Annotated in this window: 97 protein-coding genes and 1 pseudogene (2 of these 98 only partly in view); 41 read left to right on the top strand and 57 right to left on the bottom strand. The window is 60.4% G+C overall.

What is annotated here, in order from left to right:
* The 19 genes and pseudogenes from tagF to tssA form a co-directional block, all read right to left on the bottom strand.
* Window positions 1–662, bottom strand: the 5' portion of a protein-coding gene (gene tagF, locus ACU0FH_RS04620) for a type VI secretion system-associated protein TagF (RefSeq protein WP_446193562.1). 16 nt of this gene lie to the left of the window's left edge; 662 of the gene's 678 nt are visible here — the first part of the coding sequence; its start codon is at window positions 660–662; its stop codon lies off the left edge, out of view.
* A gap of 2 nt (window positions 663–664) precedes the next feature.
* Window positions 665–4,231 (bottom strand): type VI secretion system membrane subunit TssM, encoded by a 3,567-nt coding sequence (gene tssM / locus ACU0FH_RS04615; RefSeq protein ID WP_446193561.1) that lies wholly within the window; start codon window positions 4,229–4,231, stop codon window positions 665–667.
* A complete protein-coding gene (icmH, locus tag ACU0FH_RS04610; protein WP_446193560.1) occupies window positions 4,228–5,646 on the bottom strand; it encodes a type IVB secretion system protein IcmH/DotU in 1,419 nt (472 codons plus the stop codon). Before icmH ends, tssM begins: the two co-directional genes overlap by 4 nt.
* Before the next feature lie 16 nt (window positions 5,647–5,662).
* Window positions 5,663–7,003: a type VI secretion system baseplate subunit TssK gene (tssK, locus tag ACU0FH_RS04605; protein WP_238371687.1), complete on the bottom strand. Its 1,341-nt coding sequence runs from the start codon at window positions 7,001–7,003 to the stop codon at window positions 5,663–5,665.
* A 22-nt stretch (window positions 7,004–7,025) separates the two neighbouring features.
* Window positions 7,026–8,492 (bottom strand): type VI secretion system-associated FHA domain protein TagH, encoded by a 1,467-nt coding sequence (gene tagH / locus ACU0FH_RS04600; RefSeq protein WP_446193559.1) that lies wholly within the window; start codon window positions 8,490–8,492, stop codon window positions 7,026–7,028.
* Between the two features lie 165 nt (window positions 8,493–8,657).
* Window positions 8,658–9,269 (bottom strand): DUF6931 family protein, encoded by a 612-nt coding sequence (locus tag ACU0FH_RS04595; RefSeq protein ID WP_446193558.1) that lies wholly within the window; start codon window positions 9,267–9,269, stop codon window positions 8,658–8,660.
* 10 nt (window positions 9,270–9,279) lie between these two features.
* Window positions 9,280–11,466 carry a type VI secretion system Vgr family protein gene (locus ACU0FH_RS04590; protein WP_446193557.1) on the bottom strand — a complete coding sequence of 729 codons (2,187 nt, stop codon included), beginning with the start codon at window positions 11,464–11,466 and terminating at the stop codon, window positions 9,280–9,282.
* 64 nt (window positions 11,467–11,530) lie between these two features.
* Complete coding sequence (locus ACU0FH_RS04585; protein ID WP_446193681.1) at window positions 11,531–15,256, bottom strand: type VI secretion system contractile sheath domain-containing protein; 3,726 nt, start codon at window positions 15,254–15,256, stop codon at window positions 11,531–11,533.
* A gap of 354 nt (window positions 15,257–15,610) precedes the next feature.
* A pseudogene (gene tssB / locus ACU0FH_RS04580) lies at window positions 15,611–16,084 on the bottom strand (type VI secretion system contractile sheath small subunit); the annotation flags it as partial.
* Window positions 16,074–16,907, bottom strand: a complete 834-nt coding sequence (locus tag ACU0FH_RS04575; protein WP_446193680.1) for an ion transporter — start codon at window positions 16,905–16,907, stop codon at window positions 16,074–16,076. The gene ACU0FH_RS04575 and the pseudogene tssB (ACU0FH_RS04580), both read right to left, overlap by 11 nt.
* Window positions 16,908–17,041: 134 nt before the next feature.
* Entirely contained in the window at window positions 17,042–19,774 is a 2,733-nt protein-coding gene (tssH, locus tag ACU0FH_RS04570) for a type VI secretion system ATPase TssH (protein ID WP_446193556.1), read from the bottom strand.
* Between the two features lie 4 nt (window positions 19,775–19,778).
* A complete protein-coding gene (tssG, locus tag ACU0FH_RS04565) occupies window positions 19,779–20,849 on the bottom strand; it encodes a type VI secretion system baseplate subunit TssG (RefSeq protein ID WP_446193555.1) in 1,071 nt (356 codons plus the stop codon).
* A complete protein-coding gene (gene tssF, locus ACU0FH_RS04560; RefSeq protein ID WP_446193554.1) occupies window positions 20,813–22,687 on the bottom strand; it encodes a type VI secretion system baseplate subunit TssF in 1,875 nt (624 codons plus the stop codon). The genes tssG and tssF overlap by 37 nt, the downstream gene beginning before the upstream one ends.
* A 4-nt stretch (window positions 22,688–22,691) precedes the next feature.
* The gene (gene tssE, locus ACU0FH_RS04555) at window positions 22,692–23,189 is read right to left on the bottom strand and encodes a type VI secretion system baseplate subunit TssE (RefSeq protein ID WP_446193553.1); all 498 of its coding nucleotides are present in this window, start codon (window positions 23,187–23,189) and stop codon (window positions 22,692–22,694) included.
* Window positions 23,182–24,024, bottom strand: a complete 843-nt coding sequence (locus ACU0FH_RS04550; RefSeq protein ID WP_238371695.1) for a type VI secretion system accessory protein TagJ — start codon at window positions 24,022–24,024, stop codon at window positions 23,182–23,184. The genes tssE and ACU0FH_RS04550 overlap by 8 nt, the downstream gene beginning before the upstream one ends.
* An 84-nt stretch (window positions 24,025–24,108) precedes the next feature.
* On the bottom strand, window positions 24,109–24,606 hold the full coding sequence (locus ACU0FH_RS04545) for an Hcp family type VI secretion system effector (protein WP_238371696.1): 498 nt from the start codon (window positions 24,604–24,606) through the stop codon (window positions 24,109–24,111).
* Between the two features lie 70 nt (window positions 24,607–24,676).
* A complete protein-coding gene (gene tssC, locus ACU0FH_RS04540; protein WP_238371697.1) occupies window positions 24,677–26,173 on the bottom strand; it encodes a type VI secretion system contractile sheath large subunit in 1,497 nt (498 codons plus the stop codon).
* A gap of 11 nt (window positions 26,174–26,184) precedes the next feature.
* Window positions 26,185–26,694 (bottom strand): type VI secretion system contractile sheath small subunit, encoded by a 510-nt coding sequence (gene tssB, locus ACU0FH_RS04535; protein WP_238371698.1) that lies wholly within the window; start codon window positions 26,692–26,694, stop codon window positions 26,185–26,187.
* Window positions 26,695–26,768: 74 nt separating this feature from the next.
* On the bottom strand, window positions 26,769–27,824 hold the full coding sequence (gene tssA / locus ACU0FH_RS04530) for a type VI secretion system protein TssA (protein WP_446193552.1): 1,056 nt from the start codon (window positions 27,822–27,824) through the stop codon (window positions 26,769–26,771).
* 244 nt (window positions 27,825–28,068) lie between these two features.
* Here tssA and ACU0FH_RS04525 point away from each other — a divergent pair, with 244 nt between their 5' ends.
* The 6 genes from ACU0FH_RS04525 to ACU0FH_RS04500 are packed head-to-tail and all read left to right on the top strand — an operon-like array spanning window position 28,069 to window position 33,091.
* Entirely contained in the window at window positions 28,069–29,547 is a 1,479-nt protein-coding gene (locus ACU0FH_RS04525; protein ID WP_446193551.1) for a hypothetical protein, read from the top strand.
* A 23-nt stretch (window positions 29,548–29,570) separates the two neighbouring features.
* Window positions 29,571–30,008 carry a hypothetical protein gene (locus ACU0FH_RS04520; RefSeq protein WP_446193550.1) on the top strand — a complete coding sequence of 146 codons (438 nt, stop codon included), beginning with the start codon at window positions 29,571–29,573 and terminating at the stop codon, window positions 30,006–30,008.
* A gap of 3 nt (window positions 30,009–30,011) precedes the next feature.
* Entirely contained in the window at window positions 30,012–30,635 is a 624-nt protein-coding gene (locus tag ACU0FH_RS04515; protein ID WP_446193549.1) for a MotA/TolQ/ExbB proton channel family protein, read from the top strand.
* A 16-nt stretch (window positions 30,636–30,651) separates the two neighbouring features.
* Window positions 30,652–31,074 (top strand): ExbD/TolR family protein, encoded by a 423-nt coding sequence (locus ACU0FH_RS04510; RefSeq protein WP_446193548.1) that lies wholly within the window; start codon window positions 30,652–30,654, stop codon window positions 31,072–31,074.
* Window positions 31,071–31,478, top strand: a complete 408-nt coding sequence (locus tag ACU0FH_RS04505) for an ExbD/TolR family protein (protein ID WP_446193547.1) — start codon at window positions 31,071–31,073, stop codon at window positions 31,476–31,478. The genes ACU0FH_RS04510 and ACU0FH_RS04505 overlap by 4 nt, the downstream gene beginning before the upstream one ends.
* Window positions 31,475–33,091: a DUF4384 domain-containing protein gene (locus ACU0FH_RS04500; protein WP_446193546.1), complete on the top strand. Its 1,617-nt coding sequence runs from the start codon at window positions 31,475–31,477 to the stop codon at window positions 33,089–33,091. The genes ACU0FH_RS04505 and ACU0FH_RS04500 overlap by 4 nt, the downstream gene beginning before the upstream one ends.
* Before the next feature lie 109 nt (window positions 33,092–33,200).
* Here the strand turns inward: ACU0FH_RS04500 and ACU0FH_RS04495 are convergent, their stop codons facing one another.
* Window positions 33,201–34,646 carry a caspase family protein gene (locus ACU0FH_RS04495; RefSeq protein ID WP_446193545.1) on the bottom strand — a complete coding sequence of 482 codons (1,446 nt, stop codon included), beginning with the start codon at window positions 34,644–34,646 and terminating at the stop codon, window positions 33,201–33,203.
* Between the two features lie 247 nt (window positions 34,647–34,893).
* Between ACU0FH_RS04495 and ACU0FH_RS04490 the strand changes: the two genes are divergently transcribed.
* Window positions 34,894–35,970 (top strand): OmpA family protein, encoded by a 1,077-nt coding sequence (locus tag ACU0FH_RS04490; protein WP_446193544.1) that lies wholly within the window; start codon window positions 34,894–34,896, stop codon window positions 35,968–35,970.
* Window positions 35,971–36,151: 181 nt separating this feature from the next.
* Here the strand turns inward: ACU0FH_RS04490 and ACU0FH_RS04485 are convergent, their stop codons facing one another.
* The 4 genes from ACU0FH_RS04485 to ACU0FH_RS04470 form a co-directional block, all read right to left on the bottom strand.
* Window positions 36,152–36,628 (bottom strand): (R)-mandelonitrile lyase, encoded by a 477-nt coding sequence (locus ACU0FH_RS04485; RefSeq protein ID WP_446193543.1) that lies wholly within the window; start codon window positions 36,626–36,628, stop codon window positions 36,152–36,154.
* Window positions 36,629–36,736: 108 nt separating this feature from the next.
* Window positions 36,737–39,661, bottom strand: a complete 2,925-nt coding sequence (locus ACU0FH_RS04480) for a M10 family metallopeptidase C-terminal domain-containing protein (protein ID WP_446193542.1) — start codon at window positions 39,659–39,661, stop codon at window positions 36,737–36,739.
* Window positions 39,662–39,700: 39 nt separating this feature from the next.
* On the bottom strand, window positions 39,701–40,132 hold the full coding sequence (locus ACU0FH_RS04475) for a hypothetical protein (protein WP_446193541.1): 432 nt from the start codon (window positions 40,130–40,132) through the stop codon (window positions 39,701–39,703).
* A gap of 149 nt (window positions 40,133–40,281) precedes the next feature.
* Complete coding sequence (locus ACU0FH_RS04470) at window positions 40,282–40,716, bottom strand: hypothetical protein (protein WP_446193540.1); 435 nt, start codon at window positions 40,714–40,716, stop codon at window positions 40,282–40,284.
* 135 nt (window positions 40,717–40,851) lie between these two features.
* On the opposite strand from ACU0FH_RS04470, the gene ACU0FH_RS04465 reads away from it, so the two are divergent.
* From ACU0FH_RS04465 to ACU0FH_RS04450, 4 genes are all read left to right on the top strand, one after another.
* A complete protein-coding gene (locus tag ACU0FH_RS04465; RefSeq protein ID WP_446193539.1) occupies window positions 40,852–41,994 on the top strand; it encodes an AI-2E family transporter in 1,143 nt (380 codons plus the stop codon).
* A 9-nt stretch (window positions 41,995–42,003) separates the two neighbouring features.
* Entirely contained in the window at window positions 42,004–43,149 is a 1,146-nt protein-coding gene (locus ACU0FH_RS04460; protein WP_446193538.1) for a M20 aminoacylase family protein, read from the top strand.
* Between the two features lie 95 nt (window positions 43,150–43,244).
* Window positions 43,245–43,505: a hypothetical protein gene (locus ACU0FH_RS04455; protein WP_446193537.1), complete on the top strand. Its 261-nt coding sequence runs from the start codon at window positions 43,245–43,247 to the stop codon at window positions 43,503–43,505.
* 81 nt (window positions 43,506–43,586) lie between these two features.
* Window positions 43,587–44,807, top strand: a complete 1,221-nt coding sequence (locus ACU0FH_RS04450; protein ID WP_446193536.1) for an MFS transporter — start codon at window positions 43,587–43,589, stop codon at window positions 44,805–44,807.
* Here ACU0FH_RS04450 and trhO read toward each other — a convergent pair whose 3' ends face one another.
* Window positions 44,808–45,716 (bottom strand): oxygen-dependent tRNA uridine(34) hydroxylase TrhO, encoded by a 909-nt coding sequence (gene trhO / locus ACU0FH_RS04445; RefSeq protein WP_446193535.1) that lies wholly within the window; start codon window positions 45,714–45,716, stop codon window positions 44,808–44,810.
* Window positions 45,717–45,816: 100 nt separating this feature from the next.
* Here trhO and pncA point away from each other — a divergent pair, with 100 nt between their 5' ends.
* The 3 genes from pncA (at window position 45,817) to pncB (ending at window position 50,075) form a co-directional block, all read left to right on the top strand.
* Window positions 45,817–46,416 (top strand): bifunctional nicotinamidase/pyrazinamidase, encoded by a 600-nt coding sequence (pncA, locus tag ACU0FH_RS04440; RefSeq protein ID WP_446193534.1) that lies wholly within the window; start codon window positions 45,817–45,819, stop codon window positions 46,414–46,416.
* 67 nt (window positions 46,417–46,483) lie between these two features.
* On the top strand, window positions 46,484–48,727 hold the full coding sequence (locus tag ACU0FH_RS04435) for an ATP-binding protein (RefSeq protein ID WP_446193533.1): 2,244 nt from the start codon (window positions 46,484–46,486) through the stop codon (window positions 48,725–48,727).
* A gap of 55 nt (window positions 48,728–48,782) precedes the next feature.
* Window positions 48,783–50,075 carry a nicotinate phosphoribosyltransferase gene (pncB, locus tag ACU0FH_RS04430; RefSeq protein ID WP_446193532.1) on the top strand — a complete coding sequence of 431 codons (1,293 nt, stop codon included), beginning with the start codon at window positions 48,783–48,785 and terminating at the stop codon, window positions 50,073–50,075.
* A 28-nt stretch (window positions 50,076–50,103) separates the two neighbouring features.
* Here the strand turns inward: pncB and ACU0FH_RS04425 are convergent, their stop codons facing one another.
* The 8 genes from ACU0FH_RS04425 to ACU0FH_RS04390 all read right to left on the bottom strand — a co-directional run bounded on the left by ACU0FH_RS04425 (window position 50,104) and on the right by ACU0FH_RS04390 (window position 60,467).
* The gene (locus tag ACU0FH_RS04425) at window positions 50,104–51,423 is read right to left on the bottom strand and encodes a sensor histidine kinase (protein ID WP_446193531.1); all 1,320 of its coding nucleotides are present in this window, start codon (window positions 51,421–51,423) and stop codon (window positions 50,104–50,106) included.
* A gap of 88 nt (window positions 51,424–51,511) precedes the next feature.
* A complete protein-coding gene (locus tag ACU0FH_RS04420; RefSeq protein ID WP_446193530.1) occupies window positions 51,512–52,411 on the bottom strand; it encodes a DMT family transporter in 900 nt (299 codons plus the stop codon).
* 6 nt (window positions 52,412–52,417) lie between these two features.
* Window positions 52,418–53,881 carry an aldehyde dehydrogenase family protein gene (locus tag ACU0FH_RS04415; protein ID WP_446193529.1) on the bottom strand — a complete coding sequence of 488 codons (1,464 nt, stop codon included), beginning with the start codon at window positions 53,879–53,881 and terminating at the stop codon, window positions 52,418–52,420.
* A complete protein-coding gene (locus tag ACU0FH_RS04410) occupies window positions 53,874–55,487 on the bottom strand; it encodes an ABC transporter ATP-binding protein (RefSeq protein WP_446193528.1) in 1,614 nt (537 codons plus the stop codon). Before ACU0FH_RS04410 ends, ACU0FH_RS04415 begins: the two co-directional genes overlap by 8 nt.
* Entirely contained in the window at window positions 55,484–56,299 is an 816-nt protein-coding gene (locus ACU0FH_RS04405; protein WP_446193527.1) for an ABC transporter permease, read from the bottom strand. The genes ACU0FH_RS04410 and ACU0FH_RS04405 overlap by 4 nt, the downstream gene beginning before the upstream one ends.
* Window positions 56,296–57,243: an ABC transporter permease gene (locus tag ACU0FH_RS04400; protein ID WP_446193526.1), complete on the bottom strand. Its 948-nt coding sequence runs from the start codon at window positions 57,241–57,243 to the stop codon at window positions 56,296–56,298. Before ACU0FH_RS04400 ends, ACU0FH_RS04405 begins: the two co-directional genes overlap by 4 nt.
* A 105-nt stretch (window positions 57,244–57,348) precedes the next feature.
* Window positions 57,349–58,677: a sensor histidine kinase gene (locus tag ACU0FH_RS04395; RefSeq protein ID WP_446193525.1), complete on the bottom strand. Its 1,329-nt coding sequence runs from the start codon at window positions 58,675–58,677 to the stop codon at window positions 57,349–57,351.
* 308 nt (window positions 58,678–58,985) lie between these two features.
* The gene (locus ACU0FH_RS04390; protein WP_446193524.1) at window positions 58,986–60,467 is read right to left on the bottom strand and encodes an ABC transporter substrate-binding protein; all 1,482 of its coding nucleotides are present in this window, start codon (window positions 60,465–60,467) and stop codon (window positions 58,986–58,988) included.
* Between the two features lie 359 nt (window positions 60,468–60,826).
* Between ACU0FH_RS04390 and pnp the strand changes: the two genes are divergently transcribed.
* From pnp to ACU0FH_RS04370, 4 genes are all read left to right on the top strand, one after another.
* Window positions 60,827–62,959 carry a polyribonucleotide nucleotidyltransferase gene (gene pnp, locus ACU0FH_RS04385; protein ID WP_238371728.1) on the top strand — a complete coding sequence of 711 codons (2,133 nt, stop codon included), beginning with the start codon at window positions 60,827–60,829 and terminating at the stop codon, window positions 62,957–62,959.
* A 258-nt stretch (window positions 62,960–63,217) separates the two neighbouring features.
* Window positions 63,218–63,772 carry a manganese efflux pump MntP gene (locus ACU0FH_RS04380; protein ID WP_446193523.1) on the top strand — a complete coding sequence of 185 codons (555 nt, stop codon included), beginning with the start codon at window positions 63,218–63,220 and terminating at the stop codon, window positions 63,770–63,772.
* Window positions 63,773–63,897: 125 nt separating this feature from the next.
* Window positions 63,898–64,899, top strand: coding sequence for an SGNH/GDSL hydrolase family protein (locus ACU0FH_RS04375; protein ID WP_446193522.1), 1,002 nt, complete (start codon window positions 63,898–63,900; stop codon window positions 64,897–64,899).
* Between the two features lie 82 nt (window positions 64,900–64,981).
* A complete protein-coding gene (locus tag ACU0FH_RS04370; RefSeq protein WP_446193521.1) occupies window positions 64,982–65,704 on the top strand; it encodes a glycosyltransferase family 25 protein in 723 nt (240 codons plus the stop codon).
* Between the two features lie 137 nt (window positions 65,705–65,841).
* Here the strand turns inward: ACU0FH_RS04370 and ACU0FH_RS04365 are convergent, their stop codons facing one another.
* Window positions 65,842–66,492: a peroxiredoxin gene (locus tag ACU0FH_RS04365; protein ID WP_238371732.1), complete on the bottom strand. Its 651-nt coding sequence runs from the start codon at window positions 66,490–66,492 to the stop codon at window positions 65,842–65,844.
* A 162-nt stretch (window positions 66,493–66,654) separates the two neighbouring features.
* Between ACU0FH_RS04365 and ACU0FH_RS04360 the strand changes: the two genes are divergently transcribed.
* On the top strand, window positions 66,655–68,094 hold the full coding sequence (locus tag ACU0FH_RS04360; RefSeq protein ID WP_088633010.1) for an aldehyde dehydrogenase family protein: 1,440 nt from the start codon (window positions 66,655–66,657) through the stop codon (window positions 68,092–68,094).
* A gap of 84 nt (window positions 68,095–68,178) precedes the next feature.
* Here ACU0FH_RS04360 and ACU0FH_RS04355 read toward each other — a convergent pair whose 3' ends face one another.
* Window positions 68,179–68,628, bottom strand: coding sequence for a glyoxalase superfamily protein (locus tag ACU0FH_RS04355; RefSeq protein ID WP_446193520.1), 450 nt, complete (start codon window positions 68,626–68,628; stop codon window positions 68,179–68,181).
* 323 nt (window positions 68,629–68,951) lie between these two features.
* On the opposite strand from ACU0FH_RS04355, the gene ACU0FH_RS04350 reads away from it, so the two are divergent.
* Complete coding sequence (locus ACU0FH_RS04350; RefSeq protein ID WP_446193519.1) at window positions 68,952–69,797, top strand: alpha-1,2-fucosyltransferase; 846 nt, start codon at window positions 68,952–68,954, stop codon at window positions 69,795–69,797.
* Between the two features lie 3 nt (window positions 69,798–69,800).
* On the opposite strand, the gene ACU0FH_RS04345 is transcribed toward ACU0FH_RS04350, so the two are convergent.
* Window positions 69,801–70,454 (bottom strand): RluA family pseudouridine synthase, encoded by a 654-nt coding sequence (locus tag ACU0FH_RS04345; RefSeq protein ID WP_446193518.1) that lies wholly within the window; start codon window positions 70,452–70,454, stop codon window positions 69,801–69,803.
* 96 nt (window positions 70,455–70,550) lie between these two features.
* On the opposite strand from ACU0FH_RS04345, the gene ACU0FH_RS04340 reads away from it, so the two are divergent.
* The 3 genes from ACU0FH_RS04340 to ACU0FH_RS04330 all read left to right on the top strand — a co-directional run bounded on the left by ACU0FH_RS04340 (window position 70,551) and on the right by ACU0FH_RS04330 (window position 73,939).
* On the top strand, window positions 70,551–70,961 hold the full coding sequence (locus ACU0FH_RS04340) for a nuclear transport factor 2 family protein (RefSeq protein ID WP_446193517.1): 411 nt from the start codon (window positions 70,551–70,553) through the stop codon (window positions 70,959–70,961).
* 98 nt (window positions 70,962–71,059) lie between these two features.
* Window positions 71,060–72,265, top strand: a complete 1,206-nt coding sequence (locus tag ACU0FH_RS04335) for an aminotransferase-like domain-containing protein (RefSeq protein ID WP_446193516.1) — start codon at window positions 71,060–71,062, stop codon at window positions 72,263–72,265.
* Between the two features lie 141 nt (window positions 72,266–72,406).
* On the top strand, window positions 72,407–73,939 hold the full coding sequence (locus ACU0FH_RS04330) for a DUF2125 domain-containing protein (RefSeq protein ID WP_446193515.1): 1,533 nt from the start codon (window positions 72,407–72,409) through the stop codon (window positions 73,937–73,939).
* A 38-nt stretch (window positions 73,940–73,977) separates the two neighbouring features.
* Here ACU0FH_RS04330 and ACU0FH_RS04325 read toward each other — a convergent pair whose 3' ends face one another.
* From ACU0FH_RS04325 to ACU0FH_RS04300, 6 genes are all read right to left on the bottom strand, one after another.
* On the bottom strand, window positions 73,978–76,419 hold the full coding sequence (locus ACU0FH_RS04325) for a GcvT family protein (protein ID WP_446193514.1): 2,442 nt from the start codon (window positions 76,417–76,419) through the stop codon (window positions 73,978–73,980).
* 36 nt (window positions 76,420–76,455) lie between these two features.
* Complete coding sequence (locus tag ACU0FH_RS04320) at window positions 76,456–78,897, bottom strand: GcvT family protein (RefSeq protein ID WP_446193513.1); 2,442 nt, start codon at window positions 78,895–78,897, stop codon at window positions 76,456–76,458.
* A gap of 8 nt (window positions 78,898–78,905) precedes the next feature.
* Window positions 78,906–79,295, bottom strand: a complete 390-nt coding sequence (locus ACU0FH_RS04315) for a GFA family protein (protein WP_446193512.1) — start codon at window positions 79,293–79,295, stop codon at window positions 78,906–78,908.
* Window positions 79,296–79,312: 17 nt separating this feature from the next.
* Window positions 79,313–79,882 (bottom strand): helix-turn-helix domain-containing protein, encoded by a 570-nt coding sequence (locus ACU0FH_RS04310; protein ID WP_446193511.1) that lies wholly within the window; start codon window positions 79,880–79,882, stop codon window positions 79,313–79,315.
* Window positions 79,883–80,262: 380 nt separating this feature from the next.
* A complete protein-coding gene (locus tag ACU0FH_RS04305; protein ID WP_446193510.1) occupies window positions 80,263–80,739 on the bottom strand; it encodes a GAF domain-containing protein in 477 nt (158 codons plus the stop codon).
* A 1-nt stretch (window position 80,740) separates the two neighbouring features.
* Window positions 80,741–81,913 (bottom strand): thiolase family protein, encoded by a 1,173-nt coding sequence (locus ACU0FH_RS04300; RefSeq protein ID WP_446193509.1) that lies wholly within the window; start codon window positions 81,911–81,913, stop codon window positions 80,741–80,743.
* A gap of 92 nt (window positions 81,914–82,005) precedes the next feature.
* Between ACU0FH_RS04300 and ACU0FH_RS04295 the strand changes: the two genes are divergently transcribed.
* From ACU0FH_RS04295 to ACU0FH_RS04285, 3 genes are all read left to right on the top strand, one after another.
* Complete coding sequence (locus tag ACU0FH_RS04295) at window positions 82,006–82,344, top strand: STAS domain-containing protein (RefSeq protein WP_088632999.1); 339 nt, start codon at window positions 82,006–82,008, stop codon at window positions 82,342–82,344.
* A gap of 46 nt (window positions 82,345–82,390) precedes the next feature.
* Window positions 82,391–82,831: an ATP-binding protein gene (locus ACU0FH_RS04290; RefSeq protein WP_446193508.1), complete on the top strand. Its 441-nt coding sequence runs from the start codon at window positions 82,391–82,393 to the stop codon at window positions 82,829–82,831.
* Window positions 82,832–83,102: 271 nt separating this feature from the next.
* Complete coding sequence (locus ACU0FH_RS04285) at window positions 83,103–84,680, top strand: gamma-glutamyltransferase family protein (protein ID WP_446193507.1); 1,578 nt, start codon at window positions 83,103–83,105, stop codon at window positions 84,678–84,680.
* A 3-nt stretch (window positions 84,681–84,683) separates the two neighbouring features.
* On the opposite strand, the gene hspQ is transcribed toward ACU0FH_RS04285, so the two are convergent.
* On the bottom strand, window positions 84,684–85,010 hold the full coding sequence (hspQ, locus tag ACU0FH_RS04280) for a heat shock protein HspQ (protein ID WP_088633195.1): 327 nt from the start codon (window positions 85,008–85,010) through the stop codon (window positions 84,684–84,686).
* Window positions 85,011–85,242: 232 nt separating this feature from the next.
* Here hspQ and ACU0FH_RS04275 point away from each other — a divergent pair, with 232 nt between their 5' ends.
* Window positions 85,243–85,827 carry a transglycosylase SLT domain-containing protein gene (locus ACU0FH_RS04275; RefSeq protein ID WP_238371748.1) on the top strand — a complete coding sequence of 195 codons (585 nt, stop codon included), beginning with the start codon at window positions 85,243–85,245 and terminating at the stop codon, window positions 85,825–85,827.
* On the opposite strand, the gene ACU0FH_RS04270 is transcribed toward ACU0FH_RS04275, so the two are convergent.
* The 4 genes from ACU0FH_RS04270 to ACU0FH_RS04255 all read right to left on the bottom strand — a co-directional run bounded on the left by ACU0FH_RS04270 (window position 85,828) and on the right by ACU0FH_RS04255 (window position 92,052).
* Complete coding sequence (locus tag ACU0FH_RS04270) at window positions 85,828–86,436, bottom strand: LolA family protein (protein WP_446193506.1); 609 nt, start codon at window positions 86,434–86,436, stop codon at window positions 85,828–85,830.
* A 99-nt stretch (window positions 86,437–86,535) separates the two neighbouring features.
* Window positions 86,536–89,412 (bottom strand): DNA translocase FtsK, encoded by a 2,877-nt coding sequence (locus ACU0FH_RS04265; protein ID WP_446193505.1) that lies wholly within the window; start codon window positions 89,410–89,412, stop codon window positions 86,536–86,538.
* A 20-nt stretch (window positions 89,413–89,432) separates the two neighbouring features.
* Window positions 89,433–90,611, bottom strand: coding sequence for an aminotransferase class I/II-fold pyridoxal phosphate-dependent enzyme (locus ACU0FH_RS04260; protein ID WP_446193504.1), 1,179 nt, complete (start codon window positions 90,609–90,611; stop codon window positions 89,433–89,435).
* Window positions 90,612–90,717: 106 nt separating this feature from the next.
* Window positions 90,718–92,052: an amidase gene (locus ACU0FH_RS04255; RefSeq protein WP_446193503.1), complete on the bottom strand. Its 1,335-nt coding sequence runs from the start codon at window positions 92,050–92,052 to the stop codon at window positions 90,718–90,720.
* A 49-nt stretch (window positions 92,053–92,101) separates the two neighbouring features.
* On the opposite strand from ACU0FH_RS04255, the gene ACU0FH_RS04250 reads away from it, so the two are divergent.
* The gene (locus ACU0FH_RS04250; protein WP_446193502.1) at window positions 92,102–93,364 is read left to right on the top strand and encodes an FAD-dependent monooxygenase; all 1,263 of its coding nucleotides are present in this window, start codon (window positions 92,102–92,104) and stop codon (window positions 93,362–93,364) included.
* 103 nt (window positions 93,365–93,467) lie between these two features.
* Here the strand turns inward: ACU0FH_RS04250 and ACU0FH_RS04245 are convergent, their stop codons facing one another.
* From ACU0FH_RS04245 to ACU0FH_RS04225, 5 genes are all read right to left on the bottom strand, one after another.
* Entirely contained in the window at window positions 93,468–93,656 is a 189-nt protein-coding gene (locus ACU0FH_RS04245) for a Trm112 family protein (RefSeq protein ID WP_238371754.1), read from the bottom strand.
* A complete protein-coding gene (locus ACU0FH_RS04240; RefSeq protein ID WP_446193501.1) occupies window positions 93,647–94,288 on the bottom strand; it encodes an LON peptidase substrate-binding domain-containing protein in 642 nt (213 codons plus the stop codon). The genes ACU0FH_RS04245 and ACU0FH_RS04240 overlap by 10 nt, the downstream gene beginning before the upstream one ends.
* 27 nt (window positions 94,289–94,315) lie before the next feature.
* Entirely contained in the window at window positions 94,316–95,230 is a 915-nt protein-coding gene (gene trxA, locus ACU0FH_RS04235; protein ID WP_238371756.1) for a thioredoxin, read from the bottom strand.
* Between the two features lie 99 nt (window positions 95,231–95,329).
* On the bottom strand, window positions 95,330–96,118 hold the full coding sequence (locus ACU0FH_RS04230; RefSeq protein WP_446193500.1) for an exodeoxyribonuclease III: 789 nt from the start codon (window positions 96,116–96,118) through the stop codon (window positions 95,330–95,332).
* A 247-nt stretch (window positions 96,119–96,365) separates the two neighbouring features.
* Entirely contained in the window at window positions 96,366–97,052 is a 687-nt protein-coding gene (locus ACU0FH_RS04225; RefSeq protein ID WP_088632989.1) for a response regulator transcription factor, read from the bottom strand.
* Between the two features lie 161 nt (window positions 97,053–97,213).
* Here ACU0FH_RS04225 and ribA point away from each other — a divergent pair, with 161 nt between their 5' ends.
* Together ribA and ACU0FH_RS04215 are read left to right on the top strand one after the other, a co-directional pair.
* The gene (gene ribA, locus ACU0FH_RS04220; protein WP_446193499.1) at window positions 97,214–98,305 is read left to right on the top strand and encodes a GTP cyclohydrolase II; all 1,092 of its coding nucleotides are present in this window, start codon (window positions 97,214–97,216) and stop codon (window positions 98,303–98,305) included.
* Complete coding sequence (locus ACU0FH_RS04215) at window positions 98,302–98,796, top strand: L,D-transpeptidase family protein (RefSeq protein WP_446193498.1); 495 nt, start codon at window positions 98,302–98,304, stop codon at window positions 98,794–98,796. The genes ribA and ACU0FH_RS04215 overlap by 4 nt, the downstream gene beginning before the upstream one ends.
* Here ACU0FH_RS04215 and ACU0FH_RS04210 read toward each other — a convergent pair.
* Together ACU0FH_RS04210 and ACU0FH_RS04205 are read right to left on the bottom strand one after the other, a co-directional pair.
* A complete protein-coding gene (locus tag ACU0FH_RS04210) occupies window positions 98,793–99,446 on the bottom strand; it encodes a YggS family pyridoxal phosphate-dependent enzyme (protein ID WP_446193497.1) in 654 nt (217 codons plus the stop codon). The genes ACU0FH_RS04215 and ACU0FH_RS04210 overlap by 4 nt on opposite strands.
* Before the next feature lie 110 nt (window positions 99,447–99,556).
* Window positions 99,557–100,579: a porin gene (locus ACU0FH_RS04205; RefSeq protein ID WP_446193496.1), complete on the bottom strand. Its 1,023-nt coding sequence runs from the start codon at window positions 100,577–100,579 to the stop codon at window positions 99,557–99,559.
* A 321-nt stretch (window positions 100,580–100,900) separates the two neighbouring features.
* Between ACU0FH_RS04205 and ACU0FH_RS04200 the strand changes: the two genes are divergently transcribed.
* The 4 genes from ACU0FH_RS04200 to holA all read left to right on the top strand — a co-directional run bounded on the left by ACU0FH_RS04200 (window position 100,901) and on the right by holA (window position 105,684).
* The gene (locus ACU0FH_RS04200) at window positions 100,901–101,407 is read left to right on the top strand and encodes a DUF3576 domain-containing protein (protein ID WP_446193495.1); all 507 of its coding nucleotides are present in this window, start codon (window positions 100,901–100,903) and stop codon (window positions 101,405–101,407) included.
* Between the two features lie 104 nt (window positions 101,408–101,511).
* Entirely contained in the window at window positions 101,512–104,190 is a 2,679-nt protein-coding gene (leuS, locus tag ACU0FH_RS04195; protein WP_446193494.1) for a leucine--tRNA ligase, read from the top strand.
* Window positions 104,177–104,662, top strand: coding sequence for an LPS assembly lipoprotein LptE (lptE, locus tag ACU0FH_RS04190; protein ID WP_446193493.1), 486 nt, complete (start codon window positions 104,177–104,179; stop codon window positions 104,660–104,662). The genes leuS and lptE overlap by 14 nt, the downstream gene beginning before the upstream one ends.
* Window positions 104,659–105,684, top strand: a complete 1,026-nt coding sequence (holA, locus tag ACU0FH_RS04185; RefSeq protein ID WP_446193492.1) for a DNA polymerase III subunit delta — start codon at window positions 104,659–104,661, stop codon at window positions 105,682–105,684. The genes lptE and holA overlap by 4 nt, the downstream gene beginning before the upstream one ends.
* Here the strand turns inward: holA and ACU0FH_RS04180 are convergent.
* Entirely contained in the window at window positions 105,681–106,886 is a 1,206-nt protein-coding gene (locus ACU0FH_RS04180) for a TIGR03862 family flavoprotein (RefSeq protein WP_446193491.1), read from the bottom strand. The two genes, holA and ACU0FH_RS04180, sit on opposite strands and share 4 nt — an antisense overlap.
* A gap of 71 nt (window positions 106,887–106,957) precedes the next feature.
* Between ACU0FH_RS04180 and ACU0FH_RS04175 the strand changes: the two genes are divergently transcribed.
* On the top strand, window positions 106,958–107,254 hold the full coding sequence (locus ACU0FH_RS04175) for an HNH endonuclease (protein WP_446193490.1): 297 nt from the start codon (window positions 106,958–106,960) through the stop codon (window positions 107,252–107,254).
* Here the strand turns inward: ACU0FH_RS04175 and ACU0FH_RS04170 are convergent.
* Window positions 107,251–107,868, bottom strand: coding sequence for an enoyl-CoA hydratase/isomerase family protein (locus ACU0FH_RS04170; RefSeq protein WP_446193489.1), 618 nt, complete (start codon window positions 107,866–107,868; stop codon window positions 107,251–107,253). The genes ACU0FH_RS04175 and ACU0FH_RS04170 overlap by 4 nt on opposite strands.
* Window positions 107,869–108,005: 137 nt before the next feature.
* Here ACU0FH_RS04170 and ACU0FH_RS04165 point away from each other — a divergent pair, with 137 nt between their 5' ends.
* The 6 genes from ACU0FH_RS04165 (at window position 108,006) to lpxK (ending at window position 114,342) form a co-directional block, all read left to right on the top strand.
* The gene (locus ACU0FH_RS04165; RefSeq protein WP_446193488.1) at window positions 108,006–109,532 is read left to right on the top strand and encodes a DUF2125 domain-containing protein; all 1,527 of its coding nucleotides are present in this window, start codon (window positions 108,006–108,008) and stop codon (window positions 109,530–109,532) included.
* Window positions 109,533–109,670: 138 nt separating this feature from the next.
* Entirely contained in the window at window positions 109,671–111,017 is a 1,347-nt protein-coding gene (locus ACU0FH_RS04160) for a TldD/PmbA family protein (protein ID WP_446193487.1), read from the top strand.
* Complete coding sequence (locus ACU0FH_RS04155; RefSeq protein ID WP_446193486.1) at window positions 111,004–111,807, top strand: inositol monophosphatase family protein; 804 nt, start codon at window positions 111,004–111,006, stop codon at window positions 111,805–111,807. The genes ACU0FH_RS04160 and ACU0FH_RS04155 overlap by 14 nt, the downstream gene beginning before the upstream one ends.
* A gap of 62 nt (window positions 111,808–111,869) precedes the next feature.
* Window positions 111,870–112,112, top strand: a complete 243-nt coding sequence (locus ACU0FH_RS04150; RefSeq protein ID WP_088632974.1) for a DUF4170 domain-containing protein — start codon at window positions 111,870–111,872, stop codon at window positions 112,110–112,112.
* Between the two features lie 3 nt (window positions 112,113–112,115).
* Entirely contained in the window at window positions 112,116–113,360 is a 1,245-nt protein-coding gene (locus ACU0FH_RS04145; protein WP_446193485.1) for a 3-deoxy-D-manno-octulosonic acid transferase, read from the top strand.
* Window positions 113,347–114,342 (top strand): tetraacyldisaccharide 4'-kinase, encoded by a 996-nt coding sequence (lpxK, locus tag ACU0FH_RS04140; RefSeq protein ID WP_446193484.1) that lies wholly within the window; start codon window positions 113,347–113,349, stop codon window positions 114,340–114,342. The genes ACU0FH_RS04145 and lpxK overlap by 14 nt, the downstream gene beginning before the upstream one ends.
* Before the next feature lie 40 nt (window positions 114,343–114,382).
* Here lpxK and ACU0FH_RS04135 read toward each other — a convergent pair whose 3' ends face one another.
* On the bottom strand, window positions 114,383–115,343 hold the 3' portion of the coding sequence (locus ACU0FH_RS04135; RefSeq protein ID WP_446193483.1) for a CaiB/BaiF CoA transferase family protein. The gene runs 152 nt beyond the window's last position; only the last 961 of its 1,113 coding nucleotides appear in the window; its start codon lies off the right edge, out of view; the stop codon is at window positions 114,383–114,385.

The raw sequence follows: 115,343 nt of genomic DNA, 5'->3' as shown, positions 1-115,343 counted from the left end.
TCATTCCAGACCGGGGCGTTGAGGTGAAAGAGACCTTGAATTTCGGGACCATCGGGCAAACCATCGCAAATCATTAATCTGGGCACTTCGTTAACAACCGTACTCCACACACTGGGCGCGGGATAGGCACGGGCCAGCAGACCCGATGCGAGTTCGGGCAGGATGCCGCCCGGCGCGGCCTGCGTCAGAACAAGGCTGCGTCCGGCCCGCCGCAAGGGCGCGGCACTGCGAAACTCCGGGGTTGGGATATCGGCAAGGCGCTGTTCGAGCATCTCACGTGTCATCCCGTCTTCGAGCGCGTCGAGCGCCAGATCTTCCAGCGTCACAAACAGCGGCTCTTCGTTGAAATGATCAAGCGAGGCGGGACCCGGCGTCGTCACCGCCGCCGCCAAAGTCAGCGGAAAGCGCCGCCCGACCCGGTCGACCGAAGGCATCATCACGCCCAGCATCTTTTGCTGCCCGGCCAGCCCCGCCGACAGGGAAAACCGCCAGATCGGGGCCGACATGTAATGCGCATCCCAGACCTCGCCCAGCATCTCCTGCCCGCTCAGCAGGGCATTCTGCACCCATGTGTCCCAAGCGCTGACAAAGCCCGGGGGCATGGCGATCCGAAAGAAATCACCCACCGACGGCATTTTACCAAAGGCCCCGAACCCGGCCATCGTCACATCGATTTCGGGCAGCTGAACTCGGCCAGCGCAGGAAGGGCAAAGGGGTTCAGAACCGATCCCGATTGCAGTTGAAAGATCGCGATACGCCCGCCTACGTTGAAAATGACACGCTTGCGGTCCGATACATTGGTCCGGCGCACTTCGGCCGCATCCAGCAGCCGGAACCAGCCCCATGGCCCGTCACGCTTCAGCGAGCTTTCGATGTTCTTGCGATCAGGTTGGAACAGGATCTGCGCAAAGCCGACGCTGCCCGGCCATGTGACGGCAACCGGATTGGGCTGACCGCCGCGATGGGCAAAACCCACGTCCTGCCCATCGATCTGAAGCACGACTGACTTCGCCTTGGGATCCAGCGCCTCGGGCGTCATCTGGAACTGCACCGCCGGATTGGGACCACCCGCAAAGAAGGCATCGCGAATTTCGGCCGCGTTCTGCATCTGCTGCAACACGCCCTGGCTGATGCCCAGATCGACATTGTTCACCGACTTAAAGGTCCACGGGCGCGTCCGCGTATCTACGTGTCTCAACAGGTTCTCGTTAAAGAAGCTGTCGATCAGCCCGTTCGGCGCAAACAACTTGGCAAAATCGGCAAGTGCCACATCGGCCCCCGCCCGCCGATTAAACGGATAGCGGTTGGACAGCGCCTGTTCGCAGAACGGCAGTACATTCGCCTGCCAGCGCGCATTGATAGAGGCGCGGGTGCTGTCCGAAGTGATCCCCGAGGACCCGGTCGAAATCTGCGAGGCCCAGCGTTCCAAAGGACCGTCGATCCGGCCCGCCGCTTGCTGAAAATGCAGCAGTGCCTGCCCGGTTTCACCACCGGTGGTCACGCCGCTAAAGGACAGTTTTTGCAGTTCCTGATAGACCTGCGTCAGCACACCCATAAGCTCGTCAAGCTGCGAGGGCTGGCCCTCGGGACGCTCGACGAGTTGTTGCAGCCACGCAAAACGGTCCTCGACATATTGGCCGGGTTCCTCCGGTTCGCCGCCGGGCGTGGCCGAGGCGGACTTTCGCAGTGCCTCCAGCAGGATCTGCGCCTGAATGCCAAGGTTCTGCCGCGACTCGAGCCCGACAATCGCCTCACCGGCATTCGTCAATTCTGATGTATCCACCAGATCGCGGCTTTCTGTCAGCCGGGTTTCCTTGGCGACCTCGGTCAGGATGTTCACGATGGGCGAGGTCGGTCCTGACAGCACGTTCGTCACCTCGACCGCATGGCTCAGCGATTCCAGTGGCACGATGTCGATATCCGCCAGAATGCCGTCATAACGCGAGATGTAATCGTTGTAGTAAAGGTCGAGCACATCGCGGCTAAGGGCGAGCAGGGCGCCTTCGGTCTGGATGGATTCTCCGCGTTCACCCAGTACCCATGCCTCGCTGCGCACCCGCTCGGCGACGCTGACCGCTTCGGGCAGGAAAACGTTGTTGAATCCGTCATAGGTGAAAATCCCCTCGATCCCGTCGTTCAACGCCTTACCCGAAGACCGCACCAGCACCCGGCTCACCGCAGGCCCGCCCTTTTCGGTGATCCGCCATTTCGGCAGCGCTGTGGCTTCGGCACTGTTGATAATGCCGTTATAGACCCGTTGCGCCAGCGGCAGTTCGGTTAGAATGCCCTGCACCTGTTCGACCAGCGGCCCGTTCAGTGCGATTTCCTGCATCGGCTGGGAAAGCAGCGCATCAAGGTGATCGCGCAGATCGTCGCGAAGCTCCTGTCGCACCACGCCGGGATAGGACACCTCCCAGTCGACCTGCATCCACTCCTTGACCAGATCCGGGTTCATCGGCCCCTGAAGTCCCAGCATCAGGTAGATCTTGAGCGCCTCGTAAAGCAGTTCGGGGTTGTTCATATTCGCCATCATTTGCTCTTCGAGCCGCAGCAGAAGACGGGGCAGATAGCGTTTGTTCAGCGCCGCGCGATAGGTCTGGGCCGCCTGAGTGCCGATGACCTCACCCTGATACAGCCCATAGCGTACGCGGCTTTCCGGGTCGGGATCGGACAGCACCGGATTGGTCGGCATGTCGCGCAGGTTGTTCAGCGCCGCCACCACGGGCGGAAGGTCGGTGTCGCCCACCGGGCTTGGTGGCAGGGTATCGGCGGCCTCCTGATAGGCAAGCACCTTGTCGGCCGCCTCGTCGATCAATGCCACGTTGCCCATGTAGCTGCGCACCCAAAGCGCGCCCATGCCCAGCGCGATCAGAACAGTCGCGGCGATCATCGCGCGCTGGGTCCAGCGATAGCGCCGCTCGACCTTGTCATCGGCCGAGACCAGACCGGCCTCGTTGAACATGACGGTCTCGAACAGCCGCGTCAGGAAATAGGACCGCCCGGTCCCCTGCCCGGTGCCGATGGCCTGACGGCCAATGCCAAAGGTCTGCGCCATGCCCAGCATCAGCCGGTCGATGGGCGTACCTTCCTGCGTACCCGAGGTGAGGTAGACGCCGCGCAGCATCTGGCGGCTTTCGTACCGGTTGTCCTGAAACACCTCGGTCAGGAATTCCCGCGCGACATTACGCATAGAGGCCACCTGCGCCGGGAACCCGGCAATCAGCGAACGTTTCTGCTGATCGGTCTCTCGCTGCATCTTTTCCAGAAGCTGCGCGTTCAGCTGGCCCAGCAGCTTGGCATATTCCTCGTCGAAAGCCGAAACCGGCGAGGCCTCTCCACGGGTTTTCTCCAGTGGCAGGGTAAAGCCCCAGACCTGTTCGCGCTCTTCCTTGCCAAGATCGTCATAGAACTCGTTGAACCCGGCGATCAGGTCGGCCTTGGTGAACAGCACGTAAACCGGAAAGCGCACGCCCAGCTTTTCGCGCAATTCGTTCAGACGCCGCCGCACCGCCTGCGCATGGGCCTTTTGCGTGACCTCATCCTGAAGCGACAGGTCCGAGAGTGAAATCGCGATCATCGCACCGTTGATCGGCTGGCGCTTGCGGTATTTCTTGAGCAGCCCGAGAAAGCCCAGCCACGAGGCGTTATCGACCTCGGCATCGCTTTCCTGCGTGGTGTAACGCCCCGCCGTATCGATCAGCACGGCTTCGTTCGTGAACCACCAGTCGCAGTTGCGAGTCCCGCCGACACCACCCACGGCGGCCTTGCCCATTTTGTCGGCAAGCGGGAATTGCAGGCCGGAATTGACAATCGCCGTGGTCTTGCCCGCACCGGGCGGACCGATCATCACGTACCACGGCAACTCGTTCAGGTGCTTCTTGCCGTTCTTCGACTTGCGCAACTCGGCCATCGCCGCCTTGAACTTGCCGCGTAACTCGCCGATTTCCTCGCCGACCACGTCATCCTCGACTGGGTCAGAGGCCTCGGCCATTTCCTCGGTCATCTTCTTGGCCCGGCGCCGCCGCACAAGAAATACGGTCAGCATGATCGCAAGGAATAACACCGATATGCTGGCAATCGTGACGATGCGCGCGGTCAAGCTCGCAAAGGGATGCCAGTCGTCGCTGCCGATATAGGGCGCGAAATACCATGCCGCGACCGACAGGATGACCGCAAGCGCCAAAAGCACGAAGTAAATCGACCGGAACATCCGCAGGAACAATCTGATCATTGGTCACTCTCCCGGACGAGCACAACTTCGATACGCCGGTTCTTGGCCCGCCCTTCGCGTGTGCCGTTTTCGGCGATGGGTTCTTTATCGGCCCGGCCTTCGGCGGTCAGCCGGGACGGGTCGTCGAATGTCTTGGCGATGCCCGACATCACTGATTTCGCGCGCGCCAGCGACAGGTGCATGTTCGACGGGAACCGCGACGACCGGATCGGCACGTTATCGGAGTGGCCGACGATGATCACCGGGCCGGGTTCCTCGTTCAGCGAGCGCGCGACCCTGTTGATCGGCTCTTCGAACTGCGGTTGCAGATCATCCGAGCCCGAGCCGAACATGTTCGACCCAGCGATACGGATCACCAGCGTATTGCCCTTTTGGAACACCTCGATGATGCCGTCATCAATCTCTTCCTGAAGAAAGCCTTCGACCTTTTGCAACTGCTCTTCGGCGGTCGGTGCAGGAGGCGGCGGTGGCGGTGGCGGCGCCCGGCGCAAAAGCTGCGCAACCGGACCGCTATCGATGATCGACAATTGTCCGATCACCCGCTCGGTCTGGTTCGAAAGCGCATAGGACAGGCCAAGGAACTGGGCGGTCAGCAGGGTCACCGTAACCGCCAGCGCGATCCAGACCAGTTTCCACGCCGAGAGTTTCTTGAACGGTTTCTTGATACCTTCCCAGTTTGGCGACAGATCGTGCTCCAGCGCCCCGCGCTGGCCGCGGATGATCCGGGCGAGCGAGGCGCGGATCTGGGTGTGCTTCTCCATCCCGCCCTGTTCGACGCGCAAGCGGCCTTCGAACCCAAGCGACATGCACATGTACAGAAATTCGAGCATATCGATATTCGCGCCCGGATCCTTTTCCAGCCGCACCAGCAGGTCATAGAAACGATCCCCGCCCACGGTCTCGCGATGGAACGTGCCCACCATCGACTGCATCCCCCAGGATGACTGCCCGCCCCATGGCGTGTTCAGCACGACGTCATCCAGCGTCGCGCACAGCGCATACCGCGCGACCTTGACGGTCTGCGCCGGGATACCGGCCTGAAGCGCGCGGTTCTCGAATTCGCGCACCTCGCTCACGACGCTCTGGCGCAGCTTGTCCGGGTCCATGTGCTGCGCCCGGTTACGGATGCGCGAGATCAGGGAAAACAGCGTGCTGGCACAGGCGGTCAGCTGGTTCATGCCGGTCATCGACACCGAGGCATCCGCCGATTTCGCCGTAGGTCGGGGCGTTGCGCCCTGCGGCACACCATAAGCGCCGGCGGAACCGGCCCCCGGCTCGGGGAAACCGCCGGGATCGGGAACGGCTGCGGGCGCCGGCGTGGCCATGCCGCCGCCGGAACGCCGCCCGCCAGGATTGGGGCGGATCACCGTCTTGTCGGTATCGTCCGGCTCTGCAAAGGGATCGTTGTCAGACATGCCGCTTCCCCTTTCCTCAGTTATTGCGGATCGCCCACAGTTCCATCTTCAGCCCCGGATATTGCCCCGACACATGCACCGCGATCCCGCCCGAGGTGGTCATCTTGGCCCAGTACGGGCTTTCCGGTTCCAGCTCGAAATAAACGACGCCCGCGTGATACGGGATCTGGCGCGGCGCCACCGGCAGCGGGCGAAGCGTGATCCCCGGCAGGGCCGAGTTCACCAGCTGGCGGATCTCCTCGACGGGGCCGATCTTAGCCTGCCCCGCGAAATGCCGCCGCACGTCCTCGGCCGGGATATCCGCATCCACCGCCAGCACGAACCCGGCATTGCCAAGCAGCTTGCGGTCGGCGATGACACCGACGCTGATGCCGTATTTGCGCTCTTCCAGCTTGATCGCGATGGCAGTCTGTTCCAGCACCGAGCTTAGATATTGCCGCAGGGTGCGGATCACCGGGCTGAAACTGCCGCTCAGGTTATCATGCTCGTAAGGAGGAAAATTCGGCGGTTCCTTGTCGGCGGACATGAACACCGAAAGCTCGCCCGCCAGCGACACGCAGGTGCGGTAGAAATCCTCGGGATGCAGGTTCTCGATACGGCTCAGGTGGCGGATCAGCGGCAGTGACCGGTTCACCACCGACAGCAGCATGAAATCCTGCACCTCGGCCGCACCCCGCGCGGAACCGGATTCCGCCAGACGGCCCGAAAGCGCCTGCATCCGGTGCGACAGCAACCCTTCGAGTTCGCGCACGAAAGCGTCCAGCGGATGCGCCGCGCGGATATCAAGGCAGGACGGAATGAAGGCCTGATCAAGGATGATCTCCTTGTCGGGTCGTACTTCTATGATACGGGCCACCGGGATCGCCAGCTTGTCGGCAAGATCGTCCACCGCCAGTGCGAATTGCAGGCGCATCTTGCCCACGCCCAGCACCACCGGTTTCTTTTCCTGACCCATCGTGTCGGTGACTTCGATCTCGGTCGGGCGCAAACGGCTGGCCGACATCTCGGCGCCGGACATGTCCACCTCGGTCGCGCCCTGACGGCGCTGCGGCACGGTCAGGTAAACGACGCAATCCTTCACCGTCGTCGGCACCTCGAGCGCGGGCGGATGATCATCCGTCATCGGCACGCGGAACACGGTACCGTCATGGGTGAGCCCCGACACGCTCTTGAGCGCGAACTGCCCGACCTTGAGCACCTCGTCATCGATCTCAAGCGCACTCACACCCCAGCCATAGGGGCGGATGCGGCGCGCAAGCCCGCTGACAAGCGCCTCGGTGTACCGGTCCGCCTGCTGAAAATGATGAGGTTGCAGAAACAACCCCTCGGTCCAAAGCACCTTGCTGTCCCAGGACACGTAATTCTCCCTTCCTGCGGGCCTATTGCTTCAGCTTTTCAAGCTGTTCCTTGTAGGCCCGCGCAAATTCCCTGCTGAACAGGTCGTGAAAATCATTCTCGGCCTGGTCGGATATTTCCGCGTAGATCTTTTCGTAAACTTCCCAATAGCGCGCCTTCTTGCCGCGCAGCAGGCTGCCGAAGGCACCCGACACCTCGATCTGCCCGGCCAGTTGCTCGGGGTCGAGCTTTTTCAGCACGCCTTTCAGCGCGGCCTCCATGCCGGTCACCATCGCGACCTCATGGGCCTTGATGTCCTGCAAGGCCTGCTCGGCGGCGGTTTCCGGACTGAGATAGCCCTTGGTCGCGGGCTTGATCATCGTCTCGACCGCCTGTTCCGGGCTGATCGAGAATTTCAGGGGGTTGTTGCCCCCGGCGCTGATCATCGTCTGTTCGATGCGGAATTCGCTCTTGATCGAGGTCCGCGTCATCAGGATTTCGCGCAGGCCGGTGATCAGGGTTTTCATCACCCGCCCCATACGCGCCATGGTCTGCGGCAGATCGGCGTCGTCGATCCGCACATCTTCGGCTCCGGCGCCTTCAAGAAAAGCGCGCGCCATGTCGACTTGCCCGGCGGCAACCGGCTGCGCAGGTGCGGGTTCCACAGGCGCGGCAGGCGCAACAGGAGTTACTGGTTCGGACGCAAACGCGTCGGCTTCAGAGACATCCTCGGGCGGCAGAACCGGCGGCGTGCGACGTGGCGCTTCTGGCTCAGGCGGCGTGGCAAAGGGATCATCCGCCGGACCGCCATTATCATTGCCAATGCCTTCCAGCAGATCGTCCCAGTCGTCCGGAATGACGTTGTTGGATGAGCTTTGCTGCGGGCGGAAACTGTCACTTGCCGAAGGGTTATGCGACGAGAAACTCGCCCCCGTGCCCTCACGCCCATCGCTGGGCTTTTGAAAGAAGGGATCTTCCTCTTCGCCCATCGGCGGCAGCAGGTCATCGATCGGATCGACAGGGTTGATCTGCGACGGGCCGGTCGGCTTTTCTGGCCCCAGCAGATCATCGAGGAAATCGCCCGAGCCGGCATCGTCCAGCAGATCGAAAGGATCAGGTGCGCGGTTTGCATCGCCATGCGACGCGGCCCCCTGCGCCGACGGAGGTGGGATGAAATCGCCCATGTCGGGCGTGTCAGAGGTGATCTCGACCACCAGTTCGTAATTGCCAAGGGCCAGCACATCGCCGTTGTTCAGCGGCGTCGGAGTATTGCCCAGTGGGATCTTGGAATAGTTCAGGAATGTCCCGTTTGTCGACAGATCGACGATCACCACGTTGCCATTGTGGTCCTCGATCACGAAATGGCTTTTCGACAGCAACCGGTCCGGATCGGGCAGGACAAGATCGTTCGCAGGGCCACGCCCCACGGTCAGGCTACCGCCCTGCATCGGAACAGGACGGGCATTTCCCGGGACGGTCCCGGAAGACTGGAATTTCAGCATCACGGCCATTTTGTCGGGCTTATCCTCCTGTCCGCGCCAAAAGATGGCATTCGAATGGCCTTGGGGTCAGAATTGGCATGGAAACGGTAAACGCGACCTGAACCGCCACACGGCGCGGGTTTCCCTGCGGGACAGGCCGGCGCATCGCGCCCTGTGCGTTCCGGGGCATTCCCATCAGGCCTCTCCCTTTTCCAACGTGTCGTTGTTTTTCATCTGGCCATTGCCACCACGGGCAATATCGACGGCACGGTCGATCAATACCTGCGTATGTGCTTCAAACTTATCAGAAAGCTCTCCCAGCGCTACCATATTCATGGCAAAGGCCGAGGTCTCCGAGGCGCCCGCCGGGGCCGGGAACTTGGCCAGATCGCCGGGGCCAAGCGTACCATCGGAATAGAGCACGCACATAGCGCAATGCACGGTTTCATCGTCGATATAGGCGTGGTCCAGCGACTGCCGCGCCGCCTCTCGGTTTTCATCCGTCGGCTTGAAAACCCAGGCTTCGGCCGCCTTGAGCGCCGCCGGATCGCGGTCCGATTTCTGTCCGATGTAATCGCGCGCCGCAAGACAGGCCCACCACACCCTTTCTCGCGGCGGCAGGATCACTCCCAGCAGCATCAGGATGTCGATCCACGCATTCTTTTCCGCCAGTTCAGCCAGCACGGCGTCGGCAGGCGCACTGGCAGGCGCATCGAGCGGCGTTTTCAACAGGACATTCGCATCCGCCAGCAGCCGCGCCGCCGGATCCTTGGGGACTTTGACCATGCCACTAAATCTGTCACTCATCTCATCCACCTCAGTTGATCATCGTGATGCCGCCCTTGAGCGTCAGCATCGCGTCTGCCTTGACCGTGGTAAGAGGCGCCTTGACCTCGGCCATGGCCGTCCCCTGCACCTTGATCATCGGGCCCTTGATCGTGACCCCTGACGGATCGATCTTGATCGACGACCCGCCGACCTTAAGCTCGATGCTCTGCGCGGCGGTCATGGTGATCTTGCCCGCGCTGGCCTTGGTCGTGATATTGCCAAGCTTCACCGTCGTCGTCTGATCTCCGGATTTGACCGTCGTCGTCTGATCGCCTGAATCGATCGAGGTCACCTGATCACCGGACTTGACCGTGGTGTCGTAATTGCCGGTGATCGTCTGTTCGTGCTTGCCCTCGACCTTCTGGATCTTGTCGGTCTTGATCTCGATCAGCTGGCTTCCGGACTCGATCTTGAACTCCTCGTCGCCCTTGGTGATCGTATGATAGTGGTTGCCTTCCTGAATGGTCCGAGTGACGTGGTTGCGGATCACTTCTGAAAGACTGCCTTCGTCATCGTGGGCGCCGGCATCAATCGCGTCCTGACCGATGGTCACCACCGACTTGTTCTTGATCAGGAACTGGTGATCCTTCTGGGCCTGAACGCGCATGAACTCGGCGTCCTTCTTGTCTTCGAACATCAGCTCGTTATAGCCGCCGCCCCCTTTTGAGGAGTTCGTGCGGATGCCAAGCTGGGTCGCATCGTCAGGGTATTTGAACGCGGGCTTGGTTTCCTGATTGAACATGCATCCGGTACAGATCGGCCGGTCGGGATCGCCCTCCTCGAACTGGATCACGACCTCCTGACCGATGCGCGGGATGGCGACCATGCCCCAGCCCTTGCCCGACCACGGGGTCGCGACACGCACCCAGCAGGATGAGTTTTCATCCGACTTGCCAACCCGGTCCCAGTGAAACTGCACCTTGATACGGCCGTGCTCGTCGGTCCAGATTTCCTCGCCCTTCTTACCCACGACCATCGCGGTGTGCAGGCCGGAAATCTCGGGCCAGTCGGTTTCCAGCGGCGCACGAAACTGCGTCGCATTCGGGATCGCGCCAAAGGTCACGACGTAATCGGTGTCTTCCATTTCCTTCGGGTATTGCAGCTCGGCCCGGTCCCGGTCCAGACGGCCCGGCGCCACGCGGATCGAATCCGTCGGCCGGATGTAGTGAACCGCGTCGGTCACAAGGTATTCGCCGTTCTCCCCATCAAGATCGGTCAGTTTGAATCGATAGCCAACCGAGATCGCCCGCGAATTGGAGGCACCGCGTTTCGTCTGATAGGAAACCTCGTTGGCCTGCATCATCACGCGGGCCAGCTTTTCCCCGCGTGCCTTGTCTTTACGAAACTTGCCCGGGTAGTGATATTTCTCGTACGAGCTGTGCGAATGCGACGTCTTCGCCGTGCCCTTCTGGATCAGTTTCAGATCCTGCTTGGGTGTCAGCATGTCGAAATCGTTCAGGGTAACCTTGCCGGTGACGACGTTTTCGCCGCGTGTCCAGTCCGTCACCGTATTGCCCGCGTCCGTCGGCTTTCCGCCGGAACCCGTAAACTTCAGCTCTTTCAGAACCGGGTTCGTCGAATGCGACCCCGCCTTGTCATCGCAGAGGATCAGCTGGTTCGTGACCCCGGTGCCCGGCGCGTTGTCGAAATAGAAATATATGCCTTCCTCTTCCATGAGGCGGCAGATGAAGTCGTAGTTCGTCTCGCGATACTGCACGCAGTACTGGCGTGTCTCGTAGGTTTCGCGAAGTTTTTTCTTAAAGTCCGAGAAACCCAGATCGCCGAAAACCTCCTCAATGATCTGAACACTCGTTTTTTCCTGGAAAATGCGATTGTCCGTTCCACGCGTCAGCATCCAGAGCCAGTGCCGCACCTGCGCCACGTAGTGATAGGCCGTGCCGTCCGGATGTTCGAGCTGGCCGATACACTCTACCGATACGCAGATGCCCGAGAAATTGCGTTTCTTGTCCGACAGGTGATCCTCGACCTCGACGCCCATCAACTGACCGACGAGATCCTGAAGTTTCAGCGATTTAAGGGCAACGAATTCGACCGTCATGTCGGTCAGGCGGCTCAGCCCCTCGCGCACGATCGCACCTGTCACAAAGCACTTGTCATCCGTCTTCGGGATCAGGTCGGTGATCTTGCCCGTTAGTCTAACATGTCTTTCAGCCATAGGGCTTCCCTCTCAATACGCTGACCACCAGATACGCAGTGGCGCGTTCGTTCAATGAACTGGATCACAGATCGTCCAGCAATGCGGCCAGGTCCGCGTCCACGTCTCCAGTATCGTCTCCGCCAAGGTCCTCGAACCCGGCAAGCAGCGAATCTAGATCGTCATCCCCTGCCTCTCCCGCCGGTTCCTCTGTCGCGGCGGGTGCCGGGCGTTCGGCCCGCACCACCTTGGGCGGCGACGGTTCGGGCGGCACTTCGCCCGACCACGGCCCAAGGATCTCTCCGCCCCCGACCGACTGGAACGAGGCAAGCCGGATTTCATCCCGCCCCTTGATCGACACAATCGGCATGAAGCCCCGCGCCATGACCTTTTCCACCTTGTCCTGCGTCAGGTTGCGCTCGGTGCAGGGCAGCTGGACCTGATCGCCATAGCGGTCGTTCACGAAATGATAGGGGATGTCACCAAGCGACATGATCGACCCCAGCCCCATGGATTTACCATTCTCCTTGAACGACTTGGCCATCAGGATCGCGACCAGCACGACCGGGTTCGCCCAGAGCATGCCGCCAAGGCCCGATTTCATGGTGAATTCCTCGAACTCGAATTCGTAGATCGGTTCGGATTTCGCGCCATAGGGCCGACGCAGCATGAAACGCGGAGAAACAAGGCCAAGGTATTTCGCCTCGCTCATCCCGCGCAGCGTATCCCACGCCTCGGTCACCAGCGGATGACGCTCTTTCTTGTCCACCTCCATGAACCCGGGCGTCATCGCGGCAAAGAAAGGCGCATCCACATGGGCCGCGACCCGCGCGATCCGGCCCAGCAATTCCGCATGCGGCGGGGTTTCCTCAAAGCTGTACAGCCCGAACATCGCCGAATACCCACCGCGCCCGTTTTCCTCGTCCAGCGGTTCGCCGGTCAGCAAGCGCACCAGCCCGCTTTCCGACAGATCGTCGGCGCTCGCCAGATCGACGGCGATTTCCTCGGCCGAGACGTCGTAAAGCACCACGTCGAGCGTATCGTCCACTTCGATGCTGCGCGCGATCAGGTCGAGCGAGCGCCACTGCGCCTCGAGCGACTGGAAGTCGGGGTGATGCAGCACCAGCCGCATCGCCGCTGAAAGCGAGTCATCCACCGCCTTCTGCATCGCTACCGCATCCGCGTCCGGAATAGCCCGGATGTGGGGCCCGACAACACGCGCCATCAGGTCCTCGAGCGGCGAGGCCCGCGTGAGGCTGCCCGAGGTATCCCCGATCAGCTTCTGGAACTCGCTCATCTTCAGGTCGGCACGCACCGCGCTCCCGCCTGCGCGTGTCTTTGGCGGCGCGGCATAGGTGCCATGCGTCTCTGCCCATTCCCGCAAACGCTTTGCCGCGCTCTCGGCCGTCGCGCCCATGCCGAGCTGCCCGCGCAACCCGACCAGCTCCGAGAACAGCTCGACGTTTTCATAAAGCTCATCCGGGTGCAGGTCGTCCAGCTCCGACAGCTTCACCTCGACCCCGGCTCCATCCTTACCGATGGGCAGCACCAGAGTTGTGCCGAACCGCTGGATCACATCCTCGACCGTATCCGGATCGAGGATGATCGGCGCACGGCTGGCCAGCCCGTCACCGGTTTCAATCACCCCCCGCGCGGCCCGGCCCGAGAAATCGCCGAAAAGGGCAATCCGGAACCTCTTGCGCTTGAGAACCTCGGCATCCGGCCGTGCCGAGCTCATCATTCCGTAGGCGAATTCCGGCTCCGCAAGGGCCGCGCCGCCGCTGCTCTCTCCACCCGTGGCAATATCGTCGATACCACCCGCGTCCGTATCGTCATCACCGAGACCGCCAAGCAACTCGTCCAGATCGTCGCCGCCATCCTCTTCGCTCAAGCCGAGAAGATCGTCGAGATCCTCCGCCTCGGATATTTCTTCGCCAGCCTCTGCGGAGTCGTCATCCAACCCGCCGAGCAAGTCATCTAGCCCGTCATCGACACTATTTTCCGCATCCCCGAGAAGATCATCCAGACCGTCTGCCTCGGACGGTTGTTCACCAGACGCTGCCGGCTCCTCATCCAGCCCACCCAGCAAGTCATCAAGACCGTCGTCGGCACTATTTTCCGCACTCCCAAGAAGATTATCGAAACCGTCCGACTCGGCCCCTGCGTCATCGCGGGCATCGCTTGGCAACGCGCCAACCTCAACGGTGCCCGTCGTATCGTCCAACCCGCCGAGCAAATCGTCCAACCCTTCAGGCGCGTCCAAGTCCTGACCTGTCGTCTCGGCTTCCGGCTCATCGCTGGCAGCGTTCAAAAGATCATCCAGACCATCCTCCGCAGCCGGGTCCGACGCATCCTCCAGACCTCCGAGCAGATCATCGAGTTCATCAGTTTCAGCCCCTCGGACCTCGCTCTCGCTGCCTGACAGATCACTCACGTCATCAATGGCTTCCGGCTCTGGGAAATCATCCAGCCCGAGCAAATCACCAAAACTGTCTGCGCTGGCAGGTTCCGACGCCAGCCCGTCTTCGCCACCCACAAAATCGTGCAGGCCGTCAGTTTGGGGCGCGTCTTCGCTTGCCGCATCAGCCTCCGCCTCACTCGCCGAACTGGCGACCGTTTCCTCTGCATCGCCGGTTGCGAAGTCTTCCTCGAAGCCTCCCAAAAGATCGTCCAGATCGTCGCCAGCCGACTCGAGATCAAGCGCACCCCTAGATGGCTCCGGTTCCTGCGCCGGCAAGTCAGCTTCGACACTCTCCGCCGAGCCATCCAGACCTCCGAGCAGATCGTCCAAACCGTCCAACTCCGCCTCCGCGGCATCGGCCTCTTCCGCCTCCCCAAGCAGGTCATCAAGACCGTCTTCATCGGGTGCACCGTCTTCCGCGCTGCCGGAAATCTCACCTACAAGGGCGTTCAGACCCTCACCCGCCTCACTGTTCAAGGCCGCATCGGCCAGATCGTCTTGGCTATCGTCAGCCACACCATTTGCATCCGCTGCCACTGGGCCCGTGCCCCCGAGCAGATCGTCCAGCGCATCACCTTCGTCCGCCACATCGGGATCGGCGACCAGCCCACCCAGAAGATCGTCGAGTCCATCATCGGCCTCGGGCTCGGAGACCTCCACACGCGCCAGGCTTTCCAGTGCCGCAGCCGAGCCGTCCTCTTGCGGAGCTTCCTCCACGTCCAACCCTACAAGACCGGCAAGCGCGTCATCTGTTGCGTCCGTTTCGGGTGCCGACACCTCAGCCTGCGCCAAGCTTTCGAGAGCCGCAACAGAAGCATCCTCCTCCGGCGCGTCCTCCGATCCCAGATCCGCAAGCTCGGCAAGCGCATCATCAACCGCACCGTCTGGCGCGGTTTCTGCTGGCGTCGACTCCCGCAGGGCGTCCAGCGCCGATGCGGCATCGTCCGCTTCGGTTTCCTCCTGTGGTGCGATGTCCCGCAGGTCATCCAAGGCCGACAAAGGATCCTCCTCGGCCGCCTCTTCCACCGGTTGATCGGCCAAAGAAGTCAGGGCATCGTCCGCAGAACGATCCGGGGTTCCCTCGGCCGGATCTGATCTGCGCACCGCGTCCAGCACAGAGGAAGTGCTTTCATCTGTCCTGTCATCGGATGTCTTGACAGCACGCAAAGCCTCTAATGCCGTCGAGCCGTCATCATGGATCTCGGTCGTGGTCCTCACCGCCCGCAAAGCATCCAGCGCAGCGTCCCCATTATCCTCGGCGACGTCCTCAACCGATTGCCCGGCCAGCGAAGCCAGCGCATCTTCGGCAGCAGTATCCGGAGCCGCCTCGGCAGGCGTGTCGGAGCGCATCGCGTCGAGCACAGACGCCGAGGCATCCTCCTCTACAGCGTCCTCAGGTGCCGCGGCGCGTAACACATCCAGTGCGGACGACCCATCATCCTCGGCCTTAGCTTCCGTCTCCGCCGCCCGCAAAGCCTCCAGTGCAGCGGCCCCATCATCCTCGGCGACGTCCTCAACCGGCTGGCCGGCCAGCGAGGCCAGCACATCCTCGGTCGAACTATCCGGCGTGGCGTCATGCGGAGTTACGGCCCTCAGCCCGTCCAGCACGGACGCGGATCCATCGTCTTCCGCCGTCTCCAACGGCATCGCATCACGCAGGCTGTCGAGCGCCGCCTGTTGGTCTGGTGCCGTGGCGCCGCCGCCCGAAACAGCCGCGAGCAGCGATGGGTCGGCAAGGATCTTTTCGATCAGCGTCTCTGCCCCGGTCTTGCCATCCATGTAAGCCATGAGGTTGCGAAGCTCGGTCCGCGCCTGCAACAGCGCCTGCAACGGCTCGATCTTGGCGGCAATCGCGGCGGGCGAAAAATCGTCCATTTTTTCAAAGGTCAGATCGACGCTCAGGTTGCCGTCGCCAGTCAGCGTATTCGGCACGCTGAACGCGGCCCTCGGCTGCATCGCTTTCATCCGCTCGTCGAAATTATCCGCATCGATTTCCAGGAATTTCCGCTCCGAGACCGAGGGCTGCTCGACCTTCGACTTGCCGGACAGGTCGCTCATCACCCCCATGACAAAGGGCAGCTGAACCTTCTTTTCAGAGCCGTAGAGTTCGACGTCATATTCGATCTGGACGCGGGGCGCCCGGTTGCGCGCAATAAATTTCTGCGAATTATCGGACATCGCCTGTCCCCCTCTGCTCGGCCAGTTCCGCGCGCAGCGCTTTTATCTCGGCGTGAAGCTCGCTCACATTGTCGGCAACGATATCGGTCTCGCTCTTGACCAGTTCCCGCAGCTTCTCGAACTCGGCTTCGGTTTCCTCTTCCACCGCCGTCTGCATTGTGTTGACCAACAGACCGATGAACAGGTTGAGCACTGAAAAGGACGTGATCACGATAAACGGCACAAAGAACACCCAGGCCGAGGGATGCACCTCCATCACCGGGCGCACGATGCCCATCGACCAGGACTCAAGCGTCATGATCTGGAACAGCGAATAAAGCGACCGGCCCAGCGTGCCGAACCATTCCGGGAACGTGTCGCCATACATCAGCGTCGCCATCACGCCGAAGACGTAGAACACGATGGAAATCATGATGATCACCGCGCCCATGCCGGGCAGCGCATCCAGCAGAGCCTGAACCACCGCCCGCATCTGCGGGATCACCGACAAAAGCCGCATGGCGCGGATCACCCGCAGCCCCCGTAGCGCCGACATGCCCCCGCCTGAGGGCAAGAGACCAACCGTCACGACGCAAAGATCGAATATATTCCACGCGCTTTTGAAGAAACGCAGCCGGTAGGCATAGAATTTGAGCGCAAGCTCGACCACGAAGATCGCCAGCGCGATATCGTCGACCATCTCGATGATCGGACCGATGGAATCCATCACCGATTCAGAGGTCGACAGACCAAGGGTGATCGCGTTGATGATGATAACGGTCATCACTGCGTTCGTGAAACGGTCGGTTTCGACCAGTTTCCGCACCTTGTCCTGCAAGCTCATCTGCCTGTCGTCCTCTGCTTCGCTAAGGGTCACTTGTCTTAACCTTCTCTGCGCGGCTTTTGCCGTCTGCCTGTTCGTGTCGCCTGTTGGCGTGTCACCGGAGGCCGAAAATCAAGGCCCCCGGCGTTTCAAAATCATTCGAAACTGTAGGTGAAATCGCCATCCGCCACGTCGATCGCGACTTTCCTGATCTCCTTGCCTTCCATCATCCGGCGCAGGAACTCTGCCGAGATTTCGGGCAGCATGGTGTTGGTGACAATCGCGTCGATCATCCGCCCGCCGCTTTCAAGTTCCTGACAACGCTGGACAATCGTATCGACCACCGCGTCGGAATATTCGAACGGCACGCCATGGCTTTCAGCCACGCGCTTCTTGATCCGGTTCAACTGCAGCTTGGTGATCTCGGCGATCATGTTCGGGCTGAGCGGGTAATAGGGGATCGTCACCAGACGACCCAAGAGCGCCGCCGGGAAGATTTTCAGCAGAGGATCGCGCAGTGCCTTGGCGATACCCTCGGGTTCGGGCATCAGCTCGGGATCAGCGCACATATCCATGATCATGTCCGAGCCCGCATTCGAGGTTAGCAGGATCAGCGTGTTCTTGAAGTCGATGCTGCGGCCCTCGCCGTCCTCCATCACGCCCTTGTCGAAGACCTGGAAAAAGATCTCGTGCACATCCGGGTGCGCCTTTTCGACCTCGTCCAAAAGCACCACCGAATAGGGTTTGCGCCGCACCGCCTCGGTCAGCACCCCGCCCTCGCCATAGCCGACATATCCCGGAGGCGCGCCTTTCAGCGAGGACACGGAATGCGCCTCTTGGTACTCGGACATGTTGATGGTGATGACGTTCTGTTCGCCGCCATAAAGCACCTCGGCCAGCGCCAGCGCCGTCTCGGTCTTACCCACGCCCGATGTGCCCGCCAGCAGGAAAACACCGATTGGTTTGCTCGGGTTATCCAGCCCCGCGCGCGACGTCTGGATGCGCTTGGCGATCATTTTCATCGCGTGGTCCTGACCGATCACGCGCTTGGCCAGATGGTCCTCGAGTTCGAGAATGGTCTCGATCTCGTCCTTGACCATGCGACCGACAGGGATACCGGTCCAGTCGCCGACCACGCTCGCCACCGCCTGATGATCGACGATTGGCAGGATCAGCGGATTGTCACCCTGCAATTCGACCAGTTCGGCATTCTTCGCCTTCAGCTCTGCAATAAGGCTCGCGCGGTCCTCTTCGCTGATCGGGCTTTCCGGCATGTCCGAAGGCTCGGCCACCTCGGCCGCGGGTTCTCCTCCCGCCAGATCCACATCCACCGGCTGCGCGCCCTCGCGCAGCTTGGCCCGCAGATCGAGGATCGCCTCGACCACCGCCTTTTCCTTGTCCCAGCGCGCCGTAAGCTCGGCCAGCCGCGCCTCTTCGTTCTCTTTCGCTGCCGTCACCGCCTCGCGCCGGTCGGCCACGTCGTAGCCTGCGGTCTCGTCGCGGCCGATGATCTCCAGCTCGGTCGCCAGTGCCTCGATCCGGCGGCGGCTGTCATCCACCTCGGCGGGCACCGCATGCTGCGACACCGCCACGCGGGCGCAGGCCGTATCGAGCAGGCTCACCGACTTGTCGGGCAGCTGCCGCGCCGGGATATAGCGCGCCGAGAGCGTCACCGCCGCCTCGATCCCCTCGTCCAAAACCTGCACGCGATGGTGCTTTTCCAGCATCGAGGCGATGCCGCGCATCATCAGGATTGCCTTGGGAATGTCAGGCTCATCCACCTGAACGACCTGGAAGCGCCGGGTCAGCGCCGGGTCTTTCTCGATGTACTTCTTGTATTCGGCCCAGGTGGTCGCGCCAATGGTGCGCAATGTGCCGCGCGCCAGCGCCGGTTTCAGCAGGTTGGCCGCATCGCCGGTCCCCGCCGCACCGCCCGCGCCCACCAGCGTATGGGTTTCATCCACGAACATCACGATGGGCGTCGGGCTGGCCTGAACCTCGTCGATGACCTGCCGCAGCCGGTTCTCGAATTCGCCCTTCATGCTGGCCCCGGCCTGCAACAGGCCCACGTCCAGCACCAGCAGGCGCACATCTTTCAGCGCCGGCGGCACATCGCCCCGCGCAATGCGCAACGCGAAACCTTCGACCACGGCGGTCTTGCCCACGCCCGCCTCACCGGTAAGGATCGGATTGTTTTGCCGCCGCCGCATCAGCACATCGACGATCTGGCGGATTTCCTCGTCACGCCCCACGATAGGATCGATTTCGCCACTACGCGCCTGCTCGGTCAGATCGGTGCAGAACTGGTCCAATGCCTCGGTCCCGCCCATCTGCGCCGACCGCGCGCCGCTCGCCTCGCCGGGTTCAACGCCGCCACCGGTGGTCGAGCCATCCTGCGCGCGCTGGTGTTCCTCGGGCGACCCATCGGTGATCTTGTTGAAATTATCCGCCAGATCATCGGGGCCGATCTTGCCCAGTTCTGGCGACATCGTTTTCAGAATGTTGCGAAGGGCGGGCGTTTTCAGCATACCCAGCAGCAGGTGACCGGTGCGCACATAGGACGACGAATACAGAAGAGAGCCCCAGAGCCATCCGCGCTCCATCGCGTCCAGAAGGTGATCCGAGAGGTCCGAAATCGCGCTTGCCCCGCGCGGCAGCGCATCCAGCGCCCGGGTCATTTCAGCCGCGATCTTGCCCGGATCAAGATCGTAATGGTCGATGATCCGGTGCATGTCGCTGTCCTGACCGTTCAGGATCTGGTGCATCCAGTGCACCACCTCGACATAAGGATTGCCGCGCATTTTGCAGAAGACCGTCGCCCCCTCCACGGCCTGATAACCCAATTTGTTCAATTTCCCGAAAAGGGATACCCGGCTGATTTCGGTCATAAAATTACCTTCCCAATCTAATGGTGGCGGATGCAGGCCCGCCTTGTTTTGCTATTGCGCCGGGATGCAGGAACAGGTCCTCTGCATCAGGGCGGGTTTCGTCATCGTCACGCCGCGACGCGATCCAGCTGGTGTGACCCAGCCGTGTCTTTCCTCCAAGAGAAGCGCGCGGAATGTCGTCGCCGGCCAAAATCAGGTTCACGTCCCAGTCCAGTGCATCGCCGACATAGGTCCGCACCACCGATTGCAACCGGTCGAGTGACTCTTCGCCCGGCAGCAGGCGCTGGTATTCCTCAAGCGAAAGCGGTCCAATCCGGATGCGGAACTTCGCCCCCCGGGTCCAGACCTTCTGGCCGATGCTGGTCGACTGCCCAAGCCTTGCCGGGCGTCCCAACTGCCACTGGTCATCCGGTTCCAGTTCAAGCCAACTGCCCACGAACTGCTGCAAATGCACCGGCGCCTGGAAAAAGTTCGACAGGATGGCGACCAGCCCCTCGGGGTTGCGCGCACTTTGGGCGAACTGGCCCACATGGTGCAGCCGGGCAAGGTCGGGCAGCGCATCGCGGTCGCGCAGATGGGCGCCGTGAAACCCGGCCAGCGCCGCCACCTTGCGCGCCATCGGATCATCGCCCCGGTCGAAACTTGCCGTTGGCTGTCCCTGCCGCCATGCCTTGTACAAGAGCCCGGCCATACGGTGGATCAGCATATCGACAAAGGCGACGATAGTGCGGTCGCGGTGGTTGCGATACCGGTCGCGCACATATTCCGTCATCTGGAGCGGCATCGGCCCGTTCGGTCCGAACAGGCCAAAGAAACGGTTGGTCAGCCGCCCCGGCCGCTTGCCATCTGGCGGGGTAAAGGCGGCGATGGTCGACGGCGGGAAAGCCAGTTCGGCCTCTTGTCCTATGCGGATGCGGTCTTCGCGCGGACGACGACTCTCCCCCAGTCGCGGAGACTCGGGGTATGCCGCTTCCAAAATACGTAACGCCTGAAAAACGTGATGTTTTTCAGGGTCTGCAGCCAACCTTTCCAGATGGCTCAGATCATCCGGCCGAGACCCTTTTCCGGTCGCCATCTTGCAATTTCCCCGCGTTTCTGCGTCTTCAGAACAGTCTCAGTGAAACTGTTGATTGTGGCGTATTTGCGCAAAAACCGCTCAAGAACGGCCCCCAGCACGAATACGCTCGTCCCTTCGAAAAAACTTTCGTCAAACCCGATTGTCACTTCCAGTCCGCGCACCGCCGTCGACATCACTTCGTCGCTCATCCGGCGCACGATGGGGCGGCTGTTCACACTGACCACGCCCTCAAGCTGCTTTTCAGTGACGCGGTCGCCCAGCGGCGCGTAGATCCCGATCAGCTCGCGCAGCGCCTCGGCCCCGCTCCCCTTGCCGGTCTCGACGATGGACAGGTAATTCAGGCTCAGATGGCTGATCAGCCGCCACGCCGTATCGCCCTGCGCCAGCGTCGGATGCGGGCGCGTTGGCGAAACTGGCAGGCGGATCGACTTGACCGGCCCGCCCTCGGGCAGTTGGAACACATCCGCATCGCCCGTGCTCAGCAGCATCGGCAGGTCGCGGTTCGAACAAAGCGCCCGCACCGCAAGCTGCTCAAGATCCGCCCCATAGGGCGCCTGATTGCGGTCGACCAGCGACAGATAGACCTCGGAACCAAGGTAGGATGTGCGCACCCCGCGCAGACGCTCCTTTTCCGACCGCTGCCGCATGCGTCGACGGATCGAATAATAGGCAGGGTGGGATTCCCCCGCCGCCGTGAAATCCGTTGCCGAATAGAACGGGCGGAACTCCACGTCATCCTCGCCTTCGCCGCTGATCCCCTTGACCTGCTCGATGGTGTGAATCTCGAAATCCATCGCCGCCGTCCGGTTCGGCACAACATGCTGCTCCGTATCGCGCGAGGTGATCTGCACCCGGTCGCAACGTTTCGGAAACAGGTTGATCGCGGGAACCGCATGCAGCGTAAAGGCCTCGGGCACCACCATCGGCCCGATATCGCGGCGCGGTTCGTTCAGCAGGATATAGATATCCACATCGCTGCCCGTCGCCCGCTCCAGCGCGGGGCGCAGGCCTTTCAGCGCCACGAACAGGAACCGTTCGGGCATCGCGAAGTATTCCTGCAACAGCCGGTAGCCATCGAAGGACCGGCGCGGCGTCGGCAACAGCGCTTCTTCGGGTTCGAACCCGCGCGGCTCTACCTCGCCTTTCAAAGGTTGCGCCCAGTCAGCCCGACGATCCGTCGACCGCCCGCACAACCCGACCGAGCGGGTGCAGAACAGCTCCAGTAGCGCCCAGTTATTGCCCGAGCCGCCGTTCATGTGGATGACCAGCTCGTCCATCTTCAGGGCCGAGATCTTTTCCCCGTCGGTCCGCCGCAGGCGCAGACGCACCCCGGCCCGCGCCTCGGGATGCACCGCGACACCCGCCGCGACCAGCTCGCCCCGGCTGTCGATATACTCAGCCTCGGCAATCTCGATCGGCCAGAGCGCCAGATCGGCAGCGGTTCGGAATTCACAAGGGGTATGTTCGCCCTCTGACAGGCGCGAGCGCAGCACCGTATGGCGCGGCAGCAAATAGCCCGACTTGACCGCCGAGTTGGTGATGTCCGGTTCAAAGGCGGCGATCATCATCGACGGGGTCGGCGCAAGGTAATGCGGATAGACGATTTCCAGCAGGTTGCTGGTAAAGGCCGGGTATTGCAGTTCCAGCTCAAGCTGGACCCGAGCCGACAGGAACGCGACGCCCTCAAGCAGCCGTTCCACATAGGGGTCAAGAACCTCGACCCCCTCCATGCCAAGGCGCGAGGCGATCTTGGGGTAGGCTTCGGCAAACTCGGCACCCATGTCCCGCAGGTACATGAGCTCGGCCTCGTAATGCTTCATGAGCCGCGTATCCATGCGCCTAGCTTCTCCGTTCCATCTTCACTTCGCCCGTGGTCACATCGACCTCGCTGCGCAGGTACAATTCCATCGGCAGCGGCTGCGCCCACATGTCCGCCCGGATCACCAGCGCCACGGTCATGTTGCTGCTCTTTTCGTCCGGGTTGATCGTCACGTCTATCGAACCGGGCACGATGCGCGGCTCGTGGATCGAAATGGCCCGCGCGATCGACCGGCGGATCATCTCGGCCCGGTCGGTCGTCGAATACTCGCCCGATACCTCGCTCAGCCCGTAATTCAGCACCGACCTCGCCACGTTCGGGTATTTTTCCTCGTCGAATTCATTCCCCAGGTTGGCCGTGTTCAGCAGCCAGGACAGGTCGCGCTGGATGATCTCGCGCAGCCGCGAAATATCGATCACCCGCGACTCCCGCGCTTCCTTCAGCTGTCCCGGCGCATCGTCGGTCAGCCGGTCAAGAAGCGACGGTTGAAGCCTTTCCGACAGGGTCTTGTCAGCCATCGGCTTCGGCGTCCCCGGTTTCCTCGGTGGCCAGAACCGACGGATCGAACCCGTCCATCCGCAACAGCCGCAGATCCATCAGCGGCAGATCGCCCTGATCCGTCGTCAGCAGCCGCTGGCCGATCCCCACGAATGTTTCGGCCCCCACGTCCTGCCATTCGGTCGACCGTGCCAGCTTGGACGACGCATCCCCCGATTGCGTCGTCCCCGCATAGCGTGTCGGGATCAGGGCAGGCACCTGCCCGCCGTTCATCAGTGTCAGCGTGGAGGCCGTCCAGACCGCATCGCGCAGATCACCCGGAGCTTCGATCTCCATCGCGCCTATCGCATTGAACGGTAACCAGAAATACCGCCCGTTCACGATCACCTCAAGCACGGGACCAAGCCGCATGTCCGCATCCGCGATCCATTCGAACGCCTGACCGTCGGCACCGCCGCTTGTGGCGGGCGCTTCGTCAAAGGCACGCGCCCGCAGGTCCGCCGCCTTTTGCGCATCGCCCCGCGCCAGAACCTTCTGCGCCTCGATCAGCAGGGCCAGCCACTCCTGTGGCTCGCCAAAGATCAGCGGCTCCTTTTCACCGGCAAACACCTTCTCGCGGTAAACCTCGCAGATGATCGCCTCGCGATAGGTGCGCGCCATCATCGTCGCCGCTTCGTCCATCTCGGCCGAAAGCTTCAGCTGCGTGATCGCGCGTTTCCAATCGCCCAGAACGCAAAGCAGCTGAAACAGGAAGATGCGGAGCTTGGGATCGGCCGGATTCGACCGGACCTTTTCCTGAAGCGTCGCAAGGGTGGCGTCGAGATCGCCCGCTTTGAGATGTTCTTCCGGTGTCATGCCCGCCAAATCCAATCGCCTTTCAAAAATGCAGATGGTCCGGACCCCGAATGTCAGGGTCCGGACCGGGTTGCCATGTCAGGCTCAGGTCTGCTGGCCGGTCAGCAGGTTCCAGCTGAAGTCGCCGCCCTTGCCCAGCTCGCCCGAGTTCGGATCGGCTTTCTTGTAAACCAGTTCGATGCGGCGATAGGCCATGTCCCAGTTCTCTTCCGGCACCTGTTCTTCGCCGCCAGAGACTTCGTACTTGTCGATCACGACGTCGAAGAGTTTCCAGGTGAGGTAAGGCTCCATGCCCTTGGTCGACTGGGCACCCGAACGGCACATCTCGATGGTGATTTCCTTGCGCACGGTGCCATCGGCCACGGCCAGCATCAGCTTGGGCGAAGCGATGCTCAGCTCAGTCGACACGCTGACCTTACCAAAGCTCGAGTTTGCATAACCGCGCTGCGTGGTGCCAAGATCGTCCATGTCCAGCGTCCGGGTAACTTCCCAGGACAGGGTTTTTGCCGGGATCCACTTGATGTGGTTATGCTCCGTGCATTCGCCGTCGATGTCACCGATCTTGATAAAAGTATTTTCCATTTTCTGTATCCTTTCATGGGGTGGCGCATCGCGCCTATTCTTGGGGGGTCAAACCTTCGAGAGCCCTGAATTACGCTCCCTTTTCCGAAGGCAGTTTCGAAACCAGTCTCAGGGACACTGACAACCCTTCGAGCTGATAGTGAGGGCGGAGATAAAACTTCGACGAATAATAGCCGGGGTTCCCCTCTACTTCCTCGACGACGACTTCTGCCGCGGCGAGCGGTTTTCTCGCCTTTTCGCGTTCGGACGAGACATCCGCGTTGAAGTCGACGTATTGATCGATCCAGTTCTGTAGCCAGCTGGCCATATCCTGCTGACTTTTGAACGAACCAACTTTGTCGCGCACCATGCACTTGAGGTAATGTGCAAAGCGGCAGGTCGCGAACAGGTACGGCAGGCGGGCTGCCAGGTTGGCGTTCGCAGTCGCATCCGGATCGTCATACTCAGCCGGTTTATGCAGCGACTGTGCGCCGATGAACGCGGCAAGATCCGAATTTTTCCGGTGGATCAGGGGCATCATCCCGTTCTTGGCAAGTTCCGCCTCGCGCCGGTCGCCGATGGCGATCTCGGTCGGGCATTTCTGATCCACGCCACCGTCATCGGTCGCAAAGGTATGCGAAGGCAGGTTGGTCAGCGCACCGCCGGATTCGATCCCGCGGATCCGCGAACACCAGCCGTATTCCTTGAAGGACCGGTTGATATTGACCGCCATGCCGTAGGCCGCGTTGACCCAGCCGTACTTGCTGCTGTCTGCCCCGTCCGTGTCTTCTTCAAAGGCAAAGGCTTCGACCGGATCGGTTTTCGCACCATAAGGCAGACGCCCAAGGAAGCGGGGCATTGCCATGCCCACATACTTGGAGTCCTCGCTTTCGCGCAGTGACCGCCAGGACGCGTATTCCGGCGTCTGGAATATCTTGGTCAGGTCACGCGGATTGGCAAGTTCCGACCAGCTGTCCATCTGGAAAAGACTCGGCTTGGCGCCGGTGATGAGCGGCGCATGGGCCGAAGCGGCGATCTTGGACATCTCGCCCAGCAGCTCGACATCCTGCGGGCTGTGGTCGAAATGATAGTCCGCCACCAGCGAGCCATAGGGTTCGCCCCCAAACTGGCCGAATTCTTCTTCGTAGATCTTCTTGAAGATCGGCGACTGGTCCCAGGCGGTGCCTTTGAACTTCTTGAGGGTCTTGTGCATTTCCTTCTTCGAGATGTTCATCACGCGGATCTTGAGCATCTCGTCGGTTTCGGTGTTGTTCACCAGGTAATGCAGACCGCGCCACGCGCTTTCCATCTGCTGGAATTCTTCGTGGTGCAGGATCAGGTTGACCTGTTCGGTCAGCTTCTTGTCGATCTCCGCCACGATGCTCTCGATGGAACGCAGCGCGTCATCCGAGATCAGCGCGGTATTGGCCAGCGCCTGCTGCGCCAGAGTCTTGACCGCGCTTTCAACGGCCGTTTTGGCCTGATCCGACTTGGGGCGGAATTCCTTTTGCAGGAGGTTCTCGAACTCCGAGGATCCGAATGCCGTTGCGCCGGCGCCTGCTTCGACCTGTGCTTGTTCTTCAGCCATGATCGCCTCCCTTACGCTTCGTCGTCAGCTTTGGGCGCAGGCTGCGCCGCAAGCGTTTTCAAAAGGCTCGGGTCCTGGATGATCTTGCTGATCAGCGTCTCGGCCCCGGTTTTGCCGTCCATGTAGGTCATCAGGTTGCTAAGCTGGGTACGTGCCTCAAGCAGCTCCTTGAGCGGTTCGACCTTGGCGGCGATGGCGGCGGGCGAAAAATCGTCCATGCTCTCAAAGGTGATGTCGACAGCCAGGTTGCCTTCGCCGGTTAGCGTGTTGGGCACGGTGAATGCGGCGCGGGGGGCAATCGACTTCATCCGGTCGTCGAAATTGTCGACGTCGATCTCAAGGAACTTGCGGTCGGCAACCGCGGGCTGTTCCACCTCGGACTTGCCGGAGAGGTCGCTCATGACGCCCATGACAAAGGGCAGCTGAACCTTTTTCTCTGCGCCGTACAACTCGACATCGTATTCGATCTGTACGCGAGGCGCTCTGTTGCGCGCTATGAATTTCTGTGAACTTCCGGCCATGTCGTGCTCCCTTGATGTCCCTAATCTGTCAGTGGTTACGGCTGCTGTATGTGAACCATGTCACAGCCACGCAATTAATCGTCGTCGAGCCCGCCAATAAGATTGACGTTGCTCATCCCGTCCGGGGCCAAGTCTTTCATAACAGTAAGGAAATCGGCATTTACCAGACGTTTTGCCCGCTTCAGAAGAATTGGAAGCGGGCTCGAAGGTTCGTATTTCTGATAGTATTCGATGATGCGGTCGAGCGCATTGGCCACGTCGGTCGGTGACTTGATTCCACCAACCGCGCCACCACCGGCCCGAACCGGCGCCGCAGAATCGCCGGCAACGGAATCAGCAGGTGCTGCGCTCTCGCCGGTCTCGTCCGCCGCTTCCTCCGGCGCGTCGCCCTCGGCATGCGAGGCTATCGCCTTGCCCATCTGCATGACCAGCTTGATCACCGGATCAAGCTCCGGTCCCTGCCCCGGCGTGTTCTCGTCAAAGACCTTGGAGATGGCCTTGAGATTGTCGGCTGCCGTCTTCAGCGCGGCCTGCAACGCTTTCAGCTTTTCTGAATCGCTGTCCTGAAACGCGGCCGCGACGGTCGTCATATCCGGCACGTTCTGCGCGCCTTCAGGGGCCGATCGCTTGCCTTCCGCAATTTCGATGTCGCGCATGGACAACCGGCCAAAGGCACGGCTTTCCGTCAGCGGCGCGCGTTGCAGTGAACGATAGACCGGCGAGGGCCCGCTCTGTCCGCCGGGATTGCCGCAAAGCCCCTGGATCGTGTTGATCCGCATGGTGGGATCATCGTCGTCATCCTCGTCCAATTCGGGATGGCAGGTTGCCCAGTACTCTTCCAGACAGCCGCGAATATAGGTCGTCACATCGGCAAAGCCGCTCAACCCTTCGCTGTGCAGGATCGCATCCGCCAGATAGACCGCCGCGCGCAGGTCGTGGCTCTGGGCCAGCACCTCAAGCGCCTTCTTCTGAACTTCGCCGTAGTCGGGATCATCGACCTCGCCGCCGAACTGGCTGTCTTCGCCGGGCTGCCCGGCCAGTTCCATTTCGACGAATACCGGGTCGTATTCAAGATTCTCTCCACTCGGCGCATCATCGCCGCGTGGCTTCAGTAGTTCTACCGGGTCCATTTCGCCTATCCCTGCGATGGTATTTCTGGGCCTACCCGAATGATCAAAGCCCGCCCCCGGTTTCGGCCTCTGCAATCGAGTTCACACTTACTAATAAAACAATGGCTTGACCCCAAGTCAGCCTTATCGTTTTCTCAAAGTCAATTGCTTTTAGATCACACAATAAAGGTTAACGAATATGGCCAGTTCAAAGACAGAAGGCCCGGAACTCAAGAAATTGATAAAGCTGGGAAAGAAGCAAACGATGCCATTCGCTTTCTGTCCCGGCAAGAAGATGGAGGAGCATGTGGTGATGATCGATCGCCGCAAGTCACCCACCATTCTTGGGAAAGCCGCCAAGGCCGAAGGTACCGCGCCGAAAGTGTCTTTCGGCACTTTCGAGGTCAAAGGCAAAATCGTCGAAATGACCTGCGAGCGGGTCGTGCCGAAAATGGCCAAAACGCTCAAGATGTATTTCAAGACCCAGAAAATCTCGGTTAATGTCGTTATTCTCGATGCCGACGGAAACATGCTGGAATCCGAGATCGAGGAATTGCCAGTCGATCCCGAATTCGATGGCGACGATCAGGACACGGATGCCGAAGTTAATACGGATGAAGTTAATACGGTAACGGATGAAGAAACCGATTCCGACACCGCCCCGGCCTTCGATGCGAAAGAGCTTGCCGCGCGGCTCAAGGCGATCCAGCCCGCGATCGTGGGCGCACCCGCCCCCGCCGCCGAGAAACTGAAAGCCGCGATGGGCGCGGCGGTCTCGCAGATCAAGGCCGACGATCTCACCAAGGCCGACCAGACCATCACCGCGCTCGAAACCGCCATCGCCAAGCTTGGCGCCACCGCACCGGCCGCGCCTCCGCCCCCGGAACCCGGCGCGCCGGACGCCCGCGCACTCGCCGCACGCGCGAGTTCGCTCAAGCAGACCATCGACTCGATGGCGGAACCCGCCAAGGGCAAATTGCTGGCCGCGCTGGGCACGGCTGCGAAATCCATCAAGGCGCAGGAACTTGGCACTGCCGACCAGATGCTGACCAAGATCGAAGCCGCGGTGAACAAGCAGCAGACCACCGCGGCCGAGGCGACCGATCCCAACGCCGCCAAATGGGCCGCTGCCGAAGCCAAGCTGCAACCGCTTGTCGACAAGGCGATGACCGAGAAACACGGCGATCTCGACGGCATCAACCGCGCCTTCAACTACGCCAAGGACATGGCCGCCGATGGTGCCTTTGACAAGGCGCTGGCCTCGGTGCCGCGCATTGCCGAACTCCTCAAGGCCGCGCAGACCGCGACCACAACCGCCGCCGCCGACGAGGCCCGCGAGTCGATCCCCGACAACGTTGTGCCCTACGTCAAGTCGCGCCTTGCCTGGATCAAGACCCGTCAGTCCCTGCAAAAGGAACTGGAAAGCCTGAAATCCGCAATTGATGCCGCCACCCGCGATGTCGAGGGGCTCGAAGAGGTCTCGTCGAAATCCTCGGTGCTTTTCGACTATCTCGACGGGATCGACACCGATCTCGAAGACACGCTGGAAAAGCTGGTCGAGGCCCCAGATGGTCCGGAACGCGAGGCGCTCAAGTCGCAGGCGCGTGACATCATCGCCACCTATCGCGGTGTGCTGGATTCCCCCTTCTTCCATGACGTGGATGAAAATGGTTTCGTGCAGACGAACATCCGGGGCAGCGCGCTTCAGTCGCTCGACGAGGTCAGCACGGCCCTGGCCGCCTGATACAGCTAGCCCGGAGGAATCGCATGCTGACTTTCAAATCCCTTACCGGCGCGGCCCTGATCGGCCTCGCCACCTGCCTGCCCGCACTGGCACAGGACAGTGAATCGGGGGACGGGCTGACGGTAGAGCTCAACAAGTTTGAACAGATCGAGGGCGGCGGCTGCCGCTCTTACTTCCTGTTCCGCAACGATACCGACAACAGCTTTGAAGGTTTCGAGATGAGCCTCGCCATACTCGACGGACAGGGGGTCATCGACCGCCTGCTCTCGATCGACGCGGCCCCCCTGCCGGTTTCGCGCACCACGCTGAAACTCTTTGAAATTCCGGAAATCGCCTGCACCGATATCTCGGAAATCCTGTTGCACGAAATCACCTCGTGCCGTCCGCAGAACGGTGAAGAAACGGATTGCTTTCCGATGGTGACGCTGGCAAGCAAAACCTCGGCCTCGCTGGTGAAGTAAACGATGCCAAACTCGTTCAGCGCCCTAGGCACCGGCGGCCCGATCATCGTGATCCTCGCGCTGCTGTCGCTGCTCTCGCTGGCGCTGATCGTCGTGAAAATCGGACAGCTCTGGAATGCGCGTTCCGGAGCTGACTTGCGCGCACAAGCTTTCGAGCAATGGAAATCCGGCGACAAGCAGGCGGCTCGCAAAACGCTCGAAACCGGCAAATCCCCTGCCGACCGGATCACCGCCTATGCGATGCGTGCTCTGGCGGGCGGTTTCTCCGGCGCGCCGCTCGACGCCGAACTGACCCGGCGCGGCAACGAAGAACTGGCGCAGATGAACACCATGATCCGCCTGCTCGAGCTGATCGCGATGATCTCGCCCCTGCTGGGGCTGCTCGGCACGGTAACTGGGATGATCCAGTCCTTCCAGCAGCTTGAAATGGCTGAGGGTGCGGCGAACGCATCCATCCTTGCTGGCGGGATCTGGCAGGCGCTGCTGACGACCGCGGCTGGGCTGCTGGTCGCCATTCCTGCCGCGGTCGCCGCCGGTCTGCTTTCCGCACGGATCGACCGCTCGGCGCAGATGATCGAAAGCGCGGTGGGCGAGCTTATGCTCGTCGACCAGAATCCGAGCCTCTGACAACAAAGGCAGGCCAATGGCGAGCCCGGTCACGCTGAAACGTCCCACCCGAACCGGCCCGCTGATCTCGCTGGTGCCGATGATCGACGTGATGGTGATCCTGCTGGTCTTTTTCATGGTCACCTCGACCTATCTCGACCTCGACATGATCCCCGCCGCCCGGACTGCCGATGGGTCAACCGGCACCGGGTCAGGTCCCGCGCCCACGGTCATGCTGCGCATCGGAGCGGACGGCATCCCCGTGCTGCGCGGCCAGGCGCTTTCCTCACAGGAACTCGCACGCTTTCTCGAAGGACAATTGCTCAGCGAACCACTGACCCGCCTGCTGATCCTGCCCTCGGGCGGCGCGACCACGCAGGCGCTGATCTCGGTGATGGATCAGGCTACCCGCGCTGGCGCGACCCGGCTTCGCGTCGTCCGGCTCGAGGCGCGGCCATGAAACTCACCCGCCGCACCCCCAACCCGCAGTCCGAGACCATCATCGCGCTGATCGACGTTGTGTTTTTCCTGCTGGTATTTTTCATGTTGATCGGGCGCATGGATGCCACGGCCCCCTTCGACGTCACCCCGCCTCAGGCCGAAACCGGGGCCGACATGCCAGCCGGTGGCGCGACCCTGTCGGTGTCGGCGGCTGGCGATCTCGCGCTCGACGGGCGCGAAGTTTTCGGGGCGTATCTGGAGAGCGCGTTTGCCGCTTTGCTCGCCGATGACCCGGATCTGACGCTGCGCATCAACGCCCATCGCGACGCCGAAATCCGACATGTGCTGCCCCTTGTCGGGCGCGCCGAGGCTATTGGTTTCCGCGATGTGGTACTGGTGGTCACGCCGGGTGCCGCGCCATGAAACAGGCCGCGCTCTGGACCGCCGGGCTGGCCGCTTCGCTGGTCTTTCACGCCGGGGCCGGGGCGGCGCTGATGATCGCGCTACGTCCCGATCCCATCGATGACCAGCCTCGTCCGCAGACCGAGATGCAGGTCGAATCTTACGCGCTGGATCGCAGTGAGGCGACTGAGGCCCACCCCGACGCTCCCGAAGCCCCCGCGGAGACAGCCGAGGGCGACCGGCTCGGGTCCGGCGCAATCCCGCAATCCGCTGCCCGCCCCGTAGGGGTTCCCCCGGCCGCGCGTCTGAGTGCCGCGCAGACCACTGCTGCACCGGCGACTGAGGCAGAAACACCTGCCGAGACCGCGCCACTCGCCACGCCGGAACCTGCGCGCCTTGTCGACACCGCGCCCGCATCCAGCACAATCGTGGCGACCGCGGCGCCGGTACAAAGCTCGGGAAGCGTGACGCTTCCAGAGACCACGGCTTTGTCCGGCGCGGCGGTCATCGCAACGCCCGTCAGAACAGACTTTGCAACCGCCACAGGGATCACGCCCGCTTCCCTGCCTGTTCAGGCAACGGCTGCAATTCAACAACCCGGCACGGCGCTTGCTCCCAGCAGCGAACCCGCCGTCACGTTGGCCGCACTTTCCGCCGAAGCTCCTGCGGCGCAGGCAAGCGGACCCGTTGCACAACCCCTTACTCCGGCGACGGCCACCGCCGCGCCACTCGGCACCGCACATGCAACGCCCGACGCTGTTGCGGCTTTGGCCACCACTTCTGCGCCCCTTCCCGAAAGCGAAAGCCAACCGGACCAGATTCGCGCAACGCTGGCCTTTCCCGGCGGCAGGGAAGGTATCGACCCGGCTTCGCTCGCCGCCTTTCAAAGCTTCATGGAAACGGGTGATATCACCGGCGCGGGCGATCCTCTCCGCGACGGTGTTTCGGCCCTTCTCTCACAAGTGCCCTGCTCCCGCTTGCAGGTCGGCTTCGACCCTGAAACCACGACTCTCACGGTCAAAGGCCATGTACCCGAAACCGATCTCCGCGGTCCGGTCCTTGCCGCGCTGCGCGACCAGATGGGCGCCGATATCACTGTTTCGGACGACATCCTGATCCTGCCGCGCCCGCAGTGCGGTGCGCTTTCCGGAATCGGCAATGTCGGCCTGCCCCAGTCCACCGACCAGATCACCAACCCGCTGCTGATTGGCGAAGACACCCACGCCCGCGTGTTGGATTTCGTCAAGGATGACCGCTTGTTCTTTGACATCACCGCCCCGGACTATGCGGCCTATGTCTATGTCGATTACTTCGACGCTGACGGGAACGTGCTGCACCTCTCGCCGAACGAGCAGTCTCCGCTGACCCGCGCCGAACCGGACACCGCCCTGCGGATCGGCACCGCAAGCGATGAAGAGACCGGTCTGCGGCTGTTCATCGGCCCACCTTACGGTCAGGAAATCGCCGTCGCCTTTGCCGCGTCGGAACCGCTTTACGAAGGGCTGCGCCCGCTGGTGGAACCTGCCGCGCCCTATCTTGGCTGGTTGAAATCCCGGGTGGCCGAAGCACGACGGCGATACCCGGATTTCAAGGGCGAATGGGTCTATTTCTTTGTGACCACCGCCGAGGAATGAACCCTCGCCACTGACCTGGCAGGGGGTCGCAAAGCCGAGAAACCGTCATCCGATGTACGGGGGGTGTACAGGGGGTGCACAGATGTCAGACGGCCTGTGCACCGGCTTTTTACTGGCAGCCACCTGCGGCCCATGCCTTGAGATTGCGCTTCAGGGAGCCGCCAAACGGGTGCGCCTTGTCGAGCGAACGCTGCATGTTCAGGCTGAGATAGGTGTTGGCCTGCGTGCAGATCCGCTCCCGCGTCCATTCGTGGCAGTTCGAGCAATGCTGATCTTTCCAATAGCTTTCCGGCAGCCCTTCGATTGGCGGAAAGAGCGGCGTGGCTTCGATCAACTGCGCGATGGTCTTGCCATCAACAAGAGGCTGTTCCGCGATCAACGGGGTCTCGAACGTGACGATACCCGGCGTTACGTATTCCCCGGATGGGGTGGGAACCTCGGTGGTCTCAATCGGGCCGGTGCCGACCGGGTCGTTGCCGTTCTTTTCGCGCAGCGCGGCCAGTTCCTGCTGGGCAAACTCGGCAAAAACGCCCTGCGGATAACTCTCGAGATAACCAGCATAGGCCTCTTCACTCGGGTTGGCCTGGGCCGTTTCGAACATCTCCTGCTCGGCCTCGGAGGGTCCTTCGATCGCGGGGGTGGATGTTGTCGGCGCATTGCCGGCCAGTTCAGCCTCCATCACCTCGGCCAAAAGCGCCTTGGCCTCGGAGGCATAGGCGCTATCGGCGTAGCCACGCAGGAAGAGCATGATCTGCAACGGGTCGCGCGAAGCCTGTACCGACTTCCAGAACTGCTGTGCCTCAAGGTCGGCGCTGCTTTGCACCGGTGCCTCTGCAAAGGCGAAATTGCTGGTTAGCGAGGACGCATCCCAAGGCGTTTGAAGGCCGTTGGTTTTCTCGATCACATCCACGCGGACCTGCTTGAACATCTGTTCGATGGGCATGCCGGGCGTGCTCATCAGGCGGGCAAAAGCCTGTGTAAACGGGCTGTTACCGTCGAGACCGTCCAGCGCGACCGCCCCCGGTGCAGTGGCGTAGGCCAGAAACGTGCCGGTGGGCGCCTGCATTTCGGCAAGGCCGTTGTCATTGAAGGCTGGGATGTCACTGAACGGGTTGTTACGACAGGCGTCGAGGATGACGATATTGGTCTTGTTGCGTGCTGAATACATCTGCCGCAGGACCGACTGCGCCTCGACAGCGACGAGGTCGAGATCGGCGGCATCGCTTACCGCCACATCGACCGGCAACAGGTAGTTCGAGCCAAATGACTGAACGCCATGACCCGCGTAGTAGAACAGCCCTGTGGCGTCGCTGCCAGCGTCGCGCAGGGCGCGGCCGAAGTGCGCGATGCCGCGCTTCATGTCGATCTGGGAACTGTCGACAAGCAGAGTGACGTCAAAACCAAGCGTTTCCAACGTTTCGGCCACAAGCCGGGCGTCACGGGCAGGATTTTCAAGCGGTGAAACCGTCCCGTAGGCAGAGTTGCCGACCACCAGCGCGATGCGTTTTTCGGCCCGCAGCGGATCGGCAGAAGCGACCCCGACGATCAGCGTCATGAGGAGAAATGATATTCTTACGATTGCTCGCACGGATTATTCCTGTCTTGCCTTTCCCTGCAACCGTTCACAAGGATTGTTGCCCGATCCGAATGCCACAATGTCCGTAAAGTTCGACATTTATTTGGCCTTTTTTAAGACTTCGCAGGGCTTTTCCTTATCATAGCCCATAGTGTCCTGATAAGTCGTTATAGCGGTGGCTTTTCCGGGCGGCTAGCGGTGAGAAAGTCACGATCGGAGGAAAATCATGTTCAAACTCCCTGATATCAGGTTGTTCCGCTGGGCAAGCGTGCTTGTCCTGGTTTTTTGCCTTGCCGGACCGGCGGCGGCGCAAACCATCGATCCTTTCGAAAACGGCTGGACGCTGGATGCCGAGGCGTCGGATCTGCGGTTTCTTTCGATCAAAAAGGGCAACGTGGCCGAAACCAGCCGTTTCGCGACCCTGTCAGGACTGATCACCAAGGACGGCAAGGCGCAGATCCGCGTGTTGATGGATTCTGTGGATACCAGCATCGACCTGCGCAACGTCCGGATGCGGTTCCTGTTTTTTGAAACCTTCAACCATCCGGAATCGATCATCACTGTTCAGCTCGATCCCGACATGCTGCGCGATCTTCACAGCACAAGGCGCAAGATGATTGAGCTGCCCTATACGCTGACCCTGCACGGTGTGACCGTCGAACGCAGCGCCGAAGTGGCCGTCACGCTGATGAGCAACGACCGGGTGAACGTCTCGGCGACGACACCGATTGCTCTGAAACTGGTGGATTTCAACCTTGAAGACGGGCGCGGCAAACTCCAGGACGCGGCCAAGGTAGACATCGTCCCGGTGGGCATCGTCAGTTTCGATTTCGTTTTTGACCGCGCCAGCCCCGGCACTCCGCCGCCGCAGGTGGACCAGCTTGCGAGCACCGATGTGCCACGGACCGCGGCGCTGGAGACCAAGGGAAACCTTGATCGCGAAGCCTGTGTTGGTCGTTTCGAGATCCTCTCGCGGACCGGCAATATCAATTTCACGCCGGCCAGCGCGCGGTTGTCCAACGACAGCTTTCCCCTGCTCGATAATCTCTATGACATCGTGAACCGCTGCCCGGAGCTTGATATCGAGATCGGGGGACATACGGATTCGGATGGCAGCGACGTGGCAAATCAAAGGCTTAGTGAGCGCCGAGCCGGCGCGGTCGCGGCTTATCTAAAATCCAAGGGCATTCCGACGGCACGGATGCATATCGTCGGCTATGGCGAAGCCCGCCCCGTCCGGCCCAATGACAGTCGGGAGAACAAGGCCCGCAACCGGCGGATCGAATTCACCGTTCTGAACTGAGCGGGAAGGGCGGCGCGCGAGAAATGGGGGCCTGCCCCCGCCGCCCTGCGGGCGACTCCCCCGGGATATTTTGAGACCCAAAGAAGGGGAAAATGTCGTCTGGGTTGTCGGCCCCGCGTCATCGGTGGCCGGACCAGCCCTTTCAAACGGGTTTCATAGCCCCGGTTGAACGAGCCTGTTCCTATTCCGGGGGCGTTTCGGTGTCATCCTGACGGGATTCCTCTTCGACCACTTCTTCGAGCCATTCCGCGGCTTCATCCGCCTCTTTCAGGTATTCCGCCTCGGACACCAGTTCGAGCCAGTCAGCAACGCGGTCGTCCTTGGCCTCTTGCATGGCGATGTGGACCATACCGGTTTCCGGCGCGGCGCCGTGCCAGTGTTCGACGCCGGGCGGAATCCAGACGGTATCGCCGGGACGGATCACCCGGGGCTTCCCGTCGCGCAGCGCCACCCGGCCAACCCCGGACACCACATAGAGGGTCTGTCCGAGGGGATGTGTGTGCCACGCGGTCCGTGCCCCCGGTTCAAAGCTGACGCGCAGGGCGCGGAGGGCCGCCGGCGCCGGGGCTTCGATGATGGGATCCTGCCAAACTGTGCCGGTGAAGTAATCGGCCCGCGCCTTGAGCGTGGGCCGTGTTCCTGCCTTGATGATATCCATACTGTCCTGCCTCTCTGGTTGCCCGCAGCGCTGAAACATAGCGCGGATCGGCAGAGATGACAGGGCGCGCGGATCATGACACGCCTTTGAGGTGCCCTTTCCGGGATGTCAGATCAACCATGCTTCGGTGATTTCGGTATAGTCCTTGACCGTGGTCAATGTGCAGATATCGACGGTATTGCCGTTGCCATCCACATCGAAACGGAGAGTCGAGCCGCGGCCCGCTTCCTCCAGCGAAAAGGCGCCATCGGTGATTGCATCGGCAACGTTGCCATAGATCGATCCCTCGAGAAGGGCCGAGACATTCAGGGTTTCTCCGAGGCCGATGGTAAAATCGGCAATCGTATCGCCGATATCGGCCATCGAATCGAAGATGAAGCTGTCGATTCCGGCGCTCCCGCGTAGATAATCGCGGCCGTTGCCCCCTATGATGACGTCATCGCCGGAGCCTCCGTTGATTTCATCGTTGCCCGCGCCACCGTCGATCAGATCGTCGCCGGAGTCACCAAAGAGGAAGTCAGCGCCGGCGCCGCCGCTCACGCGATCATCGTCGTTACCTGCCTTGATCCTGTCGTCGCCATCGCCACCGTCGATCACGTCCGTGCCTGTGTCCCCGTAGATCGTATCATCGCCCGAGCCACCATCGATCGTGTCGTCACCGCGATCCCCTTTCAGGTAATCGTCACCGGCTCCGCCATTCATCATGTCATTGCCGATCTTGCCATAGATCCGGTCATGGCCCGCACCCCCATCGATCACGTCGTCGCCGGTATCGCCGCTTATCATGTCATCGCCGTCGCCGCCGTCGATCGTATCGTTGCCGTCATTCCCGTAGAGCCGGTCATCATCGGCCCCGCCGTACAACAGATCATTCCCGTCATCGCCGCGCAGATAATCTTCGCCTTCGCCGCCATCGAGCATGTCATCGCCATCCCCGGCATAGATCTTGTCATTTCCGTCCCCGCCGATCAGCTGATCGGCACCGGCATCACCGCGCAGGTAGTCGTTGCCTTCGCCGCCGATGAGGCTGTCGTCGCCGTCGCCGGCATAGAGCTTGTCGTTTCCAAGACCGCCCTCCATCGTGTCGTTGCCATCTTCGCCCTTGAGGTAATCGTCACCCTCGCCACCGGCGAGCGTGTCATCGCCTTCGTCGGCGTAGAGCTTGTCATCCCCGGTGCCGCCTTCCAGGAGATCGTTGCCAAGACCGCCATAGAGGTAGTCCTTGCCTTCGCCGCCAGTCAGCGTGTCGTCTCCGAGTTCTCCATAAAGGCGGTCATTTTCAAGCCCACCGTCGAGCGTATCGTCGCCGTCGCCGCCATAGGCGCGGTCGCTGCCATCGCCCCCCAGGAGTGTATCATTGCCCGCCTCGCCGTAGAGTCGGTCGCTGCCGTCACCGCCATCGATAAGATTGTCGGCGGCGTTGCCATAGCCGATGTCGTTGCTGCTGCCGAGCAGCAGGTTCTCGATCACGGTGCCATTGTCGATAAAGAGCTTCTTGGAACCGATCTTGCCATATTGGTCGACGGTCAGGCGGATCACGCAGCGATAGGTAACACCGCTCAGGTCAAGCGTATCGATCCCGCCATCACTGTCCGAGATCCGGCTGTTGAATTCGTTCCAGAACACGGTGAAGTCATTAGTGAGCGTGTAGACCGTGTCGATATCGGCGACCGGCGGGGTCGGTTCGTCCGGCGGTGTGATCGTGGTATCGACGATATCGCTGACCGACGTCGTGTCAGCCACGCCGGTCAGAAAGGCAAGCTGCACGTCGGGCGCGCCGGCGAGCATCAGCCATGACCCGCCGCTGCCTGCGCTGAGATAGACGGTGCCATCGGCAACCGGATCTGTTCCGCCATAGCCGATGGCGGCCAGCAATTGCGAGATATCGATGCGGTCGCCTTCGGCGAGGGAGAAATCGGTGATCGTGTCGCCGCCATCCGCAGTGGTTTCGTAGGCAAAGATGTCGCCGCCCGATCCGCCGGTAAGCGTATCGGCGCCGGTGCCGCCGGTCAGGCGGTCATGCCCGCCATTGCCGAGGATCGTATCATTGCCACCGCCCGCGTGGATCTCATTGGCCGCATCATTGCCGATGATGTAGTCCGCGCCGCTGCCCGTTTTCGCGTTTTCGATGACGGTGCCACGCGCGATGGTCAGGTTGCCCACGTAACCGTTGATATCGGAAAAGCTCTCGGCGTTGAGATCGATCCGCTGGTTGGCGCTGCGCGACGCCAGGTTGATTGTGTCGTCGCCATCGCTGTCGAAGATCGCGATGCCACGGCCCGAGGGCAGGTCCATGCCGAACTGCGTCAGGTTGGTGTTGTCGCCATAAATCGTGTCGCCTGCCTGTGCGTTGGTCGGCGTGCCGTACAGGTTCTGGATCGCGACAATATCCGCGATCTGCGCTGTCGCGAGAAACACGCGCGAGGCGTTGACGTTGGGATTCTGGTTCTGGTCGAAATAGGACATGACCGTCATCTGCCAGCTGTCATTGGCAAAATGCGCGTCATAGCTGAAGGTGGCGCTGCCGTTGTAATTGCCGCTATGGCCAAGGCCCAGCGCATGGCCGATCTCGTGAATATAGGTCTGCAGGTAATAGTCGCCATAGCCCTGCCAGGCATTGTCGACATTGATATCAGAACTGATGATCGTATTGCCCGATGTCATCGACGACGCATAGGCTCCGGACTGGTTGTCATCGAAGGTCATCATCGCCGAAGAGGACTGCACGAAGTTCAGACCGCTCACCGCTGTCCAAGCCTCAAGCGCCTGCAGCGCGGTTGCCTTGCCCAGCGCGTCAAGCCCGTTGATGTTCACCGTGACCGTACCGCCAGTCTGGACGTTGAACGATCGCTGAGCGCCGCCCTTGTCCTGCCAGAAACCGCTGGTCAGGTAATCCGCTGCCTGATCAATCGTATAGGTTGGCAGACCGGCGGCGAGACCGGTGCCGCCATAGCTGGTCTGCACGTTATCCAGGCTTTGGACGCCGTGGTCGTCATAAACGGTGTTGGTCGGATCGAGTGAAATACACTGCATGCACATGTCGAAAGTCCTCGCGAAATGGGTGAAACAGGGTCAAAGGGGAAGATTGCTGTGACGCACGAGCTGCGCGGCAAAAGCCGCGAGCATCCTGTCGTTCAGCGTTGCATCCATGACGGTGAGTTCCAGCGTCGGACCTTGTCCAGCCGGGCGCATACGCCCGGTCATGCCCGGCATGACCTGCCATTCGAGATGACCGGACAGGCTGGTATTGGTCGCTTTCTCGGCCACGAAGGTCACGTCCGGCTTGATCGCATCTTCCCGGGAGGTCAGTTCGACCCGGTGCAGGGGGAACTGCGCCGTAATCGCCTCGGCCAGCGACCGGCAAAAGGCCGTGCCGCCTGTGTCACATTCGAGATGTAGAACCGGGGTTTCGACAGGTAGGGTCGAAAAGTACGAAGCAGGCAGGTCGGCAGACATCGTCAGCGACGCCGCCGCCCCGACCAGAAGGGTCGAGAAGGGAGTCATGGAACGCTCCAGTTTTGGATGTGGGGAATTGGAACGTTCTGTCCCTGACGAATGTGTTAATCGTCAAAATGGGATTGAGTTGGACAGTAATCCGGCGAATTTACGGCAGGTTACTTCGCCCCGCAGGTGCCAGCATCAGGCAATCCGGCTCAGAAAACTTCCCGGATATCCGTCACTGTACGAAGTATGATCGCGCTGACCGCGTCTGCGATACTGTCGATAAGATGATCGGTCTGTTCCTCGGGCGTGGCCCCAAAGCTGTCCAGCCGTCCCTGCAAACTCTCCAACCGGGCCGACAGCTGTTCGACCTGAGCCGTCAGCCGACCCTGCGCCTCGGTCACGACCTCGCCATCACTGCTGGCAAGATCCCCGCGAAGACGCGAAAGCTCTCCCGTTGCGTTCTCGATCGAGAGCTTTAGCGGCGCAATCTGCTCGGCGCTTTGGGCAAGGTTGGCCGTGGCATCGTCGATACGGCCTGCCAGTGACCATGCGAGCCAAAGGCACAGCACGATCAGGATAAACGTCGCATTGAGACAGGCCAGAAACAGCATCCATATCGTGTTCAGCAGTTTTCGAAACACCATTGCGAATACACCAATAGATTGTACAAAAGTGACGCTAATCCATCTAGGGCGGCACGTAAATAAGGCTGTGAATTCAACCTGTGCCGCGCCGGGGTGCGACACCGCGTCCGGCGGGGATCAGGCGGCTTTCCTTCATTGACAGCACCTGCCAAAGCTCTGACCATAGCCGTGTTCCTCGAATGTCCGGTGGTCCTTTTGCAGACAAGCCCCTTTGTCAACATCGTCCTCTCTGCGATGCTCCTCTTCCTGATCGGCTGGTTCCTGTACCTCGGGCGACCGATCCTGCTGCCCATCGTCGCCGCGGTGATAGCAGTTTACCTGCTGATTTCCGCCTCGGACCGGCTCAAGAGCCTGCCGGTGCTGCGGCACCTGCCACTCGTGATCATCCGCAGCTTTTTGTTGATCGTCTTCACGCTGGCAATTGTCGTGCTGGCGACGGTTGTGGCCGCCACCGCACGGGAGATCGTCGCAGTCGTTCCTGTCTACGAGGCAAATGTGGACGCGCTGGTAGATCATCTCGCGGATGTTTTCGATCTCGACCGACAAGAACTCTGGGACGAATTGCGCGCGGTCACAATCGACCAGATAGATCTGCGCAGCGCGGTCCTGCGCGTGCTCAGCGGATTCACCAACGTCGGCATGTCGATTTTCGTCATCGTCATCTACGCCGCCTTCATCATGCTGGAACGCGACGGCTTTGAACGGAAGCTGCGCGCGATCTGGGCAGACGAAGCGCGCGCCCGCGCCACGCTTCAGACCGTGAATGAAATCAACCGCAAGATCAGTGACTATCTCGAGGTCAAAACGCTCATAAACATCATCCTTGGCGCGATCTGCTACGCGATCCTCTGGTTCATGGACGTGGATTTCGCGCTTTTCTGGGCGGTCGCCATCGGGTTTCTGAACTACATCCCCTATTTCGGCTCGTTGCTTGGCGTGGCCTTCCCGGCAGTTCTGTCCGTGGCGCAGTTCGGATCGCTTTCCTATTCGCTTTTGTTGACCGTGTTGCTGGTGATCGCCCAGTTCGTCGTCGGCAATATCATCGAGCCGCGCATGGTCGGGCGGCACATGAACATCAGCCCCGTCATCGTTCTGATCTCCCTGTCCATCTGGACGGCGCTGTGGGGCATCCCCGGAGCCATCCTCGCGATTCCGCTGACCTCGATGCTTGCCATCATCTTTGCCAATATTTCGCAAACCCGCCCCATCGCGCTGGTTATTGCGGACAGGATCGACGAAACCGAACTTGTCTCGGTCAAACCGGCGTCGGAAAGATAGGGGCAACGCATGAAAGACCTCATTGAACGCATGACAGGCTGGCGTCGCGATCTGCACCGCCATCCGGAATTCGGTTTCGAGGAACAGCGCACGGCGCGGTTCGTCGCAGATACACTGCGCGATATGGGTCTTGATGTGGCCGAGGGCATCGGCGGGACAGGCGTCGTGGCCACCCTGCAGCGCGGCACCTCGAACCGGGCCATCGCCCTGCGCGCCGATATGGACGCCCTGCGGATCACCGAAACCACAGAGTCGGAATGGGCATCGACCAGCCCGGGCACCATGCATGCCTGCGGCCATGACGGGCATACGTCCTGCCTTCTGGGCGCGGCCCGCATCCTCGCGCAAGAAGGCGGTTTCGACGGCACCGTCCGGTTTATCTTTCAGCCTGCCGAGGAATGGGGTCAGGGCGCGCAGGCGATGATCGACGACGGATTGATCGACCGCTTCCCCTTTGACGAAATTTACGGGCTTCACAATATGCCCGGCCTTCCCGTCGGCCATGTGCAGACCCGCCCCGGCGCGATCATGTCCGCCGAGGACATATTCGAGATCGAGCTGACCGGGTTGGGCGGGCACGCCTCGCGGCCCCATGCCGGGCGCGAAGTCATGACCCCGGCCTGTGCTCTCGTTCTCGAATTGCAGACCATCGTGTCGCGCAGAGTCGATCCGGGCGACATCGCGGTGGTTTCCGTCACCGAACTGCTGACTGACGGGGTGCGCAATGCACTGCCTGGCAAGGCACGGGTTATGGGCGACGCACGCTCCTTCCGGCCAGAGGTGTCGGCCCTTATCGAAGCGGAAATGCGCCGCATCGCAAGCGGCATCGCACTGGGACACGGCGTCGAGGCGCACGTCACCTACAGCCGTGAATTTGTCCCGCTGTTGAACGACCCTGAACTGGCAACCGCCTTTGGCGAGGCGGCGGCGCAGGTATCCGCGGCCGTAGATGCAAACGCGCCCGCCATCACAGCGTCAGAAGATTTTGCCCGCTTCCTTGCCCATGTACGGGGATGCTTTGCCTTTTTCGGCAATGGCGAAGATTCCGCTCCGCTCCACAATCCGGGATACGATTTTAACGATGCGAGCCTGTTGCACGGGGCCTGTCTTCATGTCGAAATTGCCCGTCAGAGGCTGTCTGAGCGGTCCGTTTAGTCAACCGGCGCTTCTCCGCCTGAAGCGTTCGGAGCGGCGCAACCCGTGACCATGTTCAAGCGTTGAGCTGACGTGGCTTTACGGAGGATATGACCATGTCACAGACAGAGCAGGACGAACACGAGACCCGCGACGTTGGGGCCGGCAGCGCAATCAAGGCTACGGCAGACCGTCTAAAGCAGCAGGAAGAAGAAGCTGGGAACGATACGCCACGCGAACTCGACCCCAAGGCAGCACCGTCGACGGTAAGCGAAGCACAGCAAACCGGAAGCAGGCCCTCGTCGCCCTCTTCCGACAAAACGGCCGGACAGCAGCCCGGCGGAGATGCGCAGGCCAAGGACCCGACCCCGGTCTGACGCGACAAACCCTTGCCTACAGGATAAAATTATTCCTGCGAGTGCGTGACAATACGGGGGCGCGCGCCTAGCGTGCGCCCCATGACGAGCGACTCTATTCACGACAGCACCTATTCATGGCTCCGCCTTCTGGTAACGGTGCTGATCGCGACGGTCGCCAATGTGGGCATCTGGGCCGTTGTCGTCGTCATGCCCGCCATCGAAGCCGAATTCGGCGCCGACAGGGCTTCGGCCTCGCTTCCCTATACACTGACCATGATCGGGTTCGCCCTTGGCAACCTTGTAATCGGCAGGATCGTCGACCGGTTCTCGGTCACGATTGCGCTGATCGGTGCCGCGCTCGGAATTGCGCTCAGTTTTTATCTAACCACCCTTGCACCTTCGATCCTGATGATATCAGCCGCGCATCTGCTGGTAGGCATCTGCACCGGAGTCGGATTTGGCCCGCTGATCGCCGACATTTCCCACTGGTTCCTGAGGCGGCGGGGCATCGCGGTAGCTTTGGTTGCAAGCGGTAATTACCTCTCGGGTGCGATCTGGCCCACGCTGCTGGCCGATATACTTGCAGAATCCGGCTGGCGGCAGGTCTATGCTCTGCTTGCCGTCATCACCCTTGCAACCGTCATTCCACTGTCCCTGCTGCTGCGCCGCCGTGTCCCGGATGAAGCACATGGGATCGCGCAGACGGCCTCGGACCTGCGCGCGAAAAGTGCGGGCATGTCACCGAGGACCCTGACCTGGCTCCTTGGTATCGCCGGAATCGGCTGCTGCGTGGCGATGTCCATGCCGCAGGTCCATATCGTCGCCTATTGCGTCGGCCTTGGATACGGCCCCGCCGTCGGGGCAGAGATGCTGTCGCTGATGCTGCTGGGCGGGGTGGTCAGCCGCTTAATCTCCGGTCTGGCCGCCGACAAGCTCGGCGGGCTGCGCATCCTGCTGATCGGCTCGACGCTTCAGTGCCTCGCCCTGTTCTTTTACCTGCCCTATGACGGGATGGTCTCGCTCTATGTCATCAGCGCCATGTTCGGTCTCGCGCAGGGCGGCATCGTGCCAAGCTATGCACTGGTGGTGCGCGAATATCTCCCCGCACGCGAGGCCGGGGCGCGGGTCGGATTTGTGGTTATGTTGACCATCGTCGGTATGGCTCTGGGTGGCTGGATGTCGGGCTGGATCTACGATCTGACCGGCAGCTATCAATGGGCTTTCCTGAACGGGATCCTGTTCAACGGCCTGAACCTGGGGATCGTTCTGTTGCTATTGCTGCGATCCCGCCCGCGACGCCCGGAAATGGCGACGGCCTGATCAATCCTGTAGCGGGATGTGGCGCTCACCGCGTGCCCGGGCAAGACCGATCTGTTTCTGCCGCTCGCGAAACCGGGCCTTGTCCGCCGCTGAAGTCTCATCCACGCATTGATGACAGGACACGCCCTCTTCATACCCCTGACGCTGCCGGTCCTCGGGCAAGAGCGGACGACGGCATCCGTGACACAGGAGATGCGGCCCCTCTTTCAGCCCGTGGCCGACGCTGACGCGGTTATCAAAGACGAAACATTCGCCCTGCCACGCGCTTTCTTCCTGCGGGACTTCCTCGAGATACTTGAGGATGCCGCCCTTGAGGTGGAACACATCCTCGACGCCCTGTCCGAGCAGGAAGTTCGTCGATTTTTCGCAGCGGATGCCGCCGGTACAGAACATCGCGATGCGCTTGTTGTGAAACCGGTGACGGTTTTCTTCCCACCACGCGGGAAATTCACCAAAGCTCTTGGTTTCCGGATCGACCGCGCCCTCAAACGTGCCGATGGCCACCTCGTAATCGTTGCGGGTGTCGATGACCGCGACATCGGGCGAGCGGATCAGCTCGTTCCATTCCGCCGGGTCGACATAATGCCCGACGCGAGCCTTTGGGTCGACATCGGGCTGACCCATCGTGACGATCTCTTTCTTGAGCCGCACCTTGAGCTTGGCAAAAGGCGGCTTGTCGCTAGCGGATTCCTTCCACTCCAGTCCCTCGCATCCAGGCAACGCGCGGATATGGGACAAAACCGCCTCGATCCCGCCCGAGGGACCCGCGATGGTCCCGTTAATCCCCTCGCGCGCCAGCAAAAGCGTTCCGCGCACCTCGCCCGCACGGCAGACCGTCTCGAGAGCGGGCTTGAACGCGGCCGGATCTTCGAAGCGGGTGAAATGATATAAGGCAGCAATCCTGAACATGCGCGCTGATTTAGGCCCGTGAGCCACCCCGCGCAAGACCCCGCATTGACGCGGCGCGCGGCTCTGCGTACCCATTGATGGTCACAGCCATGAGGTCGCCATGTCCAGAGCCCTGATCGTCATCGATGTCCAAAACGATTTCTGCCCCGGCGGCGCGCTCGCCGTTCCCGGCGGAGACGAGGTTGTCGCGCCGATCAATGCCATGATGGACGATTTCGACGCGGTGATCCTGACACAGGACTGGCATCCGGCCGGGCACTCCTCCTTCGCAACCTCGCACAAGGATCGCCTGCCCTATGACATGATCGACATGCCCTATGGGCCACAGGTTCTCTGGCCGGAACATTGTATTCAGGGCAGCGATGGCGCCGCTTTTCACAAGGATCTGCGTATCAAGGGCGACATGATCATCCGGAAAGGGTTCCGTCCCGGCATCGACAGCTATTCCGCCTTTTTCGAGAACGACCAGAAGACACCGACCGGATTGAATGGTTACCTGCGCGACCGGGGTCTGACGGTGCTGACGATGGTCGGGCTGGCAACAGATTTCTGCGTTCACTATTCGGCGGTGGATGCGGCCCGACTGGGCTTTGACGTCACCGTGGACAAAACCGCCTGCCGTGGCATCGATCTGGAGGGGTCCATGCAGGAAGCTCTGGAGTCGATGCAAAAGTCCGGCGTGACCATCGCTCTCGACTGAAGTTGGCCAAATCTTAAGTCTCTCGGCCTAGCAGTAGACAAACGTTGCAACTGCTAAGGGTCCTGTCATGCAGGATGGAACGGGGCCGGCCGACCATCGCCCGACAGGCGTAAAGGCATATTTCGAACCGCGAAGCCTGCTGGCGCGCTATGCGCGGGGCCGGGTGATCCATTTCGCGAAACGCCAGATTCTTACGCTTTCCGCCGGGCTTGTTGTCACAGCAACGGCAAGCCCCGCCACCGGGCTCATAGCCATCGCTATCGCGCTGACCTGCGAATACCTCGATTTTCTCTTGCTGCGTCACATCTGGCGCGAGCTTCGGGACAACAGGGAGGTGGATCACCTGACGCCTTGGATCCCCGTGACTGCCGCGATCCAGACAATTAGCGTCTCGATCTGCATGATCCTGCTGCTTTTATCGACGAAAAACGGCGCGCCGCTCTTTGCCTTCAGTTTTCTTGCCGGCGCGACGATCAACGCCGGGCTTACGCTGCCGTATCACAAACCGGCTGCCGTCATCCGGCTGGTGATCTTCGGCATAACCACTGCTGCCTTTGTCGCCGCGCTTTTTACCGGCCGATCATGGGGTGACACTGCCCTGCTGCTCGATTGCGCCGGGGTCATGATCATGGGGTTCATCGTCTACAGCATCCTGCGCTTCGCCAATGCCACCTTTTACCGGAACCGCCAAAAGCACCTGGCTCTGCTCGACCATCAGGAAGAACTTGTCGCGGTAAACGCCGAGCTTGAACAAAGCCGAAAGGAAGCCGAACAGCTTACCCTTGTTGCCCGGAACGCCAATGACAGCGTGTTCATCCTTGATGCCGATCAACGCATCATCTGGACCAACGATGCCTTTTCCAAAATCACCGGCTATTCGCGTGCGGAGGCCATTGGGCGACGGGCGGGTGACCTGATGAATGGCCCCGGCACCTCGGCTGAAACCGTTGCCGCCATCCAGCACGCAAACCGCCACAGCCTGCCATTTCGGGGTGAAATCCAGAATATCACGCGCGACGGGCGCGAAATCTGGCTTGAAACGAACCAGGTGCCGGTTCTGGATGAGAACGGTAATCTTTCGATGACTCTCGCCATCGAGCGCGACATAACCTCGGCGCGCGAAATCGCGAAGCAACTTGAAAGCGCCCGGGACCGGGCCGAGGACGCGGCGCGCGCCAAGACCGAATTTCTCGCGAATATGAGCCATGAAATCCGAACGCCGATGAATGGGGTGATCGGCATGGCGGACCTGATCTGCGAGTCCGATCTGAGTGAAGAACAACGGGTCTATGCCGAGGCCATTCGCAGTTCGGCCCAGTCATTACTTTCGCTCCTGAACGATATCCTCGATATCTCCAAGCTCGATGCCGAGCGCATGATTCTGAATCCCGTCGACTTCGATCTACACGCCTGTCTGAACGATACCGTCCTTCCGTTTCGCAGGCTTGCGCACGATAAAGGCATCGACCTAGCTCTCGACATCGCGCCGGACATCCCCCGGTTCGTTTTTGGCGACGACAGCCGGTTCAGGCAGATACTGGTCAACCTCATCGGGAATGCGCTCAAATTCACCGAGAGCGGCGGTGTCACGGTGACGGTTGCACGCGCAGACCCGGGCTTTACGGTGCGCGTAAAGGATTCCGGTATCGGGATAGCGCCAAAACATCTCGAAACCATATTCGAACGTTTCTCGCAGGCCGAGGATTCGACCGCGCGTCGGTTTGGCGGTACAGGCCTTGGGCTGACGATCTCAAGACTGCTCGCACGTGCAATGGGGGGCACGCTGGAAGTTACGTCCAGGCTGGGTAAGGGATCGGAATTTGCGGTCTCGCTCCCCTTCCCTCCGTGCGAAAAAACCGACGTCCCCAAAGGGCATGACGCAAAAAGACGGCTTCGCACCGAGGAATTGGTGGGAAAGAAAATCCTCGTCGCAGAGGACAACCGGATCAACCGCGTCCTGATCCAGAAATACCTGCGGGATCTGCCGGTAAAACTGTTTTTCGCGGAAAACGGTCGAGAAGCGGTCGAAAAATGCCGGACGGAACGCCCCGATCTGATCCTCATGGACATGTCCATGCCAGAGATGAGCGGGCTGGAGGCAACCGAGGTCATCCGCCGGGAGCAAGGGGCTCACCCCGTCATCGTAGCCCTGACCGCGAATGCCTTTGCAACGGATCAGGCCGCCTGCCTGCGTGCGGGGATGACCGGATTTCTGACCAAGCCTGTGCGCCGAAACGATCTGATCAAGGCCATGCTGGAACTGACGAACCCTACCGTGCCCCCTTCTGGCACCGATCCCGCACCGCCCTAGACAAAAGCCGGCGCGGTTGGTTTAACCGGCAGGCCTGTAACCGCCGGAGCGCAAGATGGTCGATATCGCAACCCGCGTCTATAATCACAAGTGGAAGATCGATCCCATCGTCCGCTCGCTGATCGATACGGACTTTTACAAGTTGCTGATGTGTCAGTCTGTTTTCCGCAACAAGCGCGACACACGGGTCACCTTCTCGCTGATCAACCGGTCGACACATATCCCGCTGGCACGCCTCATTGACGAGGGCGAGTTGCGCGAACAACTCGATCACATCCGCTCGCTGTCACTCAGCCGCGGCGAAAGCACATGGTTGAGGGGGAATACCTTTTACGGCAAACGGCAGATGTTCCGGTCCGATTTCATGGAGTGGTTCGAAAACCTGCGCCTGCCGCCCTATCACCTGGAACGCAAAGGCGACCAGTATGAGTTGACCTTCGAAGGCGCCTGGCCCGAGGTGATGCTCTGGGAAATCCCCGCTCTTGCCGTGCTGATGGAGTTGCGCGGGCGCGCCGTGCTGAATGACATGGGCCGCTTCGAGCTTCAGGTGCTGTACGCGAGGGCGATGACCCGCCTTTGGGAAAAAATCGAACAGCTTCGACCTCTCGAAAACCTCGGGATCGCTGATTTCGGCACGCGCCGGCGGCATTCCTTTCTCTGGCAGGACTGGTGCGTTCAGGCGATGATGGAAGGGCTCGGCCCCAAGTTCACCGGCACCTCGAACTGCCTGATCGCCATGCGCCGCGAGGTCGAGGCGATCGGCACGAACGCACACGAACTTCCGATGGTTTACAGCGCGCTGGCCGACACCGATGATGAACTCCGCAACGCGCCCTACAACGTCTTGATGGATTGGCACGAAGAGCACGAAGGTAACCTGCGCATCATCCTGCCCGACACCTATGGCACGAAAGGATTTCTGGATAACGCGCCAGACTGGCTAGCGGGCTGGACAGGCATCCGCGTCGACAGCGGTGACCCCGAGAAAGCGGCGGAAATCGCGATCGACTGGTGGCGTGCCCGTGGCGAAGATCCACGCGAGAAACGGGTGATCTTCTCAGACGGTCTGGATGTCGAAAAGATCATTGATCTGCAAAAGAAATTCTCAGGTCGCGTCAAGGCATCCTTTGGCTGGGGCACGTTGCTGACCAACGACTTTCGCGGTCTGGTGAAGGACGACGCACTGTCACCCTTTTCGCTGGTCTGCAAAGCCGTTTCCGCAAACGGTCGCCCGACGGTCAAGCTCTCGGACAATCCCGAAAAGGCGATGGGTCCGAAAGAGGAGATCGAGCGCTACAAGCGTGTCTTCGGCGTTGGTCAGCAGGAAGCGATAGAGGTGATCGTCTGACCGGGCAAAACCAGGGTTGGGTCGAAGCTCAGATGACGGGCATCGAAAATCTGAAAATCGCGCCGGTCGGATTTGCGTTGCTCATTGAAAGCTCTGTCCCCCAGCGGTTGACGATCCGGCGCACCAGTGCAAGCCCGACGCCGGAAACATCGCCGGTTTCCTTGTCTAGGTTCGGCGTCCAGAACATGCCGAAGACCTTCTCGGCATGTTCCTCGGGAATGCCCGGGCCATCGTCTTCAACCTCGAACTGGTGCAGGCGCACTTTTCTGGAATAGCGCAATGTTATCGTCGGCGTACCGGTCGGATGGTGTTTTACGGCATTCGACATAAGGTTGCGCAGGATGATCTCAAGCTCGACCCGCTGGGCGCGAACAACGGGGAACTCCCCCTCAAGCCGAAGGGTCCCGCCTTCGGGGATGTGCAAGGCGCCAAGATCGATTACCAGTTCTCGCAGGTTTACAGTTTCGATCTCCTGAGATGCGCCATCGATCATGATGTAACGGAACACGGCACGGATCAGCGCCTCGAGCTTTCGTGTCCGTTCGAAAATGCCATCGATATGTTCTCTCGCGGCGTCACGGCCCGGCGCATCGTCGTTTTCTAGCTCTTCGGCTGCGAACTCTGCCAATGAAGCGATGTGGCGCAAGGGGGTGCGCAAGTCATGGGCCGCGATCTGGGTAAACTGCTCCATCTCGGACACCCGCAGCGCATCGAAATCGCTCCTTATATGGGCGCGCTGGCGCACAAGAAGCAAGAGCATGGTGAGCAGGATGGCGATGATCAGCGTCGGTTGCATCAGAAGGATATTCTTCCGCGCAACCAGTTCACGCTGCTGTGCGCGCATGCTCTCGATCATCTTCTGTTGTAACACTCCCAACTGGGCGAGAGCCTCATCATCGTTGATCCTTACCCTGTCATCGATGTCGCCGGGTGGCATGCCCTGTGCGTGTAGTTCCGACACGAGGGCGATATTTGTCATGTACGCTTCGATGGTTTCGCGCTCGGCATCCAGCGTGAGGCCAAGACGTTCAATACTTGCAGTCGTCTCAAGATGATCAAGAAGTGCCAGAGCTCTCTGCCCGGTTTCGATTGCGCGGTCTCGGTAATACGGTTCGTCCGGCCGCAGTACCCAGTTCTTGAATTTATGTATCATGCCGCCATAGCCGATGGCCGCCTGCAATTCGATCAGAGTGGTATGCGCGTCAAGCTGCGTCTCAATCAGTTTTTCCTGCTCTCGACTGTTGATAACAAACACAAAAACCAGCAACACGACTGTCGCTACGCCAATCGCCAGGATTGTACAGGTGATGATCCTCAGATTGCGGGCAAGCTGCGACTTTGGGGTCATCGGAAATCCATATCAGATGAAGGTTGGCGGCCTTCTCTCATCAATGGGACAGTTTGATTAACTTTTGCCTAACGCCGACCGAATACGGTTAACCAGCAGCGGAAAGACGTCTTTCGCGCCAGATGATGATCAACCCGCCAAGGATGATCAGTAGCGCCCCGGGGAAAAGATCGCCAAACGGCGCTTCGCCGAAAAAGATCCAGCCAAAGGCAAATGCGGTGGGTATGCCGAAATAGGCAAAGGGGGCAAGATTGCTCTGTTCGGTCATGCGATAAGCGACCACGAGGCAAAGCACCGCCATACCGCCGATGCCGCCCATCGCGGCGATCCACCAGATGTCGGACGGGTTGTAGATCGGGGAAAACCCGCCCATGGCAAAGGCAAAGATCACGGATCCGACAGTTGCGACGCAGGCGGAATAGATATTGGCCAGCGGGCTTGGCACATCATCGTCCAGCATCCGCGCGCTGACCCCGGAAAGCGCATAAAAAAAGGCGGCGGCAAGCGCCGCAATAGCCGCCCAGGAGAAACCGTCCGAGGTCGGCCCGACGACAAGCACCACTCCGATGAACCCCAGCACGACAGCGCCCCAGCGCATCATCCCGACTTTCTCGCCAAGCAGGGGCACCGCCAGGGCCGTCATGAAAAGGGCATTGGAATAGGTGATGGCATTGGCCGTCGCAAACGGCAAACTCGCAAGGCTGTAGTAGAACATCAGCTGTGCGAGCGTCACGATCAACCCTCGGGCACAGGCCAACTTCCACTGCCGCATTCGCAGACTGCGCCCGGATCTATGCCAAGCGCGCGACGTGAGCAGGATAATAATAGATGGCAACAGACCGAACGTATTTCGATAGGCCGAAAGCTCTGGTGCCGTGTAATCCGCCGAAAGGCGTTTGATGATAAGCCCCATCCCGTCGAAAAGCACGATCGCCACCAAGGAAATCACGATGGCAAGCGCGACTCTGTCGCCGGGACGGGCACTCATTGTCGTTTACCCATGAAAGGCGGCAACCGTCTTGAGCTGGGAGAACCCGTACAGTGCCTCAAAGCCCTTTTCGCGGCCGTGACCGGATTTGCCAACACCGCCAAAGGGCAGTTCGACGCCTCCACCGGCACCGTAGTTGTTGATGAACACCTGCCCCGTATGAAGCGCCTTGGCGAGCCGCATCTGGCGGGCGCCATCGCGGGTCCAGACACTCGCGACCAGCCCGTAGTCGGTGCCGTTCGCGATGGCCAGCGCTTCTTCTTCGGTATCGAAGGGGATCATCACCTGAACCGGGCCGAAAATCTCGTTCTGGGCCAGCGGGTGGTCGGCGGGGACATCGGCGAAAAGCGTCGGCTTTACATAGGCACCGGCCTCGGGCGCGTGATCGACGATCACCCCTTCACCGGCGACCGGCAGATCGCTGCCCTTGGCAATGAAACCGCTGACGATTTCCTTTTGCCGTGCCGAGATCAGCGGACCGAGGCGCAGGTTTTCGCCTGCCGGGCCGACTCTCAGCTCGCTATAGGCCTCGCCCATGCGCTTGCGCACCTCGTCATAGACACCACGCTGCACGAGGATCCGAGAAGAGGCGGAACAGGTCTGGCCTGCGTTCTGTACGCCCGCGTTGACGAGGAAAGGCAGCGCCGCATCGATATCGGCATCGTCGAACACGATCTGCGGGGATTTCCCGCCGAGTTCCAGCGTGACCGGGATCACGTTCTTCGCCGCCGCTGCCTGCACCAGCGCGCCGGTCGCAACCGAACCGGTAAAGCTGACATGCTGGATCTTCGGATGGCCAGACAGCGCGGCCCCGGCCTCGGCACCAAGACCCGGCACTACGTTCAGCGCGCCGTCCGGCAGTCCGGCTTCCTGAGCGATATGGGCAAAGGCCAGCGCGGTCAGGCAGGCCTCTTCCGCCGGCTTCAGCACGCAGGCATTGCCCATCGTCAGAGCTGCACCGACCGAGCGACCGATGATCTGCATCGGGTAGTTCCACGGCACGATATGGCCCGTCACACCATGCGGTTCACGCAGCGTATAAACGGTATAGCCGTCCATGTAGGGGATGGTTTCGCCATGCACCTTGTCGGCGGCACCGCCGTAGAATTCCATGTAACGCGCAAGCGCCACCGCGTCGGCACGCGCCTGCCCAAGCGGCTTGCCCACATCCATCGCTTCGAGCGCGGCGAGTTCATCGACCTTTTCCAGCACAAGCTGGCCAATCCGGGTCAGGATGCGGCCGCGTTCCAGCGCGGTCATCTTGCCCCACGCACCCGCGCGGGCCGCATGGGCAGCCTCGACCGCCGCGTCGATATCCGCCGCGTCTCCGCCCGCGATCTGGCAGATCACGCTGCCGTCCGAGGGGTTCACCAGATCCAGCAGCTTCCCCGAAGCAGGCGCTTTCCACTCTCCGCCAATCAGGCAGGTCGCGGGGTCAAACCAGAGGGTATTGTTGAGTGTATCAGGCATCGGTCAAGCTCCTTCCAAGCGCGTCCAGATCGGGAAGAACCGGCGCTGCGTCGATGAGCGTACGCGTATAGGGATGGCGCGGGTTAGAAAAGACCTCTTCGGTCTCTCCTTGTTCAACTATTTCACCCGACTTCATGACAAGCACCCGATCGGTCACGGTGCGCACCACGCTCAGGTCATGCGATATGAACAGGTAGGACAGATCATAGGCGCGGCAGAGATCGGCCAGCAGATCAAGGATCTGCGCGCGGACCGAGACGTCCAGCGCGCTCACCGCCTCATCGAACAGGATCAGTTCGGGCCGAATGATCAGGGCGCGGGCGATCGCGATCCGCTGCCGCTGGCCGCCAGAGAATTCGTGGATGTACTTGCGTGCATCTTTTGCTGTCAGACCGACGGCCTCGAGTGCTTCTCCGATTGCGGCCTCCCGCGCCTTGCCGGTGGGCGGCTCGTCCATCAGAAAGAACGGCTCGGTGATGAGCCGGTCGACACGATGGCGCGGGTTGAAGGAGCCAAACGGGTCCTGAAACACAACCTGCATCTTGCGTCGCACGGAAAGATTCGGTCTCGTGCCCGAGAAGACGGGTTCGCCGTCCAGCGTGATCGACCCGCCCTGTATCGGCTCCAACCCCAGAAGAGCTCGCGTCAGCGTCGACTTACCGCAACCGGATTCACCGACCAGACCCAGCCTTTCGCCCCGGTGCAGTTCGAAACTCACGCCTTTTACGGCGCGGAAATTTCCGTGAGGCGCAAAGGGGCGCGTGCGTGGCAGGCGGTAATCGCGCACCACATCTTTGACCTCAAGCAAGGGGTTCGGCTCGGGCCGTGGCGGCAGATCGACCTGATGGCCGGAGGCCTCGAACAACTGCCGCGTATAGGGGTGTTTCATCTGCGCCAGCAGCGACCTGGTCGGGCCGCGCTCGACAACCTCGCCTCGTCGCATGACCACGATCCGGTCCGCCATATCAGCCACAACGGCAAGATCATGGGTGATCATCAGAAGCCCCATGCCGAAATCCTCGACGAGCCCCTTGAGCAGATCGAGGATCTGCGCCTGCGTCGTCACATCAAGCGCAGTCGTCGGTTCATCCGCGATCAGCAGCTTGGGCCGCAGGGCGATGGCCATGGCGATCACAACGCGCTGCCGCTGCCCGCCGGAAAGTTCATGCGGATAGCGCGACAGGGGAAACCGGTCGGCCGGAAGCCCGACCCGGTCCAGCACTTCCCGCGCCCGGGTCTTTGCATCGGCAGGCGACATCGCCTTGTGGATCAGGATCGTCTCGGTCACCTGATCCCCGATGGTCTTGACCGGGTTCAGCGCCGTCATTGGTTCCTGAAAAACCATTCCGACCGCATTACCGCGCAAACGGCACATCTCGGCCTCGGACGCCTGCAACAGATCCTTTCCATCAAGGTAGATCGACCCGCTGGTCGTCACCCGCTCGGGCAAAAGCTGCATCACGGAAAAGGCCGTCATCGATTTGCCGGAACCGCTTTCGCCGGTGACAGCGACGATTTCGCCGGGATCGACCGTCAGCGTCACGTCCCGCAGTATGGACGTGCTCACGATGTCCATCGACAGGTTATCGATCTGAAGCAAGCTCATGCGCGCGATACCCTCAGCCGTGGATCAAGATAGTCGCGCAGCCCGTCGCCCATGAGGTTCAGCCCCAGCACCGTCAGTATAATGGCAACGCCGGGAATAAGAGCGATATGGGGCGCGATGGAAACCAGCGTCTGCGCATCCGCCAGCATCCGGCCCCAGCTGGGCGTCGGCGGCTGCGCGCCCAGCCCGATATAGGACAGCCCGGCCTCGGCCAGGATACCCAGCGAGAACTGGATGGTCCCCTGCACGATCAGAAGGTTCATCACGTTGGGCAAGATGTGTTCGAAACTGATCCGCGTGGCCGATTTGCCCGAAACTCGCGCTGCCATGATAAACTCCCGCTCCCACAAAGACAGGGCCGCCCCGCGCGTGATCCGGGCAAAGACAGGGATATTGAAGATACCGATGGCAATGATCGCGTTGATCGCCCCCGCCCCGAAAACGGCAGTAATCAGGATCGCGATGACCAGCGAGGGAAAGGCAAAGACCAGATCGTTGCCGCGCATGATGACTTCGTCGAGCCATGTCCCTTTGCGCGCGGCGGCCGCAAGGCCCAGTGGCACACCAAACCCCATGCCAATTCCGACAGCCACCAGCGCGACCGCGATCGAGGTCCGCGCACCGACCATGATCATCGACAGGATATCGCGCCCGAAATGGTCGGTTCCCAGCAGGTGCACCCCGTTGGGGCGCTGGAACTTGTCGGGAATGCTCATCGCCGTATGGTCGAAAGGCGTCCAGATAAAGGATAAGAGCGCGGCCAGCACGAAAACCGCGGTCAGGAACGCGCCGATGATCAGGTTGCGTCTCATGTTCTGGACCTCAGTCGCGGATCGACGGCGGCATAGGCCAGATCGACAAGGAAATTGACCGTGATCACCGCGAACACCAGCAGCATCACGACGGATTCGACGACGATCAGATCACGCGAGCTGATGGCCTGAAACACCAGACGCCCAAGGCCCGGCAGGTAAAAGACCTGCTCGATGATGATCGACCCGGCCAGCAGAAAGGAGAATTGCAGCCCGATGATCGTTAGCACCGGGATCAGCGCATTGCGCACCCCGTGCCGCCAAAGCGCCTGCCGACGGGTCAGCCCCTTGGCGCGGGCGGTGCGCATGAAATCCTCGCCCAGAATATCCAGCAAGGCCGAGCGCATGACTCGCGCAAGGATCGCCGCCTGTGGCAAGGCCAGCGAGACGGCAGGCAGGGTCAGCGAATGTATCCCGGTCCGGAACCCCTTGTCCCAGCCGGCAAAACCGCCCGCGCTGAACCAACGCAAGTTGATGGCGAATATCAGCACCATCATCATCGCGAACCAGAAATTCGGCACCGCCACGCCAAGCTGTGTCGCCCCCATCACCGCCATGTCGCCACCCTTGCCCCGACGCGCGGCGGCATAGATCCCGGCCGGAAAGGCGATGACCGTCGAGAGCGTCAGCGCGTAGATCGCCAGCGGCAGCGAAACCCAGAGCCGGTCCGCGATCATCGTGCTGATCGGCGTGCGATAGGTATAGGACGTGCCGAAATCGCCGGTCACCAGCCCGCCGACCCAGCCGAGGTAACGCTGCCATTTCGGCACGTCCAGACCAAGCTCGGTGCGCAGGGCTGCAACCGTATCGGGCTGGGCATTGATGCCCAGCATGAATTGCGCCGGATCACCCGGCGCGACTTCGATCACGAAGAAAATGACAAGGCTCGCAACCGCAAGGCTGACAATCAGCGAGAGGAAGCGTTTGAAGATATAGTTCAGCATCGGCGCCACGTTATGCGCGCAGACAGGGAGCGTCCAGAGCGCGTGTTGACCGCGTGATAGCGCATGACAGCGCCGCTCATCAATCGGGCGTTTTCACCTGATCGTTCATGCCAGTGCTGCCGGAAATTCACCTTCTTCGATCCAGCGAAGCAGAATGCTAACCTTGGTGCCCTTGGCCGATGAGCTTATTTGCAACCCGCCGCCCAGCTCGCGCGCAAGCCCCAGCACCATGGACAGGCCCAGTCCCGATCCCTGCCCCACAGGTTTGGTCGTAAAGAATGGCTCGACGACGCGGTCCATGACCGCGCTATCTATCCCCCGCCCGGTATCCTCGACCTCGAAGACGATATAGGAACCGGATGGGAGGGTATCTCCATCCACCGTCGGGACCTGCTGTTTCGAGTTCCACCCGCGCGCCGACACGGTCAGAACGCCACCGTCGGGCATGGCATCGACAGCATTTTGGGCGAGGTTGATCAAAGCCGTCACCATCTGCTTGCTGTCGGCCCATGCGAACAGCCCCCGCTCAGGCCGCTTGGCAACCACGTTTATCGACCCGGGAACGAGATGGCGCAGGAGGGACAGGAATTCTTCAAAAATCCGGTCCACGTCGTGAATGCCGACGTCCATGACCGACTTGCGGGCATAAACCATCAACTGCCGCACAAGCACCTCGGCCTGCTGCGACGCCGTATGCGCCCGCCTCACCGATTCATCCTTGTCGCGCTGATCGGTGAATTCGCCATAAAGCTCAAGATTGCCTTGGATCGCGGTCAGTATGTTGTTGAAATCATGCGCGACACCACCGGCAAGTCGGCCGATCGCCGCCATCTTCTGCGCCTGTGCGGTGCCGGTCGCCGCCGCCTCCGAGGCCATCCGGTGGGCGCGCCCCTGCAGGATCGACCGCGTCAGATAGCCGAGCAGGGCGAGACCGCAGACGACGATAGCCATTTTCGTCGGAACTGTCCCGAAATCCGGCAAGATGTAGTACAAGATCCAGCCGATCATTATCGCCACGATGCAGATTTCGCCAATGACGAGATACATCAGCGTGTCACAGCGATACACCAGAAATACGAGGATACAGCCAATCAGTGCCGCGCCCGCGAATACCAGCGCTTCATCGTCTTGAACGATCAGCACCGCCGGAAGCCAGAGAAAAGCGATCAGTAGCAAGAGAAAGAGGGTTGCCGCGATGTAATGCTCGCGCCGGCTGACCACTTCGCCCCGGCTGCGCAGAAAGAGAAAATAGAAAATGTGCAGCTTTACAAAGAAAAAAACCCAGACGAGCGATATGATCCAGTGAGAGTGGACGTAGAGTACAATGCCACCACCGATGACGCCGAGAAACCGTGCAATGACTTCGGGTATTTCCCCGTAGTCAAGCATATAGAGCCTGTCCAATTCAGCACGGTGATCGATGTTCAATCCCAAACCGTGCCACCTATGAATTGGGCATGTACCACCGTCTGCCGACCTCGCGAAAACTATTTAGCACTCTAACTAATTCCCGGAAGCTTACTGTATCGAATCCGTCCCGAGGAACACTTTTTTGCATATCTGGGATAGTTAAGTAAAATAGAGCGCCGAGCTTATGGTCAAGGCGGGTCTTTGAAGCTCGAAAGAGGTGATGAAATATGCGCAACCGGCTCGTTTTTCCTGCCAGTCGCCCGCATGGTACAGGCCTTGTAAACCCTGCAAATCAGCCGGGCCACTGGGAGAAGCCCGGCTAAGCAATTGGATTATTCCGACCAGCTAACGCCCGTCAGGTCCACCGCCTGCGTCGGCGCATCTTTCCACAGGCCCTTCAGACCGGCTTTCGCAATCACCGGATAGGCAAGCTGGAACAGGTAGCCGTTCACGTAGTCTTTGGCGATGATTTCCTGGGCTTCCTTAAGCATGGTGGAGCGCTCGTGAGGATCGGTGGTCCCGTTCAGCTTGGTCATCAGCTCCTGGAAAGCCGGGTTGTCATACTGAAAGTAGTAATCGGGCCGCGCATAGATACCGATATCCATCGGCTCCGTGTGGCTGATGATGGTCATGCCAAAATCCTTCCCGCGGAACACCGTTTCCAACCACTGCGCCCATTCAACGTTGATGATCTCGGCGGTGATACCGACTTCGGCCAGCTGGGCGGCAATGATTTCGCCACCGCGACGGGCATAGGACGGGGGCGGCAGGTGCAGCGTGGTTTCAAACCCGTCCGCCATCCCGGCCTCTTCCAGCAGGGCCTTGGCCTTGGCCGGATCGTATTCCGAGATCCCCGTGAGATCGACGTAATCGGGGTTATGGGGCGCGAAATGCGTCCCGATCGGCGTACCAAGCCCGAACATGGCCCCGTCGATGACCGATTGACGGTTGATCGCATGGGCCACGGCCTCGCGCACCTTGACGTTATCGAACGGCGGGCGCTTGTTGTTCATGGCAAGGATGGTTTCACCCTCGGTCGATCCGACCAGCACCTGGAACCGCGCATCGGCTTCGAACTGCGGCAGGTTTTCTGGCGCGGGAAAGCCCGCGAAGGCGTCGATATCCTCGGCCATCATCGCGGCAAAGGCGGCAGTCGGGTCCGAGATAAACTTGAAGGTGGCACTGTCCAGCATGGCCGGCTCACCCCAGTAATCCGCGTATTTCTCGATCTGGATGCTGTCGCCCTGCGACCAGCTCACGAATTTGAACGCGCCGGTGCCGATGGGCGTCGACTTGATGTCATCGATGCTTTCGGGCGCCACGATCACCGCGTCGCCCCATGCCATGTTGAACAGGAACAGACCGTTGGGCTCGCTCAGCGTGACCTTGACGGTCAGCGGATCGACGACTTCGACCGTGTCGATCGCTGTGAACAGCGCCTTTTGCGCGTTTACGCTGTCTTCGGCACGGGCACGATCAAGACTGAACTTTACGTCTTCGCCATCCATCGTGGTGCCATCGTGAAACGTCACACCATCGCGCAGCTTGAACGTATAGGTCAGCCCGTCTTCGGAGATTTCCCAACTTTCGGCCAGCCCGGGAATGATAGACCCGTCAGAGGCAAAGCGCGTCAGGCCCTCGAAGATATTGGAATATGTCACCGAGTCGATGGCCCCCGCGGCGGCCGAGGTCGGATCGAGATGAGGCGGCTCAAGTTGCATGGCGACGGTGGCGCTGGTCTGAGCCTGCACGGCTCCCAGTCCGGCCATCAGGGCCACGGCGCTTGCCAAGGCCAGCCTTGAGAAAGAAGTCATGATGAATTTCCCTATTGGTTGCGACAGGTTCCGGTTTTCCGGTTACACAAGACAGAAACAGTCTTGGCCGAGATTGTCTCGGATACAAGCCAAACTTGGCCCCAAAGCCGGGCAGATCACAAAAAACCTAGTGTTTTCAGTCACCCGCACGCTTGCGAGGCGCGTGCCTTTCCGCCGGTCCCAACCCCGCTAAAAGACAAACCTTTTCAAAGCGGCCAATCCCGTGTATGGGCGGCCAATCTGAGACGATGTGCCCGGACCCTGGCACGCGGATGAAGGTATAAGGGTCGGCGGCAATGGGGCCGCCATGCAAACGGGAGACCCGGAACGCCGGGAGTGCTCCCAATCAGGATACGATGATGTTTAACACAACGACAAAAAGCATGCAGTGGGGCGAAGAGACGCTCACGCTGGAAACCGGCAAGGTTGCGCGTCAGGCCGACGGTACCGTTATTGCCACGCTGGGCGAAACCAGCGTCATGGCGAACGTGACCTTTGCCAAGGCACCTAAGCCCGGTCAGGATTTCTTTCCGCTGACCGTTCATTATCAGGAAAAATATTACGCAGCCGGCAAGATCCCCGGCGGTTTCTTCAAGCGCGAAGCACGTCCGACCGAAAAGGAAACGCTGACGGCCCGCCTGATCGACCGCCCGATCCGCCCGCTCTTTGTGCCCGGCTTCAAGAACGAAGTTCTGGTCATGTGCACCGTGCTCTCGCACGATCTGGTCAACGACCCCGATATCGTCGCGATGATCGCCGCTTCGGCTGCCCTGACGATCTCCGGCGCGCCGTTCCGTGGCCCGATCGCCGGCGCCCGTGTTGGCTTTGAGGATGGCGAATACATCCTGAACCCGACTGTCGACGACATGCAGGACCTGCGCCTGAACCCCGAGCAGCGTCTCGACCTCGTCGTGGCCGGCACCAAAGACGCCGTCATGATGGTCGAATCCGAAGCCTACGAACTTTCCGAAGCAGAAATGCTTGGCGCGGTGAACTTTGCGCATGAGCAGATCCAGCCGGTGATCGACCTGATCATCTCGCTGGCCGAAGAAGCGGCGAAAGAGCCCTTTGATTTCGACGCACCGGACTATTCCGAGCTGTACGAAGCCGTCAAGGCCGCCGGTGAAACGCAGATGCGTGAAGCATTCGCGCTGACCGACAAGCAAGAGCGCACCACGGCCGTTGCCGCTGCGCGCGAAGCGATCATCGCGTCGCTGACCGAAGAGCAGGCAGAGGACGCGAACCTCGGTTCCGCCATGAAAAAGCTCGAAGCAGGCATCCTGCGTGGCGACGTGGTGAAAACCGGCAAGCGGATCGACGGGCGTTCCACCACCGACATCCGTCCGATCGTTGCGGAAACCGGCCTTTTGCCGCGAACCCACGGTTCGGCGCTTTTCACCCGTGGTGAAACGCAAGGCTTGGTCGTGACCACGCTTGGCACCGGCGATGACGAACAGTTCATCGACGCGCTGCACGGCAACTTCAAATCGAACTTCCTGCTGCACTACAACTTCCCTCCCTACTCGGTGGGTGAAGTTGGCCGCGTCGGTTCGCCCGGTCGCCGCGAAATCGGCCACGGCAAGCTGGCATGGCGCGCGCTTCAGGCGGTTCTCCCGGCTTCGACCGATTTCCCCTACACGATCCGTGTCGTGTCCGAGATCACCGAATCCAACGGCTCCTCCTCGATGGCTTCCGTCTGCGGCGGTTCGCTGTCAATGATGGATGCTGGCGTTCCGCTCAAGGCACCGGTAGCCGGTGTCGCGATGGGTCTGATCCTCGAAGACGACGGTTCCTACGCGATCCTGTCGGACATCCTTGGGGACGAAGACCACCTCGGCGACATGGACTTCAAGGTCGCAGGTACCGAGAACGGCATCACCTCTCTCCAGATGGACATCAAGGTTGCCGGCATCACGCCCGAAATCATGGAGAAAGCCCTGGCCCAGGCCAAGGACGGCCGTATCCACATCCTCGGCGAGATGAACAAGGCCCTGTCCAGCGCAGGCGAGTTCAGCGCACACGCACCGCGCATCGAAACCATGCAGGTGCCCACCGACAAGATCCGCGAAGTGATCGGGTCGGGCGGTAAGGTGATCCGCGAGATCGTCGAAGTTTCGGGTGCCAAGGTCGACATCAACGACGACGGCATCATCAAAATCGCCAGCCCGAACGCCGAAGCCATCCAGAAGGCCTATGACATGATCTATTCGATCGTGGCCGAGCCGGAAGAAGGCAAGATCTACAAGGGCAAAGTCGTGAAGCTCGTCGATTTCGGCGCCTTCGTGAACTTCTTCGGCAAGCGTGACGGCCTCGTGCACGTCTCCCAGATTGAAAACCGCCGCCTGAACCATCCGTCGGATGTGCTCAAGGAAGGTCAGGAAGTCTGGGTCAAGCTGCTGGGCTTTGATGACCGTGGCAAGGTTCGCCTGTCGATGAAAGTCGTCGATCAGGAAACCGGCGAAGAAGCCGCCAAGGAAGAAGCGGCAGACTAAGCCCTTCTCTCCGAAAGAAGAACGAACGCCCCCGGTGCAAACCGGGGGCTTTTTTTTGTGGCAGGCCCGGCAGGTTCGAACCTGTAATGCAACTTGTTCGCATTAGCATTTATCCTTATTTTATTGACACTTAGGACGCTCGCTCCTACCTACCGTCCCTCAACGGCCGCAACGATTCCCGCCGCCCGGTTCCAGACTACGACCGCGTTTGCGGCGTAAGGCCGGATTTGCTGCTGCCGCCCCGATGGAGACCGGAACATGACCCCTCTGACCATCGCGCTTCTGGCTTTCAGCATGTCTGCGGATGCCTTCGTTGCGTCAATAGCCAAGGGAAGCAGAAACCAGCAGACGCCCTCCATTGCAACGGCAGTCGGACGCGGGCTCTTGTTTGGCACGGTCGAGACCATCGCACCGTTGATCGGCTGGCTATTGGGCCGCGCGGCAACGCGCTATGTCGAAACATGGGATCACTGGATCGCTTTTGCCCTGCTGGCGGGGGTCGGGCTGCACATGATCTACGTCGCCTTTCACAACACGGACAGCGCGCCGCGTAAACGCAGCGCCTTTACGCTTGTTGCGACCGCCGTAGGAACCTCGATCGACGCGACAGCCGTCGGCATCTCGCTGGCCTTTCTCGATGTGAACATCCTTGCCATCGCGCTCGCCATCGGCGCAGCCACCTTTGCAATGACGACCACCGGAACCCTGCTGGGCGGCGTATTGGGTCGTCGCTTCGGCAATATTTTCGAGATCCTTGGAGGCGTCATTCTCGTCTGTATGGGAATCTTCATTCTCGCCGAGCACACCACCTGAACAGAAACAATCGCAAAGATTTCGCCGGGTTTTGGAAACAATAGTATTCCATTCTTATCTATGCTGTGCCCTACTCCCCCATGGTGCCGCGTCCAGCGCGCCAACGTTCTTTGGGAGGAGACGACATGCTGAAACGAACACTCGCGGCGATAGCCGCCATTTGCCTTGCGCTGCCCGCAAGCGCCTCGTCCATCGACATGGGCTTTACCAGCTTCTTCTCGCTGGGGGACAGCCTCAGCGATGACGGCAAACTCGGCACGCTTGCCCCGCCAAGCCTTGGCGGTCGTTTCTCGAATGGTCCCGTCTGGACCGAACTTCTCGCCGACTCCTTCACCGCCAATGGTGAATTCACAGCGAACTTTGCTCTCGGAGGCGCAACCGCCGGAGATGTGAATGCCAATACCTATCCCCCTGCCCTGCAACCGCTGGCGACTTTCATGGGGCAGGTTGGGGTGATGTCATCCTACGTCGGCGCCGCCGGGACCAACCCGCTAGTTTCGGCTCTTTTCGGGGCCAATGATCTGTTCCAGAGCTTTGGCGCGACCGGTACGGCAGATGGCAAGGCCGTCGCCAATTCTGTGACCGACGGCATTCGCGCGGTCGCCGCACTGGGGGGCAATTTCAACAACTTCCTTGTCTCCAATCTGCCCGATATCGCTGACAATCCGGGCTTTTACGGCAACCCTGCCGCTGGCGCTCTCAGCGCCGCCTCGGCAGAATTCAACACCCAGCTGGCCGCCAACCTGATCGATCTTGAGAACGAGGGGCTGAATATCTTTTTCCTCGATTTCACCGATTTTATCGACGAACTTCGCCCCCGTGCCGCGGCGTTGGGTCTGACCAATCTTACGGAAGCTTGCACGCCCAGCATGTCGACCTTTACGCCGCTGGATAACTGCGCCGTCAGTTTCGATTCCAACGGCGGACTGGTCGTCGACCCGAGCGCGGCAGATTCCTATTTCTTCGCCGATTCCGTGCATCCAAACAGGATCGTGCATCAGGAATTCGCGGAATATGCAGCGGCCCGGGTTTCCGTTGCCGCCGTGCCGCTTCCTGCGGGCCTGCCACTACTGCTGGGCGCAATCGCGGCGCTTGGTCTGACCCGCCGTCCCCTGCGCGTCGCCTGAAACGCGGGATATCCACAAATGATCCAATCTCGCCCCGTCCGTGCATCTGGCGCGGGCGAGGCAGTCTGTCTATGAACGGCATATGAGATCCTACATCATTCACATGTCGTCCAGCACGCAACGCCGCGAGAACGTCGACAAGCTGCTGTCGACTTTGCCGCAGGGTGAAACCGTCGAGGCGGTGAATGGCCGCGATCCGGCGCAGATCGCCTCGATGACTGTTCATGGCGGCGACCTCCACAACCCCCGCTATCCCTTTCTGCTGATGCCTGCAGAGATCGGCGTGTTTCTCAGCCACCGGAAATGCTGGCAAAAACTGGTCGACAGCGATGACGATTACGCGCTCATTGCCGAAGATGACCTCTCACTCGCGCCAGACCAGTTCGCCCGCGCCCTTGCCTTGGTCGAAGGCAACATGACCAGCAGTATGTATGTCCGCCTTCCGGTGAAAACGCGTGAGAAACCCGCACGCACGCTGGCGCAGGTCGGGAAGATGCGGCTGATCCTGCCGCAGGTGATCGGATTGCAATGTATCTGCCAGATCGTCGGACGCGATGCGGCGGCAAAGCTGCTCGAAGCGACGGAGGAAATTGACCGTCCTGTCGACACCTTCCTCCAGATGCACTGGATCACCGGTCAGCCGATCCACAGCCTGTTGGGCAATGGCAACCGCGAGGTCGCCTCGGAAATCGGCGGCTCGACAATCCAGACACGCACTCCGGCGAGCGGCAAACTACGTCGAGAATGGGCCCGCGCGGCCTACCGTGCCCACCTTCGCCTGCGTCCGCAGACCTGGCCCCGGTAACATCAGCCCGGCGAGATCTCGGCCAACTCGTCCCGGCGACGCAACGCGTCGCTGCTAAGGCTGTCCCTAAAACTGAAGGCGTTTAAAACCAAAGCGCCGGTCACTGACCGGCGCTTGTTTTGTTTACATCCAATAGTTCAGGCCGGGGCCTTAGTCGTCCGCAGATAGGGAAGAACGGTCTTGAACTCGCCGAACTTTTCCTTGGCATCCTCATCGCTGACCGACGTGGGGATGATCACATCGCCGCCGGGCTGCCAGTTCGCAGGCGTTGCAACGCCCTTGGCCGACATCTGCAACCCGTCGAGCGCACGCAGCACCTCGGCAAAATTGCGGCCAACCGTCATCGGGTAGGTCATCGACAGCTTGAGCTGCTTGTCCGGCCCGATGATAAAGACCGAGCGCACGGTTGCGCTGTCCGCCGGGGTACGCCCGTCGGGCAGGTAAGCTTCTGCCGGGAGCATGTCGAACGCCTTGGAGACCTCAAGACCTTCGTCGGCGATGATCGGGAAGCCCGCCTTGGCGCCGCCTGCGGTTTCGATATCACCTTTCCATTTCTTGTGATCCTCGACCCCGTCGACCGAAACACCGATCACCTTGGTGCCACGTTTTTCCCATTCATCGGCAAGCTGCGCGACAGCACCGAATTCTGTTGTGCAGACCGGTGTGAAATCCTTTGGATGCGAAAACAGGATCGCCCAGCTATCGCCGATCCAGTCGTGAAACTTAATCGTGCCCTGATCGGTCTCCGCAGTGAAATTCGGAACAGTATCGTTGATGCGTAAACTCATTTGGTTTTTCCCCCATTCATGGAGTTGACGACTCTTGCACTCCCTATCTAGTCCCAAGACACGGCAGTTTCATCCCCCGACTTGCCGAGCATGCGCTGCAGTGACAGAGTGGCGCGAATCTCCCGACCGGGCGGTCGGGACTCATTTATTGGGAGCTGAGATATGATCGAGAAACGCGACTTTTACATCAACGGCAAGTGGGTTGCCCCCTCTGCCCCGAACGATTTCAACGTGATCGACCCTTCCACCGAAGAGCCCTGCGCCGTGATCTCGCTCGGCAGCCAGGCCGATACAGATGCAGCCGTGGCCGCCGCCAAGGCCGCTCTCGGCGACTGGATGTACATGCCCGCCGCCGAGCGCATTGCCTATCTCGAGAAACTGCTCGAGGTCTATAACACCCGTGGCGAAGACATGGCGCAGGCGATCAGCATGGAAATGGGCGCGCCCATCGACATGGCCCGCACCCAGCAGTTCGGCTCGGGCAGCTTCCACCTCAAGAACTTCATCCGCGCCGCCAAGGAATTCGAATTCGACGCGCCGCTGAGCGAAAAATTCCAGAACGACCGGATCATCAAGGAAGCCGTCGGCGTTGCCGCGCTGATCACGCCTTGGAACTGGCCGATGAACCAGATCACGCTCAAGGTTGGCGCCGCCGCTGTTGCAGGCTGCACCATGGTGCTGAAACCGTCCGAGCAAAGCCCGCTGAACGCGATGGTCTTCGCCGAGATGATGGACGAGGCAGGCTTTCCCGCCGGTGTCTTCAACCTCGTGAACGGCGATGGGGCGGGTGTCGGCACCCAGCTTTCCAGCCATCCGGACGTCGACATGGTGTCCTTCACCGGCTCCACCCGCGCCGGCACGGCGATCTCGAAAGCCGCAGCAGATACGCTCAAGAAAGTTCACCTCGAACTGGGCGGCAAGGGCGCGAACGTGGTCTTTGAAGACGCGGACGAAAAGGCCATCAAGCGCGGCGTGCTGCACATGATGAACAACTCTGGCCAGTCCTGCAACGCGCCCTCGAGGATGCTGGTGCAACGCCCGATCTACGACAAGGCCGTTGAAACCGCAGCCGAGGTTGCAAATTCCGTCACCGTGGGCAGCGCCCATGACGAAGGCCGCCACATCGGCCCGGTCGTGAACGAGGTTCAGTTCAAGAAGATCCAGGACCTGATCCAGAAGGGCATCGACGAAGGTGCGAAACTCGTCGCCGGTGGCGTTGGCCGCCCCGACGGGATGAACCGTGGTTTCTACGTGAAACCGACGATCTTTGCCGATGTGAACAACCAAATGACCATCGCTCGCGAAGAGATCTTTGGGCCGGTCATGACGATGATCCCCTTCGACAGCGAAGAGGAAGCCATCGAGATCGCCAATGACACCGTTTACGGTCTCACCAACTACGTCCAGACCCAGGACGGCGAACGCGCCAACCGCATGGCCCGCAAGCTCCGTTCCGGCATGGTCGAAATGAACGGCGCAAGCCGCAGCCCGGGCGCGCCTTTCGGCGGCATGAAACAGTCCGGCAACGGCCGCGAAGGTGGCGTCTACGGTATCGAGGACTTCCTCGAAATCAAGGCGGTCGGCGGCTGGGCTGCAGAATAAGTCGGACCCTCTCCACAGGAATGGGGCCGCTCCGGATACCGGGCGGCCCCTTTTCGTTGTTCGGGTCACTGCTTCGCCGATCCTTCACAACCCGACGTGGTGCAGGACCAGTTGCGGGGCCCCGCTTGAGATGCGGTAAAGCGACCGGCCCTCGTCATCGATCACAGCACTCACCCGCTGGCGAAAGGACGAGAAGCTGTCGAAGGTCACCACATCGACCGGTTCATCGAATTGCAGCGTGATCCGCTGGTATTTGCCTTGCGGTCCGACGGATAGCCCGTGAACATAGCCGGTGAAGGGCTGACCAAGATACTGGCCCTCCACCCGATCTCCGACCGCGAAAGGCCGCTTGTTGTCGTTCCGGCGCACTGTCGCGGAAAGGGTATTCCAGTCACGCACACCCTGCTGGTGCGCGATCATTTCAAGCGCCTGACCATGACTGATAGCACGACCTGTTTCGGCCATGTCGCGCCGCAGCCGACGCGCTTGCGTTTTCAGATCCGTGAGTTGGTCTGTTGTATTGGATGTCATCATCTGTTGCCTCATGACAGGCATGCAATTGATAAGGAGGTGCCCGCGTTACCAACCGTTGCACATGCCACTGGACAGAGACGTAAGATGCAAAGCGGGTTTCACCATGGCAAAATGCCTGCGAGCGGCAGGGAACCCGAACCTGACGGCCAGATAGGCACGAACTCCCGCCACGTCAAGCCACCGCAAAATTCTCACAGAATTTTACCAAGAAAATTCAATTTTCTTGGGCTGCGCCGTTAGTCCGCCGTCACGCGCCCATTTCAGGGTTTGAGAAGATCACCGGCCTGTGGCACAGCAGGACAAGCCCGCGCACAGGACCAACGATGATCATTTCCCGCCTTCACGGCCGCCTTGGCAACCAGATGTTCCAATATGCCGCCGCGCGGTCTCTGGCGGCGCGCCTTGCTCTGCCAGTGGGGCTGGATGCGCGCGAGGCACTCGCACGGGGTGAAGGATTTCTGACCCGCGTATTCGACCTTCCCCTGACGACGCCGGAACCGCTGCCCCCCTCCCGTCGTGAAAATCCGCTGGCCTATGCGCTCTGGCGCTATGCCGGGCGCAAGCCGTACCTGCGGCGGGAACAGGGTCTTGGCTACAATGCCGCCTTCGAGACATGGGGCGACCAAAGCTATCTGCACGGTTATTGGCAAAGCGAAAAGTACTTCTCTGCCATCGCCGCCACGATCCGTGCCGACTTTGCCTTTCCGGAATTCTCGTCATCGGAAAACGCAGACATGGCCCAGCGCATCGGTGAAACAGTTTCCATTGCCCTGCACGTCCGGCGCGGCGATTACGTGTCGCTGGACGCGCACGTGCTCTGCGACCAAGCCTATTACGATGCGGCGCTTGCCCGGATTTCTAACGACCTCTCCACAGACCCTACGGTCTTTGTCTTTTCCGACGATCCCGATTGGGCCCGCGAGAACCTGCCACTGCCTTTTGAAAAAGTCGTCATCGACTTCAACGGCCCCGACCGAGATTTCGAGGACATGCGGCTCATGTCGCTCTGCCGGCATAATATCATCGCCAATTCATCGTTTTCTTGGTGGGCTGCGTGGCTGAACGCACATCCGGACAAAATGGTCGCGGGGCCGGTAAACTGGTTCGGGAACCCCAAGCTGCAGAACCCGGACATCCTCCCGCCCGGCTGGCTTCGGATCGAAACCTGAGTTTCAGAACGGCGCGGGCGCGCGGAATTTCAACGACGCACCACCATCCGGGTGTTTGATGCGCAATTCCTCGGAATGCAGCATCATCCGGTCATGATCCAGCGCCGCCCCGCTGGCGTAAAGCGGATCGCCAAGGATAGGGTGGCCCAGCGACAGCATATGCACCCGCAGCTGGTGGCTTCTCCCGGTCTTGGGGAAAAGCCGCACCCGGGTCGTATCCCCCTCGTGGCGCAGAACTTTCCAGTCGGTCTGCGCCGGGCGTCCGTTCTCGGGATCGACCATCTGGCGCGGTCGGTTTTCCCAATCCACGATCAGTGGCAGATCCACCGTGCCCGATTTCGGCTCCAGCCTGCCATCAAGCCGCGCAACATAGGTCTTCTTGGCATAACGTTTTTCGAATTGCAGCCCAAGGTGACGCTGCGCATGCGGCGTCAGGGCAAAGACCATCACGCCCGACGTGTCCCGGTCCAGACGATGCACCAGCAATACATCGGGAAACACTGCCTGCAAGCGAATGATCAGGCAGTCCGCAAGATGTTCGCCCTTACCCGGCACAGATAGCAGCCCATCAGGCTTGTTTACGACGACAATCTGCGCATCGTGGTGCAACAGGTCCAGCGGACCCTCGGGCGGGTTATATTCTGATCCGGGTGCCATGCGCCGCTGCTTACGCGCTGCGAAGGGCGCGCACAACAACCCACTTGCGGCCTTAACCGCGCCGGGCAACAGTGCCGGAAACAGGAGGAGACACAGATGCACCCGACCATCACCCGTATGCAGGAGGTCGTCGCCAGCGGCGATGATACCAAGATCGCCGACCTGCTGGCCGAGGACGTGAAATTCCTGCCCCCCACCTATTTCGCCACATGGACCGGGCGCGAACCGGTGGCCGCCGTTCTGGGCCACGTGGGCAAAGTCTTTACCGACTTCAGCTATCGGCGCGTGATGGGCGACGGCAAAGACTGGGCGCTCGAATTCCAGTGCAAGATCGGCGAGCTGGACGCGGTTGGCGTCGATCTGATCACCCTGAATGATGACGGTCTGATCGCGGTTTTCGAAGTGGTCATGCGCCCGCACAAGGCGGTTGGCGCCCTGCGCGAAGCGATGAACGAGCGGGTCAAGTCTGACGCGCGTTTTCTCAAGTTCCGCGAAGCGCTGAGCTGATTGCGGATCAAGAAATGTGTCAGTTAAGTCAGCAATATTGACTTAACTGGTCCGATCCGCACAGTGCGCCCCAGTCACGTTGATCGGAGGATGAAGAGATGAACTGGGAACAGGTATTCGCGACCCGGATGACGCGCATGAAGGCGTCGGAAATCCGCGAACTGCTGAAACTGCTCGAGCAGCCGGACATCATCTCTTTCGCGGGCGGCATCCCGGACCCCAAGCTGTTTCCCGCGAAAGCTTTTGAGGAGGCGTTCTCGACCATCCTTAGCGGTGACAAGGCGCAGGCCGCGCTGCAATACTCTGTGAGCGAAGGCTACCTGCCCCTGCGCAGCTGGATCGCCGGGCAGATGGCCGCCCTTGGCATGCCCTGCAATGAGGACAACATCCTCATCACCTCGGGATCGCAGCAGGCCCTCGATTACCTCGGCAAGCTGCTGCTGTCCCCGGGCGATACCGCCCTTGTGGGCTGGCCGACCTACCTTGGCGCGCTCGGGGCGTTCAACGCCTACGAGCCACGCTATGACCAGCTCTCGCCCGACACCAACAGAACCCCGCAAAGCTATGCCGATGCCGCGGCCAAGGCGGATAGCGAGGTGAAATTCGCCTATACCTCCGCCGATTTCGCCAACCCCACCGGCCGCACGCTCGACCGGACGGCCCGTGGCAAACTGCTCGATCTGGCGGAAACGCTCGACATCCCTGTGATCGAGGATGCCGCCTATCAATCGCTGCGCTACGACGGTGAGGCAGTCCCCCCGATCCTCGCGCTTGAGATCGGACAAACCGGCGACATCAATGCCGCGCGGACGCTCTATTGCGGCAGTTTCTCGAAAACCCTGTCGCCCGGTCTGCGCGTGGGCTGGGTCTGTGGCGCGGCCCCGGTGATCCGGCGGCTCGTCCTGATGAAACAGGCGGCGGACCTGCATTCCTCTACCATCAACCAGATGGCCATCGCCGAGGTGGCCAGCCGAATGTTCGAAAGCCACGTGGCAAACCTGCGCGACGTCTATAAATCGCGCCGCGACTACATGCTGGACGCGCTGAAACGGCATATGCCCGATGGTGTGGAATGGACGCGACCCGAGGGCGGCATGTTCGTCTGGCTCACCCTGCCCGAACAGCTCGACGCGGCGGATCTTCTGGCAAAATCTCTCGAAACCCAGCGCGTCGCTTTTGTGCCCGGTCGGGCATTCTTTGCCGATGGCAGCGGGGGCAACACGCTCCGGCTCAGCTTTTCCTGCGCCGATCAGGCCCAGATCGAGGAAGGCATCACCCGTCTTGGCCGCCTGCTCAGGGAATAGCGGGCGGGATCATGCCGATTATCGAGAAATAACCGTAACTGTTTCGCGCTTCGGTCACATTCCGGCGAAAAGCATGTCAAACGGAAAGACAGGTCCCCTCAAACACCGTGGCCCCTGTCGGATAGACATAAGGAATTGAAAATGAACCGTTTAGCCCGCCTGAGTTGTACCGCCGCGATGGCCTCTGTCGCCCTTGGACAACCCGCATTTGCGGATGTCAGCGCCGACGATGTCTGGACCAATATCAAGGCCTATCTCGATACCTTTGGCGGCAAGCCGGAAACGACCATAAAACGTTCAGCGGATGGCGTCAGCGTCGGTCCGATCTCGATGTCATGGGACCTGCCAGAGGATGCGGGTACTTTCACCCTGACCCAATCGCGGTTCGATCTTGTTCAGAACGATGACGGCACGGTTGATATCCAGTATCCGGCCACGCAGAGCGTTGCGATGCGGGCCGAGATCACCGACGAAGGCACCTATACCGGAACGGTCGACGTCACCTCGACCAACCTGAACATCTCTGCCAGCGGACTGCCGGGCGATATCTCCTATGAATACTCGGCGGATCAACTCGATTTCACCGTCCGGGATGTCGAATTCAAGGATATCCAGTCCGAAGGTCTGACCATCGGCGGTACCGCACGCGATCTCTCCGGCACCGCCAGCATCGCCGCCTCAAGCCTTGTGACGGTAGACGGGCAAATGAAGCTGGGCGCGAATGAGTTCAACGCGGACTACACGGATACTGCCGGTGTAAGGTCGGTCTTCTCCGGCACGGCGCAGGGCCTGACGGCCTCGCATGAAATGATCCTACCGCGCAGCGGCATCTCCCTCCTCAACCTCGCCGATGCGATGGAACGCGGTCTACGCTTCACCGGTGAAAGCAGTATCGATGGATACCGGTCGGAACAGACCATCACGCTCGACGGGGCGCCCGTCTCGCATCAGCTGTCGGAGTCGGAAACCTACGACACCAGCTTTTCTCTGAACCGCGAAAGGCTGCAAGTCGCAGCCCTGCTTGAGAATACGCGGTTGTCCTTCAGCGCACCCGACGCGATCCCTTTTCCGATCAGCGCGATCATCGCACGGAACACGGCGAGCGCCACGCTGCCGATCTCGGCGGGGGAAAGCCTTCAAGACGCAGCCCTGTCGATTGACATGACAGGAGTGGAAATCCCCGAACAGCTCTGGGGCATGATAGATCCCACGCGCGAAATTCCCCGCGATCCGATGGCCCTGACACTTGCCTTGAATGCCAAGGTCAAGAGCTTCTGGGACTGGTTCGATTTCGCCGATGTCGCGGCGCGGGGCAAGGCGGGCGACCAGCCCGGCGAATTGCACGCGCTCACCCTTGAGAACTTTCGGCTCAAGGCCGCCGGGGCTGAGCTGACCGGCAAGGGCGAGGCGAGCTTCGATAACAGTGACAAGACCACCTATGCGGGATTTCCCAAGCCCACTGGTATCCTCGACCTGACCCTTCGTGGCGGCAACGCCCTGCTCGACCGGCTCGTCAAGATCGGGCTTTTGCCGGAACAGCAAGCCATGGCCGCGCGCATGATGGTCGGCATGGTCGCCAAACCCGATGACAACGCGGGCGGGGATGTGCTGAACTCCCACCTCGAATTCACCGAGGACGGCGAGCTTCTTGCGAACGGCATGCGCATGCGCTGATCATGGACACCCGAAGGCCCCCCGTCTGGGGCCCTCACTCAGGCGCGGACTCTTTCACTTTTGGGATCGTACATGGGCTTCATCGAGGCCTCAGCCCTTACCCGAACACCCACCACGTCGATCTCGTAGCTGGACGCCAGCACCTCTGCCACGCTTTCGCCAACGCAGGGCACATAGCCAAGCCCCATCGCGCCGCCCAGATGATGCCCGTAAGCCCCTGAACTCAGGAACCCGACAATCTCTCCGTCCCGAAGAATGGGTTCGTTGTGGTACAAAAGCGGTTCTGGATCGGTCAGGCGGAACTGTACCAGCCGCCGCTTCAGTCCCTCTTCCTTCTTGCGCAGCACCGCCTCACGGCCAATGAAATCCGGCTTGTCTCGCTTCACCGCAAACCCAAGGCCCGCCTCAAGCACGTGGTCCTCGCAGGTGATATCATGGCCGAAATGCCGAAAGCCCTTTTCCATGCGGGCGCAATCCATCATGTGCATCCCCGCCAGCTTCAGCCCGAGATCCTGCCCGGCCTCCCAGAGCGTCTCAAAGACATGGGCCGCCATGTCCGAGCTGACGTAAATCTCCCAACCCAGTTCACCCACGTAAGAGACGCGATGCGCGCGGGCCAGCCCCATGCCGAATTCGATTTCCTGCGCCGTACCGAAAGGATTGACCGCGTTGGTGAAATCATTGGGCGATACGGCCTGCATCAGCTTGCGCGCATTCGGTCCCATCACCGCCATCACCGCTTCGCCCGGGGTGACATCGGTAATGACAACCGCCCGGTCCCCCACATGACGCCGCAACCACGTTTCATCCGCCAGCCGTGTCCCCGCCGGAGTGACCACCAGATAAGTGGTCTCGGTCAGGCGCGTGACGGTCACGTCCGCTTCGATCCCGCCGCGCGCGTTCAGGAACTGGGTATAGACGATCTTACCCGGTGCCACGTCCATCTCGGCCCCGCAGACACGGTTGAGAAAAGCCATCGCATCGCGCCCTTCGACCCGCAGCTTGCCGAAAGAGGTCATGTCATACATCGCCACGTTCGACCGCACTGCCGCATGTTCCTCGGCCACGTTGTCGAAAAAGTTCTGGCGTCCCCAGCTGTATTCATACGCCGGTGCCTGCCCCTCGCGCGCGTACCAGTTCGCCCGCTCCCACCCTGCAAGCTCGCCCATGACCGCGCCACGTTCCAGCAGATGCGCATGAAGTGGCGAGCGACGCACGCCTCGGGCCGTTGCCTTTTGGCGGAAAGGAAAGTGGTCCGCATAAAGCAGGCCCAATGTCTCGGTCGAGCGTTCTATCAGGTAACGTTTGTTGCCCTGAAACGGCTGCATCCGGCTGATATCGACATCACCGAGGTCAAACGGTTTTTCACCATCTTCCATCCATTGTGCCAGCGCCATACCCGCGCCGCCGGCCGACTGGATGCCGATGGAATTGAACCCAGCCGCAACCCAGACATTGTCCATCTCGGGGGCGAGGCCAAGGTGATAGGCGTCATCAGGCGTAAAGCTCTCGGGCCCGTTAAAGAACGTATGAATGCCTGCTTCGGCCAGCATCGGCACCCGGTTCACCGCCTGTTCGAGGATCGGTTCGAAATGATCGAAATCTTCGGGAAGCTGGTCAAACTCGAAATCCTCGGGGATTCCATGCATGCCCCATGGCTTTGATACCGGCTCAAACGCGCCCAGAAGGATCTTGCCTGCATCTTCCTTGTAATAGGCGCATTCATCCGGCACCCTTAGCACCGGCAGTTGGGTCAGTTCGGGAATATTCTCGGTCACGATGTAGAAGTGTTCGCAGGCCTGAAGCGGTACGTTCACACCAGCCATCCGGCCAACTTCGTGTCCCCACATCCCGGCACAGTTCACGATCATGCCGCAAGCGATATGGCCGTCGCCATCAACCCCCTGATAGCTGACCCCGGTCACCCGGCGCCCGGTTTTGTGAATCTCCGTAACCTTTGTGCGTTCGGCAACAACCGCGCCACGCTGGCGCGCGCCTTTGGCCAGTGCATGGGCGATATTGCCCGGATCCCCCTGCCCGTCCTTTTCAAGGTAGACCCCGGCCACCACGCCATCGAGGTTCAGATGCGGATAGAGTTCGCCGATCCCGGTTGGGTCGATCTCTTCAACCGAAACACCAAAGGCCCGCGCCATCGCTGCCTGACGGAAGATCTCTTCCCGCCGCTCCGACGTCAGCGCCACGGTGATCGACCCATTCCGCTTGAACCCGGTTGCAACCCCGGTTTCCGCTTCTAGGCCGCCATAAAGCTCTTGGCTGTAGCGCGCGAGCTTCGTCATGTTCGCTGTCGCCCGAAGCTGCGCGATCAGCCCCGCCGCATGCCATGTCGTTCCCGATGTCAACTGCTTGCGTTCCAGCAGCACTACGTCCGTCCAGCCGATTTTGGTCAGGTGATAGGCCACCGAGCAACCGATCACGCCGCCGCCGATGATGACCACACGGGCCTTTTCAGGAATAGTCAAAGCTTACCTCGCTTATTTTCGCATCTCGGGCGCGTGTCATGCGCGTATTCTGCTGTTGTCGGCGTCCCAAACGGCAGTATGCGGCTGCACGGTGGCCCGGTATTTTTGTCCGTAGATTTCGACGTCGATGTCTGTGTCGGGTGCGGCCAGATCGGCACGGATCATACCCAGCGCCAGCGAGGCCCCGACCCGATAGCCCCAGCCGCCCGAGGTGGTTTCGCCTACGATCTCATCATTGTGCCAGAGCATCGACATATAGGGGGCGTCTGCCTCACCGGCTTCGACCTTAAGCGCCACAAAACGCCGCTTTGCCCCTGCTTCTCTTTCTGCCGAAAGTGCGGCCTTGCCTGGGAAATCGGGTTTGTCGAAATCGATAAAACGTTCAAGACCTGCCTCAAGAAGCGTGTAATCCGTCGACAGATCGCCCTTCCACGCACGATACCCCTTTTCAATGCGAAGGGAGTCGAGCGCGCACATGCCGAAAGGTATCGCCCCTGCAACCGTGACCGCATCCCAAATGGCCGGCGCGGCCTCATTGGCGCAGTGGATCTCCCACCCCAGTTCGCCGGCGAAGGACACGCGCAGCAAGCCGACGCGATGCCCGGCGACCTCGGCCTCCTGATAAGACAACCACGGCAGTGACAGATCCGCATCGGTCAGTCCGGAAAGGATTTCCCGTGATTTGGGACCTGTTACCAGCAAACAGTCATATTTGTCGGACCGATCTTGTACAGATAGTGTACCGGGGGTGCCACGCTCCAAAAGCTCTTTGTCGTGCCATTGCGCTACCGCCGCAGTGATCAGCCAGATCTGCTCGTCGCTGCGCGGGATGACCGACATTTCCGTCACGACCCGCCCGCGATCGTCCGCGAAATAGGCCAGCCCCACCCGTCCCGGTTGCGGCAGGCGCGAAGCCATCAGGCTATCCACGTATTCCCGCGCTCCGGGCCCCTCGACCGAAAGCCGGGTGAAGCCCGAAATCGCGATGACACCGCAACCGTCCCGCACCGCCTCGCATTCTTCGCGAATGCGTTGCTCCCACGGACCGGAGCGGTTCCATGTATGGCTTGCCTGATCGCTCAGGTCGTCACCCGGTTTCGCGAACCATTCTGCGCGTTCCCAGCCATTGTAACTGCCAAATACCGCGCCCGCGTCTTTCAGACGTGAGTGCAGTGTGGAAAGCCTTTTTCCCCGTCCAGCGGGCCAATCACGATGCGGGAAATGCATATCGTATTCAAAGCCATAGACCTCAAGTCCCTTGGCGATGCAGTGATCGCGGTCGGCATAGGCAGTGAACCGGCGCGGATCGCAAGACCACATGTCCCATTCGCTTCGGCCTTGCGTAACCCATTCGGCGAGCACCTTGCCCGCGCCGCCGGCCTGCGCGATGCCGAAGGTAAAGACACAGGCCTCGAAAGCATTCGGCACGCCCGGCATCGGTCCGATCAAAGGCAGGCCGTCGGGCGTATAAGGTATGGGTCCATTGATAACCTTGTTGACCCCGACCGACCCCAATAGCGGCACCCGCGCCATTGCATCCTCAATGTACCATTCAAGCCGATCCAGATCGTCCGGATATAGCTGGAACGAGAAATCTTCCGGCATAGGATCAGCGGCATCCACCCAATGCGCCCGACCCTTACGCTCATAGGGACCCAAATTGAAACCGGCCTTTTCCTGCCGGAGGTAATAGGAACTGTCGACGTCCCGCAGCAGGGGCAGCTTATGTCCCGTCTCCCGGCTCCATTCGGCCAGCTCTGGGATTTCTTCAGTCAGAAGATACTGGTGGCTCATGACCATCATCGGCAGGTCTCGACCGCCGAACGGTTTGAACCAGTCGGCGACACGGGACGCGTAGTAACCCGCTGCATTCACGACATATTCGCAGCGGATCTCGCCCTTTTGTGTTTCGACGATCCAGCTTTCTTCTTCGCGACGGACACCAGTCGCCGCGCAGAACCTTTCGATCCGCGCCCCCATGTCACGCGCGCCTTTCGCCAGCGCCTGCGTCAACTGCGACGGGTCGATGTCGCCGTCGTTCGGATCATAAAGCGCGCCCTTGAGATCATGGGTTTCGACAAAGGGGTAACGGGCGCGCAGTTCATCGACAGAAAGGATCTCCAGATCCATCCCCTGCGACCGCCCCATGCTGCGGGCACGTTCGAATTCCTGCATGCGCTGTTCGGAGTGAGCGAGCCGCACCGAGCCCGTCACATGGTAATTCATCGGATAATCGACATCCGCGCCCAGCCCCCGGTACAGCTCGGTCGAATAGCGCTGCATATTCATGACTGACCACGAGGTTGAAAACGTCGGCACGTTTCCGGCTGCATGCCATGTCGATCCGGCGGTCAGCTCGTTCTTTTCGAGCAGTACGCAATCGGTCCAGCCTGCTTTCGCAAGATGATAGAGCGCCGATGCGCCGACCGCGCCACCGCCAATGATAACCACGCGGGCCTGTGTAGAAAATTCGGCCATGCTCCCTCCTAGCTCGACTGCGGCAGGCCATCGGCCAGGTCGTAATAGTCGCCCTTGTCAGCGACAAAGATATGGCGACCGATCTTTACGCCGGTCGGGGCCGAAAGCGCGCCCATCGACACGGAAATCTTGTCTTCGTCCTCCGGGTTCCAGAACAGGAAGCAGCCGCAGGTGCCGCAGAATCCGCGCTGCACATTCGGGCTTGATTGATACCAGACAAGGCCCGCCTCGCTTTGAAAGGTCAAAGCGGACTTGGGGATGTGTGTTGACGACCAGCAGTAACCGGTCTGCCTCCGGCACTGTGTACAATGACAGACCGACGGTTCCGCCAGATCGCCGGTAATGGTAAAGGCCACCTCGCCGCAATTGCAGGTGCCATTATGCTTCTTTCCCGTCATCTGTTGCTCCTGTCGCGTCAATAGACCGGCGGCGCGATGACCCATATCGCGCAGGCGGTTTCATCATAGGGATTGATCCATTCAAAGGGTTCTCCCCGGATGCGAAAGCTGTCGCCGGGTCGGATCGTGAATTTCCGGCCAGAGATAATCAGGTCAAGCTTACCGGAGAGGAGATAGGCTACTTCCTGAGTCGGTCGCTGCACCACTTCGCCGATGCGGGAATGTGGCTCAAATGTCGAATGCACCATCTCGAAATCATCGGTGAGATCGGGCGACAAAAGCTCTTCGACAAGACCCGCCTCATTGGAACCGATAGGACGGCGCGACCCCTGTCGTACCACGTATCCGGCCTCCCCCGCAGGGGCAGGCGAGTGACCAAAGAGCATAGATACGGATACATCCAGTCGCGCCGCAATGTGTCGAAGGTCAGTGATCGATGGTTCGGAGAGGTCGCGCTCGACTTGGCTTAGCCAACCGACGGAGCGGTTCAGATCCGAGGCAAGCTCCGCCAGCGTTACACCCCTTGCCTTGCGCAGGGCCCGAAGGTCGGCACCAAGGGAAGCAGGCTGGTCAGGCTGGTGAATCATGGCGGGCTCGTCGTGAAAAATCTCTCGATAATTTCACCGTGGCTTAGACCCGTGAAAAAAGAAAGAAAAATTTCACGAAGCTGCCGACATTACGCTGTGTGAGTCGATCGAGCTGACCGATTGAAGAAATATTCATCTTTAGCGATGATCATCCGGTGTCAGGCCTTCACATCGTCAGGATGTGGGTGCCCCGAACCTACAGGACAGGCTATGTGTCTCACTGCGGAAATGCTGGCAATTTTCCTGAATCTGCTGAACCCGCAGATGGTAAACACGAGTGCCGGAATCATCACTGTCTCGGCGACAACGCAGGAAACTGTCTGGGTCCAGCAGGGCGACCGATGGTGTACGCCGGCCAAAAATAAGTGACGGGCACCGTGTCAGGTCGCGAAAACCTCGCGCAGGATGGCCATTAGACCATCGGCGTCACGCTGCGTGAACGCGGCCGGCTGATCGCTGTCGATATCGAAAACCGCGATCAATTCGCCGGTGGCGTTGAAAACCGGAAGAACAATCTCAGACCGGGTCGAGCTTGCACAGGCGATGTGATCGGGAAAACTGTGCACATCCGCGACGAGCTGCACGGACTTTTCGCGCGCCGCCGCACCGCAGACACCACGAGAAAACGGGATCTGCAGGCAGCCGTGCCCGCCCTGATACGGGCCGATCTTGAGCATTTCGGGTCCCGTCACGCGATAGAACCCGGTCCAGTCAAACCTGGAATCCGCGTGATGCACCTCGCAAACCACCGTCGCCATAAGGGCGACTTCGTCAGTTTCGCCCTCGGTCAAAGCGCGTATCGTGCGCGACAAGGCGGCATAATCGAGATGAACGTCCTCAGTTACTGCAACCGACATGTCAGTATCGTTCTATGGCGATTGCTGTACCTTCACCGCCACCGATGCAGATCGCGGCGATACCGCGCTTAAGATCGCGCTTTTCCATCGCGTTCAGCAGCGTCACGATAATCCTTGCACCGGAAGCGCCAATCGGGTGCCCCAGCGCGCAGGCGCCGCCATTCACGTTTACAATGTCTCGCGATAGGCCCATTTCCTGCATGAAAGCCATGGGCACGACCGCGAAGGCTTCGTTCACCTCCCAAAGGTCCACCTCGTCTTTCGACCAGCCGATCTTTTTAAGTAGTTTTTGAGCTGCAAAAACCGGAGCGGTCGTGAACAGGCCCGGTGCCTGTGCGTGGCTTGAATGACCAAGAATACGCGCCCGAACGGGGAGGCCGCGGGCATCCGCAACTTCCTTCGAAGACAAGACAAGCGCCGCCGCCCCGTCGGAGATGGAGGAAGAGTTCGCCGCCGTCACGGTGCCGTCCTTGCGAAAGGCTGGCTTCAGCATAGGGATCTTTTCCGGCCGTGCCTTTCCGGGCTGCTCATCGCGGGTGATGATCTCTTCGCCCGTGCGGGCATGGATCTTAACCGGAGCGATCTCATCGTCGAATGCCCCGTTACGTTCGGCATCCAGTGCATTGTCGAGCGATCCGATGGCGTACTGATCCTGAGCCTCACGCGTAAACTGGTAGGTTTCGGCGCAATCCTCGGCGAAGGTCCCCATCAGGCGGCCCTTGTCGTAGGCGTCCTCAAGACCGTCGAGAAACATGTGGTCGAACACCTGCTGGTGACCGATCCGCGCCCCACCGCGCATCTTCGGCAGGAGATACGGCGCGTTGCTCATGCTCTCCATACCGCCGGTAATCATCACCTCGTTATGCCCAAGCGCGATCTGATCGAAGCCCATCATGGTGCTGCGCATGCCGGAACCGCACATTTTGTTGAGCGTCGTGGCAGGTACCTCTTCGCCCAGCCCCGCGTGAAATCCTGCCTGCCGCGCCGGTGCCTGCCCCTGCCCCGCTGGCAGGACGCAGCCCATCAGCACCTCGTCTGCCGTCTTTAGGCCTGCGCCTTTCAGCGCGGCCTTGATGGCGACACCCCCAAGTTCAGAGGCCGACACCCCGTCAAATACGCCTTGGAATCCCCCCATCGGCGTGCGCGACGCACCGGAAATGACAACTTCTTTCATGGTGAGGACCTCCCTGTATTTGACCCTGAATACCGAAAAGTAAGGATTGCCGTCTAGCCTTGTCGTCGAGAGTGAGAGCAAGGACTTTGTCAATGAACCTTACCAGTACGGTGAAAGACGGATCGCAGATCATCACTGTGAACGCCAGCAGGATCGACGCCGCCATTGCGATCCGCTTCAAGGAGGACATGCATGGCATGACCCGAACCGGGCCAGACAGGATCATACTCGACCTGACATCCGTGGATTTCATCGACTCAAGCGGGCTTGGCGCCATAGTCGCCGCAATGAAAAACCTTGAGCCTCATCGCCGCATCGACCTTGCAGGTCTCAACCCGTCGGTAGACAAGGTCTTTCGGCTGACCCGCATGGACACTGTTTTCAAACTCTATCCGACTCTCGATGGCGCATTTGAACCTCAGGAAGGTTGATCCCCTGCACGGTCATGACGCTCACAGCCTCGATTCAGGCGGCGATATGATAAAAGGGACGCGTTGCTTTCACGCGACGACCCATGCCGTAAGGTCCGGCGTATGTGCAGTAATTGACGATCTGGCAGGTGAAGGCCTTGCCTCACCTCACCTTGAAACCGTCGAAATCGTTCTGGCCGAAGTGATCAACAACATCGTTGAGCACGCCTATGGGCGAGACGGCGAATTCCTTACCGACAAATCCTGCATGGTCCGGGTCTCCTATGACCTCTCCGCCAATGCCTTAGCGCTCACAATAGTCGATCATGGACGGCCATTTCCAGGCACTGAACTGCCCCTGGGGTGCACCCTTTCCCCAGATATGGACAGAACAGAGCTTCCCGAGGGGGGATTCGGATGGCGGATCATCCGTGAGCTGACCGTCGAGCAATCCTACCTTCGGGACCCGGACGAGAATACCTTACAATTGCGGTTCGAATTTTGCTGAAATCCTATCGAAGGGTGGTAAGCAGGCACTCTCGAATGAATCATAAACCCCTAAAAACATACAATTTTACATGCCGCAAAAGCGCCCCAATCCCTCCTAACTGCTGCCCGAAACAACGGTCATAAAGAGCCCGTAGCTGCATATGGCTTCCCTCGGCGCTGCGTTATTATAGCCCCCACCCAGTGCGTGGCGTCGAGGACTTCCCCCCAACATCAGATTGGCTTTCAAAACGACTGGCTCTAGGGTCACGCCAATCAATAAGGGGACAACCATGCGCGATTTTCAGAAACCCGGCCGCTCCACCGTTTTAGCGACAAACGGAATGTGCGCCACGTCACATCCCCTTGCAGCGCAGACCGCTATCGAAACCCTCAAAAAGGGTGGGAACGCGATGGATGCAGCCATCGCCGGTGCTGTCTTGCTAGGCATTTGCGAACCGCAGATGACCGGGATCGGCGGCGATTGTTTCGTTCTTTATTCTCCCGCCGGAAGCAATGAAATCAAAGCGTTGAACGGCTCGGGTCGGGCGCCAGCCAAGGCTGACGCCGCCGATCTCCGTGCCGCTGGCAATCTCAGCGTGCCCGTCTACAACGCCCACGCCGTTACCATTCCCGGCGCGATCGACGCTTTCTGCCACCTGTCCGAAACCGTCGGCAAGCTTGGCATGGACAGCCTTCTTGCACCCGCAATCCATTACGCCGAGGAAGGTGTTCCGGTCGCGCCCCGGGTGGCTTTCGATTGGGTGGGAGACAGCGAAGTGCTGCAGGGCAAGGCACGCGACTTGTACCTGATAGATGGCAAAGCACCTGGCGCGGGTCAGATCTTTCGCGCGCCGGGTCAGGCCCAGGTTCTTCGGCAGGTGGCGAAAAAGGGCCGCGATGCGTTTTACACGGGCGAAATCGCGCAGGACATGGTCGACAGCCTCAAGGAACTTGGCGGCGTTCACGAGATGGAGGATTTTGCCTCCACCGCGTGCTCTCCAACGGTGCCGGTAAGCGGAGCCTATGGCGGCCTGGATCTCCTAGAACATGCGCCAAACGGACAGGGCGCTACGGCAATTCTTTTGCTGAACATCCTGTCACACTTCGATATCGCGAACATGGATCCGTTCGGCGCAGAACGCATCCATGTCGAAGCCGAAGCAAGCAAACTGGCTTATGACGCGCGGAACCGTTTCCTTGCCGATGCGGATTACGTCACCCGCCTTGAGCATATGCTTGCCCCCGAGACCGCAGCCGCGCTCGCAGGCCTGATCGATGCGAACAAGGCAATGCCCGCCGCGGCACCCCTGACCGAATCTGTCCACAAGGACACGATCTATATAACTGTCGTCGACAAAGACGGCATGGCGGTGTCACTTATCTACTCGATTTTTCACGGATTCGGATCTGGCATCGCGTCAGACAAGTTCGGCATCCTGCTGCAGAACCGCGGGGCTGGCTTCACGCTGGAACAAGGTCATCCAAACGAGTTGAAGGGCGGCAAGCGCCCGATGCACACGATCATCCCGGCAATGCTGCGCGAAGGCGGAAGGGTTACAACGCCTTTCGGTGTCATGGGCGGCGCCTATCAGCCGACCGGGCATGCACGGTTTGTCAGCAACCGGCAGGATTTCGGCATGGACCTGCAAGCCGCGCTGGATGCGCCCCGCGCCTTTTCATACGAAGGCGTACTGGAAGTCGAATCGGGCTATAGCGACGACGTTCGTGCCGAACTCGCGGCAAAAGGCCATAATGTCACCGTCCCCGAAACCGCACTGGGTGGGGCTCAGGCCATCCATATCGGATCGGACGGCGTACTGTCAGGGGCGAGCGATCCCCGCAAGGACGGGTGCGCTCTTGGGTATTGAGATTTAGTTCAGGTTGAAATGCAGCGGGTAGATGCCATCCTGAAACGGACCGAACATGTCCGGAATGTCAGGGTGGTCTACCGGCTCGCCAGAATAGTCGGCGACAAGGTTCTGTTCGGACACATAGGCTACGTAATAGCTTTGATCGTTCTCGGCCAAGAGGTGATAAAAAGGTTGCGCCTTTTTCGGCCGGGCGTCTTCGGGGATCGCCTGGTACCAGTCTTCTGTGTTTGAAAATTCGGGATCAACGTCAAATACCACGCCCCGAAACGGGTGCTTTTTGTGGCGCACGACCTGGCCTAGATTGTATTTTGCGCGCTTCGTCAACATCATAAAACTGCCCCTAAAAGCTCGATATTAGCCGTTTCGACCCCGATTTGTCCAATGCTTGGAGCCTCGTTTAGCGAAACAGTTTGTGAATACCATCTCGACAGTGGGCGGCGTTGTGATGATCCGGGAAGCAAAGGTCAAGGCCTGTATCCCGCCTCTGTCTTTTGGCACCGAAAGTGATTTGCCTGTGCCGCTTGTTGCTGTAGGATTGCGCAAAAAAGGCAAGAGGCAGATGAGCAGAACTCTTTGCGTGATGATCATGGCGCTGATGCTGGCGTCCTGCGGCGGAGGATATTCCTCACCGCCGAGCAATATGGATAACGCCTGCGCCATCGCGCGTGAGCGCCCGAAATACGTGCGCGCATTCAAGGCTACCGAAAGGCGCTGGGGTGTTCCCGTGGCGGTGCAGATGGCGACGATCTATCAGGAGAGCCGTTTCAGGGGCGATGCACGCACGCCCTATCGCTATGCGCTTGGTATCATACCCATGGGACGCCAAAGCAGCGCCTATGGCTATAGCCAGGCTCTGGATGGCACTTGGGACGATTACAAGAAATCCACCGGCAAACGGCGAGCCAAGCGGGACAAGATGCGCGATGCGTCGGATTTCATTGGCTGGTACATGAATGAGAGCAAACGCAAAGTCGGCATCTCCCTGACCGACGCCCGCAACCAGTATCTGGCCTATCACGAAGGTCACACCGGCTTCTCGCGCGGCACCTACAACTCCAAGAGCTGGCTCATGCGCGTGGCCGCGGACGTCGAAGCACGTGCGATCCTGTATGAATCGCAGCTTTCGCGGTGCAGGGCTTTCTGATCAGCGCCTGTTCCCGCCTCGCCCGATCTGGGTATTGAAAAGGTTATCGCTAAGCGAAACACCCGTCGTCATGTCGTCCAGAACGACAGCAGTACGATCGCCCAGTTCGTTCGTGACCACCCATTGACGAAGCGTCACCGGGTCGCGCGAGAATTTGAGATCGATGAATCCGTACTCGGGGTTTTCCGGGTCCTGCGCTCGGACCACGGTAAACTCATCCTCTTGCCCGTAGCCCACAACCATGTCCGCCCGCGAAAGATCCACATTCCGTTGAAGGATGATCGACAGCGGCGTACGCTTGAGCGGGTAGGTTTCCGGAGCTTGGTTCGACTTTTCGTCACGCACAAGAACCGTACCGCCCCCGGCCAGTACAAGGCCTTTGTTGGGCGGGTCGTATTCGAACCGCATTCGACCCGGGCGTTTGACGTAAAGCCGCCCGGTCGAACGAGAGCCGTTCTCGTTATATTGCGTAAACGTGCTTTCCCCGGTCGTAAGCCTGTTCAGATAGGCAGAAATCTCCGCAAGAGGAATGCGATTGTCCTGCGCAATGGCAGGGGCGGCGAGCACCGACAGCAGGGCAGCGGCGGCGAATTGGCGTCTATTCATCATGGGATATGAGATAGGTGCCCGGCCAGGAAAATCCAAAGGGCGCGGGGCACAAAATCGCTCGTCTGATAAAGAAAGGCCGGGCTTAACCCGGCCTTTGCCTTACTGCTGTTCAGGCACCAGAATTTCGCGTTTGCCAACGTGGTTGGCGGGCGAAACCAGCCCCTCCTCTTCCATCTGCTCAACCAGCCGCGCGGCCTTGTTATAGCCTATGGCCAGCTTGCGCTGGATGTAGGAGGTCGAACACTTGCGGTCCTTGATGACGATCTGCACGGCTGTATCGTACAGCGCGTCTTCACTGTCGGTATTGCCACCGAGTCCGAGAACCGCGTCGATATCACTGGATTTGTCCTCATCCGGCCCTTCGAGCACGGTGTTGATGTAATCCGGCGGACCGTAAGCCTTGAGGTTGTTCACCACTTCTTCGACCTCTTCATCCGAAACGAAAGGCCCGTGGCAACGGGTGATGCGAGCACCGCCAGCCATGTAGAGCATGTCACCCATACCCAGAAGCTGTTCGGCCCCCATTTCGCCAAGGATCGTACGGCTGTCGATCTTCGATGTGACCTGGAAAGAAATCCGGGTGGGGAAGTTCGCCTTGATCGTACCGGTGATCACGTCGACCGACGGTCGCTGCGTCGCCATGATCAGGTGGATACCCGACGCACGGGCCATCTGGGCAAGACGCTGGATGCAGGCTTCGATTTCCTTGCCCGCGACCATCATCAGGTCTGCCATCTCGTCGACGATCACAACGATAAAGGGCATCGCTTCGGGCGCGAATTCCTCCGTCTCGAACACGGGTTCGCCGGTATCATCGTCGAACCCGGTCTGGACCGTACGGCTGAACATCTCGCCTTTTGCCAGCGCGTCGCGTACCCGGCCGTTGTAGCCTTCGATGTTCCGCACGCCCATCTTGGACATCTTGCGGTAGCGATCTTCCATTTCGCCGACGACCCATTTCAGCGCGACGACGGCCTTTTTGGGGTCGGTCACAACAGGGCTCAGCAGGTGCGGGATGCCGTCATAGACGGAAAGTTCCAGCATCTTGGGGTCGATCATGATCAACCGGCATTCCTCGGGCGTCAGTTTGTAAAGCAGCGACAGGATCATCGTGTTGATCGCCACCGACTTACCCGAACCGGTCGTACCGGCGATCAGCAGGTGAGGCATCTTGGCAAGGTTCGCGACGATGGGATCGCCGCCGATATTCTTGCCAAGCGCCAGCGGCAGGCTTTGGTTGCTGTCGCCGAAATCGCGGGAGGCGAGGATTTCGCGCAGCACCACTTTTTCGCGGTTATCATTGGGCAGTTCGATACCGATGACCGAGCGCCCGGGAACGGTGGAAACACGCGCAGACAGCGCCATCATCGAACGAGCGATGTCATCGGACAGACCGATCACGCGGCTGGCCTTGAGACCCGGCGCGGGTTCGAGTTCATACATCGTGACGACAGGACCGGGACGGACGCTGACAATCTCCCCCTTGACCCCATAGTCGTCGAGCACGTTTTCCAACATGCGCGCATTCTCTTCCAGCGCCTCGTCGCTGAGGTGGTGACGTTGCACCGTGGCAGGATCGGTCAAAAGATTGAGGGGCGGCAATTCATAGGCCGTTTCGGATTCATCGAATGCCAGCGCGGGCTGCGCCTCGGCAACCGCGCGGCGTGAAGGGGCGGGGGACTTGCGCAGCGGGTTCATCACGACCTTGCGCGGTTCGGCAGTTGGAATCGCCGGGCGCTGCGGCTCTGGTTCGGAAAGCGGCAAGCCCGCGTCTTCGACAATCGCCTCTTCCGGTTCTTCCCAGACGGGTTCGTCGTAATGGCTTTCGCTTACAGCCGCTGCGGTAAGCGGCGGCTCGGGCCGAGTACCACCTGTGAGAGGCGGCTCGGCGCGCAGCGCGTTCCCGCCACTACGGTTCAACACAAGCGGTTCGGGACGGCGGCCTCGACCCTTGGTCAGGGGCAGGTCCGGATCGGGTTCGGGCTCGACAGGAAGGCCAGCCTGCTTGCGGGATTTGACCACGTCCGCGATCTTGGCGCGGATTCGGTCATCGCCCTGATAGACGTCTTCGTCATCATATTCAGGCGGCTCCTGTTCGATCAGTTCCGGCATCGGTTCCGCGCGACGGATCAGACCGGGCATGCGAGACAGGAAACCGCCACGTTCTTGCTCGGGCTCGGAAACGATTTCGATTGGTTCGAATCCTTTGGCCGGCGCGGAAATCTTGTGTGCCTGCGCCGCGTCTGCACGGGCCAGCCGCTGTTCACTGCGTTTTTCGGCCAGTCGATTACGCTGATTTGCAAGAGAGACTGCCGCCCCTTGTGCGCCACGGCCCAGCAGGTTCATCAACGCGGCATAGCCCATGATCAGCCCGATCAGCGAGAAACGCAGACCGCGCGACATTTCGGCCTTGGTAAAGCCCAGGACGAAACCGCCAAGGCCGAGCATGGCAATCGCCATCAGCAAGGACATCAGTTTGACCATCAGATGCGAGCCAACCGGCAGCAGAGTCAGCACCGCCCCCATGACCGTATCGCCGAACATGCCGCCCAATCCAAAACTGTGGGTGGCGCGCCATGTATCACCGGGCAGCAAAGTCGCGGCATAGACCGACGTCACGGCAATCGCGATCGGCGCAAAAATAAGACGGGCAGGCGCACGGTCTTCGCCACTGTGAAAGGCAAAACGAAGTCCCCAGACAAGGAACACCAGCGCGATGCTCCAGCTTCCCCAGCCGACGATCATGAACAGCGGGGCGGCAATGGAGGCGCCCAACCGGCCCATCCAGTTCTGCACCGGCGCATCGGTCGAAACCATCCAGTTGGGATCATCCGGCGTGTAGGATCCAATCATCGCAGCCGCCGCGATCCCGAGACAGATCAGGGCAATCCCGATTAGCTCCTTGCCGCGTTTCTCGATAGCCGCCTGCATATCGCTGTCCAATAGCGGATCCCGACTGCGTGATTGGTATGCCATGCCTGTCCTCGATCTTTGTTTTAATACAAGCAGTCGCGCAAAGTGATCAGAGCGCGCTGCATGTTTTCTTTTGGGGCCACCATCGCGACCCGGATGAATTTCTCGCCAGGGTTCGCCCCCGGTTCGCCCTGCGAAAGATAAGCGCCGGGCAACACCCGCACCCCGGTTTCCTTCCACAGGCGCAATGCCGCTTCTTCGCCGTTTTCCACGGGAAGCCACAGAAAAAACCCGGCCTCGGGCCCCTTGTAGCCCGGGATATCGGCAAACACCTCGTCCGCGACTACGTATTTCTCCTGATAGAGACGTCGGTTTTCCTGCACATGCGCCTCATCTGACCAGACAGCGGCGGCGGCCGCTTGCAGCGGTCCGGGCAGCGGTGCCCCCGTGTAAGCCCGAAGCTGCTTCATCGCGGCGATGCATTTGGGCCCGCCGACGGCAAAGCCGGAACGAAGCCCCGGCAGGTTGGATCGCTTTGACAGCGAATGGAAAGACACGACGCGTTCAGGGTCGGCTCCCATGTCCCTGGCTACCTCAAGCGCACCGGGTGGGGGTGTATCGCGATAGATCTCGCAATAGCATTCGTCCGCGAAGATGCGGAAATCATACTGCTCGGCCAGCGAGATCAGATTTTCCCAATATTCGCGGCTTGCCACGGTGCCCTGCGGATTCGCCGGAGAGCAGATATAGGCGATCGTCGTGCGATCCAGCACATCGGCCGAAAGCCTTGAGTAGTCAGGCAGATGGCCGGTTTCTTCCGTGCAGGGCATGAACACAGGCTCCGCCCCGACTGAAATCGCCGCAACCATGTAGACCTGGTAGAACGGGTTGGGCGTCAGAACGACCGGTTTGCGCCCGTTCTTCTGCTCAGGACACAGCGCCATGGCCGCGTTGTAAAGCCCCTCGCGGGTGCCATTCAACGCCAGCAGATTTTGATCTGGATCGACGCGCACCGAATAGCGACGCTCGAGCCAATCCGCGAATGCGCCGCGCAGCGCGTCCGTTCCTTCGTTCTGAGGATAGTTGTTAAACTGCGACGCGTTTTCGACGATGATGTCCGTAACCCATTGAGGAAACGGATGTTTCGGCTCGCCGATTGTCATGTGCACTACACTGCCGCCGGGCGCGTGCGCGTCCAGCAAGCTCCGCAAACGCGGAAAAGCATAAGCCGGTAGGTTCGAAAACCGCTCGGGAAAATCCATAATGTCGCCTCAAGGTCGGGATCATAACGCCCCGTTTTGAAGCAAGTTACCGCCCCCCTGCCCTTGCGTCCAGACCAACTGAGCGAAGAGAGGCGATTTGTGGTTTTTATGTGTTACTCAATGCCGCCTCGGCTGCCGCGCCCAGTCTAAGCAGTGCCGCTTCGCAATTGGGCTGTACCTGCATCATAAGCCCGCAGCTCGGCGTACCCGTCGGCAGCGTCAGGGAACAAAGGCCCAGCAAGTTCCCCATGCGCGTATTGCGAAGCGCCAGCAGGTTCGCCTTGACGTAGTAATCGCCATCGTTTTGCAACCGTTCGAGGTTGGACGGCATCAGCGGGCTGCTTGGAAGGATCACCGCGTCATAACCGGCTGAAACCGCCTGATAGGCCTTGCGGATCGCTTTGAGCCGCAGCCAGCCCGATGTGAAATCCGCCGCCGAGAACTCGGCACCGGCGCGGAAACGGGTCCGAATCTCCGAGAACATCAGCTTGGGATTTTCCTCGATCTTGTCTCGCCAGATGCCATAGGCCTCGCCGCAATACAGAACGGCGGTCAGCGACAGCGCCTCGGCAATTTCAGGAAATTCGAGGGTTTCAACCGTGGCACCCGCTGCTTTCAGTCGTTCGACGCTCGCCTCAAAGGCGGCGCGTGGCTGATCCTCGACGTTATCAAGAGCGACTGAACCCATTATCGCAAACCGGCGACCTTCAAGCGATGCGCCGCGCAGATCGGGAACCTTGCCCCCGCCCATCGCGCTCAGCAAAAGGGCCGCATCCTCGACACTGCGTGTCAGCGGACCAACGGTATCAAAGCTGTAGATCAGCGGGACGACACCTTCGAGGCTCAGAACGTCCGAGGTGGTCTTGAGTCCGACAAGATCGTTCCATGCCGCCGGCACCCGGACAGATCCGCCGGTATCCGATCCGATTCCCGCCGCGGCCAGACCAAAGGCCACCGATGTGGCCGCGCCCGAGGAAGAGCCGCCAGCTACTGCTGCATGATCGTTCACGCAGGGCGAGGTTTGCGTGATCGGATTGTACCCGAGCCCCGAAAAGGCCAGTTCGCTCATATGCGTTTTGCCAAGGCAGACCAGCCCGGCCTGTGTCGCACTTTCGAGGACACGCGCATCGCTGTCCGGCACACGGCCCCTGAGCAGGGCGGAGCCTGCTTCGGTCACGACGCCCGCCGTGTCGAACAGGTCTTTCCAGCTGATCGGCACACCATCGAGCGGCGACAGGCGCAGCCCTGCTTTGGCCCGATCCGCCGCAGCCTGAGCTTCGGCCAGTGCGCGTTCGCGGGTGAGGCGGGCGTAGATACGGTCGCGGAATTCGTGACCTTCGATGGCGTCCAGGTAGGTCTCGGCCAGGGCGACCGGGTCGATCTCTCCCTTTTCAATGCCACGCCCAAGATCAGCCGCCGTCATGCTCAGCCAGTTCTGCATTCCACTTGTCCCTTTTGTTTTCGTGCAGACGGTAGCGACAGCAATGCGCATGGACAATCCTGCATCCGACCGCATATTGGCAGGCATGAGTACAAAGGATGAAATTCTCATCGTCGGTGGCGGGTTGAACGGACCAGCTCTTGCCTTGGCGCTTGCTCAGGCGGGATTCGCGGTCACCGTTATCGACGCGCTTGAGATCGACCCGCGCGAAAATCCCGACTTTGACGGGCGCTCTTACGCACTGGCGCTTGGATCACAAAGGCTGCTGGACGGGATCGGATTGTGGGACCGGCTTGCCAATGACGCACAGCCTATGCTCGACATCAAGGTGACCGACGGCCATGCCGGGCACGGCCCTTCGCCGTTCTTCATGCACTTCGATCATCGCGAGATCGAAGAAGGCCCGATGGGTTACATGGTCGAGGACCGGCACCTGCGCCGTGCCTTGCTGGACAAGATGCGCGAAACGGATGGCGTGACGCTTTTGAATGGCAAGTCCGTCACCGGCCAAACCGCGGACGCAAGCGGCGTGAGCCTGACACTCGACGACGGATCGCAGGTATCCGGCGCGATTGTCATCGGCTGCGACGGGCGCAGCAGCGGTACGGCGCAAAGGGCAGGCATAAAGCGTACAGGGTGGGACTATGGTCAGACCGCGCTGGTCTGCTCAATCTCGCATGAACAGCCGCATAACGGTGTCGCGCACCAGTTTTTCATGCCTTCGGGACCGCTTGCGATACTGCCCCTCACCGGCAATCGCAGTTCAATCGTCTGGAGCGAAACCACCGAGCTTGCCCATGAAATCAACGCTCTCGACGATGCTGGCTATCTGGCAGCGCTACAGCCGCGCTTCGGCGATTTCCTTGGTGAGATAGCGCTGGCGGGGAAACGGTTCACCTACCCGCTTGGCCTTACCCTTGCCAATGCGATGATTGCAGACAGGCTCGCGCTTGTGGGCGATGCAGCGCATGGTGTTCACCCGATCGCAGGACAGGGGCTGAACGCCGGTCTTCGCGATGTGGCAGCGCTGGCCGAAACGCTCGCCGATGCCAAGCGACGCGGCGAGGACCCGGCATCGCCATTGGTTCTTGGTCGTTACCAGCAATGGCGCCGTTTCGATACGGCTTCGATGGCGCTCGCAACCGACACGTTCAACCGGCTGTTTTCCAATGATAACCCGCTGCTGCGTCTGGGGCGCGACATCGGCATGGGATTGATCAATGCGACCCCTGCCCTTCGACGCGGATTTATCCGTGAGGCGGCTGGATTAAGCGGCGACCTGCCACGTCTGATGCGCGGTCAACCCCTCTGAATAGGCGATTACTCCGCGTGTCGGCGTTCACCGCGATCCTACAAAAGCCGGGTCTCGGAAACGGCTGCTGTGAACCGCACCGTCGCTCGCGGCAGTTGGGCAATTAGAGTTCCCTCGCCTCGTCGACCAACATCACCGGGATCCCGTTCCGGATCGGAAAGGCCAGCCCCGCGGGTTTTGAGATCAACTCCTGAGCCTCAGCATCGTATTCCAGCGTCGTATGCGTCTGCGGACAGATCAATGCCTCGAGCATGCGACGATCAAAGCCCGTTTCGGTGTCTCTTACTGCCATTTTTCTTCTCCGTCGCCACTCCGCATGGCAAATTCGATAAGGGTGACCAGCGTCTCGCGGCGCGTGGTCAGCGAAGGGGCTTCGAGCAAAGCCTGTTTGTCCTCGGGCGTAAAGTCCAGAAGCATCGAAAGAGAATTGATCAGCAGTTCGTCCTCTGCCTCTTTCAACGTGGCCCAGTCGGTGGACATGTTGCGATGCTCGAAAAGCCTCTGCAAAATGGCAAGAAACTGCTCGCGATTGAAATTCTCATCGGTTTCCGCACGACCCAGATCGCGGTCGAACCCGGTCCACTCCACCTCGCAACGTCGATACGGCGTGAACCCCGACACCTCGTTGTTGACCCGAAAACGGGAAATCCCGCCAAGGGTGATCATGTACCTGCCATCCTCGGTTTCGGAAAACTGCGTCACGCGCCCCGCGCACCCGATACTGTGCAGCGTGTTCTCGCCGCCCGGTCGCGGGTTAGGCTGGATCATTCCGATCAGACGATGAGACGTCTTGAGCGTATCGTCCAGCATCTGGAGATAGCGCGGCTCGAACAGGTGGAGCGGCAGGCGCGACCGGGGCAACAGCAGTGCTCCCGGCAGGGGGAACACCGGTAAAGTATCAGGCAGGTCCGAGGCTTTCAGCATAAAATGCAATCTAGCCCTCGCCCTCCCTTAGGCAAATATCATCGAGGAGAGCTTGCGCCGCCCGTTGAGCACGATCGGATCGTTGGGTTTCAGGGCGTCGAAAATCGTGAAAAGCTGCGTTTTCGCGGCGCTTTCGTTCCACTCGCGATCACGGCGGAAAAGCTCTAGAAGCTGATCAACAGCCTCGCCCTGCTTGCCGTTGGCCGAAAGTGCCAGCGCCAGATCAAAACGCGCCTGAAGATCTTCGGGATTTGCGTCGACGGCGGCCTGCAGTTCGGCAACCGGGCCAGCACCTTCGGCCTGACGCGCCAGTTCGATCTGGGCATGCGCCGCTTCCAGTTCTGCCGAAGTCGAAATTTCGGCAGGCGCACCGTTCAGAATTGCCTCGGCCTTGTCGAGCTCGCCCAGCGCGATATGCGCTTTGACCAGCCCGGCATAAGCGCCCGGGTGATTGGGTTCCTCCCCGAGAATCGCAGCAAAGGTCTGAGCCGCATCCGTCACCGCGCCCTCTTCCAGCATGGCTTCGGCTGCCTCGACTGCTTCGGCCAGCTCATCGCCGGGGGCGGAACCGCCCCCTTGCCGGGCAACCCGGTCAACGAAAGCCTTGATTTCAGATTGCGGCTGCGCGCCTTGGAATCCGTCAACAGGCTGCCCCTTGTAGAATGCATAAACGGTCGGGATCGACTGGATCTGCAGCTGACCGGCGATCATCTGCGCTTCGTCCACGTTGACCTTGACCATCTTGACCGCGCCCTTGGCTGCGCGAACCGCATCCTCGAGCATTGGACCAAGCGTCTTGCAGGGACCACACCAGGGCGCCCAGAAATCGACGATGATCGGAACGTCCTGGCTGGCCTGAACGACATCCGTCATAAAATTGGCTTCGGTCGTATCCTTGATCAGATCCGCATCAGGGGCCGTGCCTAGGTTGAGTTCCATCATGAACACCTGTCGTTAAGTGGTTTCGCGTTGCCCTCCATATGTGAGCAAGGCGCTAAAAAGTCAAAGGGTCGCTGGGTTGGGAAAAGTATTGGACCCCGTTCAGAGATCGAATGTCGCGAAGACGGGTGCATGGTCACTGGGCTGCTCCCAGCCACGTGCGTCACGCAGGATCCGGCTGGAATGCGCCGCGTTCGAGATATCCGGCGTTGCCCAGATGTGATCCAGCCGGCGGCCCTTGTCCGCTGCCGACCAGTCCTTTGCCCGGTAGGACCACCAGGAATAGAGCAAGCCTTCGGGAATATCCTGACGGGTAATGTCGACCCAGTTGCCTGCCTCCTGCGCCGCTCCCAGATGCTCAACCTCTATCGGCGTGTGGCTCACGATCTTCAGAAGCTGCTTGTGGTTCCAGACGTCGTCCTCACGCGGGGCGATGTTGAGATCACCCACAAGGATGGACTTCTTTGGATTGTCGGAATGGAACGCGTCGCGCATCTCGGTCAGGTAGTCGAGTTTCTGGCCGAATTTCTCGTTAATCTCCCGGTCGGGCTTGTCGCCACCGGCAGGGACGTAAAAATTGTGGATCGTGACTCCGTTTTCGAGCTGCCCGGCAATGTGTCGCGCATGCCCAAGCGAGGCGTAATCGTTGGCTGCGACCTCACGGATCGGCAAACGCGAGAAGATCGCGACACCGTTATAACCCTTTTGCCCGCGCCCGATCACATGGGTATAGCCAAGCGCCTTGAGCCCCTCGAGAGGGATCTTTTCCATTGGCGATTTGCATTCCTGAAGACACAGGACGTCCGGCTTTTCCTCGGACAGCAACTTGAGAACAAGCGGCTCTCGAAGCCGGACCGAATTGATGTTCCAGGTGGCAAGCGTGAAGGACATGAGCAATCTCCGATTTCGGTGTCGGCGACCCTAGGGGAGTTCGCCGGGCAGCGAAACCCGAATGCTGACCAAATCAGTCAGTCGGAAGGCTTGCAGGTACGGAAAATAAAAAAAGGCCGGGCACGAGGCCCGGCCAGTCCAACAGGGAGGTGCATATCGTAACCCGGATATGCGCGGGATATCTAAAACTACCATAATCACCATTTAAGTTCTGTGAACAGAATTACGCAACCTGAGATTGAAGAATTTATGCAACCAAACGATATCCGCCGCTTTCTGTTACCAATAAACGCGCATTTGAAGGATCCGGTTCGATTTTTTGTCTAAGCCGATAGATATGCGTTTCCAGCGTATGTGTCGTTACCCCGGCATTGTATCCCCAGACCTCGTGCAAGAGCACTTCTCTCGCCACGACACCTTCGGTGGAGCGGTACAAGAACTTGAGAATATTGGTTTCTTTCTCCGTCAGGCGAATCTTGCGATCATCTTGGGTGATCAGCATCTTCATGGCCGGTTTGAAAGTATACGGCCCTAATTGAAATACAGCATCTTCCGATTGTTCATGCTGCCGAAGCTGCGCGCGAATTCTCGCCAGCAATACGGGGAACTTGAATGGTTTTGTGACATAATCATTCGCGCCGGCATCCAAACCCAGAATCGTATCCGAGTCACTGTCGTGGCCAGTTAGCATCAAAATCGGAGATTTTACGCCTTGTTTGCGCATTCTTTTGCACAATTCACGCCCATCCGTATCAGGCAATCCGACATCGAGAATCACCAGATCGAATAGCCCTTCGCGGGTTCGTTCCATTGCACTTGCGCCGTCGGCGGCTTCGAACACGTCGAAATCCTCGGTCATGTCCAGTTGTTCGCTCAGCGCCTCACGCAAATCGTCATCGTCGTCTACCAGCAAAATCTTTTTGAGCTGCGCCATGAATATTTCTCCTGTGCTGGTAAACGAAATGTGTCGACCGGGTGGGGAAGACAAGTTTTGCTTCAATTCTTTCACGCTCACGTGTGCATATCGCGCGAATTGTTTCACATTGACAGAAAGAAGGCTTAGGTAAGTCTCGGACTTCAGCAAGGACAGTGGTCATGAGCTTCGCGCCGCACATCTCGGAACTTCTGGCGCGCGCAAGGGCCGATCTGCGTATGGGCCTGCCGATTGTTCTCAACGGCCCCGACGGGGCGATCCTTGCCATATCCGCCGAAGTTCTGACGGCGGAGCGCCTTGCGGATCTGCGGGAACTCGACAGCGAAGCCACGCTTGCGATTACCTCGCGGCGGGCCGAAACATTGAAGGCGAGACCTTACGATGGCGATCTTGCGCGCGTGATCCTGCCCCAAGATGCCGATCTGGCCTGGATCGAATCTGTCGCGAACCCGGCCGACGATCTGCGCATGCCCCTAAAGGGACCGCTCGTGTCGGCGCGCAGCGGCAACGCGAATCTGCACCGCCTCGCGATCAAGATGGCCAAGTCGGCCCGGCTGCTGCCCGCCGCCGTCACAGTGGAATTGCCGCGCGGGCAGGAATTCGCGGCTCGTCACGGGTTGACCCTTATCGAACATGCCGATGCTGCGCCCCACCTCTTGCAACCCGGCACCCTGCACGAAGTGGTCAGCGCCCGGTTACCAATTGAAGTGTCTGAGGCAAGCCGGCTGTACATTTATCGGCCCGATGACGGCGGCGAAGAGCATTATGCCATCGAAATCGGCCGTCCGGACCGGGCAAAACCGGTTCTTGCCCGCCTTCATTCAGCCTGCTTCACCGGCGATGTCATGGGATCGCTGAAGTGCGATTGCGGGCCACAGTTGCGCGGGGCGCTCGCCCAGATGGGTGCTGAGGGCACCGGTGTGCTGCTGTACCTCAACCAGGAGGGGCGTGGCATCGGACTTGCCAACAAGATGCGCGCCTACTCTTTGCAGGATCAGGGGTTCGACACGGTCGAGGCCAATCACCGCCTTGGCTTTGAGGACGACGAACGTGATTTCCGGCTTGGGTCGGATATCCTCAAGAAAATGGGTTTCAGTTCTGTCCGGCTCTTGACGAACAACCCCAACAAACTGGCGATGATGATGAAGAACGGCGTGCATGTGGCCGAGCGCGTGCCGCTGAAGGTTGGCGAAACCGCCTTCAACAAAGGATATCTTGCCACAAAAGCGCGCAAATCGGGCCATCTCTTATGAGTCGTGACGATCTTGTTCTGACGCCGCTGGGACTCAGATTTGGCAACCAACGCTACCCCTGTTCTATCGGGCGGGGCGGCATCACGAAAAGCAAACGCGAAGGCGATGGCGCGACACCGCGCGGCATTCACCGGATCGTAGGTATGCTATACCGTCCGGACCGCCTCGCGTGCCCCGCCGATTGGGCGGTTCCGATTCATCCCGGTGATCTATGGTCTGACGACGTAAAGGATCCCGAATACAATCTGCAGGTCCGTGTACCGCATCACTTTAGCCACGAGCAATTGCGCCGGTCAGACCCGCTGTATGACATCGTGCTGGTGACAGACTGGAACTGGCCTCATGCAAAGCCTGGCAGGGGATCTGCCATTTTCATTCACCAGTGGCGGCGCCCCGGTTACCCGACCGAAGGCTGCATCGCGTTGCGACGGGACCATCTGGCAACGATATGCGCCCGTTTGGTGCCGGGAACGCGTCTGATCGTAGCTTAGGTGTAATCCCTTTCACCGAAGAGGGCCGAACCGACCCGCACATGCGTCGCACCCTGCGCAATGGCAGATTCAAAATCGCCGCTCATCCCCATCGAAAGACCGCTCAAACCGTTGCGCTCCGCGATTTTTGCCAGCAGTGCAAAGTGGAGAGATGGCTCTTCATCGACAGGCGGAATGCACATCAGCCCGGCAACCGGAAGCTCGAGGCCACGGCATTCCGCAACGAAAGCATCCGCATCGCGCGGCATGACGCCTGCTTTCTGTTCTTCTTCGCCGGTGTTGACCTGTATGAACAGGTCGGGGCACTTGCCCATCTCTTGCGCCAGACGCGCAATCGTCTTTGCCAACTTGGGTCGGTCCACCGAATGGATAACCTCGGCAAGCTCCATCGCCTGACGGGCCTTGTTCGTTTGCAAAGGGCCGATCAGGTGCAGCGTGATTCCATCGAACTGTTCGCGAAACGCTGGCCATTTGCCTGCCGCTTCCTGCACCTTGTTTTCGCCGAATTGCCGGTGGCCCTGTTCCAGCACCGCACGCACCCGCTCATCCGGTTGAACCTTTGACACGGCGATCAGGTTGACAGAACCGGCCTCGCGGCCCGCTTTTTCCTCGGCCGCGCGGATACGGGTTTGAATTTCTTCAAGGGACATGACGCCATCCATTCTTGTTCGTCTTGCGGCAGACAAACACCAGTATGGCGCAAAAGAAAAGGGCGGGTCCGAAGACCCGCCCAAATCACGTCAAGCGTGATGACCGCAGCTTAGAAGCTGAAGTACACACCAGCCTGAACTTGGGTTTGGTCGTTCGAGGAACGAACCGCGCCTGCTTCGAAGGAAGCGCCGCCACCCAGGTCGTAGGAGTAGTGGATACCGTAGGATTCACCTTCGCCACCGAGGTCGCCAGCGTTTGCTACGCTGTTGTCACGGTTGTCACGGCCCTGAGCGATCGCGCCGGCATCGGCTTGATCTTCCGAAGTCACGAACAGCAGGATGTTCGACGCTGCGCCGATATCCATGTTGCCGTAGAGGCCGAATTTGTCGATGCCGTCGTTGTCGGCATAGGCCAGACGAACGCCGAAGGCGCCGATGTCACCGTAGACAGCCAGAACGGCCTTGTCTTCGCCGATGATGTCGGAGTCTTGAGCAGCAGCTGCAACTGTCCAGTCGCCGAAGCTGTAAGCAACGTTCACAGCGATACGGTCAACAGAAGTCGGGCCGTTGTCGGTCGAGTAGGAAACGTGACCCGAGAAGGCACCTGCGGAGTACAGGACTTCGATGCCGTTTGCACCAGCGCCGGACGAGGAGTACGCGTCCCAGTCGAAGAAGGTGTTGTTGACGTTGGTCACGAGGCTGTGGAAGCCAGCGCCGTCGATACCGATACCTGCGGTACGGGTTTCGAGGTACAGGCCGGACATGTTTTCGATCGCGCCGATGATGTTACCAACACCCAGCGTGAAGCCGCCGTAGGTCGCGTAGAAACGTGCGCCGTTGAAGGTCGCGCCGCCAGGATTGTTGTCACGGCTTTCAGCCTGTGCACGGAAGCGAGCACCCAGGGTCACGCCACCGTCGGTTTCGGTCGACATGTCGAACTGCAGACGCAGACGGCTGGTGATGTTGGTGGTGCTAACGCCGTTTGCGGGCAGGCCAGCGCCGTTGGTGCCGGTGCGCTCGTTGCGGTCGTTGTAATCAAGACCAAAACGGCCGTAACCGCTGATCCGGACGTCGGCTGCTGCCATGCTCGCTGCGGCGATCATTGCAGTCGACAGGAAGAGAACCTTTTTCATCGTTGTTTTCCCTCGGTTTCAAATCATACGCCCAAACCAGAGAATCTGGCGTGGTATGCAGTGGGGTTTCGCTCTTTAGGGGTCATTTTGGCAAGAGCCGCGAAACCCAATGCGGCAAAGTCGTGGCGGATGGTGCAGCTTTGCCACAGTTTCCTCGACCCCCGGATTACACGGGCGGATCTCCGCAAAATCGCCTGAAATATAAAGGTTCGTCTGGCCCCGGACATGGATTCGCGCTGGATCATTCGCGGCCACATTGGTCTTGCTCCCCGACACTTGCTTGGGTAGGACTTTTGCCAAAGGCATTGTCGGGACTGGAATATGACGTTTAACCGCCCTTTAAAGGCTACCCTGATTCTCGCGCTTTGCGCCGGGCTTGCAGCATGTGGCGGCAACCGATCGCGCGGCGTTTCGACGACGACAGCCAATTCCGCGCCTCCGGGTGGTGTAGAGCTCGGACGCGAAGGCAATGTGGAAACTTACGCCAAGTCCTCGATCTGGGATGTATTCGGTCCTGACTCGGGTGACCAGACTGTAAACGTGAACCGTTATATCTGGGCCGCGTCCCTCGACGTCTTGAATTTCCTTCCGGTTCAATCGGTTGACCCGTTCACCGGTGTTATCATCACTGGCTATGGCACCCCGCCGGGCGGCGGACGTTCCTACCGCGCGACCGTTCACGTCCGCGACCCCGCGCTTGATGCGCGCTCGCTGAACCTCTCGCTACAAAGCCGGAACGGCGCCGTCAGCCCCGCAACGACTCGCGCCGTCGAAGACGCCATTCTGGCCCGGGCGCGGCAGTTGCGCATCCGCGACCGGAAGTTGTAAGGCGACGGAAACCATGACGCGCTAGGGTCTGGCCACCTAAAGCGCCAGCGATTATTACCACGCCGGGTTCCAGCCCGGCGTTTTCACTTGAGGGACTACACGGCATGTCGCGATATTCGCCTGCGGAAATCGAAGCTAAATGGCAAAGCGCCTGGGAAGAATCCGGCATTTTCAAGGCACAGCGCGATGCCGCGCGGCCCAAATATTATGTGCTCGAGATGTTCCCCTATCCGTCTGGCCGAATCCATATGGGTCACGTGCGCAATTACACGATGGGCGACGTGATCGCGCGCTACAAGGCGCTGACCGGACATAATGTCCTGCACCCGATGGGATGGGACGCCTTCGGGATGCCGGCCGAAAACGCCGCGATGGCCACGGGCGGCCACCCCAAGGAATGGACCTACAACAACATCGCCGAAATGCGCGCCCAGATGAAACCGCTGGGCCTCTCCATCGACTGGAGCCGCGAATTCGCGACCTGCGATCCTGAATATTACGGCCAGCAGCAGGCGCTTTTCCTCGACATGCTCGACGCCGGACTGGTCGACCGCAAGAACGCTGTCGTGAACTGGGATCCGGTTGATATGACCGTTCTGGCGAATGAACAGGTAATCGATGGCAAAGGCTGGCGCTCGGGGGCAGAGGTTGAACGGCGCGAACTGACTCAATGGTTCTTCAAGATTTCCTCGATGGCGGGCGACCTGCTCGAATCGCTGGATGATCTGGACAACTGGCCTGCCAAGGTTCGCCTGATGCAGGAAAACTGGATCGGTCAGTCCCGAGGTCTCCAATTCTCCTTTGATATGGTACAGAACGGTTTTGATCCGGTCACCGTTTACACGACGCGCCCCGACACGCTGATGGGCGCTTCCTTTGTCGGCATCTCTCCGGATCACCCGCTGGCGCGCAAACTTGCCGCCGAACGCCCCGAGATCGCCGATTTCCGCCAGCTTTGTCAAAAGGGTGGCACCACGGCGGAAGAGCTGGAAACCGCTGAAAAGCTTGGGTTTGACACCGGCCTCACGGTTCGCCATCCGCTTGACCCCGATTGGGAACTTCCGGTCTGGATCGCCAATTTCATCCTGATGGATTACGGCACCGGCGCGATTTTCGGCTGCCCCGCCCATGACCAGCGCGATCTCGATTTCTGCCGCAAATACGATCTGCCCGTCGTCGCAACCTTTATGCCAGACGATTGCGAAATCGCGCCCGACACCATGCCTGACGCCGATTTCGCCAGTGACTGCATCGCCAAGGTCAAAGACCAGAGCGGAACGCATCGCTACTTCCGGATCGTAAAGACGGCCTATGTACCGCCGAAGGACCAGAAGGTGAAATGGATCAACCACTTCGCCGGCCTCCAAGAGGCGACTGGCCAAGAGGCCATCGATACGACCATCACCTTTGCCGAAGAAAACGGCTGGGGCGAGGGCAAAACCCAATATCGTCTGCGCGACTGGGGCCTTTCCCGTCAGCGATATTGGGGCTGCCCGATTCCCGTCGTTCATTGCGCTGATTGCGGCGTGGTGCCTGAAAAGAAAGAAAACCTGCCGGTCGAACTGCCCGACGATGTGAGCTTTGACATCCCCGGCAACCCGCTCGACCGCCACCCCACATGGCGCGACGTGCCCTGCCCTTCCTGCGGTAAGCCCGCGAAACGCGAAACCGACACGATGGACACTTTCGTGGACAGCTCGTGGTATTACGCGCGTTTCACCTCGCCCCATGCGGATACGCCGACCTCTGCCGAAGACGCCGACTACTGGATGAATGTCGACCAGTATATCGGCGGCATCGAGCACGCGATTCTCCACCTGCTCTATTCGCGCTTTTTTGCCCGCGCGATGCACATAACCGGCCATCTGCCCGAGAAAAGCCGGGAGCCTTTCGATGCGCTTTTCACCCAAGGCATGGTCACGCATGAGATCTACCAGACCCGCGACGAAAAAGGCCGCCCGGTCTATCACTTGCCCGAGGACGTGACCGACGGCAAACTCGCCGACGGAACCGAAGTTGAAATCATCCCTTCGGCCAAGATGTCGAAATCGAAGAAAAACGTGGTCGACCCGGTCAATATCATCTCGGCCTATGGCGCGGACACGGCCCGCTGGTTCGTGCTCTCAGACAGCCCGCCGGAACGCGACGTGGAATGGACCGCAGCAGGCGCAGAAGCCGCGCATAAATTCCTCGTGCGGGTCTGGCGCATGGCCCGCGACCTTGCGGATCAGCGCGATGCCGGTGTCGGTGAACTCGACAAATCGCTGCAGGACCTGATGGATTCCATGCAGCTCGGCCAGAATCCGCTGGACGACGAACTGCTGCGCACGACTCACAAAGCCATCGACGAAGTGACCAAGAGCATTGAAAGCTTTGGCTTCAACGCGGCTATCGCGCGAATCTATACTTTCGTGAACACGATCAACAAGTCTCAGGCCTCAGCACGGGTCAAATGGACCTCCCTGCGCGTGCTCGCCCAGCTCATGTCGCCGATGGTACCCCACCTCGCCGAGGAAATCTGGGCGATCCTCGGTGGCGAGGGTTTGCTGGCCAAAACTGCTTGGCCAACGCCTGACGACGCGATGATTCAGGACAACACCGTCACCCTGCCAATCCAGATCAACGGCAAGCGCCGCGCCGAAATCAGCGTTCCGACCGAAATGGGCAAAGAGGATGTTGAAAAACGCGTGCTCGAAGTCGATGCTGTAAAAAAGGCGCTGGAAGGGTCTGCGCCGAAAAAGATCATCGTCGTCCCCGGTCGTATCGTGAATGTTGTCATTTAACCGCCGTTTCCTGCTTGCCCTGCCGATGGCGCTCGCCGCCTGCGGCTTTACCCCGGTCTATGCGCCGGGGGGCACGGGTGCTGCGCTGCAGGGCAAGGTCACGATTGTCGCGCCCAAGTCCGAAGAAGGCTACCTGATCCTCCGGAATCTCGAAGAAAGGCTGGGCCGCGCGCAGGCCAACGTCTATCGCCTGACCCTTGCGCCGGTTTTAGAACGGCAAGGGCAGGCGATCACCGAGGCGGGCGAAATCACGCGGTTCAGCATCATCGGACGGGTCAGCTATGAACTCAAGCTGGCTTCGGATGACAGTCTGGTGGCATCGGGAACAGTTCAGGATTTCGCCGGATATTCCGCGACAGGGTCGACCGTCGAAACGCTGGCCGCGGAATCTGACGCGCTTGAACGATTGATGAGCAGCCTCGCCGACCGTATCACGGCACGGATCTATACGCTTGCGGACCTGCCGGGATGAAACTCAGCCCGCGCGATGCCAACGGCTATTTTGCCAAACCCGATGCCGACAGTACCGGGCTGCTGATCTACGGCGCGGATGCCATGCGCATTGCGCTCAAGCGCCAGCAGATTCTGGCGGCGCTACTCGGACCCACCGCCGAGGAAGAAATGCGTCTGACCCGGATCATGGGGGCCGATCTGCGCAAAGATCCCGCAGCTCTGTTAGATGCGGTAAAGGCCGTCGGTTTCTTCCCCGGCACCCGCGCGGTTTTCGTCGAAGATGCCAATGACAACTCCGCACCAGCACTTTCAGCCGCGCTTGATGACTGGACACCGGGCGATGCCCAGATAATCGTGACCGCTGGCGCGCTCAAGGCATCGTCCAAGCTACGCAAGATGTTCGAATCTCACCGTAACGCCTATGCGGTCGGTATCTACGACGATCCGCCAAGCCGTGCGGAGATCGAAAAAATCCTGTCAGACGCGGGTCTTACCAATATTCCCGGTGACAGCATGGCCGCTCTGGGCAATCTCGCCCGCGAACTTGGACCCGGCGATTTTACGCAGACGATGGAAAAACTGACGCTCTACAAGCGCGGCGATTCCACCCCGCTTTCGATCGAAGATATCGAGGCCGTTGCCCCCCGCTCGACCGAGGCTGCGCTTGACGATGTCCTGAACGTCGTTGCGGAATCGCGCAGCGGTGAAATCGGGCCGCTGATCCAGCGGCTTCAATCGCAGGGCACCACGGCGGTCAGCCTTTGCATCGGCGCGACGCGCCATTTCCGCACGCTTTACGCGGCCGCTTCACATCCCGGCGGTGCCACCGAAGGGGTCGGTCGCCTGCGCCCGCCGGTCTTCGGACCGCGTCGGGACAGAATAGTTAGGCAGGCCCAGAACTGGGGCGCACCCAAGCTGGAAACTGCGCTTGGCGTTCTCACCGATACCGATCTGCAATTGCGCTCAGCCGGTCAGACCGCGCCCGCGATGGCGGTCGTTGAACGCGCGCTGATCAAACTCGCCATGCTGGGCAAGCTTTAGCGACTCGACAACCAGTCCGACGCCGCACGCCCAGCCCAGCGCCCGGTCGCTAGGCAGGCCGTCAAAAGATACCCCCCCGTCGGCGCCTCCCAGTCGATCATCTCTCCTGCACAGAAGACAGAGGGAAACTCGCGGAACATCAAAGTGTTATCGAGCGCTCGCCATGCCACACCGCCTGCGGTCGAAATGGCCTCGTCCATCGGGCGCAGACCGGCGTGGCGCACAGGCACCGCCTTGATGCGGGACGCGAATTCCATCGGTGCATCCGGGAAGGGCCGGGCAAATTCATTGAGCAAGGCGATCTCCACCGGTGACAGCTTCAATCTTTTGCGCAGGTGATTGCTAAGGCTCGTCTTGCCACGCGGCCGCGACAGACTTTCAGCCACGTCCTCGACGCTCTGGTCCGGCAAAAAGTCTATCGTCAGCGCTCCACCTTCGCGCACTCCGCGCGAAACGGAGTAAATGCCCCCGCCTTCCAACCCACGCTCAGAAACAACGGCCTCGCCACGCGACATAAAAGCACCCGAACGAAAGGCGACGTTCTTTAATGGCTGCCCCATGTAGGGGGCCATATGACTGCTCCAGTCAACGCAGATGCCCGCGTTGGCCGGTTCAAACGGCGCTAGACTGATGCCTTTTTCAGCCAGAACTTCAGCCCAAAGCCCGTCGGACCCCAACCGTTTCCAACTTGCCCCACCCATTGCAAGAACGGTCGCTTTCGCCCGCACCCGGACTGGCCCATCGGGTGTTTCAAACAGGGCAGAGCGTTCATTCCACCCTGCCCATCTCCACCGCGTATGCGTCTCAACACCCCGTTCCGCCAGCTCCCGCAGCCAAGCGCGGAGCAGCGGCGAGGCTTTCATTACCTCGGGGAAAACCCGCCCGGTCGAACCCGTAAAAACCGGCTGGCCAAGACCCTGCGCCCATTCCTGAACCGCATCAGGCCCAAAGGCGTCAAGCATCGGCGCCAGAACCGCGCCGGCCTCTCCATAAGCCGCCAAGAACGTTTCGCGATCTTCGACCTTCGTCAGGTTCAGCCCCGATTTCCCGGCCATCAGGAACTTTCGCCCTATGGATGGCTTGGCCTCCGCCAACAGCACCTTGTGTCCAGCGCGGGAAAGCTCACCCGCCGCCATCAGCCCCGCCGGACCGCCGCCAATGACGAGCGCATCGCATTCGATTTCGCCCGTTTCATCACGCATCAAAGCTATGCCCTTGCCAAACTCCGGATCGCCGCCACATCTGCCCCGAGTATTGCTATGGTTCAAGCCTCATGACCGACACTGATCCGATCTGTCCCCTCTGTAGGCGACCTATTCCGCCTGACGTCGCTCAGAGCCTTCACCACCTGATTCCAAAACTCAAAGGTGGCAAGGGCGGTCCGACCGTTCTTTTGCACCACATCTGTCACAGGGAAATCCACGCCACGCTCAGCGAAGCGGAACTAGCCCGATCCTATTCGACGATAAAGGCGCTGCGCACGCACCCGCGACTTGAAAAATTCATTCGCTGGATTGCAAAGCGTCCCCCCGGTTTCCAATCCAAGATCCCCGGAAAACGCAGGCTTTAAGTCTGCCCGCACATGCCCGAAATCCCGGCGACAAGTGCCGGATCGGCTGCGATACTGTCGGCCAAAAGATCGCGAGCGGTGGTCATGAGTTCATCGCCCGGCACGATCTTGTCGATCAGCCCGAAAGTGTACGCGGTTTCAGCCGAGATTTTTTGACCGCCCATCAGGATCAGCTTGGTTCTCGCCGGACCGATCAGGGCCGCCATGCGCATCGGATCCGACGGTTGCGGCAGGACGCCCCGCTTGAGAACCGGATAAAAGAAATTGGCCTCGGGCACCGAAATACGAAGATCGCAGGCGAGAGCCATCCCCATCGACCCTCCCGCCAGAGTGCCGTTCAAGGCCGCCACGGTCAGGCAGGGCAGGGCAGCGATTGCGGTCGACAACCGCTCCCACTGGGCCGAAACCGCCAGACCGCTGTTGCGCACTTCTTCAAGATCGGCGCCAGCGCTGAACACCTTGCCCTGTCCGGTCAGGATAAAGCCGCGCGCGTCGATAGCAGCCTCGGCGATTTCGCTCATTTCCTGCAGCATGGCTTCGGTGACGGAATTCGCCTTGTCCTGCCGATTGATGGTGACGACCCAAAGCCCGTCCGTTTTATCAAGTTCGATCATCGCCCACCTCTTTCCAATCTTCAGCTCTTGTTAAGCACTCGACACCTACAGGTCCATACGCTCTTCAAGCGCCCCCCCTTGACCATCCCGGCCCAAAAACAGACGATGCCGCGATGGCTCATCAAAGAGGTTCGATTATGACTCGTTATTTCCGGTACGGCAGTTGCGCTGCTCTCATCTGTTCGCTTTCCGCGCCCGCAGCTTATGCCGACCTGACCGCACAGGATGTCTGGCAGGAGTGGAATAGCTATCTGACCTCGACCGGCTATGACGTGACAGCGGATACCGAGACGTCCGGTGACACGCTGACCGTCAGCAACCTTAAACTGATGATCCCCGTCCCCGAGGATGACACGGTTGTAACCTTGGGCATCCCGTCCATGGCGCTGGTGGAAAACGACGACGGCACGGTCAATGCGATCTTCCCCGCCTCGCTGCCGATCAGCGTCGAGGTCGAGGGATCGGACACCGAAGAGCTGGATGCCGTGGTTACGATGACCCATTCGAACGGCAAGATGCTCATCTCGGGCGACCCGAGCCAGTACACCTATTTGCATTCCTCGGACACGCTCGATTTTGAGCTCACGAGCCTCTCAATCGAGGACGAGCCGGACGCCTCCGATGCGATCAAGGCGAAATTCTCCGTGAAAGGGTCGAATGGGGAAAGCACGATTGCCTTGGGCGACATGCGCTCTTTCACGCAGGATTACAAAGCAGATTCACTATCCTACGACCTTACCTTCTCTGACCCGGATTCCACCGATGCAGGCAGCTTCAAGGGGGAGCTTTCTGGTCTTTCGATGAACGGGTCCGGTGAAATGCCGATCGAGTTCGATAATTCGGACATGGCCGCCATGCTCGCTGCCGGTTTCATGATGAAGGGCAACATGTCCTACAGCGCCGGTAATAGCGATCTTCAGGGGTCTGGCGACGGTCAGGAATTCTCGGCGACCACATCGTCTCAGGGTGGGTCCGTGGCCGTCCAGATGGATTCAACCAATATCGGCTATGATCTGAAAGGCCAGAACACCACGGTCGCTGTCACCGCATCCGAACTGCCCTTCCCGGTCTCGATCGAAGCGGCTCAGGCCGCGCTCAGCTTCCTGCTCCCCGTGGCAAAAACCGAAGACCCGCAGGATTTCAGCTTTGCGATGAACCTTCAGGACTTCAAGATGTCCGATATGCTCTGGAACCTCTTCGATCCCCAGGGCACCCTGCCCCGCGATCCGGCAACAGTTTCGATAGACACCACCGGCAAGGCGACGCTTGCCTTCGACATGCTCGATCCCGAGGCCGCAATGCAGATGGAAACCATGGGCACGCCGCCGGGTGAGTTGAACGAGATCGACATCAACAACCTGCTGATTTCCATGGTTGGCGCAAAGCTCGAGGGCCAGGGCAGCTTTACCTTCGATAACTCCGATCTCGAAAGCTTTGGTGGCGCTCCGCGTCCCCAAGGTGAAATGGATCTCTCCCTCACCGGGGCGAACGGTTTGCTCGACAAGCTGATCGAGATGGGCTTTGTGTCATCCCAGGACGCCATGGGCGCACGGATGATGATGGGCATGCTGGCCGTCCCCGGCGAAGGAACGGATTCGCTCAAGTCCAAGATCGAGATCAACGAACAGGGCCAGATTTTGGCCAACGGACAGCGTCTTAAGTAGTTTCCGCCCGCCCTAGGCGGCACTCACGATCAAAAATTCCAAGGGGCCGCCAAGCTGCGGCCCTTTCAATTTGCCCCCTTGCGAGCAAGACCTGCCGGGTCTACCTCCGGCGGGTAGCACAACTGACCGGGACCAAGCATGACGCAATCGCTGGAACAGCTGACCAATGACCTGATTTCCGCCGCTCGCAAAGCCGGGGCCGACGCAGCCGACGGACTGGCCGTGCGCGGGACATCGGTTTCGATCGACGTGCGCGAAGGTCGGCTGGAACATGCGGAACGCGCAGAGGGAACCGATCTTGGCCTGCGGGTGCTGCTGGGCCAGCGCCAGGCTGTGGTGTCAGCATCGGATGTTTCCGCGCGTACCATCTCGGAAATGGCCGAACGCGCCGTTGCGATGGCGCGCGAAGCGCCCGAGGACCCCTATTGCGGGCAGGCCGCCCCCGAGCAACTGGCCACGGAATGGGATATCGAGGCACTCGAACTCGCCGATCCATCCGCCGAGCCCGACCCCGAAACCCTCGAAAAGGACGCCCTGCGGGCAGAGGCCGCCGCGCTGGCCGTTGATGGCGTGTCGCAGGTAAGTTCGGCAAGCGCGGCCTACGGCGCCCAGCAAGTTTTCATGACCTGCACCAACGGTTTCGCTGGCGGATACGCCCGCACCAGCCGCTCGCTCTATGCCGAAGCGATTTCCGGCAGCGGCACCGGGATGGAACGCGACGTCGACGGCGATCATCGCATCTTTCAATCCGATCTCCGCAGCGCGGAAGAAATCGGCACACGCGCCGGCGAGCGCGCGGTGGAACGGCTTGGGGCGCGCAAACCGGCCACCGGAAGTTATCCGGTACTCTTTGACGAACGCATTTCCTCGTCGCTGATCGGTCATCTTCTCTCTGCAGCCAATGGCGCGGCGGTGGCGCGCGGTTCTTCATGGCTGATCGACAAGCTGGGCGAGCAGGTTCTGCCCGAACATCTCTCGATCATCGAGGACCCCCACCGCCCCCGCATCGGCGGCTCTCGCCCTTTCGACAGCGAAGGCCTGCCGACGCGCAAACGCTCCATCGTGGAAAACGGCATTCTGACCGGGTGGACGCTCGACCTGTCGCGTGGCCGCAAGCTCGGCATGGAGTCGACGGCAAATGCCGCGCGTGGCACTTCTTCCGCGCCATCTCCAGTCAACTGGAACATCGAACTGACCCAGGGCGACAAGACCCGCGAGGACCTGATCCGAGAAATGGGGACCGGGCTGCTCGTAACGTCAATGATCGGCAGTACGATCAACGCCAACACCGGCGACTATTCCCGTGGTGCATCGGGGTTCTGGGTGGAAAACGGCGAAATCGCCTACCCGGTGAATGAAATCACCATCGCCGGAAACCTGCATGATATGCTGCGCCGGATCGTCCCGGCCAACGACGCCCGCACCTATCTCAGCCGCGTCGTACCGTCGCTGCTGGTCGAGGGGATGACACTTGCAGGCAGCTGATCTCGACCTGCTGATCGACTCGGCCCGCGCCGCCGGGGAAGTTGCCCTGACCTACAGCGGCAAAACCGCGAAGAAATGGGAAAAGCCCGATGACGCCGGCCCCGTCACCGAGGCCGATCTGGCGGTCAATGACCTCCTCGCCGACAGGTTGCAATCGGCCCGTCCCGGCTATGGCTGGCTCTCCGAGGAAACCGAAGACGACGATGCCCGCCTGTCGCGCGACAAGGTCTTTATCATCGACCCGATCGACGGCACGCGCAGCTTTGTCGATGGCTCTGACACATGGGCGCACGCGCTCGCTATCGTCGACCAAGGCGTTGTTATCGCTGGCGTAATCTACCTGCCAAAGCGCGACCTTCTCTATTCCGCCTCGCTCGGCCAAGGCGCGTTCCTGAACGGAAAGCCCATCGGCCCAAAGGAATCCAGCGACCTCTCCCGCGCGGAAATCCTTGCCGCCGGGCCGGTTCTCAACGCCTCCCACTGGGCCGGGGATACCTCTCCCGAGTTCCGGCGCGTCTATCGCCCCTCGCTGGCCTATCGGATGGCGCTGGTGGCCGAAGGCCGGTTCGATGGCATGCTGACCCTGCGCCCCTGCTGGGAATGGGATATCGCGGCAGGTGACCTGATCCTGCGTGAGGCCGGCGCTGTTTGCACCGACCGGACTGGCGGCACCCTGCAGTTCAACAACGCGCACCCGATGCAGAACGGCCTGATCGCGGCGGGCCGGTCAATTCACGAACAGATCGCAACATCGCTCAAACAGCATCGCCGCGACATCCCGCGGGCTTGACGCAAATCGTCAGTACCGTAGTTTCGCCGCGATGCATCGCGTACAAATCGAAGGGATTTCAGATGGTTCAGCGACTTCACCTGGTTTTTGGAGGCGAGTTGGTCGACCCCCAGAAAAACAAGTTCAAGAACGTCGACGACATTCACATCGTAGGCATGTTCCCGAACTACGAAACCGCCTTCAACGCCTGGAAATCCGAAGCCCAGCGCACCGTGGACAATGCCCACATGCGCTATTTCATCGCTCATATCCACCGCTTGCGGGACGAAGAGGCTCAGGCCTCGCCGACCGAGGAGCTGGGCTGAGCCTTGGCAAAATCACTGGGTCTTGCGGCCTATCGGGCGCTTTCGCGGCGTAATCAGGCTGGCCTCGCCCAGTGGCAATTCCCGCCTCGCCCTACGGGCGAACTTGTCTGGATGCATGCGACGGACCACATGCGTTTCGACGCCCTTGGCGACATTGCGGCTCGCATGCGCCAGCAACGGCCCGACACCCACGTTCTTGTGACTTTTGATCGTGCCGCGATGGAACATCCGTCGCCCGACGGGTCGCCGGACGGTGTCGACTGGGTGTTTGGCCTCGAATCCGATCATCCATCCGGCGGACGGCCCTTTATCGACCACTGGCTGCCCGATGTCTGTCTCTGGGCAGGCGGACGGTTCATGATCAACCTCGTGAACTGCGCATCGGAACATGGCATCCCGATGATTCTCTGCGATGTCAGCGAAGCAGATATGCAGCCCCACCGACGCAGCTGGATTCCCACGCTGGCGCGGACAACGCTCGATTTCTTTGACAAGATCGTTGTGAACAACGATTCCACCCTGCATGCGATCAGGCGGCTTGGCATAGCAGCCGACAAGCTTTCCGTCGCCCCGCGCCTGCGCCCCAGCGCCTTGCCGCCGGACTGCCTTTCCCAAGATATGGACGATGTCATGAACGATCTGGGTGGCCGTCCGGTCTGGCTTGGCGTCAAGGTATTGGGTTCCGAAATCGACATGGTGCTGACCGCGCATCGTACAGCCATGCGGCTGGCGCACCGTCTGCTTCTGATCCTGACGCTGGCGGATCGCAACGATATGGAAGTGCTCAAAGCCAAGGTCACCGCGCGCCAACTGCGATACGCCGACTGGGACAAGGGCGACCCCATCGAGGACAATGTCCAGATCATCATATGTTCCGACACCGCAGATCTTGGCCTCTGGTACCGGGTGGCTCCGCTGGCCTTTCTCGCCTGCTCTCTGGAAAAAGACGCGCGCGGTATCAGCCCGCTGGATGCGGCAGCGCTTGGGTCGGCCATAATCTACGGCCCCAATGTCAGCGCCCATATCGACAGCTATTCACGCCTCTCGGCCGCCGGTGCCGCGCGCACCGTAAACGATGGCGAAAGCCTCGCAGCCGCGCTGATCCACCTCATCGCCCCCGATCATTCTGCCGCGATGGCGCTTGCGGGATGGGAGGTTGTGACCGAAAGCGCCGCACTCACCGACGGGCTGATCGAACAGATCATCGACGGGCTCGACCAAAAGGCCGCCGCACATGCGCGCCCCTGAGTTCTGGACTACCTCGCCCGACAGTCCCGATTGGCGGGCGCGCCTGCTCTCTCCGCTGGGCCATCTCTATGCGGCAGCAACGGCAAGACGCCTGAAACAGGGAACACCATTTCGCGCGTACGTCCCGGTTATCTGCGTCGGCAATCTGAACGCGGGCGGCACCGGCAAAACGCCCACCGTCATCTGGCTCGTCGAAACCCTGCGGAGGATGGGACACGAACCGCATGTGGTCAGCCGTGGTTACGGCGGCTCTCTCACCGGCCCTGTCCGCGTCATCCCGGCCGAACACAAAGCCGAGAAAACCGGGGACGAACCGCTGCTGCTCTCGGCCTTTGCCGAAGTCTGGGTCTCACGCGATCGCGCCGCCGGGGTACGCGCCGCCGCCGGGTCCGGCGCAACCGTGATCCTTCTGGACGACGGCTTTCAGAACCCATCAGTGGCAAAGGATCTTTCCATCGTCGTGGTCGATGCGTCGACGGGTTTTGGCAACGGGCGTTGCCTGCCCGCCGGCCCCCTGCGCGAACCGGTAGATATCGGACTTGCCCGAGCCGATGTGCTTCTGTCCATCGGCCCCGCAGACAAACAGACGACCTTTGCAGATCAATGGCGAGACCAGATCAAGCTGCCCCATGCAACCGGCGTGCTCGAGCCGCTACAGACGGGGATGGACTGGTCCGACGCCCGTGTTCTTGCCTTTGCCGGTATTGGCCACCCGGAAAAATTCTTTGCCACCCTCCGCGGTCTCGGCGCCGATCTGATCCGCGCTGAATCGCTCGACGATCATCAGCCTCTGACCACCGCTCTGCTGACGCGCCTTGAGAAAGAGGCGTTCTATCGCAACGCCCAACTTGTCACGACGGAAAAGGACGCCGCGCGCCTGCCCGCTTCGTTTCGCAGCAAGGTGATCACCCTGCCCGTTCGACTGAAGATCGACGGCGAGATACTCGAAGAAAAGCTGCGCAAGACCGCCCCCGCGCCATAGGCCGAATGAAAACGGGGCCCGAAGGCCCCGCTCTCAGCAATCAGTCATCTTCACCCAGTTTCGGCCCCGGTCGCGTCAGCGCCAGTTCCGCATCAGAAAAACGAAATGGCGAACGCACGCCCGGCACACCGTCGAGTTCGATCTGCATCTTCCGGGCAACCACCTGCGGATCGGCCATGACCTCGGCCAGATCATTGATCGGCCCGGCAGGAACGCCTTGTGATTCACACCCTTTCAGCAGATCTTCCTTGGTCCAACCTGCTGTCGCCCCGTTCAGCCGTGCGATCATGACACGACGGTTTGCGATGCGATCCTTGTTGTGCAGGAAATCCGGCGCTTCGGCCATGTCATCGAGCCCCAGAAGACGACACAGTCGCTGGTACTGCCCGTCATTGCCCGTTGCGATGATGATATAACCGTCGGAGCAGTCGAACACCTCGTAGGGGGTCAGGTTCATATGCGCGTTGCCCATGCGGCCCGGCGCGACACCTGTCGTCAGGTAGTTCATCGCCTGGTTCGCGGTGACGGCAACCGCCACGTCCAGAAGCGCCATGTCAATATGCTGACCGCGCCCGGTCTTTTCACGCTGATGCAGGGCGGCAAGAATACCTGTCACCGAATAGACCCCGGTGAAGATATCGGTAATCGCCACACCTGCTTTCTGCGGCTGCCCCTCCGGGTCGCCGGTGATCGACATCAGACCCGACATGCCCTGAATGATGAAATCATAGCCCGCGCGGTGCGAATAAGGCCCGGTCTGGCCAAAGCCGGTGATCGAGCAATAGATCAGGCGCGGATTGATCTTGGCCAGACTGTCATAGTCCAGACCGTATTTCGCCAGACCGCCCACCTTGAAATTCTCGATCAGGATATCCGCATCCTTGATCATTTCGCGGATCTTCTCCTGACCTTCCGGCTTCGAGAAATCGACAGTGACCGACGCCTTGCCGCGATTGGCGGAATGGAAATACGAGGCAGAGACATCCTCATCTCGGGTTACG

The organism is Heliomarina sp. (assembly GCF_052826185.1).
The sequence above is the reverse complement of the archived record's forward strand: the minus strand, read 5'-3'. Positions and strand labels throughout refer to the sequence as shown.

Coding starts and splice junctions, on each gene's coding strand:
- tssM (WP_446193561.1), bottom strand. CDS start 4,231: ATGATCAGATTGTTCCTGCGGATGTTCCGGTCGATTTACTTCGTGCTT.
- icmH (WP_446193560.1), bottom strand. CDS start 5,646: ATGTCTGACAACGATCCCTTTGCAGAGCCGGACGATACCGACAAGACG.
- tagH (WP_446193559.1), bottom strand. CDS start 8,492: ATGGCCGTGATGCTGAAATTCCAGTCTTCCGGGACCGTCCCGGGAAAT.
- ACU0FH_RS04595 (WP_446193558.1), bottom strand. CDS start 9,269: ATGAGTGACAGATTTAGTGGCATGGTCAAAGTCCCCAAGGATCCGGCG.
- ACU0FH_RS04590 (WP_446193557.1), bottom strand. CDS start 11,466: ATGGCTGAAAGACATGTTAGACTAACGGGCAAGATCACCGACCTGATC.
- ACU0FH_RS04585 (WP_446193681.1), bottom strand. CDS start 15,256: ATGCGCTCCGACACGCCTGCCGAGGCGGCTCCGGATACTGCTGCCGAA.
- ACU0FH_RS04575 (WP_446193680.1), bottom strand. CDS start 16,907: ATGAGCTTGCAGGACAAGGTGCGGAAACTGGTCGAAACCGACCGTTTC.
- tssH (WP_446193556.1), bottom strand. CDS start 19,774: ATGACCGAAATCAGCCGGGTATCCCTTTTCGGGAAATTGAACAAATTG.
- tssG (WP_446193555.1), bottom strand. CDS start 20,849: ATGGCGACCGGAAAAGGGTCTCGGCCGGATGATCTGAGCCATCTGGAA.
- tssF (WP_446193554.1), bottom strand. CDS start 22,687: ATGGATACGCGGCTCATGAAGCATTACGAGGCCGAGCTCATGTACCTG.
- tssE (WP_446193553.1), bottom strand. CDS start 23,189: ATGGCTGACAAGACCCTGTCGGAAAGGCTTCAACCGTCGCTTCTTGAC.
- ACU0FH_RS04550 (WP_238371695.1), bottom strand. CDS start 24,024: ATGACACCGGAAGAACATCTCAAAGCGGGCGATCTCGACGCCACCCTT.
- ACU0FH_RS04545 (WP_238371696.1), bottom strand. CDS start 24,606: ATGGAAAATACTTTTATCAAGATCGGTGACATCGACGGCGAATGCACG.
- tssC (WP_238371697.1), bottom strand. CDS start 26,173: ATGGCTGAAGAACAAGCACAGGTCGAAGCAGGCGCCGGCGCAACGGCA.
- tssB (WP_238371698.1), bottom strand. CDS start 26,694: ATGGCCGGAAGTTCACAGAAATTCATAGCGCGCAACAGAGCGCCTCGC.
- tssA (WP_446193552.1), bottom strand. CDS start 27,824: ATGGACCCGGTAGAACTACTGAAGCCACGCGGCGATGATGCGCCGAGT.
- ACU0FH_RS04525 (WP_446193551.1), top strand. CDS start 28,069: ATGCCATTCGCTTTCTGTCCCGGCAAGAAGATGGAGGAGCATGTGGTG.
- ACU0FH_RS04520 (WP_446193550.1), top strand. CDS start 29,571: ATGCTGACTTTCAAATCCCTTACCGGCGCGGCCCTGATCGGCCTCGCC.
- ACU0FH_RS04515 (WP_446193549.1), top strand. CDS start 30,012: ATGCCAAACTCGTTCAGCGCCCTAGGCACCGGCGGCCCGATCATCGTG.
- ACU0FH_RS04510 (WP_446193548.1), top strand. CDS start 30,652: ATGGCGAGCCCGGTCACGCTGAAACGTCCCACCCGAACCGGCCCGCTG.
- ACU0FH_RS04505 (WP_446193547.1), top strand. CDS start 31,071: ATGAAACTCACCCGCCGCACCCCCAACCCGCAGTCCGAGACCATCATC.
- ACU0FH_RS04500 (WP_446193546.1), top strand. CDS start 31,475: ATGAAACAGGCCGCGCTCTGGACCGCCGGGCTGGCCGCTTCGCTGGTC.
- ACU0FH_RS04495 (WP_446193545.1), bottom strand. CDS start 34,646: ATGACGCTGATCGTCGGGGTCGCTTCTGCCGATCCGCTGCGGGCCGAA.
- ACU0FH_RS04490 (WP_446193544.1), top strand. CDS start 34,894: ATGTTCAAACTCCCTGATATCAGGTTGTTCCGCTGGGCAAGCGTGCTT.
- ACU0FH_RS04485 (WP_446193543.1), bottom strand. CDS start 36,628: ATGGATATCATCAAGGCAGGAACACGGCCCACGCTCAAGGCGCGGGCC.
- ACU0FH_RS04480 (WP_446193542.1), bottom strand. CDS start 39,661: ATGCAGTGTATTTCACTCGATCCGACCAACACCGTTTATGACGACCAC.
- ACU0FH_RS04475 (WP_446193541.1), bottom strand. CDS start 40,132: ATGACTCCCTTCTCGACCCTTCTGGTCGGGGCGGCGGCGTCGCTGACG.
- ACU0FH_RS04470 (WP_446193540.1), bottom strand. CDS start 40,716: ATGGTGTTTCGAAAACTGCTGAACACGATATGGATGCTGTTTCTGGCC.
- ACU0FH_RS04460 (WP_446193538.1), top strand. CDS start 42,004: ATGAAAGACCTCATTGAACGCATGACAGGCTGGCGTCGCGATCTGCAC.
- ACU0FH_RS04455 (WP_446193537.1), top strand. CDS start 43,245: ATGTCACAGACAGAGCAGGACGAACACGAGACCCGCGACGTTGGGGCC.
- ACU0FH_RS04450 (WP_446193536.1), top strand. CDS start 43,587: ATGACGAGCGACTCTATTCACGACAGCACCTATTCATGGCTCCGCCTT.
- trhO (WP_446193535.1), bottom strand. CDS start 45,716: ATGTTCAGGATTGCTGCCTTATATCATTTCACCCGCTTCGAAGATCCG.
- pncA (WP_446193534.1), top strand. CDS start 45,817: ATGTCCAGAGCCCTGATCGTCATCGATGTCCAAAACGATTTCTGCCCC.
- ACU0FH_RS04435 (WP_446193533.1), top strand. CDS start 46,484: ATGCAGGATGGAACGGGGCCGGCCGACCATCGCCCGACAGGCGTAAAG.
- pncB (WP_446193532.1), top strand. CDS start 48,783: ATGGTCGATATCGCAACCCGCGTCTATAATCACAAGTGGAAGATCGAT.
- ACU0FH_RS04425 (WP_446193531.1), bottom strand. CDS start 51,423: ATGACCCCAAAGTCGCAGCTTGCCCGCAATCTGAGGATCATCACCTGT.
- ACU0FH_RS04420 (WP_446193530.1), bottom strand. CDS start 52,411: ATGAGTGCCCGTCCCGGCGACAGAGTCGCGCTTGCCATCGTGATTTCC.
- ACU0FH_RS04415 (WP_446193529.1), bottom strand. CDS start 53,881: ATGCCTGATACACTCAACAATACCCTCTGGTTTGACCCCGCGACCTGC.
- ACU0FH_RS04410 (WP_446193528.1), bottom strand. CDS start 55,487: ATGAGCTTGCTTCAGATCGATAACCTGTCGATGGACATCGTGAGCACG.
- ACU0FH_RS04405 (WP_446193527.1), bottom strand. CDS start 56,299: ATGAGACGCAACCTGATCATCGGCGCGTTCCTGACCGCGGTTTTCGTG.
- ACU0FH_RS04400 (WP_446193526.1), bottom strand. CDS start 57,243: ATGCTGAACTATATCTTCAAACGCTTCCTCTCGCTGATTGTCAGCCTT.
- ACU0FH_RS04390 (WP_446193524.1), bottom strand. CDS start 60,467: ATGACTTCTTTCTCAAGGCTGGCCTTGGCAAGCGCCGTGGCCCTGATG.
- pnp (WP_238371728.1), top strand. CDS start 60,827: ATGTTTAACACAACGACAAAAAGCATGCAGTGGGGCGAAGAGACGCTC.
- ACU0FH_RS04380 (WP_446193523.1), top strand. CDS start 63,218: ATGACCCCTCTGACCATCGCGCTTCTGGCTTTCAGCATGTCTGCGGAT.
- ACU0FH_RS04375 (WP_446193522.1), top strand. CDS start 63,898: ATGCTGAAACGAACACTCGCGGCGATAGCCGCCATTTGCCTTGCGCTG.
- ACU0FH_RS04370 (WP_446193521.1), top strand. CDS start 64,982: ATGAGATCCTACATCATTCACATGTCGTCCAGCACGCAACGCCGCGAG.
- ACU0FH_RS04365 (WP_238371732.1), bottom strand. CDS start 66,492: ATGAGTTTACGCATCAACGATACTGTTCCGAATTTCACTGCGGAGACC.
- ACU0FH_RS04360 (WP_088633010.1), top strand. CDS start 66,655: ATGATCGAGAAACGCGACTTTTACATCAACGGCAAGTGGGTTGCCCCC.
- ACU0FH_RS04355 (WP_446193520.1), bottom strand. CDS start 68,628: ATGATGACATCCAATACAACAGACCAACTCACGGATCTGAAAACGCAA.
- ACU0FH_RS04350 (WP_446193519.1), top strand. CDS start 68,952: ATGATCATTTCCCGCCTTCACGGCCGCCTTGGCAACCAGATGTTCCAA.
- ACU0FH_RS04345 (WP_446193518.1), bottom strand. CDS start 70,454: ATGGCACCCGGATCAGAATATAACCCGCCCGAGGGTCCGCTGGACCTG.
- ACU0FH_RS04340 (WP_446193517.1), top strand. CDS start 70,551: ATGCACCCGACCATCACCCGTATGCAGGAGGTCGTCGCCAGCGGCGAT.
- ACU0FH_RS04335 (WP_446193516.1), top strand. CDS start 71,060: ATGAACTGGGAACAGGTATTCGCGACCCGGATGACGCGCATGAAGGCG.
- ACU0FH_RS04330 (WP_446193515.1), top strand. CDS start 72,407: ATGAACCGTTTAGCCCGCCTGAGTTGTACCGCCGCGATGGCCTCTGTC.
- ACU0FH_RS04320 (WP_446193513.1), bottom strand. CDS start 78,897: ATGGCCGAATTTTCTACACAGGCCCGCGTGGTTATCATTGGCGGTGGC.
- ACU0FH_RS04315 (WP_446193512.1), bottom strand. CDS start 79,295: ATGACGGGAAAGAAGCATAATGGCACCTGCAATTGCGGCGAGGTGGCC.
- ACU0FH_RS04310 (WP_446193511.1), bottom strand. CDS start 79,882: ATGATTCACCAGCCTGACCAGCCTGCTTCCCTTGGTGCCGACCTTCGG.
- ACU0FH_RS04305 (WP_446193510.1), bottom strand. CDS start 80,739: ATGTCGGTTGCAGTAACTGAGGACGTTCATCTCGATTATGCCGCCTTG.
- ACU0FH_RS04300 (WP_446193509.1), bottom strand. CDS start 81,913: ATGAAAGAAGTTGTCATTTCCGGTGCGTCGCGCACGCCGATGGGGGGA.
- ACU0FH_RS04295 (WP_088632999.1), top strand. CDS start 82,006: ATGAACCTTACCAGTACGGTGAAAGACGGATCGCAGATCATCACTGTG.
- ACU0FH_RS04290 (WP_446193508.1), top strand. CDS start 82,391: ATGATAAAAGGGACGCGTTGCTTTCACGCGACGACCCATGCCGTAAGG.
- ACU0FH_RS04285 (WP_446193507.1), top strand. CDS start 83,103: ATGCGCGATTTTCAGAAACCCGGCCGCTCCACCGTTTTAGCGACAAAC.
- hspQ (WP_088633195.1), bottom strand. CDS start 85,010: ATGTTGACGAAGCGCGCAAAATACAATCTAGGCCAGGTCGTGCGCCAC.
- ACU0FH_RS04275 (WP_238371748.1), top strand. CDS start 85,243: ATGAGCAGAACTCTTTGCGTGATGATCATGGCGCTGATGCTGGCGTCC.
- ACU0FH_RS04270 (WP_446193506.1), bottom strand. CDS start 86,436: ATGATGAATAGACGCCAATTCGCCGCCGCTGCCCTGCTGTCGGTGCTC.
- ACU0FH_RS04265 (WP_446193505.1), bottom strand. CDS start 89,412: ATGGCATACCAATCACGCAGTCGGGATCCGCTATTGGACAGCGATATG.
- ACU0FH_RS04260 (WP_446193504.1), bottom strand. CDS start 90,611: ATGGATTTTCCCGAGCGGTTTTCGAACCTACCGGCTTATGCTTTTCCG.
- ACU0FH_RS04255 (WP_446193503.1), bottom strand. CDS start 92,052: ATGCAGAACTGGCTGAGCATGACGGCGGCTGATCTTGGGCGTGGCATT.
- ACU0FH_RS04250 (WP_446193502.1), top strand. CDS start 92,102: ATGGACAATCCTGCATCCGACCGCATATTGGCAGGCATGAGTACAAAG.
- ACU0FH_RS04245 (WP_238371754.1), bottom strand. CDS start 93,656: ATGGCAGTAAGAGACACCGAAACGGGCTTTGATCGTCGCATGCTCGAG.
- ACU0FH_RS04240 (WP_446193501.1), bottom strand. CDS start 94,288: ATGCTGAAAGCCTCGGACCTGCCTGATACTTTACCGGTGTTCCCCCTG.
- trxA (WP_238371756.1), bottom strand. CDS start 95,230: ATGATGGAACTCAACCTAGGCACGGCCCCTGATGCGGATCTGATCAAG.
- ACU0FH_RS04230 (WP_446193500.1), bottom strand. CDS start 96,118: ATGTCCTTCACGCTTGCCACCTGGAACATCAATTCGGTCCGGCTTCGA.
- ACU0FH_RS04225 (WP_088632989.1), bottom strand. CDS start 97,052: ATGGCGCAGCTCAAAAAGATTTTGCTGGTAGACGACGATGACGATTTG.
- ribA (WP_446193499.1), top strand. CDS start 97,214: ATGAGCTTCGCGCCGCACATCTCGGAACTTCTGGCGCGCGCAAGGGCC.
- ACU0FH_RS04215 (WP_446193498.1), top strand. CDS start 98,302: ATGAGTCGTGACGATCTTGTTCTGACGCCGCTGGGACTCAGATTTGGC.
- ACU0FH_RS04210 (WP_446193497.1), bottom strand. CDS start 99,446: ATGTCCCTTGAAGAAATTCAAACCCGTATCCGCGCGGCCGAGGAAAAA.
- ACU0FH_RS04205 (WP_446193496.1), bottom strand. CDS start 100,579: ATGAAAAAGGTTCTCTTCCTGTCGACTGCAATGATCGCCGCAGCGAGC.
- ACU0FH_RS04200 (WP_446193495.1), top strand. CDS start 100,901: ATGACGTTTAACCGCCCTTTAAAGGCTACCCTGATTCTCGCGCTTTGC.
- leuS (WP_446193494.1), top strand. CDS start 101,512: ATGTCGCGATATTCGCCTGCGGAAATCGAAGCTAAATGGCAAAGCGCC.
- lptE (WP_446193493.1), top strand. CDS start 104,177: ATGTTGTCATTTAACCGCCGTTTCCTGCTTGCCCTGCCGATGGCGCTC.
- holA (WP_446193492.1), top strand. CDS start 104,659: ATGAAACTCAGCCCGCGCGATGCCAACGGCTATTTTGCCAAACCCGAT.
- ACU0FH_RS04180 (WP_446193491.1), bottom strand. CDS start 106,886: ATGCGTGATGAAACGGGCGAAATCGAATGCGATGCGCTCGTCATTGGC.
- ACU0FH_RS04175 (WP_446193490.1), top strand. CDS start 106,958: ATGACCGACACTGATCCGATCTGTCCCCTCTGTAGGCGACCTATTCCG.
- ACU0FH_RS04170 (WP_446193489.1), bottom strand. CDS start 107,868: ATGATCGAACTTGATAAAACGGACGGGCTTTGGGTCGTCACCATCAAT.
- ACU0FH_RS04165 (WP_446193488.1), top strand. CDS start 108,006: ATGACTCGTTATTTCCGGTACGGCAGTTGCGCTGCTCTCATCTGTTCG.
- ACU0FH_RS04160 (WP_446193487.1), top strand. CDS start 109,671: ATGACGCAATCGCTGGAACAGCTGACCAATGACCTGATTTCCGCCGCT.
- ACU0FH_RS04150 (WP_088632974.1), top strand. CDS start 111,870: ATGGTTCAGCGACTTCACCTGGTTTTTGGAGGCGAGTTGGTCGACCCC.
- lpxK (WP_446193484.1), top strand. CDS start 113,347: ATGCGCGCCCCTGAGTTCTGGACTACCTCGCCCGACAGTCCCGATTGG.